This is a genomic window from Pseudomonadota bacterium (assembly GCA_039028155.1).
GTDB lineage: Bacteria > Pseudomonadota > Alphaproteobacteria > SP197 > SP197 > JANQGO01.
In genome coordinates, this window is record JBCCIS010000003.1 from 54717 (window position 1) to 170059 (window position 115343).

At 63.0% G+C, this 115343-nt stretch carries 105 protein-coding genes, 1 pseudogene and 1 riboswitch (1 of these 107 only partly in view); of the genes and pseudogenes, 56 read left to right on the top strand and 50 right to left on the bottom strand.

Annotated elements, in window-relative coordinates:
* Positions 1–31: 31 nt before the first annotated feature.
* The gene (locus AAF563_02505; GenBank protein ID MEM7120119.1) at positions 32–823 is read right to left on the bottom strand and encodes a prepilin peptidase; all 792 of its coding nucleotides are present in this window, start codon (positions 821–823) and stop codon (positions 32–34) included.
* Between the two features lie 103 nt (positions 824–926).
* Here AAF563_02505 and AAF563_02510 point away from each other — a divergent pair, with 103 nt between their 5' ends.
* The 8 genes from AAF563_02510 (at position 927) to AAF563_02545 (ending at position 10148) form a co-directional block, all read left to right on the top strand.
* Positions 927–2663: a type II and III secretion system protein gene (locus AAF563_02510; GenBank protein ID MEM7120120.1), complete on the top strand. Its 1737-nt coding sequence runs from the start codon at positions 927–929 to the stop codon at positions 2661–2663.
* Positions 2664–2754: 91 nt separating this feature from the next.
* Positions 2755–3522, top strand: a complete 768-nt coding sequence (locus tag AAF563_02515; protein ID MEM7120121.1) for a hypothetical protein — start codon at positions 2755–2757, stop codon at positions 3520–3522.
* Positions 3522–4253 carry a hypothetical protein gene (locus tag AAF563_02520; protein ID MEM7120122.1) on the top strand — a complete coding sequence of 244 codons (732 nt, stop codon included), beginning with the start codon at positions 3522–3524 and terminating at the stop codon, positions 4251–4253. Before AAF563_02515 ends, AAF563_02520 begins: the two co-directional genes overlap by 1 nt.
* Entirely contained in the window at positions 4250–5350 is a 1101-nt protein-coding gene (locus AAF563_02525; protein ID MEM7120123.1) for an AraC family transcriptional regulator, read from the top strand. Before AAF563_02520 ends, AAF563_02525 begins: the two co-directional genes overlap by 4 nt.
* A 359-nt stretch (positions 5351–5709) precedes the next feature.
* A complete protein-coding gene (locus tag AAF563_02530; GenBank protein MEM7120124.1) occupies positions 5710–6372 on the top strand; it encodes a type II secretion system protein in 663 nt (220 codons plus the stop codon).
* A gap of 358 nt (positions 6373–6730) precedes the next feature.
* Entirely contained in the window at positions 6731–8107 is a 1377-nt protein-coding gene (locus AAF563_02535) for a tetratricopeptide repeat protein (protein ID MEM7120125.1), read from the top strand.
* A 14-nt stretch (positions 8108–8121) separates the two neighbouring features.
* Positions 8122–8988 (top strand): AAA family ATPase, encoded by an 867-nt coding sequence (locus tag AAF563_02540; protein MEM7120126.1) that lies wholly within the window; start codon positions 8122–8124, stop codon positions 8986–8988.
* Between the two features lie 2 nt (positions 8989–8990).
* Positions 8991–10148 (top strand): type IV pilus twitching motility protein PilT, encoded by a 1158-nt coding sequence (locus tag AAF563_02545; protein ID MEM7120127.1) that lies wholly within the window; start codon positions 8991–8993, stop codon positions 10146–10148.
* 12 nt (positions 10149–10160) lie between these two features.
* Here the strand turns inward: AAF563_02545 and AAF563_02550 are convergent, their stop codons facing one another.
* From AAF563_02550 to AAF563_02575, 6 genes are all read right to left on the bottom strand, one after another.
* Entirely contained in the window at positions 10161–10925 is a 765-nt protein-coding gene (locus AAF563_02550) for an ABC transporter ATP-binding protein (GenBank protein MEM7120128.1), read from the bottom strand.
* A gap of 137 nt (positions 10926–11062) precedes the next feature.
* Entirely contained in the window at positions 11063–11803 is a 741-nt protein-coding gene (locus tag AAF563_02555) for a hypothetical protein (GenBank protein MEM7120129.1), read from the bottom strand.
* The gene (locus tag AAF563_02560; protein MEM7120130.1) at positions 11803–12495 is read right to left on the bottom strand and encodes a hypothetical protein; all 693 of its coding nucleotides are present in this window, start codon (positions 12493–12495) and stop codon (positions 11803–11805) included. The genes AAF563_02555 and AAF563_02560 overlap by 1 nt, the downstream gene beginning before the upstream one ends.
* Positions 12492–14060, bottom strand: a complete 1569-nt coding sequence (locus tag AAF563_02565; protein MEM7120131.1) for a hypothetical protein — start codon at positions 14058–14060, stop codon at positions 12492–12494. Before AAF563_02565 ends, AAF563_02560 begins: the two co-directional genes overlap by 4 nt.
* 62 nt (positions 14061–14122) lie before the next feature.
* Complete coding sequence (locus AAF563_02570) at positions 14123–15331, bottom strand: type II secretion system F family protein (protein MEM7120132.1); 1209 nt, start codon at positions 15329–15331, stop codon at positions 14123–14125.
* Positions 15331–17397 (bottom strand): GspE/PulE family protein, encoded by a 2067-nt coding sequence (locus AAF563_02575; GenBank protein MEM7120133.1) that lies wholly within the window; start codon positions 17395–17397, stop codon positions 15331–15333. The genes AAF563_02570 and AAF563_02575 overlap by 1 nt, the downstream gene beginning before the upstream one ends.
* Before the next feature lie 293 nt (positions 17398–17690).
* Here AAF563_02575 and AAF563_02580 point away from each other — a divergent pair, with 293 nt between their 5' ends.
* Positions 17691–18446: a type II secretion system protein gene (locus AAF563_02580; GenBank protein ID MEM7120134.1), complete on the top strand. Its 756-nt coding sequence runs from the start codon at positions 17691–17693 to the stop codon at positions 18444–18446.
* Positions 18447–19213: 767 nt separating this feature from the next.
* Here AAF563_02580 and AAF563_02585 read toward each other — a convergent pair.
* Positions 19214–20626 (bottom strand): sigma-54 dependent transcriptional regulator, encoded by a 1413-nt coding sequence (locus AAF563_02585; protein MEM7120135.1) that lies wholly within the window; start codon positions 20624–20626, stop codon positions 19214–19216.
* Between the two features lie 143 nt (positions 20627–20769).
* On the opposite strand from AAF563_02585, the gene AAF563_02590 reads away from it, so the two are divergent.
* Genes AAF563_02590 through AAF563_02605 form a run of 4 tightly spaced genes read left to right on the top strand, consistent with a single transcriptional unit; the run spans position 20770 to position 22784 of the window.
* Positions 20770–21378 carry an RNA polymerase sigma factor gene (locus tag AAF563_02590; protein MEM7120136.1) on the top strand — a complete coding sequence of 203 codons (609 nt, stop codon included), beginning with the start codon at positions 20770–20772 and terminating at the stop codon, positions 21376–21378.
* A gap of 11 nt (positions 21379–21389) precedes the next feature.
* A complete protein-coding gene (locus AAF563_02595; protein MEM7120137.1) occupies positions 21390–21689 on the top strand; it encodes a hypothetical protein in 300 nt (99 codons plus the stop codon).
* Positions 21686–22126 (top strand): periplasmic heavy metal sensor, encoded by a 441-nt coding sequence (locus AAF563_02600; protein ID MEM7120138.1) that lies wholly within the window; start codon positions 21686–21688, stop codon positions 22124–22126. The genes AAF563_02595 and AAF563_02600 overlap by 4 nt, the downstream gene beginning before the upstream one ends.
* Positions 22101–22784: a 3'-5' exoribonuclease gene (locus AAF563_02605; GenBank protein ID MEM7120139.1), complete on the top strand. Its 684-nt coding sequence runs from the start codon at positions 22101–22103 to the stop codon at positions 22782–22784. Before AAF563_02600 ends, AAF563_02605 begins: the two co-directional genes overlap by 26 nt.
* A gap of 20 nt (positions 22785–22804) precedes the next feature.
* Here AAF563_02605 and AAF563_02610 read toward each other — a convergent pair whose 3' ends face one another.
* The 4 genes from AAF563_02610 to ettA form a co-directional block, all read right to left on the bottom strand.
* Positions 22805–23452 carry a MarC family protein gene (locus AAF563_02610; GenBank protein ID MEM7120140.1) on the bottom strand — a complete coding sequence of 216 codons (648 nt, stop codon included), beginning with the start codon at positions 23450–23452 and terminating at the stop codon, positions 22805–22807.
* A 137-nt stretch (positions 23453–23589) separates the two neighbouring features.
* The gene (rsgA, locus tag AAF563_02615) at positions 23590–24498 is read right to left on the bottom strand and encodes a ribosome small subunit-dependent GTPase A (GenBank protein ID MEM7120141.1); all 909 of its coding nucleotides are present in this window, start codon (positions 24496–24498) and stop codon (positions 23590–23592) included.
* 8 nt (positions 24499–24506) lie between these two features.
* Entirely contained in the window at positions 24507–25718 is a 1212-nt protein-coding gene (locus AAF563_02620) for a multidrug effflux MFS transporter (protein MEM7120142.1), read from the bottom strand.
* A 37-nt stretch (positions 25719–25755) separates the two neighbouring features.
* Complete coding sequence (ettA, locus tag AAF563_02625; GenBank protein MEM7120143.1) at positions 25756–27441, bottom strand: energy-dependent translational throttle protein EttA; 1686 nt, start codon at positions 27439–27441, stop codon at positions 25756–25758.
* Positions 27442–27666: 225 nt separating this feature from the next.
* Between ettA and AAF563_02630 the strand changes: the two genes are divergently transcribed.
* From AAF563_02630 to AAF563_02640, 3 genes are all read left to right on the top strand, one after another.
* Positions 27667–28794 (top strand): efflux RND transporter periplasmic adaptor subunit, encoded by a 1128-nt coding sequence (locus AAF563_02630; protein ID MEM7120144.1) that lies wholly within the window; start codon positions 27667–27669, stop codon positions 28792–28794.
* A 53-nt stretch (positions 28795–28847) separates the two neighbouring features.
* Positions 28848–31949, top strand: coding sequence for a multidrug efflux RND transporter permease subunit (locus AAF563_02635; GenBank protein ID MEM7120145.1), 3102 nt, complete (start codon positions 28848–28850; stop codon positions 31947–31949).
* A gap of 113 nt (positions 31950–32062) precedes the next feature.
* Positions 32063–33367 carry an FAD-binding oxidoreductase gene (locus AAF563_02640; GenBank protein ID MEM7120146.1) on the top strand — a complete coding sequence of 435 codons (1305 nt, stop codon included), beginning with the start codon at positions 32063–32065 and terminating at the stop codon, positions 33365–33367.
* Between the two features lie 36 nt (positions 33368–33403).
* Here AAF563_02640 and AAF563_02645 read toward each other — a convergent pair whose 3' ends face one another.
* Together AAF563_02645 and AAF563_02650 are read right to left on the bottom strand one after the other, a co-directional pair.
* Positions 33404–33556, bottom strand: coding sequence for a hypothetical protein (locus tag AAF563_02645; protein ID MEM7120147.1), 153 nt, complete (start codon positions 33554–33556; stop codon positions 33404–33406).
* A gap of 87 nt (positions 33557–33643) precedes the next feature.
* Complete coding sequence (locus AAF563_02650; protein MEM7120148.1) at positions 33644–34315, bottom strand: GDSL-type esterase/lipase family protein; 672 nt, start codon at positions 34313–34315, stop codon at positions 33644–33646.
* Between the two features lie 307 nt (positions 34316–34622).
* Between AAF563_02650 and AAF563_02655 the strand changes: the two genes are divergently transcribed.
* A complete protein-coding gene (locus AAF563_02655) occupies positions 34623–35045 on the top strand; it encodes a hypothetical protein (protein MEM7120149.1) in 423 nt (140 codons plus the stop codon).
* 100 nt (positions 35046–35145) lie between these two features.
* Complete coding sequence (locus AAF563_02660) at positions 35146–36348, top strand: aminomethyltransferase family protein (GenBank protein MEM7120150.1); 1203 nt, start codon at positions 35146–35148, stop codon at positions 36346–36348.
* Positions 36349–36747: 399 nt separating this feature from the next.
* Here the strand turns inward: AAF563_02660 and AAF563_02665 are convergent, their stop codons facing one another.
* Positions 36748–37071 carry a hypothetical protein gene (locus AAF563_02665; protein ID MEM7120151.1) on the bottom strand — a complete coding sequence of 108 codons (324 nt, stop codon included), beginning with the start codon at positions 37069–37071 and terminating at the stop codon, positions 36748–36750.
* A 57-nt stretch (positions 37072–37128) separates the two neighbouring features.
* On the opposite strand from AAF563_02665, the gene AAF563_02670 reads away from it, so the two are divergent.
* Positions 37129–39714, top strand: coding sequence for a CARDB domain-containing protein (locus tag AAF563_02670; protein ID MEM7120152.1), 2586 nt, complete (start codon positions 37129–37131; stop codon positions 39712–39714).
* A 116-nt stretch (positions 39715–39830) separates the two neighbouring features.
* Here the strand turns inward: AAF563_02670 and arfB are convergent, their stop codons facing one another.
* The 4 genes from arfB to AAF563_02690 all read right to left on the bottom strand — a co-directional run bounded on the left by arfB (position 39831) and on the right by AAF563_02690 (position 43254).
* The gene (gene arfB / locus AAF563_02675) at positions 39831–40256 is read right to left on the bottom strand and encodes an alternative ribosome rescue aminoacyl-tRNA hydrolase ArfB (protein MEM7120153.1); all 426 of its coding nucleotides are present in this window, start codon (positions 40254–40256) and stop codon (positions 39831–39833) included.
* Positions 40257–40285: 29 nt separating this feature from the next.
* Positions 40286–40894, bottom strand: a complete 609-nt coding sequence (locus AAF563_02680) for a DJ-1/PfpI family protein (protein MEM7120154.1) — start codon at positions 40892–40894, stop codon at positions 40286–40288.
* Between the two features lie 24 nt (positions 40895–40918).
* Positions 40919–42433 (bottom strand): choline-sulfatase, encoded by a 1515-nt coding sequence (gene betC, locus AAF563_02685; GenBank protein MEM7120155.1) that lies wholly within the window; start codon positions 42431–42433, stop codon positions 40919–40921.
* Between the two features lie 74 nt (positions 42434–42507).
* Positions 42508–43254: an SDR family NAD(P)-dependent oxidoreductase gene (locus AAF563_02690; GenBank protein MEM7120156.1), complete on the bottom strand. Its 747-nt coding sequence runs from the start codon at positions 43252–43254 to the stop codon at positions 42508–42510.
* 80 nt (positions 43255–43334) lie between these two features.
* On the opposite strand from AAF563_02690, the gene AAF563_02695 reads away from it, so the two are divergent.
* Both AAF563_02695 and AAF563_02700 read left to right on the top strand, forming a co-directional pair.
* Positions 43335–44720, top strand: coding sequence for an amidase (locus AAF563_02695; GenBank protein ID MEM7120157.1), 1386 nt, complete (start codon positions 43335–43337; stop codon positions 44718–44720).
* A 63-nt stretch (positions 44721–44783) separates the two neighbouring features.
* Positions 44784–46472 carry a GNAT family N-acetyltransferase gene (locus AAF563_02700; protein MEM7120158.1) on the top strand — a complete coding sequence of 563 codons (1689 nt, stop codon included), beginning with the start codon at positions 44784–44786 and terminating at the stop codon, positions 46470–46472.
* 19 nt (positions 46473–46491) lie between these two features.
* Here the strand turns inward: AAF563_02700 and AAF563_02705 are convergent, their stop codons facing one another.
* Both AAF563_02705 and AAF563_02710 read right to left on the bottom strand, forming a co-directional pair.
* Positions 46492–47520: a transketolase C-terminal domain-containing protein gene (locus AAF563_02705; protein MEM7120159.1), complete on the bottom strand. Its 1029-nt coding sequence runs from the start codon at positions 47518–47520 to the stop codon at positions 46492–46494.
* Positions 47517–48401: a transketolase gene (locus AAF563_02710; protein ID MEM7120160.1), complete on the bottom strand. Its 885-nt coding sequence runs from the start codon at positions 48399–48401 to the stop codon at positions 47517–47519. Before AAF563_02710 ends, AAF563_02705 begins: the two co-directional genes overlap by 4 nt.
* Positions 48402–48535: 134 nt before the next feature.
* Between AAF563_02710 and AAF563_02715 the strand changes: the two genes are divergently transcribed.
* On the top strand, positions 48536–49345 hold the full coding sequence (locus tag AAF563_02715) for an alpha/beta hydrolase (protein ID MEM7120161.1): 810 nt from the start codon (positions 48536–48538) through the stop codon (positions 49343–49345).
* 12 nt (positions 49346–49357) lie between these two features.
* Here AAF563_02715 and AAF563_02720 read toward each other — a convergent pair whose 3' ends face one another.
* Complete coding sequence (locus AAF563_02720) at positions 49358–50209, bottom strand: methyltransferase domain-containing protein (GenBank protein MEM7120162.1); 852 nt, start codon at positions 50207–50209, stop codon at positions 49358–49360.
* Between the two features lie 108 nt (positions 50210–50317).
* Here AAF563_02720 and betA (AAF563_02725) point away from each other — a divergent pair, with 108 nt between their 5' ends.
* Complete coding sequence (betA, locus tag AAF563_02725; protein MEM7120163.1) at positions 50318–51973, top strand: choline dehydrogenase; 1656 nt, start codon at positions 50318–50320, stop codon at positions 51971–51973.
* A gap of 71 nt (positions 51974–52044) precedes the next feature.
* Here betA (AAF563_02725) and AAF563_02730 read toward each other — a convergent pair whose 3' ends face one another.
* Together AAF563_02730 and AAF563_02735 are read right to left on the bottom strand one after the other, a co-directional pair.
* Positions 52045–52581 carry a DUF488 domain-containing protein gene (locus AAF563_02730; GenBank protein ID MEM7120164.1) on the bottom strand — a complete coding sequence of 179 codons (537 nt, stop codon included), beginning with the start codon at positions 52579–52581 and terminating at the stop codon, positions 52045–52047.
* A 66-nt stretch (positions 52582–52647) separates the two neighbouring features.
* The gene (locus tag AAF563_02735) at positions 52648–53577 is read right to left on the bottom strand and encodes a phytanoyl-CoA dioxygenase family protein (GenBank protein ID MEM7120165.1); all 930 of its coding nucleotides are present in this window, start codon (positions 53575–53577) and stop codon (positions 52648–52650) included.
* A 372-nt stretch (positions 53578–53949) separates the two neighbouring features.
* Between AAF563_02735 and AAF563_02740 the strand changes: the two genes are divergently transcribed.
* The 5 genes from AAF563_02740 (at position 53950) to AAF563_02760 (ending at position 62192) form a co-directional block, all read left to right on the top strand.
* Positions 53950–55101, top strand: a complete 1152-nt coding sequence (locus tag AAF563_02740) for an efflux RND transporter periplasmic adaptor subunit (GenBank protein MEM7120166.1) — start codon at positions 53950–53952, stop codon at positions 55099–55101.
* 15 nt (positions 55102–55116) lie between these two features.
* On the top strand, positions 55117–58338 hold the full coding sequence (locus tag AAF563_02745) for a multidrug efflux RND transporter permease subunit (protein MEM7120167.1): 3222 nt from the start codon (positions 55117–55119) through the stop codon (positions 58336–58338).
* A 72-nt stretch (positions 58339–58410) separates the two neighbouring features.
* Complete coding sequence (prpB, locus tag AAF563_02750) at positions 58411–59328, top strand: methylisocitrate lyase (protein ID MEM7120168.1); 918 nt, start codon at positions 58411–58413, stop codon at positions 59326–59328.
* Between the two features lie 77 nt (positions 59329–59405).
* Positions 59406–60515 (top strand): dimethylsulfoniopropionate demethylase, encoded by a 1110-nt coding sequence (locus AAF563_02755; GenBank protein MEM7120169.1) that lies wholly within the window; start codon positions 59406–59408, stop codon positions 60513–60515.
* Between the two features lie 195 nt (positions 60516–60710).
* Entirely contained in the window at positions 60711–62192 is a 1482-nt protein-coding gene (locus tag AAF563_02760) for a hypothetical protein (GenBank protein ID MEM7120170.1), read from the top strand.
* 39 nt (positions 62193–62231) lie between these two features.
* Here AAF563_02760 and AAF563_02765 read toward each other — a convergent pair whose 3' ends face one another.
* Genes AAF563_02765 through AAF563_02775 form a run of 3 tightly spaced genes read right to left on the bottom strand, consistent with a single transcriptional unit; the run spans position 62232 to position 63533 of the window.
* A complete protein-coding gene (locus AAF563_02765; protein ID MEM7120171.1) occupies positions 62232–62696 on the bottom strand; it encodes an SRPBCC domain-containing protein in 465 nt (154 codons plus the stop codon).
* Entirely contained in the window at positions 62696–63193 is a 498-nt protein-coding gene (locus AAF563_02770; protein ID MEM7120172.1) for an SRPBCC domain-containing protein, read from the bottom strand. Before AAF563_02770 ends, AAF563_02765 begins: the two co-directional genes overlap by 1 nt.
* Entirely contained in the window at positions 63177–63533 is a 357-nt protein-coding gene (locus AAF563_02775; protein MEM7120173.1) for a metalloregulator ArsR/SmtB family transcription factor, read from the bottom strand. Before AAF563_02775 ends, AAF563_02770 begins: the two co-directional genes overlap by 17 nt.
* Positions 63534–63681: 148 nt before the next feature.
* Between AAF563_02775 and AAF563_02780 the strand changes: the two genes are divergently transcribed.
* From AAF563_02780 to AAF563_02795, 4 genes are all read left to right on the top strand, one after another.
* Positions 63682–64137, top strand: a complete 456-nt coding sequence (locus AAF563_02780) for an SgcJ/EcaC family oxidoreductase (protein ID MEM7120174.1) — start codon at positions 63682–63684, stop codon at positions 64135–64137.
* A 128-nt stretch (positions 64138–64265) separates the two neighbouring features.
* On the top strand, positions 64266–64694 hold the full coding sequence (locus AAF563_02785) for a nuclear transport factor 2 family protein (protein ID MEM7120175.1): 429 nt from the start codon (positions 64266–64268) through the stop codon (positions 64692–64694).
* A 150-nt stretch (positions 64695–64844) separates the two neighbouring features.
* Positions 64845–66401 carry a trimethylamine methyltransferase family protein gene (locus AAF563_02790; protein MEM7120176.1) on the top strand — a complete coding sequence of 519 codons (1557 nt, stop codon included), beginning with the start codon at positions 64845–64847 and terminating at the stop codon, positions 66399–66401.
* A gap of 231 nt (positions 66402–66632) precedes the next feature.
* Positions 66633–67136: a GNAT family N-acetyltransferase gene (locus AAF563_02795; GenBank protein ID MEM7120177.1), complete on the top strand. Its 504-nt coding sequence runs from the start codon at positions 66633–66635 to the stop codon at positions 67134–67136.
* A gap of 28 nt (positions 67137–67164) precedes the next feature.
* On the opposite strand, the gene AAF563_02800 is transcribed toward AAF563_02795, so the two are convergent.
* From AAF563_02800 to AAF563_02810, 3 genes are all read right to left on the bottom strand, one after another.
* Positions 67165–67953: an aldolase gene (locus AAF563_02800; protein ID MEM7120178.1), complete on the bottom strand. Its 789-nt coding sequence runs from the start codon at positions 67951–67953 to the stop codon at positions 67165–67167.
* Positions 67954–67976: 23 nt separating this feature from the next.
* Positions 67977–69245, bottom strand: a complete 1269-nt coding sequence (locus AAF563_02805; GenBank protein ID MEM7120179.1) for an MFS transporter — start codon at positions 69243–69245, stop codon at positions 67977–67979.
* Between the two features lie 74 nt (positions 69246–69319).
* Positions 69320–70129, bottom strand: a complete 810-nt coding sequence (locus AAF563_02810) for a class I SAM-dependent methyltransferase (GenBank protein MEM7120180.1) — start codon at positions 70127–70129, stop codon at positions 69320–69322.
* A 194-nt stretch (positions 70130–70323) separates the two neighbouring features.
* On the opposite strand from AAF563_02810, the gene AAF563_02815 reads away from it, so the two are divergent.
* Positions 70324–71556 carry a lipopolysaccharide biosynthesis protein gene (locus tag AAF563_02815; GenBank protein MEM7120181.1) on the top strand — a complete coding sequence of 411 codons (1233 nt, stop codon included), beginning with the start codon at positions 70324–70326 and terminating at the stop codon, positions 71554–71556.
* A gap of 53 nt (positions 71557–71609) precedes the next feature.
* Entirely contained in the window at positions 71610–72896 is a 1287-nt protein-coding gene (locus AAF563_02820) for a DNA polymerase IV (protein ID MEM7120182.1), read from the top strand.
* Positions 72897–73115: 219 nt separating this feature from the next.
* Here the strand turns inward: AAF563_02820 and AAF563_02825 are convergent, their stop codons facing one another.
* From AAF563_02825 to AAF563_02845, 5 genes are all read right to left on the bottom strand, one after another.
* Entirely contained in the window at positions 73116–73598 is a 483-nt protein-coding gene (locus AAF563_02825) for a fasciclin domain-containing protein (GenBank protein ID MEM7120183.1), read from the bottom strand.
* A 171-nt stretch (positions 73599–73769) separates the two neighbouring features.
* Positions 73770–74969, bottom strand: a complete 1200-nt coding sequence (locus AAF563_02830) for an alpha/beta fold hydrolase (GenBank protein MEM7120184.1) — start codon at positions 74967–74969, stop codon at positions 73770–73772.
* Positions 74970–75033: 64 nt separating this feature from the next.
* Positions 75034–75996, bottom strand: coding sequence for a D-erythronate dehydrogenase (denD, locus tag AAF563_02835; GenBank protein MEM7120185.1), 963 nt, complete (start codon positions 75994–75996; stop codon positions 75034–75036).
* Positions 75993–76913 carry a homocysteine S-methyltransferase family protein gene (locus tag AAF563_02840; protein ID MEM7120186.1) on the bottom strand — a complete coding sequence of 307 codons (921 nt, stop codon included), beginning with the start codon at positions 76911–76913 and terminating at the stop codon, positions 75993–75995. Before AAF563_02840 ends, denD begins: the two co-directional genes overlap by 4 nt.
* Before the next feature lie 146 nt (positions 76914–77059).
* Positions 77060–77251, bottom strand: coding sequence for a hypothetical protein (locus AAF563_02845; GenBank protein MEM7120187.1), 192 nt, complete (start codon positions 77249–77251; stop codon positions 77060–77062).
* 164 nt (positions 77252–77415) lie between these two features.
* On the opposite strand from AAF563_02845, the gene hemA reads away from it, so the two are divergent.
* Positions 77416–78636, top strand: coding sequence for a 5-aminolevulinate synthase (gene hemA, locus AAF563_02850; GenBank protein ID MEM7120188.1), 1221 nt, complete (start codon positions 77416–77418; stop codon positions 78634–78636).
* A 19-nt stretch (positions 78637–78655) separates the two neighbouring features.
* Here the strand turns inward: hemA and AAF563_02855 are convergent, their stop codons facing one another.
* Positions 78656–79066 carry a hemerythrin family protein gene (locus tag AAF563_02855; protein ID MEM7120189.1) on the bottom strand — a complete coding sequence of 137 codons (411 nt, stop codon included), beginning with the start codon at positions 79064–79066 and terminating at the stop codon, positions 78656–78658.
* 242 nt (positions 79067–79308) lie between these two features.
* On the opposite strand from AAF563_02855, the gene AAF563_02860 reads away from it, so the two are divergent.
* A complete protein-coding gene (locus AAF563_02860) occupies positions 79309–79602 on the top strand; it encodes a hypothetical protein (GenBank protein ID MEM7120190.1) in 294 nt (97 codons plus the stop codon).
* A gap of 152 nt (positions 79603–79754) precedes the next feature.
* Here the strand turns inward: AAF563_02860 and AAF563_02865 are convergent, their stop codons facing one another.
* The 3 genes from AAF563_02865 to AAF563_02875 form a co-directional block, all read right to left on the bottom strand.
* Positions 79755–80573: a M55 family metallopeptidase gene (locus AAF563_02865; protein MEM7120191.1), complete on the bottom strand. Its 819-nt coding sequence runs from the start codon at positions 80571–80573 to the stop codon at positions 79755–79757.
* Between the two features lie 76 nt (positions 80574–80649).
* Positions 80650–81837, bottom strand: coding sequence for an O-succinylhomoserine sulfhydrylase (metZ, locus tag AAF563_02870; GenBank protein ID MEM7120192.1), 1188 nt, complete (start codon positions 81835–81837; stop codon positions 80650–80652).
* 52 nt (positions 81838–81889) lie between these two features.
* Positions 81890–81969: riboswitch (SAM riboswitch) on the bottom strand.
* A 58-nt stretch (positions 81970–82027) separates the two neighbouring features.
* Positions 82028–82651 carry a MarC family protein gene (locus AAF563_02875; GenBank protein ID MEM7120193.1) on the bottom strand — a complete coding sequence of 208 codons (624 nt, stop codon included), beginning with the start codon at positions 82649–82651 and terminating at the stop codon, positions 82028–82030.
* A gap of 217 nt (positions 82652–82868) precedes the next feature.
* On the opposite strand from AAF563_02875, the gene AAF563_02880 reads away from it, so the two are divergent.
* The 4 genes from AAF563_02880 to AAF563_02895 all read left to right on the top strand — a co-directional run bounded on the left by AAF563_02880 (position 82869) and on the right by AAF563_02895 (position 88031).
* Positions 82869–83495, top strand: a complete 627-nt coding sequence (locus tag AAF563_02880; protein MEM7120194.1) for a LysE family translocator — start codon at positions 82869–82871, stop codon at positions 83493–83495.
* Positions 83496–83501: 6 nt separating this feature from the next.
* Entirely contained in the window at positions 83502–84803 is a 1302-nt protein-coding gene (locus AAF563_02885) for a class I SAM-dependent methyltransferase (GenBank protein ID MEM7120195.1), read from the top strand.
* A gap of 27 nt (positions 84804–84830) precedes the next feature.
* On the top strand, positions 84831–86363 hold the full coding sequence (locus tag AAF563_02890) for an MFS transporter (protein ID MEM7120196.1): 1533 nt from the start codon (positions 84831–84833) through the stop codon (positions 86361–86363).
* A 129-nt stretch (positions 86364–86492) separates the two neighbouring features.
* On the top strand, positions 86493–88031 hold the full coding sequence (locus AAF563_02895) for an MFS transporter (GenBank protein ID MEM7120197.1): 1539 nt from the start codon (positions 86493–86495) through the stop codon (positions 88029–88031).
* On the opposite strand, the gene AAF563_02900 is transcribed toward AAF563_02895, so the two are convergent.
* Positions 88028–88255 (bottom strand): hypothetical protein, encoded by a 228-nt coding sequence (locus tag AAF563_02900; protein ID MEM7120198.1) that lies wholly within the window; start codon positions 88253–88255, stop codon positions 88028–88030. The two genes, AAF563_02895 and AAF563_02900, sit on opposite strands and share 4 nt — an antisense overlap.
* Before the next feature lie 255 nt (positions 88256–88510).
* Between AAF563_02900 and AAF563_02905 the strand changes: the two genes are divergently transcribed.
* Positions 88511–90073 carry an MFS transporter gene (locus tag AAF563_02905; GenBank protein ID MEM7120199.1) on the top strand — a complete coding sequence of 521 codons (1563 nt, stop codon included), beginning with the start codon at positions 88511–88513 and terminating at the stop codon, positions 90071–90073.
* Positions 90074–90252: 179 nt separating this feature from the next.
* Here AAF563_02905 and AAF563_02910 read toward each other — a convergent pair whose 3' ends face one another.
* A complete protein-coding gene (locus AAF563_02910) occupies positions 90253–90729 on the bottom strand; it encodes an Hsp20 family protein (protein ID MEM7120200.1) in 477 nt (158 codons plus the stop codon).
* 211 nt (positions 90730–90940) lie between these two features.
* Positions 90941–91366: a rhodanese-like domain-containing protein gene (locus AAF563_02915; GenBank protein ID MEM7120201.1), complete on the bottom strand. Its 426-nt coding sequence runs from the start codon at positions 91364–91366 to the stop codon at positions 90941–90943.
* A gap of 380 nt (positions 91367–91746) precedes the next feature.
* On the opposite strand from AAF563_02915, the gene AAF563_02920 reads away from it, so the two are divergent.
* From AAF563_02920 to glsA, 6 genes are all read left to right on the top strand, one after another.
* Positions 91747–92496, top strand: a complete 750-nt coding sequence (locus AAF563_02920; protein ID MEM7120202.1) for an SDR family oxidoreductase — start codon at positions 91747–91749, stop codon at positions 92494–92496.
* 12 nt (positions 92497–92508) lie between these two features.
* Complete coding sequence (locus AAF563_02925; GenBank protein MEM7120203.1) at positions 92509–93264, top strand: SDR family NAD(P)-dependent oxidoreductase; 756 nt, start codon at positions 92509–92511, stop codon at positions 93262–93264.
* Entirely contained in the window at positions 93261–94238 is a 978-nt protein-coding gene (locus AAF563_02930; protein MEM7120204.1) for a D-2-hydroxyacid dehydrogenase, read from the top strand. Before AAF563_02925 ends, AAF563_02930 begins: the two co-directional genes overlap by 4 nt.
* A 34-nt stretch (positions 94239–94272) precedes the next feature.
* The gene (locus AAF563_02935; GenBank protein MEM7120205.1) at positions 94273–94914 is read left to right on the top strand and encodes a pyridoxamine 5'-phosphate oxidase family protein; all 642 of its coding nucleotides are present in this window, start codon (positions 94273–94275) and stop codon (positions 94912–94914) included.
* Positions 94915–95282: 368 nt separating this feature from the next.
* Complete coding sequence (locus tag AAF563_02940) at positions 95283–96377, top strand: glutamine synthetase beta-grasp domain-containing protein (protein MEM7120206.1); 1095 nt, start codon at positions 95283–95285, stop codon at positions 96375–96377.
* 67 nt (positions 96378–96444) lie between these two features.
* Positions 96445–98019, top strand: a complete 1575-nt coding sequence (gene glsA / locus AAF563_02945) for a glutaminase A (GenBank protein MEM7120207.1) — start codon at positions 96445–96447, stop codon at positions 98017–98019.
* 100 nt (positions 98020–98119) lie between these two features.
* Here the strand turns inward: glsA and AAF563_02950 are convergent, their stop codons facing one another.
* The 5 genes from AAF563_02950 to AAF563_02970 all read right to left on the bottom strand — a co-directional run bounded on the left by AAF563_02950 (position 98120) and on the right by AAF563_02970 (position 104175).
* On the bottom strand, positions 98120–98485 hold the full coding sequence (locus AAF563_02950; protein MEM7120208.1) for a nuclear transport factor 2 family protein: 366 nt from the start codon (positions 98483–98485) through the stop codon (positions 98120–98122).
* Positions 98486–98684: 199 nt separating this feature from the next.
* Positions 98685–99425 (bottom strand): alpha/beta hydrolase, encoded by a 741-nt coding sequence (locus tag AAF563_02955; protein ID MEM7120209.1) that lies wholly within the window; start codon positions 99423–99425, stop codon positions 98685–98687.
* Between the two features lie 18 nt (positions 99426–99443).
* The gene (locus AAF563_02960) at positions 99444–101522 is read right to left on the bottom strand and encodes an FUSC family protein (protein ID MEM7120210.1); all 2079 of its coding nucleotides are present in this window, start codon (positions 101520–101522) and stop codon (positions 99444–99446) included.
* Positions 101523–101533: 11 nt separating this feature from the next.
* The gene (locus tag AAF563_02965) at positions 101534–101695 is read right to left on the bottom strand and encodes a hypothetical protein (GenBank protein ID MEM7120211.1); all 162 of its coding nucleotides are present in this window, start codon (positions 101693–101695) and stop codon (positions 101534–101536) included.
* Positions 101696–101754: 59 nt separating this feature from the next.
* Entirely contained in the window at positions 101755–104175 is a 2421-nt protein-coding gene (locus AAF563_02970; protein ID MEM7120212.1) for an FAD-dependent oxidoreductase, read from the bottom strand.
* A 268-nt stretch (positions 104176–104443) separates the two neighbouring features.
* Between AAF563_02970 and betA (AAF563_02975) the strand changes: the two genes are divergently transcribed.
* Entirely contained in the window at positions 104444–106129 is a 1686-nt protein-coding gene (gene betA / locus AAF563_02975) for a choline dehydrogenase (protein MEM7120213.1), read from the top strand.
* A 198-nt stretch (positions 106130–106327) separates the two neighbouring features.
* Positions 106328–106810, top strand: a complete 483-nt coding sequence (bfr, locus tag AAF563_02980; protein MEM7120214.1) for a bacterioferritin — start codon at positions 106328–106330, stop codon at positions 106808–106810.
* A 187-nt stretch (positions 106811–106997) separates the two neighbouring features.
* Here the strand turns inward: bfr and AAF563_02985 are convergent, their stop codons facing one another.
* On the bottom strand, positions 106998–107213 hold the full coding sequence (locus tag AAF563_02985; GenBank protein MEM7120215.1) for a (2Fe-2S)-binding protein: 216 nt from the start codon (positions 107211–107213) through the stop codon (positions 106998–107000).
* A 182-nt stretch (positions 107214–107395) separates the two neighbouring features.
* Here AAF563_02985 and AAF563_02990 point away from each other — a divergent pair, with 182 nt between their 5' ends.
* The 5 genes and pseudogenes from AAF563_02990 (at position 107396) to AAF563_03010 (ending at position 111914) form a co-directional block, all read left to right on the top strand.
* Positions 107396–108409: a succinylglutamate desuccinylase/aspartoacylase family protein gene (locus tag AAF563_02990; GenBank protein ID MEM7120216.1), complete on the top strand. Its 1014-nt coding sequence runs from the start codon at positions 107396–107398 to the stop codon at positions 108407–108409.
* A gap of 40 nt (positions 108410–108449) precedes the next feature.
* Positions 108450–109607, top strand: coding sequence for a Xaa-Pro peptidase family protein (locus AAF563_02995; protein MEM7120217.1), 1158 nt, complete (start codon positions 108450–108452; stop codon positions 109605–109607).
* A 135-nt stretch (positions 109608–109742) separates the two neighbouring features.
* Complete coding sequence (locus AAF563_03000) at positions 109743–110369, top strand: nitroreductase (GenBank protein ID MEM7120218.1); 627 nt, start codon at positions 109743–109745, stop codon at positions 110367–110369.
* A gap of 520 nt (positions 110370–110889) precedes the next feature.
* Positions 110890–111402 (top strand): hypothetical protein, encoded by a 513-nt coding sequence (locus AAF563_03005; GenBank protein ID MEM7120219.1) that lies wholly within the window; start codon positions 110890–110892, stop codon positions 111400–111402.
* Positions 111403–111413: 11 nt separating this feature from the next.
* A pseudogene (locus AAF563_03010) lies at positions 111414–111914 on the top strand (peroxiredoxin).
* 169 nt (positions 111915–112083) lie between these two features.
* On the opposite strand, the gene AAF563_03015 reads toward AAF563_03010, so the two are convergent.
* Positions 112084–112776: an isochorismatase family cysteine hydrolase gene (locus AAF563_03015; protein MEM7120220.1), complete on the bottom strand. Its 693-nt coding sequence runs from the start codon at positions 112774–112776 to the stop codon at positions 112084–112086.
* Positions 112773–113618: a TauD/TfdA family dioxygenase gene (locus AAF563_03020; protein ID MEM7120221.1), complete on the bottom strand. Its 846-nt coding sequence runs from the start codon at positions 113616–113618 to the stop codon at positions 112773–112775. Before AAF563_03020 ends, AAF563_03015 begins: the two co-directional genes overlap by 4 nt.
* Before the next feature lie 218 nt (positions 113619–113836).
* Here AAF563_03020 and AAF563_03025 point away from each other — a divergent pair, with 218 nt between their 5' ends.
* On the top strand, positions 113837–114691 hold the full coding sequence (locus AAF563_03025; GenBank protein MEM7120222.1) for a DMT family transporter: 855 nt from the start codon (positions 113837–113839) through the stop codon (positions 114689–114691).
* 82 nt (positions 114692–114773) lie between these two features.
* Positions 114774–115343, top strand: partial view of a PAN domain-containing protein gene (locus AAF563_03030; GenBank protein MEM7120223.1) — the 5' portion only. Its footprint extends 126 nt past the window's final position; only the first 570 of its 696 coding nucleotides appear in the window; it begins with the start codon at positions 114774–114776; its stop codon lies off the right edge, out of view.

The following is a 115343-nucleotide window of genomic DNA, read 5'->3' on the forward strand; positions in this document are numbered from 1 at the left end:
GCTAGCGCGGGTAGCTGCACCAGCCCACGCGCTAGATAACCACCGGGAACAGCAGGCAGAGGTAACAGGAAAGCGCCAGGGCGGGCCCGAAGGGAAAGACGCGGCCACGCCCGGCACCGCGCCAGAGAAGCGCCAGGACGATGCCGGCCAGGCCGCCCAACACGAGAAACGCCGGGATCAGCGGCAAGCCGATCCATAAGCCCGCCACCGCCATCAGCTTGACGTCGCCGAGGCCCAGGCCCTCGCGAGCGCGGAACCGGCGGTAGACCCAGCGCAACGCCATACCAGCGCCGCCCAGGACAAGTGCCGCGGCAAGGCCCATGGCGCCCGCGCCAATTGGATCGCCCAGCGCCACCCACCAACCCGGCGCCAGAACGACGGCCGCGATCTGCAGGGGATCCGGCAGGTAGCCGTGCTCCAGGTCGATCACCGCCATCATGATCAGGATAAGACCGAGCGCCGCCAGCATGGGGAACGCGGGTACGAGACCATAATCGAGCCAAGCGGCCAGAAAGGCGATCGCCGTCGTGATCTCGATGGCGATATAGCGCAGGCCGATCGCCGCGCCGCAGTGGCGGCAGTGACCGCGCGACGACAACCAGGACAAAACCGGAACAAGATCCCGGACCGAAAGCGGCGCCCCACAGGACGAACATCGTGAACGCTGTTCACGAAAGCTCTCGCCGCGCGGCAGCCGATGGGTCAACATGGTTGCGAAACTGCCAAAAACTAGCCCTAAAAGGGTAATCAATACCCCTTCCGAGAGTGCCCCGAGCACGGTCATCGCTCGGCCGTATGGCTGGCCGGCGTGGCGAAAATGCATCGCCCGACAACAGAAAGAATCAAGAGTCCCAACGGTTTGGTTCCAAATCCTTAAGTTCTAATGTATATGGAATCGGTAACGGATTGTATTGGGGTTCGGGGTGGTGTCGTTCAGAACGGATACCTACACCAAGTCACTGCCGCGCGCACGGTTGGCGCTGGCGGCGATCGCGGTTGCGTCGCTTCTGATCGCCTCGTGCGACAAACCGCTGGGCGACTTTCACGATCCCGAAGCCGGCCTCACCAAGGCCGATTACGAAGACATTATTGGCACCTCGGCGACCCCGCCGGACGCCAGCGGCGCGTTGGCGCCGGAAGCGCCGCCGATCCCGGATCTGATGCCGGCCCTGGCCGTACCGGTGCCAGCGACGGGTCCGGAAAGCCGGCTCGTCTCGATCTCCGTCGTCGACACGGTGCCGATCCGCGACGTGCTGATCGAGCTGGCCCGCGCCGCCGAGGTCGACCTGGAACTCGATCCCGCGATCGAAGGCGGCATCATCTTCAGTGCCCAGAACCGACCGTTCATCGAGGTCATCGACCGCATCTCGGCCATGGCCAACCTGCGCTACGAATACAAGGGCGGTATCCTGAGGATCGAGATCGACCGGCCCTATCACGCGACCTACAAGGTCGAGCATCTGGCCGCCGCGCGCAGCGCAACGAGTTCGGTCGATATCTTCACCGACGTCTTCTCCTCGGTCGGCGACAACGCGATCAGCAACGGCTCTGCCGCCCGCATCGAGCAGGTCACAGAGAACGACTTCTATGGCGAACTGGCGACCAACGTGCGCCAGATCCTGACCAATTCCTCGCCAGCCGAAGAAATCGAGGAAATCCAGCTTGCTTCGGTCCAACCGACCCTGGACGGCGAGGGCGAGGAAGTGACCGACGCGGTCGCCGAGCCGGTCGAGGACTTCTCCATCAATCGCCAAAGCGGGCTGCTCTCCGTCTTCGCGACCCAGCGCCAGCACCGCCTGGTGCAGGACTACCTGCGCGAGCTGATCATCCGCTCGTCGTCCCAGATCGTGGTCGAGGCCAAGGTGTTGGAAGTCCAGCTGAGCGATCAGTTCCGCAGCGGCGTCGACTGGAGCGTGGTGGTCGGCATGCTGGGCGGCCAGGCGGGTTTCCTGTTGAACACCGGCCTTGCCAACATCCCCAACAATTCGCCGGATCTGGCTCAACTCAGCTTTGTTGGCGGCGATGTCGACGCGGTCGTCAACCTGATCAGCGAGTTCGGCACCACGCGCACGCTCGCCAATCCGCGCCTATCGATCACCAACAACGAGCCGGCGGTTCTGAAGGTCGCCCAGAACCAGGTCTATTTCACCCTGGAGTTCGAAACCAACACGACCCAGGGCGTCGTGACCGAGACGGTCGAAAGCACGGTCAACACGGTGCCGATCGGTCTGGTCATGCTGGTGCAGCCGTCGATCGATCTGGACACCGACCGCGTGACGCTGAGTTTGCGCCCGACACTGTCCAACATTGTCGAATTCGTTGACGATCCCGCGGTCTCGATCGAATCCAACAACACGGTTGTCTCGCAGGTCCCGGTGGTCGAGGTACGCGAGTTCGACTCCATCGTCACGGCGCGATCGGGCGAGGTCATCATCCTGGGCGGCCTGATGCAGGAGACCGCGCAGAACAACGAGGCCGGCCTGCCCGGCTTCCAGGACATCCCGTGGGTCGGCAACGCCTTCAAGTCGAATGACGACGATCGCGAGGTCCGCGAACTCGTCATCTTCCTGCGCGCGACCATCGTGCCCCAGCCGGTGCCGGCGCCTGCGGATATCGATCTCTACAACACCTTCGCCATCGACCCGCGACCGCTCACATTCTAGGATCGCGGCCGTTCGTCGGCGGACTTGTCTGGGGTTGGGCAAGCGGCGGGTTTAGGGCGCTCGGGTTAAAGGGGAAGTTGGGTCTTAAGCCTTGGTTACGACGTTCCGCTATATCGTGCTGACAGCCGTGCGCGACCGGTTGCTGATCGGTGTGGCGGTCGCGCTCGTCTTGGCGGCCCTGCTTGGCGCTTTCCTGGGCGACGCGACGGCGCTGGAACAGGGCCAGATGTCGCTGGCCTATGCCGGTTTCATGACGCGGCTGATCCTGGCCATGGGCCTGATCCTTTTTGTCTGTTTTCACGTGCAGCGCAGCTACGATAACCGCGAAATCGATCTTATGCTGTCGCGGCCGATCTCGCGTGCCCAGTTCGTCATCATCTACTGGCTCGGCTTTTCCGGCGTCGCTGTGCTGCTGGCGCTGCTCGCGACCGTCGTGCTGCCGATTGCCGCGTTGCCACAAGGCGCCGGCCTTCTTCTGTGGATGATCAGCCTGATGTTGGAGTCCCTGCTGGTCGTCGCGGTCAGCCTCTTCTTCGCGCTGACGCTGAAGAGCGCGGTCGCCTCGGTGATGGCGAGTTTCGGTTTCTATCTCCTGGCGCGCATGACCGGCCTGTTGGTCAACATCGCCGAGGCCGACTGGTCCATCTTGCAAGAGACCACGCTCGGCGCGTTCATCGGCTATGCCGTCTATGTGTTCGGCTTCATCATGCCGCGGCTCGACCTGTTCGGCCAGACCTGGTGGCTCAACTATGGCATGCCGGCCGAGCTGCCGGCCGGCCTGATTGTCGCGCAGGCGGCGATCTATACGGCGCTGCTGCTGGCCGCGACGATTTTCGACTTCCGGCGGCGGCGGTTCTGATGGCCGGCCAACGCCTGACGCTCGCCCTCATCGCGCTGCTGCTGGCCGCGCAGGTGGCGCTCGCGACCCAGACCATCGCGCGCCACGACATCGACGACACGCTCGCCATGCCGCCACCACGCGAGGTCGCGAGCGTGCTTGCGCTGGGCGACGACCAGTTCTTTTTCCGTCATGGCGTCTTGGAGATCACCCATGCCGGCGTCGCCGACGGCGACACCATCTATCTGCGCGATTTCGACTATGACGTGCTGGTCGCCTGGCTGTTCCTGCTCGACGAGCTCGACCCGCGTTCCGGCGCCGTGCCCTTCTTGGCGGCCTACTGGTATGGCCGCACGCCAGTGGTCGCCGATGCCGCCTTGATCGTCGACTATCTGGAAGCCCGCGCGCTCGCCGACCCGGAAACCGGTTGGCGGTGGCTGGTCGAGGCGGTTTATCTGGCGCGCTACCGGCTTAACGATCTTGACCGCGCGCTGGCGCTCGCCGAGCTCGCGGCCGACGGCAAAATCGAGAATGCGCCGTTCTACGTGCAGCATCTGCCGGCCTTCATCCAGCTCGATCTCGGCGAACGCGACGCCGCGCTCGTGCTGCTGCGCGCGCTCTTGGAAGAGAACCCAGATCTGCCGGAAGACGAGCTCAATCTGTTATTCTTCATGATCGACCGGATCGAACGCGACGGGGGTGACGGCATGACCGAGCCCGGCGCCGCATCCGGCGAAACGGACGGAACATGAACGACATTACACTCTCGCTCTCGCAGATCCTGCAGCTCGTCGGCGTGGTGCAATGCGTTTACGTCATCGCGCTGACGCTGGTCCGCACCGACGATTACCGTTTCGCCGCCCTGCCGGTCATGCTGTTCGCCGCGATCGCCGTCGGTTTCGGCGTCCAGCTATTGATGACCTTGACGGAGATCGGCGAAAGCCCGTTCTTGAACGGCGTCTATCTGTTCGTAGAAACGGCGGTGCCGCCCTTGATGTACCTGATGGTCATCGAGTTGGCGAAGCGGCGCATTCCCGCCTCGCCCCATTGGCTGATCCTGGGCCTGCCGCTGCTGGCGGTGCCGGCGATCAATGTCGCCGTCCAGGCCGAGACCATCTGCCTGGGCGCCGATGGCAGCTTCTGCGTCGAGCCCTACCCGATGTTCTCGCTGTTCCGGGTTATCGCCGGCGTCGCCATTCTGCTGTTGCTGGTCGCGGTGATCTCGCGCGATCTCAAGTCGCTCCTGACCCAGAGCATGGGCAAGGAGAAGTACTGGATCGTCATCGCGTTGATCGGCGCCATCATCTCGTTGCTGGCGGTGAACCTGTTGAGCGCCTTCGAGGTGCTGAACGAGAGCGAGGCGGTGTTCGTCACGACCGTCCTGGAACTGACGCTGATCTACCTGCTGATCTCATCCCTGTTCCGGGTCTATGGCGGCGCCGTCACGATCCGCACCAGCCGTGACAAGGGGCGTGACGGCGAGCGTGAACCGCTCAACGACGAGGAAATCAAGCTGGTCGAGCGCATCAACGAGCTGATGACCCTGGACAAGGTCTATCAGGAGGCCTCCTACAGCCGCAAAGATCTGGCCCAGGAGCTCGCCATCGCCGAACACCAGCTGTCGCGGATCATCAACACCGGCTTCGCCATGAGCTTCAGCGACCTCATCAACAACCATCGGGTCGAGGAAGCGAAGTACCTGCTGCGCACCACCGACGAGCCGGTCAGCTCGATCGCCTTTGATGTCGGCTTCAACAGCCTGGCCTCGTTCAACCGCGTGTTTCGCAAGGTGACCGATCAGACGCCGACCGCGTTTCGCCAGAACGGCGGCGAGGCGCCGAGCCAATAGCCCGTTTCGGCTGTCGGACCCCGCCGCCGGCCTACCCTGTCGATCGTAGTAGAATCTTCGGTTCTTCCCCTAAGGTCTTGATTCAATATCGAATCTTGTGCGCTGCAGCATGAGTTTTCAGCGACTGGCAGGGTCAGTTTAGAGCTAGAACTCCTCAATCTGTAAATCTGACACCGCACAACGCCAGATAGCGAAGACCCCCCAAAGGATTAGCCCTAAAGAGTAGGTTCGAGGAGAACGAGAGCGTTGCGTCTGTGCCGTTTTGGGACAGTCGCAAGTCGAGCAAGGCGCGATCGACTTCGTATCACAGTGAAACAGCCGGCAAGCCGGCACAGAGACCAACGCGAGGATCCGAAACCATGCAGGGTAACGTGGGTAACGACAGACACAGCTCCGAACGCGGCTTTACGCTGGTCGAGCTTTCCATCGTTCTTGTCATCATCGGGCTTTTGATCGGCGCCGTCCTGAAGGGCCAGGAGTTGATCGAAAGCGCGCGGCTGAAGTCGCTGATGACGCAGATGAACAGCTACAAGACGGCGACCCAGATCTTCAAGGATCGTTATGGCTCGCTGCCCGGCGATTTCGACGAGGCGACGACCGTGCTGAACGCCTCGGCCAACGGCGACGGCGACGGCCTGATCGACGGCAACGGTGGCAACGGCGAAGGCCCGCTGTTTTTCGAGCATTTGGTTCGCGCTGAGCTGATCTCCGGTGTTTCGGTCAACGATCCCATCCCCGACAGCAAAGCCGGCAACGGCGAAGTCCAGGCCGACAACGACGACGTCAACCAGGGCTCGCAGGACACCAACTTCTTCCGCGCCGGCGGCCTGAACGGCGTCGCCAGCACCCGCGATATCCTGAGCGGCGCCCAGGCGGGCGAGCTGGACAACAATTTCGACGACGGCAGCGGTATCACGGGCGATATCCAGTCCGAGGGCGGCAATGACTGCCGCACCAATGCCGGCGTCCACAACTTCACCGATGGCGACGTCGCCTGCGTCTTCTTCGTGAAAATCGAATAGACCGCACGACCATGGCGGATGACGGGCCAGCCGGCCCGAGCTGATCACCGTTAGGGGGAAGCGCCGCGCGCTTCCCCCTAATCGTTTGAATCCGCTCTCCATCTAAGAATAGAGCAGATTCACCTGCCTTGAAGGCATCGCGTCGTGATGCGTTCAAGGCAGGATCTGCTCTTGCCGGCTGGCCCTTTCTTTTGCGCCGAAGACGCAGCTAGCAGGTTGCGCGGAGTCGCAAAAGAGTGCAGAATTACAAGCTGTTATCGGGGAGTCTGCGACTCAGACTCGAGATATCGGCGACAAGTCATTGAATGCCGAAAAACCGGGGTTGGGCGATCGCTAAGGCGCGACGGAAGCTGATCAGGTGAGCATCCTCTACAAGGCATTGTCGAAAGCCGCGCGCGAGAACGCCGAGCAGGCGGATGGCGCGCCCCTGGTGCTCGGCAACGACCTCGGCGACGACCCCGGAACCGCCTTCGACGACGCGACCTACCGCGAGCCGCGCCGGCGCCCCTGGGCGCTGCTGGGTGTGGCCGGCCTCGTTGTCGTGGCCTGCATCGGCGGCTACGTCTATTTGACCTCGCTGGAAGATGACGATGTCGTGGTTAACACCGGTGGCGAGATTGTCGATTTCTCCAAGCAGAACCAGGCTGCGGCCGGGGCCGACGAACCCGACGTCATTGCGGCTGATCCGTCGAACGAGACGTCAGACGACGCTCTTGTCGAAACGGTCGAGGTGGTCGAAGTCGTCGAAACCGCCGATACCGTCGAGCCGGTCGAACTCGCCGAACCGGATGTGACGACCGAAACCCAGACGTCGACCGCGCTCGATATCGTTCCGGCCGCCTCGCTGGATGTCGTCAACGGCAGCGGGACCGCGACCGACGTCGCCGAAATCAGCGAAACGGCGGAAACGACGACGAGCGAGAACGCCGGCGACGTAACCGCGGCAGTCAATGGCGAGACCATCGAGGAGACGCTGGCACGCCTCAGCAACGAACGCGGCGGCGACGACCTCACCACGCCCATCGACGTCGACCGCACGCCCGAAGCGGCCATGGAAGCTGCGACCACCGGCGACGGCGCCATCACCGTGTCGTCCGTAGAGACGGCGGCCACCGAAACCACCCCCGAAACCACAGTCGAGTTCACCATCGATGCGGAGGGCTCCGGCAACCGGCAGAAGTTCGAGGCGGCCTATGCCGCGCTTCAAGCGGGCAACGCGGAAGCCGCCATGGATCTCTACATGGATGTCTTGCGGGAAGAGCCGGACAACCAGTTCGCCCTCTTCGGCCTGGCTTCCACCCTGCAGCGCATGGGCTGGTTGGGCGAGGCGCGCGCGACCTATGAGGAGCTCTTGGCGATCGACCCGAACAATCGCGGCGCGCTGACCAACATGATGGCCCTGATCGCCCAGGAGGCGCCCGACCAGGCACTGGCGAACCTGCAGCGGCTCTATGAGATCAATCCGGGGTTCAGTCCGATCCCCGCCCAGATCGGCCTGCTCTACGCCGACATGGGCGACTATGGCGAGGCGGTGCGCAATCTGAGTCTCGCCATCGACATGGAGCCGGACAACATGAACTACGTCTACAACCTCGCGATCATTCACGACCGGCTCGGCCAGCACACCGAGGCGCAGGCGCTCTACGAGCAGGTGATCGAGTTTGCCCAGTATCGCGATGTCAGCGTGCCCGTTGCCGCCATCCGCGAGCGCGTGTCCTACCTGAAACGATTGTAAGCGGAGATCAGGCGATGCCTTTCTTGAACCATTTCGGCTTGAAGGAACATCCGTTCTCGCTGACACCCAATCCGGCGCTTTTCTTCGGCGGACGCCTGCATCGCCCGATCCTGGAAATGCTGAGCTTTGCCCTGAAGCGCGGCGATGGCGTCTTGACCGTGGTCGGCGATGTCGGCACCGGCAAGACCATGCTGTGCCGCCTGCTGCTGCAGGTTCTGGACGGCGAGGCGGCGCTGGCCTACCTGCATGCGCCGCTCTCCGACGATACGGACATCGCTCGCGACGTCGCGCGCGAGTTCGGTCTTGATGTCGGCCCACACGATGACGCCTTCCACATCCTGAACCGCTTCCTGCTGGAACAGCATAGCGCCGGCCGCCGCGCCGTCCTGGTCATTGACGAAGCCCAGTCGCTTGGCCGCCCGGGGCTGGAGACGATCCGTCTGCTGTCGAACCTGGAGACCGAATACAGCAAACTTCTGCAGACCGTCATGTTCGGCCAGCCCGAGCTCGACGCCCTGCTGCAGCAGCACGCGCTGCGCCAGCTCAACCAGCGCATCGCCTTCCGGTTCGAGACCCGCGCGCTCACCGCGCGTGATGCCTCGCGTTACGTGCAGCACCGTGTCCACCGCTGTTCGATCAACGGAGACCCGCGCGAGATGTTCACCAAGAGCGCGCTTGCCATGCTGGCGCGACACAGCCGGGGCGTGCCGCGCGTCATCAACATTCTGGCCGACAAGGCGATGCTGGCGGCCTATGCGGAAAACGTCACGACCGTGCGCCGCCGCCACATGGTGGCCGCCATCGACGACTCACCGTCGATCGCCCAGAAGCTTGCCTTCTTCCGCCGCTGGAACGTGGCGCGGCTGGCCGGCGTCGGCTGATCATGGCCGGCGCCAACCAGATCGACCAACTGCTCGCCTATATCGTCAAGAGCGGTGCGTCGGATCTGCATCTCTCATCCGGCCGCGCGCCCGCCATGCGCGTCGACGGCGACATCGCCGCCATGACCGATCAGGAATTCACCGCCGATCAGGTGCGCGTGCTGGTGACCGAGATCATGTCGGACGACCAGAAAGCGGCTTACGACGAAGACCTGGAACTGGACTTCGCCTATCAGGCCGATCACAGCCTCGGCCGCTTCCGCGTTAACGCGTTCAACACGGCGCAAGGCCCCGCGGCCGTGCTGCGTACCATTCCGACCGACGTCCCAACACTCTCGGATCTCGCCGCGCCCAGCCTGTTCGCCAAGCTCGCCTCGCTGGAACACGGCCTGATCCTGGTGACCGGACCCACCGGCAGCGGCAAGTCGACGACACTCGCCGCGATAATCGACCACATCAACACCAACAGCAAAAAACACATCCTGACCGTCGAGGACCCAATCGAATTCGTGCACCCGCCCAAGCAGTCGTTGGTCAACCAGCGCGAGGTCGGGCGCGACACATTGTCCTTCCACCGTGCCCTCAAAAGCGCGTTGCGCGAGGACCCCGACGTCATCCTGGTCGGCGAGATGCGCGACCTCGAAACCATTTCGCTCGCGCTGACGGCGGCCGAGACCGGCCATCTGGTGCTCGGCACATTGCACACGACCTCGGCGCCCAAGACCATGGACCGCATCATCGATGTCTTCCCGGCCGGCGATAAGGACATGGTCCGCGCCATGCTGTCGGAGTCGATCCAGGCGGTGGTCAGTCAGATTCTGCTGAAGCGTCTCGACGGCGGCCGCGTCGCCGTCCACGAGATCATGACCGGCACGCCCGCGGTCAGGAACCTGATCCGCGAGAACAAGATCCCGCAGATCGTTTCGATGATTCAAACCGGCCAGCGCCACGGCATGGTCACCATGAAGGACGCGGTGCAGGCTCTGGTCGACAACAATGTCGTCGACGCCGGCGAACTCGAACGCTTCGAGGCGATCTCCGGCGAGTCCGCCGAGGCGAACGAGTCGACGGTCAACGACAACGGCGCCGGCCAACAGTCGACGCCGCAGGCGCCACCGCCGGAGCCCAACAAGAAAAGCCTCCTGCGCGGCCGTTTCTGACGGGTCGCCTGACTAGCGCGCCGACTCCGGTTCGGCGTCTGCGTGATCGATAGCGTCCAGAAAGGCGCGTTCCAGTGACCCGCCGCCATGGCGCTCGCGCAAACTTGTGGGGTCGCCATGATAGAGGATGCGCCGGTCGCTCAAGACAGCGACGGCATCGCAGATCTCGTCGATGTCGGACAGGATGTGCGAGCTGAAAAAGACCGACCCGCCGGCCTCGCGATAGGCAATCAGACGGTCCTTCAGAAGGATCCGCGCGCGTGGATCCAGGCCCGTCATCGGTTCGTCGAGGACCAGCAACGGGCGTTCGCTCATCAGCGTCGCCATCAAGCCGGCCTTCTGCATCATGCCCTTCGAATAGGTCGCGACGCTGCGGTTAAGCGCGTCGGGATCGAGCGCCAGGCCTTCCGCGCTCGATGCCAACGTCGCGCGATCGGCCTTGATGCCGAAATAGGCGAGGCTCAACGTAACGAACTCGCGGCCCTTCAGCGTGCGTGAGACATTGAGGTTTTCCGGCAGGTAAGCGAGCGCGTTACGCGCGGCGGCGTCGCGGCAGTCGCGGCCAAAAAGCCGGATTGTACCGGCCGCCGGTTCGATCAGGTTCAGCATCGTCTTGATGAAGGTCGTCTTGCCGACGCCGTTCAGGCCGATCAGCCCCAGGATCTCGCCGCGCCCGACCGTCAGGCCGACGTTCTCCAGCACGGTGCGCTCACCATAGGCAACGCTCAACGTCTCGGCTTCAAGTGCCGGTCCCTCGCCATCGTCGCGCCCAACCATGATGCGTCGCCCTAGAGCCTTAACGGCTCGGCTAGCATCACCGGCCCGCTCCCCCGCCCGGCCACCCATGGCAGCATCCTAGGGGTGGCCGGGCGGGGGAGCGGGCTGGTCACAGCGACGCGTAAGCAAATCATACTCTAGTCCTGTGCCTGCAAGGCTCTTTCCAGATCGCGCAATTGGTCCTGTTGCGCCGGGCTCAAGCTCAGATCCTCCGGCGTCGCCAGTGCTTCGACATCGATCTCGCCGCCGCCGTCCGCGATGGTCCCACCCTGCTCTTCGGGCGGCCTCAAAATCGCAAGCGCGGAGACGTCGACCACGTCGTCGGTGTCGGCGAGATAGATCTGATGGGGCCGCAGTGTAAAGACGCGGCGGTTCTGCGGCTGCGACGCATCCGGCATCCAGACCAGGTCGACATAGTCCGGCCCGATCGCGTTGACGCGCAGGTCCGCCGGCATGGTGTCGGGTGTCACGTGCTCGCTGTTCAGCCACAACGACCAGCGCGTCGGACTGAAGTAGAGCAAGGCATCCAGGCGAAAGTCGCGCAGGGCGACCGGTGCCACGGTCACTGTCTCGCCGGTCTCCTGCACATCGGCGAGGCCGTCGGCGCCGGTGACGGCCAGGCGCACGGCGGCATCGATCAAGGCCGCCTCGTGTTCCGTCAGCATCAGGTTGTCGCGGGCGATGATGCGTAGGACGTCGTCGTCGCTCAGGCTGCTGTCGACCTGGAGCTGCTGGACCGCGGGCAGGTCGATGGCGGGTGTAGTCGCTTCATCGCCGGAGTCCTCGCCGTCTTGTGCCAGCCCCCAGCCCGCGATAACCACGGCCGACAACACGACGGCGCCGAGCCATGTGCCAGTCTTTCGAACAATTCGGCCCATCACGACTCGTCCCAATCGTCGTCGTCCCAGTCGTCGTCATCATCGTCGTTACCGGCGACAACAACCGCGTTGTTCCAGTTGATCGATAGCGTTCCCTCGAACACGGCAACCCGTTCGCCGGCGACGATTTGATCCAGCAGCGCGTCGGAGATCTCACTGATGCGCCGGACGTTCATCGCATCGACCTGGACCTGACCGTCCAGCCGGCTGATGAACTCGGCGATGAACCCCAGGATCTGCGTGTCCGTCAGGCTGCGGACCTCCAGGCCGATCTCCGTCCGGGTCAGGAGAAGCTCGGTACCGTCTTCACCTTTAATCTCCTCGACCATCTCGGGCTGGAAGTCATAGCCCAAAAACACCAGGCCGTACTTCGGGCCCAGTTCCTCAAGCAGTTGCGCGGCGCGCAGGCGGCTTTGCTCGGTCAGAAAGCCGTTGGCGACAATCGTCTCATAGCGCTCACCCTGGGCCTGCACGACGGCGATCTCGTCTTTCAGTTCGCCGATGCGTTCGTCCAGCTCTTCGATTTCCCATTCCAGGCTGCCAATCTCGATCAGCTTCTGCTGGTTCTGAGCCTCGATCTCGCTGGAATAGTGCACGACCGCCCCGCCAACGACGATCAGCACGATCACCGGGATGATCAGCCGGCGCGCGATCGCCTTCAGCACCTGCGGCGTCAGATAGTTCAGGTTCATGACGCCGCCTCGCTCACCTCGATCTCAGGCAGGATAATGCTGATGACGGCGGCGAAGCCGGTGTCGCCGTCCTCCAGCGGATCGCCCAATGCGACCTGACCGATCAAGTTCTGGTTCGGCAGGATATCGACCGGCGGATCGGTCACGCGCACGTCGAAACCCGGCATGATTTCGGCCATGCGCTCGGCCAGCGCGTCGGTCACGACAACGGCGTCTTCCATGTCGCCTATGGTGCTGTCCAAATGCACCGTTACCGCCAAGCGGATATCGCGCAGGCCGGCCTCTTCCTCGATGACCCAATCGACTTCGTGCACCACGATGTCCGGGCCCAAGGTCGGCCCGATCAAGGCCAGGAACGGCAGGGGTGACGGCGCATGGGTCGACAGCCGGTCATAGGTAGCAACGGTGTCGGCGACTTCGGGTGCGGAAACCAGGAAGCTCGCGGCGAGCTTGCCGGTCGCTTCCAGTTCGGCTTCGCGCTCTGTCGCCACCAACGCGATGTCGCGATGGGCCCGGTCGACTTCCTGGGATTCGACATAGGCCTCGGAAAGACCGAACGTCGCGTAGCCGACGATCAGCGCGATGAAGACGTAGGCCGCGCGCGTCGTCAGCGCACCCGCGCGTTTTTCGTAAAGCTCCTCGGGCAGCAGCGACAGAACCGGACGTCGTTTCTGTGCGAACACCGCGCCGTGCAGCACCTCGCCATAGCTATCATCGGGCTCGGCGACGCCCGCAAGCCTCAGCCTTTCGGCCGCATCATGCGGTGTCACCATGCGCAGATGCGACGGCGACATGCCGAGATTAAGCAACTCCTGGCCGATCTCCGGCGTTCCCGCGACGATAATGTCCAGGCCCTGATCGTCGCTATAGGACATGCGCCTCAGATAGCCCATGCTCAGCTTGTATTCGCGCTCGATGGTCTGGGCGACTTCGCTGGCGCTGGCATCCGCCGGCGCGCTTTGCGTCAGGCGCGTGAAGACGAACTCGTCGCCGCGAATGACCACCTGACGGAAACCGCCGGTGCGGTGGCGCGTCACCAGCATGACCCATTGGGGCCGGCTGCCGCGCCGATGAAACAGGTTGGAGAGATTGCGCGCCAGCGACACCGCTTCCAGTGGCAACAGCGAGAACGGCTTGACCGGGTTGGGCGCCTGATTGATCCAGTCGATCCAGCCGTCAAGCGCCGGTGAGGCAGGCAAACCGGCCAACAGATAGCGGCGGTCGCGCCGCTCGCCATCCTGGCGGCCCAGGTAGTGCGCGGCCTTTATCTTCGCTTCCGAAAACGCCGTCGCCAGCCTGCGCTGCAACATGCCGGCGGCGTCGAACATCGAAACCGGCGGAATCGATTCCTTGGCAAACGACTGCTCGAGGACGTCGATCAGCGGGTACACCGGCGTCGACGGCGAGTCCTTCAGCATCTCCAGCATCTGCGCGCTGTCGCCGGGATCGCTGGTCGGCGCGAAACAGCGGTCGCGCACCCGCGCTCCTGTCACGCGCAGCAGCACCGCGCCCTCATCGCCGATGACCAGGACGAACTTGTTCGACGTGCCGAACGAGAAGTTCATGTCTGTCCTGCCGGCCTAATGACGAGCGTGGTTAGCGGGTTTCGTTGCATCGGGCTCCACCCCTAGAAGCCCATATTGCCGAAGTTGTCGTAGATCGGGCCCAGCACGCCCAGCACGACCCACAAGACGATACCGCCGATGGCGATGGTCAGCGCCGGCTCGATCGAGCTGATCATCGACGTCACGGCATTATCGACCTCGCGGTCATAGAAGTAACCGATGTTCTCCAGCGCTTCATTCAGCTTGCCGGACTCTTCGCCAATCTTGAACATGCGCACCACCAGATGCGGAAACTGGCCGGTCGCCTCCAGGGCCGCCGACAGCGACGTACCGCTCTGCACGTTTTGGCGCGCCATGCTGAGCGATTCCGCCAGCATCTTGTTGGCGACGACACGGCGTCCGGTATCGATGCAGTTCAGAACGTCGATGCCGCTTTGGAATGTCAGGGCGAAGAAGTGGGCGAAGCGCGCCAGCGCCAGCTTCTTCAAGACCGGGCCGACGCCTGGAATACGGAACTTCATGGCGTCGAACCAATAGGAGAAACCCTCGAAGAAACGCAGCAGAAAGGTGACGGTCAAGAAACCGATGACCGGCACGGCAAGCACGACCCACCAGTAGGAAGCGAAGAAGTTCGACGTCGCGATCAACGCGCGGGTCATGAACGGCAGCTCGCCGGACGTCGAGATCAGGAATTCCGACACCTGCGGTACGACGAACACCATCATCATGAAGATGACGCCGAAAACCATGATCATCATGAACATGGGATAACGCGTCGCCTTCTTGATCTTCGACGTCATCTCGCCTTGCCACTTCAGGTGGTCGGCCAGATGGCCGAACGCGTTGGAGAGATTGCCGCTCTGTTCACCGGCGGCGACAACACCGGTGAAGACCGCGTTGAAGACCTTCGGGTGCACCTCCAGCGCGCGGCTCAGATACATGCCGTCGCTGACGTTCCGAACGACTTCCGACAGGATATCTTGCAGGCGCCCGGAATCGGTCGCCTCGCGCACATCGTTCAGCGCATCCAGCAACGGCACGCCGGCGCGGTCCAGTTGCTGCAGATGAATGCACATCTGCACCATGTCGTCGTTGGTGATTTTCTTCTGCAGAAAGGTCGAGACCTTGCTCTGGCGCACCTCGCCATGGCGGATCAGGTCCAGACCCATGACGCGAAGGTTCGACTCAAGGTCCATGACGTTGACCGCGTTCAACGTGCCCGTGACGTTGCGGCCGCTCTGGTTCATGGCGCGGTACTTGTAGAGCGGCATCAAAACAGCCTGTCGGTCATGTTGATGTGGCGCACCAGCTCGGCGACGCTGGTCTCGCCCGCCAGCACCTTCGCGATGCCGTCATCGCCCATGGTCTTGAAGCCGTGCTTGCGCGCGCACGACAGAAGCTCGACGCGCGAGGCCTCACGGGCGACCAGTTCATCCATCTCATCGTTGAAGCCCAGAATCTCGACCGCCGCCACGCGGCCGCGGTATCCCCGGTTGTCGCAGGCCTCGCAACCGACGGGATGCCAGATCTCCGGCTTTTCGGCGGGGTCGATGCCCAGCACCTGACATTCGTCCTCGGTAGCCGGGCGCGCCTCCTTGCAGGCGTCACACAGGCGGCGCACCAGGCGCTGGGCCAGGATGCCGATGACGTGGCCGGCCAGCATGGACGGGTTGAGTTTCAGATCGACCAGACGGGGAATGGCGCCCAGCGCATCGTTGGTGTGCAGCGTCGTATAGACCTGATGGCCGGTCATGGCCGCGCGCAACGCCATGGTCGCGGTGTCTTCGTCGCGCACCTCGCCGATGAAGACGATATCGGGGTCCTGGCGCAGAATAGAGCGCACGCCCTCGCCGAACGACATGCCGGCGGCCTCGCGGATATGCGACTGGCGGATCAGCGGCAGCTCGTACTCGACCGGGTCTTCAAGGGTCATGATATTGACCTCGACCGAGTTGATCTTCTCCAGCATGGCGTAAAGCGTCGTCGTCTTACCCGAACCGGTCGGGCCGGTGATGACGATGATGCCTTCCGGCCGCTTCAAGAGCGTGCCCATGACCCGCGTGTTGTGCTGGCTGAAGCCGAGCTCGTCCAACGGCTTCAACGACTTGGATTTGTCGAGCACGCGGATAACGATGTTCTCGCCGTGCACGGTCGGGTGCGACGCCACACGGAAGTCAACCTCCCGGCCGCCGACATGGATGCTCATGCGCCCGTCCTGCGGGTTGCGCGTATCGGCGATGTTCATGCCGGAGATGATCTTGATGCGCACCGAGATCGCCGGCCAATAGTCCTTATGGAAGGTGCGCACCTGGGTCAGGATGCCATCGACGCGATAGCGCAGACGCACGAACACGCCTTCCGGTTCGAAATGCATGTCGGACGCGCCGACCTTCACCGAGTCCATGATGATCGCGTTGACCAGGCGCACCGTCGGGTTGACGTAGCCGTCCTCGGTGGTCAGCGCCTGAATGTCGACAACGCCGGTCTCGATCTCGCGCAGAATGCCGTCGATCGACATTTCGTAGCCGTAGAGCCGGTCGATCGCCTCGGTCAGGTCCTGTTCGGATGTCAGCAGCGGCAGGATTTCGATATCGCGCGGGAAACAGCGGCGCAGCTGGTCAAGCGCCAGGACGTCATAGGGATCCGACATCGCCGCCTGCAGCACATCGTCGACCATGGCGACGGGCAGGACCGCGTACTTCGACGCAATGTCCTTAGGCACCTGTTTGATCAGGTCGGCGTCGAACATGGCGGTCGCGGGGTCGAACTGTTCCAGCCCGGTCGATTCCGCCAACACTTCCGACAGCGCCGACTGGGTGATGAAGCCCAGATCGACAAATACTTCGCCCAGGAGCTTGTCGCCGCGCTTGCGCTCGCGCATGGCAACGTCGAGTTGGTCCTGCGAGATCAGGCCGAGTTCGCGCAGCCGCTCGCCCAGGCGCATCTGCTTGACCTGCCCGGTCTGGGGCGCGCCCGCCGGACGCGTCGGCGCGTCGGCCACGCCCCTATCCGCCAACGCCGCCAGATCGGGCATCGGCGGCATGGCCGGCGTCTCCGGCGCCGCCGGTGCCGCCGACGCTGTCGTGGCATCCTCGATCGTCTCGGCTGCCGTGTCGCTGGCAGGAGCGGCCGCACCGGTATCGTCGACGCGAATTTCGAAGCTGGGTTTGGGTGCTGAGACCGGTGCCGCGTCCTCATCCAATGCTGGTTCGGACCGTGCCGGTGGCGGCGGTGGTGGCGGGGCGTCCGCGCGAACTTGGGCGCCGGCCCCCTTGGCGAGGTCCGCTGCCATGGTCAACGGTTTGCCCGACCTGCCGGGCTTGCCGAATACCGCCATTCCTCACCTCTAGCGCCTGATGGATGCTGTCGGCCGACCCCTCGGCACAAGACAACAGAACGTCACCGGTCTCCCGTGGCGTTTTCAGGCGTCCCCAACTGCTTTCTTCCCGCGTATTTTAGTACACAAGCTGTTAGATTCATATTCAGATAATGCTCAACCCGTCCTATAAGTCGGATTAATGTGAACTGTGTTTATGACGCACAATCAAGCCGGTCTGTGGCGACCGTCACAACTATATCCGTCGTTCTCTTGATTTGATAAACACAGTGGATTAGCGGCACTGGCCAAATATGACGTCTGATTCAACACAGAATCCGTTCCAATCGACCGAAAAGGGCTTCACCCTGATCGAAATGGCGATTGTGATCGCCATTATCGGCGTTTTGGTCGCCATGTTGGCGCCGATGCTGGGCAATATCGCGGAAAACAACCGAACGGAACTGACCGTTCAGCGCATGGACCAAATCGAGAACGCCATGGTCGTTTTCCTGCGCCAGAACGGCCGCCTGCCATGTCCGGCCGCCCCCAACGGCGCGCCCCTAGGCGATGAACGCGCCAGCTGCAACACCGGCAACAACAACGACGGTATCGTGCCGTTCCGCAGTCTTGGGCTGGCCGAGGCCGACGTGCGCGACGGCTACGGCAACTATTACACCTATCATGTCGCCGAGGACTACGCCGACAGCAGTTTGCCCACGGTGATGACCGATCCCGGCGGCTTCTGTTTCGTCGCCTCCGGCGAGCCGAACGGCGATCTGGATATCGAAGACATCAACGGCACCAACGTGACCGGCCAGGACATCGCCTTCACGCTGATCAGCCATGGCAAGAACGGTTATGGCCGATACGACCCGCCGGGCAACGGCAAGGTCAACGCCAATGGCGGCGGCACCTTCGAGGACGAGAACAACGATTCCGACGCCGACTTCGTCGACGGCATCCGTCTAACCGACGATGCGACGGACGGCCCGCTCGATGACGCGGTCATCTGGAAAACGCGCGACGGGCTGGCCGGCCAGGCCATTGAGTTCGGCTGTTCGCCGTAGCCATAACTAGGCTTACTGAACCCACAACTTGCCAGTGCTCGAACTCAACCATAGGGTGTTGGGCAAGAGTTGCGGAGTCTACCCTTCGCTACGTTGAAGACAGCATTACGATATCATCTCATGGAAACACCAGAGTTCAACCTAAAGAACCGTGTCGCGCCGTTAGGGCGTTGGTATGAACACTTGGTCTATTTCTTTATCGCGAGTTTTTTCTTTGCTGTTTGGACATACTGGGTCGCCGGAAAATACCATCCATACTATGTACTAGATACTTTGGGGCATGCCGTTTGGTCGCTTCTAGCTTTCTATTTATCCAATAAAATCTTACTAATCGTTTATCGACACTTAAACTTTGCAATCGCTTTCTGTGCATACTACATTATCGCGCTTATCATATTTGTTACGATAAGCGTATCAATTATAGCGATGAGGTCTCTGGAAGGAAACGAAGCGCTAAAATTTGACGGAATATGGATCTATCACTATGGGTTTATTACTTGGGAAGGTTTCATATGGGAGGTCAAGTACTTCTCAAGAAACTTCATTCCGCTGTTTTTGGCAAACCTAGCTTCAATCTTACTGCTACGATTAATCTACAAACTTCTAAGTTGCCGATTTGTACGCGGTGGGTAGTGGCTTAAGCACTCTCCGACGCCAGTGCATCAACATGTACAGACGACCTCTTTCAACCCGATCTTCTTCGAACTCGTGACGACCTAGCCGGCCTGGCGATCGAGTTCGGCTGTTCGCCCTAGGGTAGGCCGGCTCTAGACCGCGTTCGTCCCTTCGTTCCAGCTTTGCAGCTTGCGGTAGACGGTCGACGGACTGATCTCCAGCAGCGCGGCGGCGCGTGGCACGTTGCCCTCGCTTAGACGCAGAGCTGCTTCGATCGCCTCGCGTTCGACCTCGTGCAGCGGACGGATATCGACGTCCGTCAAATCACCAGGTGCGGCATCGGCCCTGCGTTTGCGCAAGGGATCGTTGGCCGGCTGCGGCAGCCCGGCCGAGCCGTCCAGTGGAGGCGGCAGCATCTCGCGCGTCACGACCTCGCCGGTGTTCAAGACTACCACGTTACGGATGATGTTCTGCAATTCCCTGACATTGCCCGGCCATGAATAGGCACGGAAGAGATCGCGCACGCTGGCGTCCAACCGCGCGAACGGTTTGCTTTCCTGGCGCGCGAACTCACGCAGGAAGTTTTCGGCAATGTCGATGACGTCGTCGTCACGCCGGTTGAGCGGCGGCAGGTGAATCGGAATGACATGCAGGCGGTAATAGAGGTCGGCGCGGAACCGGCCGCTCTCGACCTCCTTCAAGGGATTGCGGTTGGTCGCGCAGACAAAACGCACATCGACCCGCTCCGACCGGCTTGAGCCGACCTGCTGGAACGTTCCGGTTTGCACGAAACGCAACAGCTTGGCCTGCAGCGCCGGCGCCATGTCGCAGATCTCGTCCAGGAACAGCGTGCCGCCATCGGTCAAGGTCGCCGCGCCGTCGCGATTGGAAACCGCGCCCGTAAACGCGCCTTTCACATGGCCGAACAGCTCGCTCTCCAGAAGGTCGCGCGGTATTGCCGCGCAATTGAGCGCCATGAACGGCCCGTCGGAGCGCTCACTTAGATGGTGAATCGCCTCGGCGCACAGCTCCTTGCCGGTGCCGCTCTCACCGGTAATGAAGATCGATGCCTGACTGGGCGCGGCGCTTTGAATGGTCGCGTAGACGCTTTGCATCTCCATCGACGAACCGATGAAGCCGGCGAAGGAGCTGTGTCGTGTCTCGCTCGTCATGCCGTCGACCAGACGCTGCAGTTCGCGCCGCTCCAGCGCGTTGCGCAACGTGACGATCAGGCGTTCTTGGCTGAACGGTTTGACCAGGAAATCGTACGCGCCGTCGCGCATCGCCTCGACCGCCGCGCTGACCGAGCCGTGGGCGGTGATGATGACGACGGGGCACGGCAACTGGCGTTGCTTGATCCAGCGCAAGATTTCCAAGCCATCGATGTCGGGCAGTCTGAGATCGAGAAGGACCGCGTCCGGCGCCTGTTTGTCGATTGACGAAAACGCCGCCTCGCCGGTTTCGACGTGTTCAACGGAGACGGGCTCGAAGCGCAAGTACTCCTTGTAGACACGCGCCAAGGGTGGCGTGTCTTCGACCAGAAGCACTGTCTGCTGACGGTTCATAGCCCTCCTCACGAACCGTAGTCCCGCTGCGTCTTAAACTAGAGCAGATTGGACATGTGTTCAATCTTTTGGACCCCGCGTAGGACGCCCATCGACTCTACGTATCATCAGTAATCATGGATTTGGCGACGAACATACAAATCGTGGCAACTCCGCCGGAGGACGTCGTCCAACAGCAGTTTTCCTTGTCGTCTCAACGCTTTATCATGCTAGGCTTGGACGACGACGAACTCATGAAGCTGGCCGGCGAAGGTGACCGCGAAGCCTTTGCCGGGCTGGTCGAAAGGCACCTGGACCGTTGCGTGACGATCGCGCGGCGCAGCCTGGGTGGTGCCCAGAGCGAAGCCGAAGACGTCGCCCAGGACGCCATGATGCGTTTGTGGCGGCACGCACCGCGCTGGGAATCGGGCCGCGCCCGGGTATCGACCTGGCTCTACCGCGTGGTCGTCAATCTTTGCATCGACCATGCGCGCAAGAACAAACGCTATGGGGGCGAGGTGCCCGAGGATACCGTCGATGAGGCGCCAAGCGCCTTCGACGGGCTGGCGGCCAAGGGGGTGTCCGACGCGGTCCAGGATGCCATCCAGGAACTGCCGGAACGACAGAAGACGGCGCTCGTCTTGTGCTTCTATGAAGGCATGAGCAACGCGGAAGCGGCGAGCGTGATGGAATTGACTGTAGGAGCGGTTGAGCAATTATTGGTCCGGGCCAGGCGCAGCCTGCGCGTCAGTTTGGCCGGCCTTCGCGAGTAACGGAAACAACAATGAACGAGACAAACAACATCCATGGTCTGTTGAGCGAGCGCGAGCTCGACCGGGCGCTGAACGCCTGGCGAGTGGAAGGCGCCAGCGACGGTTTGGCCGAACGCATCGCGGCTGACATCGATATGATGGAGCAGACCGAAAACCCGCGCATCGTCACCCCGCTGCTGAAGACCGCCGCGGCGCTTCTATTCGCCGCCGGCCTCGGCATCTTCGTCGGCCTGATGGAAGACAACCCCTCGACCGTCGACCTGACCGACTTCGTGTTCGGCCAGCACGCCGAAGACGGATTGACGCTATGAACGGGTTGGGGCGATGGACAAAGGTCCTGGGCGTCGTGCTCGTCGTGTCGCTGGCGTTCAACTTTTTCCTGATCGGCTGGATGGGCGCGCGATGGGTCTATGACCAGCACATGGGCCCGAAGTTCTCCGTGACGCGCCTGGTGCACGACCTGCCCGACGAGCAGCGCGAAGCCGTCTTGGCGGTTTTCGAGAACAACCGCGACAAGGTCCACGAAGCCATGGACAGCCTGCGCGACGCCCGTCACGCGGTATCGGACGTCATGCTGGCGGAGCCGTTCGATGCGGAAGCCGCCGCGGCCGCGCTCGCCGAACTCAGACGCCAAAGCACCACCATGCAGGAGACCATGCACGCCGCGCTTCTGGAGGCGGCGGTCAACCTGCCGCCTGAAACCCGCGTCGACCTCGGCCGCTTTGCCACCATGCCCCGCGCGCGGTAGGACGGCTTCGTACGCTTGCCAAAGCAGGTCGAAGATCAAACGGCTCGCACACTACTTTGTCACCGATATCGAGAGCGACGGGCCTTCGCCCCTAGACAACTCGATGCTCAGCTTCGCGACCGTCGTCGTGCGCGAAGATGGTGAGATTTGCGGCACGTTCGAAGCAGTCCTCGAGCCCCGACCTGATAAACAGCCGAATCACCAGACCATGACCTTCTGGCGGTCTCAGCCGGAAGCGTGGAAAGCCGCAACAGCGGATCCGCAGCCGCCGCGGGAGGTCATGACAGCATTTGCCGACTGGGTTGAGAGCTTTGATGGTCCGCGCTCGTTTGCAGCACGGCCTCTCGCCTTTGACGGAAGCTGGATCGATGCCTACCTGCGGGAGTACACCGACACCTACCTCCTAGACGTTCCCTATTGGGGACGATGCATCTTCACGTCGGGTGCACTCGATATTGGCTCCTACATCTCCGGCGTTTTCAATCGAACCGATCCCCACGGCGACATCGACATTCCGAAGGCATGGCTTGGTGAACACGAACACACCCATCGTGCCATCGATGACGCGCGCGGATACGCCGCGCTTCTTAGTCGCCTGCTGCGGGTTGCGTCACGCCAACCATCCCACCCCGACGACTTCCTTCCTGACCGTCGCTAATCGGGTGAGTCCTTGACTGGTCAGTGATGCACCGCTTCGATGATGCCGAAGCGGCCGAGGCCGGCGACGACCATTTCGACGGCGAGCGCGATCAACAGGATGCCGAAGACGACCTCCGAGATGACCAGCGTTGTCGGTTTGAGCCGCTTCGAGAGTTTGTCGATATTGCTGAAGATCAGGTAGTCGAACCCGGCAATCACGATAATGACGGCAAGGACAACCAGCACCGCCCAGATCGAGCCGACCTCGCCGGACGCGATGATCAAGACCGCGATGCCGACCGGATTGAGCAGATAGGGTATGGCCAGCGGGTAGACCGCCATGCTGTTGATATCAGTCGGCTCGTCCTCGGCCCCTTCTTCCTTTTTCTTGCCGGGTCCAGCGAACATGCCGAGCGCCAGGATCAACAGAATGATTCCGCCCGCGATGCTGATGGCGCCGCCGGAAATGTGCAGAAGCCGCATCAGCAACGCGCCGCATGCAAACAGCACGATCGCCGTGATGAAGGCCGTCTTGACCATCTTGACGCCGACTTCACGCTGCTGGTGCGCCTCAAGATGTTTGGTTTTCTCTAGAAACGGAACCAGCGCGATTTTCGGTCCCATGCCGATGAGCATCAGGACCAAAAGGTTCACGACCATAGGAACACTAACGACAGAAAGATCCACGGGCACCCCCTCCCCTTTGACAGCAGCCTAGAGCAGATTGTGTCTGGATGGAATCGCTTGACTGTTTGATCCAACCCTGAGGCGCCCGGCGGCGGATACGCAACCAGCGGTTAGCCATCGGTATGGGCCAATGATGACTAGTCGTCGCGCAGCAAGCGTAGGTAGCTGTCGTAACGCGCCGGCGGAATCTCGCCCGCCTCAGCGGCCTCACGAACGGCGCAACCGGGTTCGTGATCGTGTGTGCAGTCGCGGAACCGGCATGCGGGGATCAAGTCGAGGAACTCCGGGAAGTATCCGGCCAGCTCCTGCGGGCTGATGCCGGTCATGGCGAGCGAGCGTACGCCAGGCGTATCGACGACGCCGGTTTCGTCGTCCAGCCAGTGCAAGGTCGCGACGGACGTCGTGTGACGCCCCTGCCCGCGCTTGCCGCCGACCTCCGCCGTCTCGGCCGCCGCCTCACCGACCAGGGCATTGACCAGCGACGACTTGCCGACACCGCTGTGGCCGGCGAAGACCACCAGCTTGCCGTCGATCAGGCGCCTTAACTCATCCAAGCCGCGATGGGTCTTGGCTGACACCTCGACGATCGGCAGGCCGAGATCGCGGTAGATCGAGAGATCGGGCAGATCGTCGGTCAGATCCGCCTTGTTGACGGCAACCGCCGCGTCGATGCCGCCGTATTGGCAGAGCACGAGGTAGCGGTCGATCAGGCGGGGGTGAAACGGCGGACGTTTGGCGGCGACGACGATGACGGCGAGATCGATGTTGGCGGCCAGCACGTGCTCCTCCGCACCCGCGTCGGAACGGCGCGTCCGGTCATGGCGCAACCGTGCCAGACGATTTTGGCGCGGCGCGGCGTCGACCACCACCGGTCGGCCGCGCGGCCCATCCTCGTCGACCACGACGCGGTCGCCGATCACCGGAAAGAACGGCGCATCCGGCGAGACGGCACAGCGCCTGATGTCACCCGACGGTTCCTCCACGCTGACGAGTTCGCCATGCACCTCGACCACCATGGGCCAGTCAGTGTGTGGTGTCGGGCGCACGGACGCTGTCACGTTCCCGGCGCACGGCGCGCCAGAATGAGCAGCGCGGCGGCCAGCATGCCCAGGCCAACGGCACAAACGACCGCCGCCAACGGCACCGGCGTACCAGTACCCAACGCGCCGACTGCCAGGCTCGCGCCTGCCCAGCCGCCGAACTGCAGGAAGCCCAGCAAGGCCGATGCCAGACCGGCATCGTCCGCATAGCGGTTGATGGCTTCGGCCATGGCGTTGGGCATCGAAAGGCCCATGCCGACAAAGTAAAAGGCCATGGGCGCCAGGATAGACAAGACCGACCAAAACCCCAGCGCCATCGTGATGATCAAGACAATGCCGCTAAGCGCCGACAAGGCGGAGCCAATCGCAATCATGACGGTGACCGAATAGACGCGGCCCGTCAGACGCGTCGCAATGGCGCTGCCCAAGGCGAAACTGCCGACATTCAGCATGGAGAACATGCCGAAGACCTGGGGCGATACGTCGAGTAGGCGGATAAAGACGAATGGCGCCCCGGCGATGTAGCCACCCAGGCCCGCCATACCAAAACCGACCACCAGCGCCGGCGCCAGAAACCGGCTGTCCCGCAACAAGGAAAAGTACCGCGCGACAATCGAGGTGATCTGCGCGCGCCGCCGGCGATCCCGGGGCAGCGTCTCGTCGAGCGACAGGTAGACGAATACAATGCTCAACAGCCCGAGCGCGGTCAGGACGCCGAACACAGTACGCCAACCAAACCAGGTCGCGATAAAGCCGCCGGCGGTCGGCCCGAAGGCCGGCGCCAACGCCATGACCATGCCGATGGCGGCCAGCACGCGCGCGGACTCCGCTCCCTCATAGCGATCGCGCACGATGGCGCGGCTCAAGGTCGGCGCGACGCAGGCGCCGAAGGCCTGGACGATGCGCGCGGCGATCAGGATCTCGACCGTTGGCGCGATCATGCAGACCAGACTTGCCACGCTGAAGACGATCAGGCCCGCGTGCAGCACCGGCAGACGTCCGTAGCGATCGGATAACGGCCCGACGATCAACTGCACGACCGCGAAGATCAGAATGAAAAGCGTGAACGTCAGCTGGACCTGGGCGTCGGGCACACCATAGTCGTCGGCGATTGCCGGCAGCGACGGCAGGTAGAGGCTCAGCGCCAACTGACCGATACCGGTCAGATAGGCCATCAGCAGGATCAGGCCGGTGCCGCCTGCCCGTCCGTTACCCGCCACGCTCATGCGTGCATCGCGCGCGGCCTCAGCGGGTGAACGACCCTCATCGTGTCAATGGTTTGTACTTGATGCGATGGGGCTGGTCGGCCTCCGCGCCCAGGCGCCGGCGCCGGTCTTCCTCATAGGCTTCGTAGTTGCCCTGGAACCACTCGACATGGCTGTCGCCCTCGAAAGCCAGGATGTGGGTCGCGATGCGGTCCAGGAACCAGCGATCATGGCTGATGACGATGGCGCAGCCGGCAAACTCGGCTAGCCCGTCTTCCAGCGCGCGCAGCGTGTCGACATCCAGATCGTTCGACGGTTCGTCCAGCATCAACAGGTTCGCGCCCGACGTCAGCACCTTCGCCAAGTGCACGCGGTTGCGCTCACCACCGGACAGCTGGCCGACTTTCTTCTGCTGGTCGGCGCCGCGAAAACCGAACGCGCCGACATAGGCCCGGCTCGGCACCTCGCGCTTGCCCATCTGGATCGTGTCGGCGCCACCAGAAATCTCTTCCCACACATTGGCGTCGGCCTTCAGATCGGCCCGCGATTGATCGACATAACCCAGCTTCACCGTGTCGCCGATGCGCAGGGCGCCGCTGTCCGGCGTCTCCTGTTCGGCGATCATGCGGAACAGGGTCGTCTTGCCGGCGCCGTTCGGCCCGACCACGCCGACAATGCCGGCCGGCGGCAGCTTGAACGACAGGTCGTCGATCAGGAACTTGTCGCCGAACGCCTTGTTCAAATGATCGGCCTCGATCACCAGATCGCCCAGGCGCGGGCCGGGCGGAATGACGATGCGACCGCGCGACGGACCTTCGTCGCGCTGCTGGCTTTCGGCGAGCAGATTCTCATAGGCGTTCAGACGCGCCTGGCCCTTGGCCTGGCGGGCGCGCGGGCTTTCGCGCACCCATTCCAGTTCGCGCTGCAGCACGCGGCGGCGCGCCGCCTCCTCGCGGCCTTCCTGCTCCAAGCGTTTCTGCTTCTGATCGAGCCAGCCGGAATAGTTGCCTTCATAGGGAATGCCCTGGCCGCGATCCAGTTCCAGGATCCAGCCGGCGACATTGTCCAGGAAGTAGCGGTCATGGGTGACGGCGACGACCGTACCCTCGTAGTCCTCCAGGTGGCGCTCCAGCCAGGCGACGGACTCGGCGTCCAGATGGTTGGTCGGCTCGTCCAGCAGCAGAAGATCGGGTTTCTGCAGCAACAGTCGGCACAGCGCGACGCGGCGCCGCTCGCCGCCGGACAGATTGGTCACGGCCGCGTCGCCCGGCGGCAGGCGCAGCGCGTCCATGGCGATTTCCAGCGTGCGCTCGAGATCCCACCCGTTGACCGCGTCGATCTGCTCCTGCAGTTCGCCCTGCTCCTCGATCAGCGCCGCCATCTCGTCGTCGTCCATCGGCTCGGCGAACTTCAGCGCCACTTCGTTGAACCGATCCAGCAGCGCCTTGGTCTCGGCCATTGCCTCCATGACGTTACCCATGACGTCCTTGGAGTCATCAAGCTCCGGTTCCTGGGGCAGATAGCCGACCTTGACGCCCTCGGCGGCCCAGGCCTCACCGTTGAACTCGGTCTCGATGCCGGCCATGACCTTCATCAGGGTCGACTTGCCGGCGCCGTTGGGGCCGAGGACACCGATCTTCGCACCCGGCAGGAAACTCAGCCAGATGTCCTTCAACACCTCGCGCCCACCGGGATAGGTCTTCGTGAGACCCTTCATGACATAAACGTATTGATAAGCCGCCAAGGCGCGCTCCTGCTTCAACGATGTGTTTGTGTGTGGTGCGGCTCAGGCCGCGCGCGCCTTTTACCCCAAAGTCGCGGAGAAGCGGAAGCCCAACGTGAACACCCTGCGTTCGCGCTCGGCGGCCTCTGGCGACGCGCTCGGCGCCGAGTTAGCGGTTGCCGGTCAACGACAGGACACCGTAAGCTTGACACCGCCGGTAGCGAGGTGGGGGAGCCTGTGCAACGTATGTGGGGTATCAGTCCGCGTCGCCTGTCGATCCTTCCTCTGTTGCTGGTACTGGCCGCCGGGTGTGACGATCAGGAGTCCGAGGCCAAGACCGCGGAGCCGCCAAAGGTTATCGTAACTGAGGCAATCCTGGAGACGGTGCCGCTCTATCTTGAGCTGACCGGTCGCACGGAAGCATCCATCACCGTTGAGATTCAGGCGCTGGTCGACGGCCATATCGAAACACGCAACTTTGTCGAAGGCAGCGATGTCGCCAGGGGCGACACACTGTTCGTCATCGATCAAAGACCCTACGAACTCGAGCTCGAGCAGTTGCTTGGCCAGCAAGCCAAGGACAGCGGCAGTCTGGCGTTCGCGAACAAGCAGCTGCAACGCATGACGGAACTGGCGCAGGACGGCACGGTCGCGCCGGAACGTGTTGATCAGGCGACCGCTACCGCCCAGGAGGCGCAAGGCACCTACGACAGCAGCGCGGCCGCGGTAGCGAACGCGCAACTCAATCTGGCGTTCACCACCGTCCAGGCGCCGATCGACGGTCGCGTCGGCAGGATCTTGCAAGACGTCGGCAATGTCGTCACCGGCGGCGAGACCGTCCTGGCGGAGCTGGTGCAGATGGATCCGATGTATATCTATCTCAGCCTCAGCGAAGCCCAGTACCTGAGCTTTCGCGAGCACCGGGACATCTACGATGATCTGCCGGTAACGATCGAACTGTTGGACGGCACGAAACACCCGCACATGGCGCTTCTCGACTTCGTCGACCCCGGCTTCAATCCGTTGACGGGCACGATCGCCTTCCGCGCGGCGTTTCCCAATCCCGACGACACGATGCGGCCGGGGCAGTATGCCGTCGTCCGTATCGAATTGGCCGAACAGCCCGACCAGGTGACGGTGCCGGCCGAAGCGGTCGGCCAGGATCAGGCGGGCTTCTACGTCTTTGTTGTCGATGAAGAAGACAAAGCCCAGATGCGGCGGGTCAAGATAGGACGCCTCTATGAGGGCCGGCGCATCATCGAAGAGGGCCTCGAGGCCGGCGAGACCGTCATCGTAAAAGGCCTGCAGAAGGTTAGATCCGGCACGACGGTGCGGATAGAACGAGACCAACCCTCAGAACCCGTCGAGGGCTGAATGCCCCTTCGCCAGCGACAGCCATGTGTGACCGGCCTATCTGATGGCGTGTCATGGTGAGCAATTTCTTCATCGACAGGCCGATCTTCGCCTCCGTCATCGCGATTATCTTTGTCCTGGCAGGCTTGATCGCGATCCCGGTCCTGCCGGTGGGCGAGTTTCCGGAGGTCGTGCCGCCGACCGTCGTCGTCAACGCCACCTACACCGGCGCCAGCGCCGACGTGGTCGAAGAGGCCGTGACCACGCCGCTGGAAGAGGTGATCAACGGCGTTGAGGGCATGGTCTACATGTCGTCGACCAGCTCCAACGACGGCACCTCCAACATCACGGTCACGTTCGAGGAAGGTTACGATCTCAACATCGCCAATATCGACGTCGACAAACGTGTATCGACCGCGATGTCGAACCTGCCCGACCAGGTGGTGGCGCAAGGCGTGAACGTCACCAAAGAGGCGGTGGATCTGACCATCGTCGTCAACCTTATCTCGCCTAACGGCACATTCGACAGTCTGTTCATGTCGAACTACGCCGACATCCACATCTACGAACGGCTGAAGCGGATTCCAGGCGTCGGCAAGGTTCAGGTGTGGGGGCAACGGCTTTACGCCATGCGCATCTGGCTCGACCCGCAGAAGCTTGCCAGCCTGGGCCTGACCGCCGGTGACGTCTTCGACGCCGTCACCGATCAGAACCAGCAGGTTGCCGCCGGTGCCATTGGTGAGCCACCGGCGCCATCGGACCAGAAGTTCGAGCTGATGCTGACGACACTGGGGCGACTGGAGACACCTGAGCAGTTCGAGAACATCATCCTTGGCACCGGTGACGACAACGCGATCATCCGCGTGAAAGACGTGGCGCGTGTGGAGCTGGGGGCAGAAGACTACACGTTCACCTCACATCTCGACGGTGGGCAGAGCGTCGGGCTTGCCATCTCGCAGCTGCCGGGCGCCAACGCCTTGGCGCTGGCGACGGGCGTACGTGCCCTGATGGCCGACTTATCGAAGGACTTTCCGGAAGGCCTGGAGTACCGCGTCCTCTACGACACCACGGAGTTTGACCGCGAAGCGATCCACGATGTGATCGTCACACTGTGCGAGGCGATCTTTCTCGTCATCATCGTCGTTGTCATCTTTCTGCCCAGCCTGCGTTCCGCGCTGATTCCGCTGATCACCATCCCGGTGTGTCTTGTCGGCACGTTCGGCATGATGTTGGCGCTCGGCTTCTCAATCAATCTGCTGACCCTGTTCGGCCTCGTGCTTGCCGTCGGGTTGGTGGTGGATGACGCGATCGTGGTGGTCGAGAACGTCTCACGGCACATCGAATTGGGCGAGAAGGACCCGAAGGTGGCGGCGCGGCGTGCCATGGCCGAAGTAACCGGCCCCATCATCGCGACCTCGCTGGTCTTGATGGCGGTCTTCATTCCCGTCGCGTTGATACCAGGCTTGTCCGGCAAGCTCTATCAACAGTTCGCCTTGACCATTGCTGCGGCTGTCGCGATCTCGGCGATCAATGCGCTGACCCTGAGCCCGGCCTTGTGCAGCCTCCTCCTCGGTAGCGCCAAGCCGAAGCCCAAACTGATACAGCGCTTCGATGCCGGCTTTACCTGGTTCTCCAAACGCTACGAGACGGCCGTGGGTAAGCTGGTACGCCATCGCAAAATGGTGATGCTCGGTTTCATCGGGCTGCTCGCCGCGACCGTTTTCATGTTCACGATCGTCCCGGCCGGATTCATTCCCGACGAGGATCAGGGCTACTTCATCGTCAGCCTGCAGACGCCCGAAGGCACCTCGCTTGGAAAGACCCAGGAGGTCGTCAACCAAGGCTACGAAGTCCTGCACCGGATGCCCGGCATCGAGGGCGTGATCACCTTCGCCGGCTTCAATTCACTGACGAACACGTCAGCGCCCAATATCGGCAACCTGTTTGTCGTGCTCAAACCCTGGAGCGACCGCAGCGACGCCAACGAGGACGTTGAGTCGCTGATCGCCCAAGCCCAGGCCAAGTTTGACGACATCCCCGGCGGCGTTTTTCAGACATACAACCCGCCACCGATCTTCGGTTTGTCACCGACCGGCGGCTTTCAGTTTGAACTGGAGGACACGACCGGCGGATCCATCGCCGACTTGGAGGATATCGCGACAAGCCTGATCGCGGCCGGCAACGCGCGCCCAGAGCTGGAAGGGCTGTTCAGCCAGTACTCGGCTACCACGCCACAGCTCTACATCGACCTCGATCGCGAAAAGGCCATGCTTGAAGGCGTGGCGATCAGCGATATCTTCGATGCGCTGCAGACCTTCCTCGGTGGCGCCTATGTCAACGACTTCAACATCTTCGGGCGCGTCTATGAAGTCTATCTGCAGGCCGATGTCGACGCGCGGCAAACGCAGGAGAACATCGGGCAACTCTATGTGCGCAACGCGGCCGGCGAGATGGTCCCGCTCAGCGCCCTGGTGACCCTGCATCCGGATGTCGGCACGCGGACCATCTATCACTACAACCTCTTCCGCGCGTTGGAGATAAGCGGCTCGCCGGCCGAGGGCTACAGTTCGAGCGAGGCAATCGACGCGATGGAGGAAGTCGCCGAGCAGAGCCTGCCGCGTGGCTACACCTACGAATGGACCGGCAACGCCTATCAGGAACTCCAGGCCGGCGACGTGGCGCCACTGATCTTCGCGCTGGCGGTGGTGTTCGCCTTCCTCTTCCTGGCCGCCCAGTACGAAAGCTGGATCATGCCGTTGATGGTGCTGCTGGCCGTGCCGCTTGCCATGTTCGGCGCCCTGGTGGCGCAGTATGTGCGCGGCTTCGACAACGATCTCTATGCGCAGATCGGCCTGGTGATGCTGATCGGTCTGGCCAGCAAGGGCGCGATCCTGATCATCGAGTTCGCGCGGCGCCGCCGCCAGGACGGTCTGGGTATCGAGGAGGCGGCGTTGGAGGCGGCCCGCATCCGCCTGCGGCCGCTCTTGATGACAGCCTTCGCGTTCATCATCGGCGTGCTGCCGCTGGTCCTCGCCAGCGGCGCCGGTGCCGCGGCCCGCCAGTCGCTGGGCACCGCGGTGTTCGGCGGCATGATTGTCGCGACCGTGCTTAGCCTCGTGCTGGTCCCGGTCCTTTATGTGGTGATCGAGCGGTTGCGCGAGAGGCGTTCAAGGTAACCGGTTCTTCAATGGCGCGACATGTCGTGCTCGCCTCGTGCGGACTCGCGCCGAGGCGGGTGTCAGCCTCTCAACATCGCGCTACCATGACCGACAACAGCGGGGGATGAACCATGGCCGACCTCTTTGCCGACGGTTTCAAGGAAACGCCCTACTGGTGGGACTTGGCGCCGCACGACGAGACCGACGAACAGATGCCACCGGCCGAGGCCGACGTGGTTATCATCGGCTCCGGCAATGTCGGGCTCTCCTGCGCGCTTTCCCTGGCGCGATTAGGCAGAAAGGCGGTCGTGCTGGACGCCGAGGCGGTCGGCCATGGCGCCAGCACGCGCAATGCCGGCTATCTGGGGCGCGGCCTCGCCTTCAAGTACAGCGATCTTGCCGCCAAGCTCGGTCGCGATGCGGCGGCGGAACTCGCCACCATGGCGGTCACCGCTCACGACTATGCCGCCGGCCTGATCCGCGACGAGCAGATCACCTGCTACTACCGCGACAGCGGCCGGTTTCTGGCGGCGCCCTCCAAGCGCTTCTACGACAAGCTCGCCAAAGACCTCGACATGATGCGCGCCGACGGCGTTCCCATCGACGCGGAGATGATCCCGCCCGAGCGCCAGCATGAGGAGATCGCCAGCGACATCTATCACGGCGGCCAGATCCTGCGCGGCAACGGCATCATCCATCCGGGCCTCTATCATCGCGGCCTGGTCGAGCGGGTCCGCGCCCAGGGCGCCGATGTCATCGGCTACTGTCCAGCGACGTCGGTCGACCGATCAGGTGGCGGGTTCTCGGTCGCCACGCCCAGGGGGACCATTCGGGCGCGCGATGTCGTCGTGGCGACCAACGGTTACACGCCTAAGGCGCTGCCCTGGCATCGCCGTCGCGTCGTGCCGATCTCCGCCTTCATGGTCGCCACCGAGGCGATCACGCCCGAGCTCATGGCGACGATTCTGCCTCGGGGTCGGCCGCTCCTGGAGATCTGCAACACGCCGATTTGGATCCGGCCGAACGAAGACGGCACCCGTATCCTCTTCGGCGGCACGACGGGCGAGGAGCTCGGCAATCTGCATGACAAGGCGCGCCGCCTCTATCAGGAGATGACACGCGTCGTGCCGGCGCTCGACGGCGTCAAGCTCACACACTGCTGGACGGGAAAGGTCGCCTTCAGCTTCGACATGCTGCCGCACACCGGCACCCATGACGGCATCCACTACGCGCTCGGCTGGTGCGCGGTGGGCGTGCCGCTGGGCACCTATCTGGGCCACCAGACGGCGCTGCGCATCGCGGGCGACCCCGCCTCGGCCACACCCCTGGACGATCGGCCGTTCCCGACCCGCCCCTTCTATTACGGCACGCCGTGGTTCCTGCCGCTCGTCGTTGGTTGGCGCAAATGGCAGGACCGCAGGATGCTGCGCGAGTAGGGTCAGTCTCAGGCGACCAGAGCGGATCGCGATTAATCAGAGCCGCTGCAGAGCCACAGCGAAGTCGCCGGAGATCGGCAAGGGATCGCTGAGATCGATTTCGTCGCCGAAATCTCCGCTCGTACCGAGTTGGCACGCCACGCTGCCGATATCCGTGAGGATGTCGCCGTCTTGGGATGTGGATTCCACATCGATGACAAGAACACCGCCCTCCGGTTCATCCTTGCGGTAGAGGCTCTCCGTCGCATCGCCGCAACAGGCTCGCTTCGGCGCCTCTCAACTGGCCCCCGTGCCCCTGCCAAAGGTGTTTGTTTCGAACCAACGTGACCAAGCCTGCCACGCATCGACGAGATCGGCCATGATGGCGTAGCCGGATCCGTCGCAGTGCATCCGATCGCCTCGCGTCAGGCTCTCCCTATAGCGGCGGTCGGCCAGAAGCGGCGTTTGAATGTCGAGATAGGGCACGCCGAGCTTGGCGGCCAACGCCATGAAACGCTGATTGAGCGCGACGGCGGTTTCCTGCTTGAAATCGAGCTCCAGACCTTCGCTGGGGCGCATCGGCGAACACGCCACGTTTGCCGGCGGAAGACCGACCCACAGGACCGGCGCCAAGTCACGGGCCTCGCCGACAATCGCTTCGGCGTTCGCGACGGAGGCATCCTCCGCGACGCGGCGGCCAACACCCCTCACCTCCGCGACGTCGTTGATGCCGAACTGGAGCACGATACGGTTGTCGGCGCCCTCGGAGAAACGCGCCAGGCATTCATCTTTCCAGCGATCGCGGATCTCATCGGTGGTTTGGCCCCGGATGCCGAGATCATAGAAGGTCAGGCGATAGGCACCCGAGAACCGCCGCTCGCACAAACGTCCGATCCAGCCCAGCCCCGCTTCGTCGCCGGAGCCGTTGATGTAACTGTCGCCCACGAAGCAGATGCGCAAGTCACGCATGACATTCCCCTCCCGGCCAACGCGGTAGAGCATAGGATGACGCGATGCCACGCGCCAACCCGATCAGTCCGGCCCGTACGCATCATCGCCAGCCCCGTTCCGCGGCCGGTAGGCAGGGCCGTGGCGTTCACTTATCATTATCGGTGTCTTGCGCGCTTGTTGGAGGGGAGTTGCGATGCATTTGGCGCGACGCTGCGTATGGTTGGCGGTCTTTACGATGTTTCTGGGATCACAGGCTGAGGCCGGGGAGATCGTTCGTGACCCCGCGTTAATCTCTTCGATGCCGATCAGGGGCGTCACACTGGACATGACACCAAGAGAGGCCTTCGAGCACCTGATCGCCATGGGTTACAACGCCGGCAATGTCGCGACCTATGACGACTGGGATACCGGCGGATTGAACCTGGTGCTCGGCGACTTCGGCGCGCCGGAAGGCCGGTCGGAGATTTCCTTGTCGCGCACGGCCGCCGGTGAGCGCCTGGTCAACATATCTGAGACGCTCAACGTGCCGCCGGGTCAGATCGACTCGCATGCGGAGATCAATGCCATCCGGGCTCATTTCGGTATCGCGCCCGACGATCCGAACTGCCACGTCAACGAACACGACACCGGCGCCTGCCGCGTCGGCGACGCTGCGGAGAATGCGAACCATGCCTTTGGCATCAACGCGTTTCCGACGATGATTCTGCGCTACGCCACGCGCAACCATGAAATGAAGGACTCTTACTGATCTCCAATGATCCGCGTGCTTGCCGGAGAAGCCCTCGTCATCAACCGATGAACGGCACCGAAGTAGCGCGGCGGACCGAACGCGAAGCCAGAGACTGACTATGTTCACCTCAGACTACATCACCTCACACCCCTCCGTTCCTGTCGCCTCGGACCGGTTCGAAAGCTCGCCCTTCCTCGACAAGCACATCACGCCAAACGCCATGTTCACCGTTTACGCGGGCCGGCTCGTCGCGTTCATGACAGACGTTGATCCGGCTGACGACTACTGGCGTTTGAGGCAGCAGGCTGGTCTGTTCGACATTCCCGAACGTCCGATCGAGATCGCCGGACCGGACAGCCTGCGACTTCTCGAGACAATCTTCTCGCGCACCATCGCGACACTGAAGGTCAATCGCGCGCGCTATGCGGTCGCGTGCCTTCCCGACGGCGGCATCCTTATGGACGGCGTGGTGATACGCCTAGCCGACGATAGATTCTGGTATGTCGTGGCCGATGGCGAGTTCGACCTTTGGCTCAAAGCTCATGCCTATGGCCTGGACGTCCAGATCAAGGACCCGCAGTCCTGGGTGCTGCAGATTCAGGGCCCGACATCGCTGGATGTTCTCGACAGCGTGACCGGCGGGGCGGTCGGGCAAGGGCTCGGCTACTTCCACACGGCCATGGTCGATATGGGCGGCCAGAAAGTCCTGGTGTCCCGCACGGGCTGGACCGGCGAACTCGGGTTCGAGGTCTATACGCAGGGCGACAAGACCGACTGTCCGGCCCTGTGGGATCATCTGATCGCCAAGGGCGAGCCGCACGGATTGGCGTTCTGCAACCCGGTGGCCATGGGAATCCGGCGGGTCGAAGCCGGTATTCTCAACAACGGATCGGACATGGATGCGACCATGACACCGTTTGCCGCGGGGCTGGGCCGTTTTGTCGAACTCGACAAGCCCGACTTCATCGGCCGTGAGGCGCTGCAGGACGCGGATCAGACCTGTTTGTTGCTGGGGCTGATCTGTCGTGACGCCGGGGCAGATTTCGGGCGGTTCGGCCTGACGTTTGCCCCAGGTGCCGACGTCTATGACGGAAACAGACAGGTCGCCCAGCTGACGGCCAAGCATTGGTCGCCGAGCCTCAACGCCGGCATCGCTTATGTCCGGTTCGACGAACCCGGCGATTGGGTCGGCCGCACGCTCGCGCTCGACTCACATGACGGCACACGCCTATCGTGCGAGATCGTGCCGTTGCCGTTTTATGACCCCGCCAAAGAGATCGCACGCGGCATCGACCGGACCATTCCCAAGCGACCGGGCTGAGCACGACCCACCCTCTAGTGGTCGTCTGGACCTGCGTTTATGCGTTGCCGTTTCAGTTCGCCACGCCGCCGTCTGTTTTCGGCGACCCGTCGATTGGACGCGGCCGAGGGTCTGGTCGGCCGGGCACGCTCGGGCGGCGCGGCACCGTCACGGCGGCATGCGGCTTTCGGCCAGCGCCCTCAAACGCCGCAGCTCAGCATTGGATAGGGCTGTTGGCGGCGTCATTCTCCGCGCTGTCGAATCGATCGCCGTGTGCTAGTCTGTGTTCAGCGAGCGCCGATGGGCGATTTGCTGCCGTAGCAACCAATGCGGCGCAAATCTCGGGAGAGGACCATGGACCCTCGCTGGATGATGCCAATCTTTGCCGCCGTCGTAACTCTCGCATGGATCTCGCCGGGTTCAGCCGAAGACCCTGTAGCGGACTACGGCGAGCCTGGGAATGATGAGGGTGAGTTCAGCGGCGCCAGGGGCATCGATATCGATGGCGCCGGGAACGTTTTTATTGCCGACCGACAGAAGAATCGAATTTTGCGGTACGACATTGATGGCGCGTTCGTGGATCAGTCCCCGCTTTTTTTCGACGGCTCGCCCTTCATAACATTCGATCAGGTAACCGACGTGGCACTCGCCCCCGGTGAGCGCCTCTTTGTCGCGAATGAAGACGACAATCAGGTCGTTGTCCTCGATTACGAATTTAACGTGATCAACACTTTCGGTAGCCAATGCATCGCGGTGACCCTTCCTGGGCCGGACTGCATCGACCCCGATGGAGGCGGGCCATTGGCGGTCGGTGACGGGCAGTTTGACGAGGTTAGCGGTGTCGCCTTTGCCCCGAACGATCGAATCGTGACGGTGGAAGCCGGAAATGATCGGGTTCAGGTCTTCGATCTCGACGGCAACTTCGTTCTCAAGTTCGGCAATGAGGGTTCCAACAATGGACAGTTCCAGAATCCCAGCGACGTCGCTGTGGATAACGCCGGCAACATTTATGTCGCCGATCTAGGAAATCGACGGGTTCAAGTCTTTGATTCCGATGGCGGCTTTCTTCGTGCCTTCGGCAGCTTCTGCAATCTGGATACGTCGGCTGGCTGTGTCGATCCGGATGGCGGCGGCCCGCTCGAGCTCGGCGACGGACAGTTCATCGCACCGAATGGTCTTGCGGTTGACTATGCCGGGAACGTTTACGTCGCGGACGGTAGTGTCAATCACCGCGTCCAAGTCTTCGATCCCAACGGCGATTTTGTCGCCAAGTTCAGTTTGCCCGAAGATGCCGCCAATCTACGCGACGTCGCAGTCGATGCCATGGCGCGCCTACACGTCACCACGGGGAACCCTGGAGGCACGCCGTCGGATGTCCCGTTTGTCGTTGGCGTCTTCGTGATCGATACAGACGGCGACTCGCTTCCGGACCTTTGGGAACAAGCCGGCATTGACGTCAATCTCGACGGTGACATCGACCTGGACTTGACCGATCTCGGCGATGACTATCGGGGTGTTCCGATGGTCGCGGACCCGAACCGCAAGGATATCTTCGTCGAGATCGACTATTTCGATTGCAACGTCCCTGGCAACGATTGCGACGGCGGTACACATTCGCACCGGCCGCGTGACGAAGCGCTTGACCTCATCGTTCAGGCTTTCAACAACGCACCGGTGACCCAAGGCAACGGCATCAATCTATGGGTCCAGGTGAACGAAGGCCTGCCGCATCAACAGTTCTGCGACTTCGAGGATGGCGGCTGTTTCGACGATATCAAAGCGACCAGTTTCGGTACGCCGGCCGAGCGCGGTAACCCCGACACGTTGGCCGCAAAGGCTCTCGTATTTCGCTACAATCTGTGGGTTCACGACCAGAAAGAAGGTAGCTCCGTGCGCGGCACGGCCGAAGGATCCGCAGGCGAAGTGGGCAACGACTTTATCGTCTCGCTCGGCAGCTTTATCGGCGGCGGGTCAACCAACGACCATGCCGGCGTCTTCATGCATGAATTGGGGCACACCCTCGGGCTGGGCCATGGCGGTGGAGACAATCGAAACTGCAAGCCGAACTATCTGAGTGTCATGAGCTACACGTTCACTGACGGACTGCAACCATATGGACAGTTCGACTATTCGCGGTCGGTCCTGCCGACATCCGGCGCGCTCGTTGAAGACGACCTGGATGAGACAATCGGGATTCAGGATGGCGCTTTTCTTACGTTCTATGGCCCACCTCGCGACGTGGATGGTATCGATCAGGGCGATGACGGCGATTTCAACGATGACTGGGCGGTTGGCTTAGGCGCCGGCGCCATCGATTGGGATTTCGACGGGAGTGCTGACGACAATCCCGCAACGCCGACGGACCTTAATTTCCTCGGCATCATAGGCTGCGGCCTCGATAAGTCCGGCGCGGGAGCGCCGGATGACGATGCGGCCGACACGCTCACCGGTCATAACGATTGGGACAACATTCAGATCGGCTTTCGTGACTCCCCCTTCTTTGAGGACGGTAAACACGGCGATCCCGTGGTTGAGATCGATTTTGCGACGACGCAGTTCATACGCGACCAGGTTTGGCGCGCCCAACTTGAGGAGATTCACGAGTACAGCGCAAAGTTCATCTGCGGCATTCAGGACGATCCCGATGAGTTCCGGCTCACACCTGGCCGCTACGCGACCATCGTCAACATTCGCAACCCGAACAGGGAACCCGTCACGTTCAAGAAGATGCTGGCTCTTGCGTACCCTCCAGAAGAGCAAGTATCTGGTGAGATGTATGAGATAAGCCTCGATACGCTGCGCTATGGCGAGGCACTGAAAGTCGATTGCGAAGACGTTCGAAAGAACCTGTTCGATGGCAAGTTCCCAGAACCATACATCGAAGGGTTTCTCGTTGTGCATAGCCCTGAAAGCCTTGATGTCGCTTCCGTTTACACCACGGCGACAGTGGGGGGTGACGATGATCCACCGCGCCACAGCGACATCGAGATTGTCAGCGTCGCGGAGCGGATCATTGAGTTGGAAGGAGAAAAGCGGCCTGACCTCGTGATCGACGAGCGCCTCGATTTCCAGATCGATTGCCTGGGATCTGATGCCACGCAGAAATGCAAGGTCAAGATCGCTTTTAGTGTGCGCAACATAGGCGACGCTGCCGCCGGACCGTTCAACGTCCGGATCGTCCTTGAGCATAACGATACCCTGCTCGAAGACATGCCGATCAATGAGCAGCTTGCACCCGGCGAGGTGGCCAACCGGACCCTGAACGCGGAGTTTGCCATCTTCGGCCAGGATCCCGACGGCAAGACGATTTGCCTCAAGGCTGACGCGCCGACCAATCAGGTGGAGGAGAAGAGCGAAAACAACAACGAGCGATGCTTGGACTTCTAGGTCTAGGAACTGTGTCGCACGTTGCTGGCGAATGATCGCCTTTGATCGATGTTGGACGACCCCCCACTTGCCGAAGAACGACGGCTGTTCACGGCTCGGTCTCAGCGGGTCATCGCTCAGTGGTCGTCGGGACCTGCCTTTCTGCGTTGCCTCTTCAGTTCGCCACGCCGTCGCTTGCTTTCTGCGGCCCGGCGCTTGGATCCGGCCGTGGGTTTTGTCGGCCGCCGGCGCGCGGGCGGCGTGGCGGCGTCGCGGATCAGCGTGATCAAGCGTTCCAACGCGTCCTCGCGGTTCCTGCTCTGGGACCTCGACCGGTTGGCGGTCAGCACGATCACGCCGTCCCGGGTCATGCGGCTCCCGGCCAGTGATCTCAGGCGGCGCAAGACGGCGTCGGAAAGCGCCGGGCTGTTGGCCGCATCGAAGCGCAGTTGAACGGCCGTCGCGACCTTGTTGACGTTCTGACCACCGGGACCCGGGGCGCGAATGAAGTGTTCCTCGATCTCATCATCGGCAAGGCTGATGGTGTTGGTGATGCGAATCAAGACTGCTTCCGGACGGACCTGGTCGCCGCTCAGACCAAACCGCTGCTTTTGGCGAAGGGGTCCCAGCTCGCGTCATCGTGCCACTCGTACTCCGTCCCCTCCGCGACCTCCTCGGCGGTCGCCTTGCCGAACAGATGGGCAATGGCGGCAAGCGTCATATCCATCCCCGCCGACACGCCCGATGAGGTGAAGTACTTGCCGTCCTCGACCCATCGGGCCTGGCGCACCCAGTCGACCTCGGGACCAAGCGGCACGGTCTTCGTGAAGTCCAGCTTGTTGGTCGTCGCCCGGCGGCCATCGAGCAGGCCGGTCGTGGCCAGCAGAATGCTGCCGGTGCACACGGTCATGACGAGTTCGGCCTTGTTTGACGTCTCAACGATCCAATCTGTGACGGCGGGCCTCTTTGCCGCCTCGAGTGCCGTGTCACCACCCGGTATCAACAGCAGGTCATAGTCGCTGCCATCCGACACCGTCTTGTCGACCAAAAGGCCCTGCCCGTGAACGCTGGGCACCGGCTCTGACGTCTCCGCGACGATGGTGATGTCAATCTGGTCGCCGAGATCACCCAGCATTTCGAGCGGGCCAAAAAAGTCGAGGGTTTGGAAGCCTGGAAACACCAGTGCGGCAAGTGTCTTCATGAACAGTCCTTTGCAAAAGACGGATTAGCGCAGGGTCGCCTTGTGTTCGGTGTCCTGCCAGGGTTCGCGGAAGCTGCGCTGATAGTGGCGCCAGGGATCGTTGTCGACCGCGTAGTCCCAAACTGGGGGATTACCCTTCTCAAAGGTCGCATAGATCATGCGGCGCCGGTGCCAACTCTCCTCGACATCCGCTTCCCAGCGTTGGAGATCCCACTTGGCGTCGACCGCGGCCTTCATGGAGGTCACGACGTCGGCCCAAGCCGGGTTGTCTGCCAGATTGTTCAGCTCCTGGGGATCGCTCGCCAGGTCGAACAGCATCGGCGGATCGGCTTCGCAGTGAATGAACTTGTGGCTGCCGCGTTTCACCATGGCGCCGGGTTTGACACATCCCTCCGCGGCGATCTCGGCATAAACCGTGTCGTCATCGTCCGCCGGCGCTCCGCCCTGGGCGAGCGGCACCAGGCTGCGGCCTTCGATCGGCGTCGCCAGGTCAGGAGGGTTTCCCCCGCTTGCGAGATCCAGCAGGGTTGGGAACAGATCGACCAAGGAGACATTTGCCGGCACCCGGCGCGGTGCGAAGCGGCCGGGCGCGTGCAGAATGAATGGCACGCGCATGGTCCATTCGAAGAAGTTGACGATGCACCACATGCCGCGCTCGCCGATCATCGCGCCATGGTCGGCGGTCACGATAACGATGGTGTCGTCGGCCAGCTTCGTTTCGTCCAAGGCGGCCAGCAGGCGGCCGACCTGTTGATCGATGTAGCTCACCATGGCGTAGAAGCCGTGACGCGCACGCACGATCTGCTCGTCGGTCAGCGCGTTCTTGTCGATCCCCATCAGCTCATAGAGTCGACGGCTATGGGCATCCCAGTCGGCTTCGTCCAGCAGCGGCACAGAGGGCAAGCCGATCTCGCCGTCGCTGTAGCGATCCCAGCATTCTTGCGTCGTTCGGTAGGGCTCGTGCGGTTCGATATACGATACCGTCAACAGGAACGGATCGAGGTCGGGATCGCGGGCGAAGTCGTACAAACGCCGGATCGCCCGGTGGGAGACCTCCTCGTCGAAGTCGAGACCCAGCGTCCGCGCGGCAACGCCGGACTCGCGGATCGGATCGACATTCGGCCAGTCGCCGTCCAGCTCCCGTGTCGGCATCCAGCCGAAATCCGCCGGCACCGTGTCGGTCGTTAGCCGCTCGTCGAACCCGTGCAGCTGATCCGGCCCGACAAAGTGCATCTTGCCGGAGAGCTCGCAGCGGTAACCGAGGTCGCGCAGATAGTGCGCGAAGGTCGGAATGCTCGCTGGGAACTCCGCGCCGTTGTCGTGGACGCCGATCTCCGACGGCAGCAGGCTTGCCATCATCGAGGCCCGCGACGGCGCGCAAAGCGGATAGTTGCAATAGGCGTTCTCGAACACGACACCGTCGTCGGCAAGGCGCGCCATGTTCGGCGTCTTCGCAATCGTGTTGCCATAGGGTGGCAGAACCAGCGCCCCCATGAAGTCGGCCATGATGATGAGGAAGTTCGGCTTCTTGGCGGTCATGTTGCTTTCCCGATCTGCCATCCCCTGGTCAGGTCACGTCAAAAAGCCGCCCCGACCCGTCGGCTTGCACTGGATCACAGGTTCTGGGCGCCGTCGACAGCGATCACCTGGCCGGTTACCCAGCTCGCCGCGTCCGACAACAGGAAGGCGGCGAGGCGCGCGACTTCGTCGGGCCGCCCGAAGCGCCCGAACGGGATCGACGCCAAGGTCGCTTCGTAATCCGCCGGACGTTCGACCTTCACCTGCTGCCATAAACCGCCGGGGAAGTCGATCGATCCGGGTGCTATGGCGTTGACACGGATCTTGTCGGCCGCGAACGACCGCGCATGGGACTGGCTCAGCTGATTGACCGCCGCCTTGGCCGCGCCATAGGGAAATCCGCCCGAAGCGCCGATGCCGGAAATTGACGATGTGTTGACGATCGACCCGCCGCCGTCTGCTTTAAGATGCGGCAGGGCGGCCCAGGTGGTGCGCACGGTACCCATCAGGTCGACCTCCATGCTCTGGCGCCAGCCGGTTTCGTCATCGCTGCTGCCGAAGCCCGACGGGTTGTTGGCAAGACCGTCGAGGCCGCCCAACGCCTTGACTGCGCCATCGATGAAATGGGTGACCTGCTCGGGATCGCCGATATCGCAGGTCGCCGCGAAGACCGTCCCGCCGTGGGCCTCGAGTTGCTCGCGCGCGGCGTCCAGGTGGTCGGGCCGGCGCCCGCAGATGGCGACCGACGCGCCTTCCAGCGCGCAGGCTTCGGCGATGGCCAAGCCGATGCCCCGCGTCGAGCCGGTCACGATGATCGCCTTGCCCGATAAACCGAGGTCCATGGTCTACTCCTTATAGAGGTGCTGACGGCTGCTGGCTGACTCCATAGACTGCGCGCGCTACAGCGACAAGGGGTGCCGCCATGGACGCGACCGATCTCTGTTATCTCTCCGCCGTCGAGCAAAAGGACCTTCTGGATAGGAAGGAGATCAGCACCGTCGAACTGATCGACGCCCATGCCGACCGGATCGAGCGTATCAACCCCCAGATCAACGCCTTCGTCACCCTGCGCCTGGACGGTGCCCGCGACGATGCCAAGGCCGCGGACAAGGCCCGCGCGAAAGGCGGCGACCTCGGCGTGCTGCACGGCCTGCCCGTCGGCGTGAAAGACTGCTTCCCGACCAAGGGCCTGCGCACGACCTTTGCCTCGCTGGCGTTCAAGGACAACGTGCCCGACGTCGACCACCTGGTGGTCGAGCGCGAGAAGGCCGCAGGCGCCATCATCCTGGGCAAGCTCAACACGCCCGAATACACGATGGCGCGCAACACCTGCGACAACCCGGTGTTCGGCCCGACGCGCAATCCCTATGACCTCTCAAAGTGTCCGGGCGCCAGCAGCGGTGGCAGCGGCGCAGCACTGGCCGCAGGCCTGACGCCGCTGGCCGACGGTTCGGATATCGGCGGCTCGGTGCGCAACCCGGCGGCCTGGTGCAACATTGTCGGCCATCGACCGACAGCCTTCATGGTCCCCGACGTACCCAATCCCCTGCCCTGGCACAACATGAACACGCCTGGTCCGATGACCCGCACGGTCGCGGACGCCGCGCTCTTTCTGTCCGCCCTGGCTGGCCCCGATCCGCGCGCGCCCGTCTACGTGCAGGCGCCCTTTCCACCTGGCCTGCCCGATCTCGCGCGCGACCTCAAAGGCCTGAAAGTCGGTTGGGGATGCGATCACGGATCGATCGGCGTCCACCCCGACATCGCCCGTCACTTCAACGAACAACGCGCCGTGTTCGAAAGCCTCGGCTGCGTGATAAGCGACCACGATATTGATCTTCGTGGCCTCTTCGACGGCGCCTATGACGTGCTTGCCCATCAACGCGTCGCGGCCGAGGTTGAACCCGCCGTCGGAAACGGTCTCGACCCCGGTCTGGAGGAACGGGCGGCTTGGTCGCGCGGCCTGACCGGCAACGACATTTTGGAAGCCGAGGCGCGCCGCTACCGACTTTGGCGTGACATGGCCGCGGCGTTCGAGGCGTACGACGTGCTGGTCTGGCCTGACGATCCGCACGACCCCTTTGGTTTTGATGATGAAGCCGCCGGCGATGACATCGACTGGAGCCTCTTGACCGTCGCGCCGTTGCTCGGCCTGCCGGCCGTCACCGTTCCCTTCGGGTTCTCCGACGCCGGTTTGCCGCGCGGCCTACAGGTCCACGGCCGGCCGGGCGACGATCTCCTGGTCTTGCAGGTGGCACAGGCCTTCGAACAGGCAACCGGGCACGGCAAACGACGTCCGGTGCTGGAGTGACGTCGCCGACGATAGTGACCGCCATCGTGGCGCCACCCCGCCGTTAGGCGCTAAAAGGCCCCCATGCAGATCGACGACATCGACGACATTGCGGCGCTCAGGCGCCATGAGGCCGCCTGGCGTGCCGCCTACGACGCCGATCCGGACGCCCAGTACTTCATGTCCTGGCCGTGGATGGCGAACTGGCTCGACCTGATCGACGACCAGTGGCTGGTGCTCGCCGCCAGGGAAGATGACGCCTCGCCCTATACCGGTTTTCTTCCGATCCAGCTGTGGTCGGAGTTCAACACCGAGATCGGCTTCCACAACACGATCCGCATGGGCGGGTGCTACTATGCCGGCTACACCGGCATCATGTGCAGTGCCGAGGATGAAGAGCGCGTCGTCCCGGCATTCGCAAAGCGCCTGAAGCAGCTCAACTGGCTCGCGATCAGTGTCGACCGTGTCGTCGCCTCGCCGCGACGCATGAAGCTGTTCTTGGGCGCCTTTGCGCCGTCCGAGTTCGACGTCCAGGCCGCCGAACCGAAACCGGATGAAAACGGCATCGACTTCACGGTCTACCCTTGCGTCGCGCTGCCGGACGACTGGGAGACGTTCCTGAAGAACCATATGGGGCATACGACGCGCAAGCATGCGCGGCGCGCCATGCGGCTTGTCGATGGCGGCGAGCTCAGCGTCACCCATGCGACGCCCGAAACCATCGATCGCGATCTCGGTATTCTGCTCGATCTGTGGAAGACAGCCTTCACACCAATCAAGACGGAGGCCGCCCTTGAGACCGAGATCAAGCATCACCGCACCATGCTGCGCGCCTGCTTCGACGAAGGCGATGTCATGCTGCCCGTGCTGTGGCAGGGCGACAAGCCGATCGGCGCGCGCGCCAGGCTGCTGGATCAAAAGAATCGATCGATGATCTGCCTGGTCGGTGCCCGCGACCTCTCGGTCCGTCGCCCGCCGCCGGGCTTTATTGTTCATCTCTATTCGATCCGTTGGGGTATCGAAAACGGCTACAAGACCTACGACCTGCAGCTCGGCGACTACAGCTACAAGTACGATTTCGGGCCCGAGGAACGGCGCATCATCAACCACGCGATCGTAACGAAGAGCAAACAGAACCTGCGTGGCAAGGTCGAGCCGCGAAGCCTGCCTTATGTCTTCGCCATGACGCAGAGTTTCGCGGCCGGCGGTCAGGCGGCCAACGCGGCGGCCGGGTGCCGCCAGATCCTGCAGATCGACCCCGACCACGCCGGTGCCCGCGAGATGCTCGAGAAGATCGAAGCGGCGTCGAAACCCGCCGACGACCCGGTTGCGGAGGCGCGTCAGCTGGTCCAACAAGGATCGTTCAGCGCGGCCGAGGAGATGCTGTCCCAACTGCTTGAGGACGATCCCAAGAACTTCGACGCGCGGTACACGCTGGGCCTGACGTTCCTTCAGCAGGGCGACAGCAAAAACGCCGAACAGCACTTAAGGCGCGCAATCGCGCTCAACGGCAAAGTCGCGTCAGCTTACTACAACTACGGTAACGCGCTGGCAGCGCTAAACCGACATGCCAAGGCGCTCAAGAGCTACAAAAAGGCGATCTCGCTAAGGCCCGACTACCCGCAGGCGCATAACGCCCATGGCGAAGCCCTCATGGCACTTGGCCGGCGCGGTGAGGCGGCAAAGAGCTTCGATCAGGCGCTGGCGCTCCAACCAACCTATGCGCTGGCCCGACAAAACCGCGACAAGCTGAGCACGACGCGTCGCGCCTGATGCGGCTCACGTCATTCCATCAACCCAACAACGCACGCGCCCGTTTCGCGATGCCTTCGGCGTCCAGTTCGTAATGGGCGTAGAGCGCTGCCGGCGGGCCGATCAGCGCGTAGGTATCGTCAATGCCGTGGCGTGCGAAGGGGACACGGTCCATCTCAACCAACACCTCGGCAACGGCGCTGCCCAGGCCGCCGATGACATTGTGCTCCTCGACGGTCATGACGGCGCCGGTCTCGCCGGCCGCCGCGGCGATAGCATCGCGGTCGAGCGGCTTGATCGTGTGCATGTCCAGCACGCGCACGGAGAGACCGTCGGCTTCCAACATCGCCGCCGCCTCTAGCGATGGATGCACCTCAGACCCCGTCGCGATCAGCGTCAGATCTTTGCCATCGCGCAACGTAATCGCCTTACCGAACGTCAGGTCTCCAGGCACCGTCTCGTAGACGTCGGGGTCGCGGCCGCGGCCCAGGCGAATGTACATGGCGCCCGGATGATCGACCGAGGCGCGCAGCACCGCGCGCAGATGGTTGGCGTCGGTCGCGCACACCACGGTCAGTCCGGCGATCGTGCGCATCATGCCCAGATCCTCGGTCGCGTGGTGGCTGGTGCCGTAAAAACCCATCGAAATGCCGGAGTGGTGGCCGACCGCGCGCACCGGCATCTCCGGATAAGCGCAGTCGGTGCGGATCTGTTCGGCGCAAAGGATCGCGCAGAACGCCGCAAAGGTCGCCGCATAGGGGATCTGGCCCGACGCCGCCATGCCGGCCGCCGCCGTCACCATGTTCTTCTCCGCGATCCCGAAATCGAAGTAGCGATCGGGATGGCGCGCCTGGAACTCGGTCGTGCGGTTGGCGGTGGCCAGATCGGCGGTCAGCACGACAACGCGCGGGTCCTTGTCGGCCAACGCCGCCAGTTCGTCGCCCAGCACGAAGGCCGGCAGGCGCGAGGCAGGCGTGCCCTTAACCGACTCGCTTTCGGAGAGCTCCGCGATGCCGGTGAAGATGTCGCTCTGGTTCTGACCGCTATCGTAGTCCGGGCGCCCGCTCATAGCCCGGCCCCAGGACGCATCACGGCGTCGGGACCCAACTGGATCTCCTTCACCACAGCGTCATAGTCGCGGCCCACCAGGTTGCCGACATGCCAGTTCAGGCTCATCTCCATCATCTTGACGCCGCGGCCTTTGACCGTGTCGGCGATGATCATCTGGGGTTTGCCCTCGCCCGGCGGCTTCAGCTTGCCGAAGGTTTCCAGGATCGCGTTGAGATCGTGGCCGTCGATGCGCTGGACGTCCCAGCCGAAGGACCCGAAACGCTGCTCCAGCGGTTCGACACTCATGATTTCTTCGGTGTGGCCGTCGATGCACAGACCATTGCGGTCGACAATGCCGACCAGCGACTGCAGGCCGAAATGACCTGCTGACATCGCGGCTTCCCAGACCTGGCCCTCGTTCAGCTCGCCATCACCCAGCATGCAGAAGACGCGGTGCTTTCGCCGCTGGACACGCGCGGCAAGCGCCATGCCGACCCCGACCGACAGCCCATGCCCCAGCGAACCCGAACTGAAATCGGCGCCGGGGATCTTTTTCATATCCGGATGATCGCCGAACGGCGAGCCGAGCCGCGTGTACTCTTCCAGAAGCGCCTTATCGAAGTAGCCGAGATCGGCCAGGATCGGGTAAAGCCCGATCGCCGCGTGCCCCTTGCTCAGGATGAACCGGTCGCGGTCCGGCCAGTCTGGCTCGTGCGGCCGGATGTTGAGCTCGGCGTAATAGAGCGCGGCGAACAGTTCGGCTGCCGAGAATGTGCTGGAATAGTGGCCGGCGCCGGCGATCTTGGTCAGGCGCACGGTCTCCAGGCGGACGAACTTGGCGCGGTCGGCCAGGAAGGCCTCGGTCACATTGCGCCGGTCGCCTTGGGTTGTCGCAGACATGCCGTGTCCTCGTCGTGAATGACATTGCCATCGCGACCTTAGAGCCGGCAGCCGATGCAATCCAGACATGACGGCACTATGGTACGGTCTCGTAGGGTAGCTAACGCAGATCGTTCGAAAGAGGGAGAGCGCGTGTGATCGACGTGAGAAGGGTTCAGACCGCGACGGGTTTGGAGTTTGAAGTTGCCTGTTGCGGTGACATGGAAAACCCCATTGTCATGCTGCATGGCTATGGCGACAGTTGGTATTCCTTCAACGGGATGCTTGAGGCCCTGCCCGACGACAAGTCGGCCGTCGCGATTACCCAGCGCGGCCACGGCAACAGCGTCAAGCCCGAAGAAGACTATTCAACGCAGCAGTACGCCCGCGACGCCATCGGCGTCCTCGATGCTCTTGGCATTTCCCAGGCGCCGATCGTCGGTCACTCCATGGGAACGTTTATCGCGCAAGAGATCGCGCTTACGGCGCCATCCAGGGTCACCCACCTCATCCTGATCGCCTCTGCGGTCACCGCGGACAACGACGTCGTCGCCGGCCTTGCCGAAGAAGTCGCAAAACTGGGCGATCCCGTACCCCGGGCCTTTGTCCACGAATTCCAAGCCGGCACCTGCGCCAATCCACTGGGGCCTGGCATGGCGCTGGACCACATCGTCGACGAGAGCATGTTGCTGCCCGCGCGGGTCTGGCGCGACGCCCTGCAAGGCCTGCTCGCCTATCGGCCCAGGGACGTCGATCCGGATCTATCATCGATCGACTGTCCGACGCTCATCCTGTGGGGCGACGAGGACGGGTTGTTCCTGGAGGCCGAGCAAACGCGCCTCAACCAGAAAATCACCGGCTCTGAACTGATGATCTATGAAGGCGTCGGGCACGGCCTCCAATGGGAGGCCCCGGTAGAGGCGATGATCGATACCTTGTCGTTCATCGCACGGCGCGGCGCATAGGCAAGGCGACCGTCACCGCGACAGCCAGAAGCCCGGACCCCAATACCAGACCTTCCGTTCGTTGCCTTCGGGCGGTGCGCCACGATGCAGCGACTTGATGGGCACCGGCTTGCCCTTCAGCCGCTTAAGCGCCCTGGCAAGCCGCTCGCCTGCTTCCTCATCGCGCCCGACAAACGGAATGAAGCCGGCCGGTCCCAGCGCCTCGGCACGGAAGCCGTCGTCCAGGCGCGTCGCCATCAGCATGAAACCCCACATGCTGGGCCCGGTCAGGCCGACCATGAGGCGCCCGCCGACGGCGAGCCGGTCGAGCCACAGGGGCAGCGGATGGGTAACACCGGCAAAGGCCACGACCAGATCGACTTCGCCAGGATCAAAGGTTGCACCGTCGCCGTGGATCAGGTCGATCTGCGACCAGGATGCCGTGTTCGCCGCCGCCTGGGCCGCCAGACCGGCATCGTATTCGACCGCGGTGACGTGGCCATTTGCACCGACCAACTCGGCGAAAAGTGCTGTGTAGTAGCCTGTGCCCGCGCCGACCTGATAGACGCGCTCACCCGGCCGGATGGCGAGGCGGTCGAACATATAGGCCCACAAGCTCGGCTGACCGTTATTGATGTCGCGCGCGGCGTCCAGCGGCACCAGAACATCGTGATAGACCCGGCGCGGATCGGTATCCGGCGTCTCGTAGCTCTCGCCCCAGCGCGCGCCCGGCAAAATGGTCCAGGGACCTGGTCCCAGAAACCGCTCGCGGGGCACGGTGGCGAACGCGTCGACCACTGACTCGTTTTTCAGGACCGGCGATGTTGCACGCAGTTCCTCGGCGAAGGCGCGGCGCGCGGCGGCAAGGTCATGTTCGGTCGGCATGGCGTACTCCCGGATAGCGTGTGGCGGGCAGCATAGGAATTGTCGCCGTGCGGCACCAGAAAAGCTTGCTATAGTCCGCCCCATCTTTGATGCGGGAAGGGCGCGTTCATGGTCGAAACAGTTGATTATCTGATTGTCGGCGCCGGCTCAGCCGGTTGCGTGTTGGCCAACCGGCTGAGCGAGGATGACGCCGCCACCGTCAAGGTGCTGGAAGCCGGTCCCATGGATAACAGCCTCTACCTATTGCGCATGCCGGCGGCCGCCTGGATCATCATCACCGGGCGCAAGTACAACTGGTACTATCATAGCGAGCCCGAGCCCTTCATGGACGGCCGGCGCATCTTCTATCCGCGCGGCAAGGTGGTCGGCGGCTCGTCGTCGATCAACGGCATGGTCTATCTGCGCGGCCTGCCGCTGGACTATGACGGCTGGTCGACCAACCAGCTCAACAACTGGTCCTTCGCCCACTGCCTGCCCTATTTCAAGCGCATGGAGACGAGCGAGCGCGGCGCGAGCGAGTGGCGCGGCGGCGACGGTCCGCTGGAGGTCTCTACCGGCGGCGATCTCACCCCGCTCTACCGCGCCTACATCGAAGCGGGCGTGGAGGCCGGATACCCTTACGTCGAAGACGTCAACGGCTATCAGCAGGAAGGCGTCTTCGCCATGCAGCGCACGGTCGTCGGCGGCGTGCGCAACAGTGCCGCGCGCGCCTATTTGCACCCCGCGCTCAAACGCCCCAACCTGACACTGGAAACAGATGCCCACACCAACCGCGTCCTGTTCGAAGGCACCCGCGCGGTCGGGGTCGAGTACATCAAGAACGGCCAGACCAAACGCATTCACGCCGAACGCGAGGTCATCCTGTCCGGCGGCACCTTCAACTCACCCCAGATCCTGCTGCGCTCGGGCGTCGGCAACGCCGAACATCTGCGCGAACTCGGCATCGATGTCGTGCATGACCTGCCCGGCGTCGGCGCGAACCTGCAGGACCATCTGGACTGGCCGATCCAGTACGAATGCACGCAACCAGTCTCGGTTTATGGCTCGACCACCAAACTCGGCCAGCTCAAGACCGGTCTGCAGTGGTTTATGGGCAAATCGGGCGTCGCGGCATCCAACCTGTTCGAAGCCGGCGGCTATTTCCGCAGCCGGCCGGGGATCGAGTACCCCAACATCCAGCATCACTTCGTCGCCATCGCCATGAACTACGACGGTTCGATGCCGCACAAGGGGCACGGCTTTCAGGTTCATATCAGCCAGATGCGCCCGACCAGCCGCGGCTTCGTCCGCCTGCGCTCAACCGATCCGTTCGAGCCGCCGGTCATTCAGTTCAATCATATGCAGACCGAAAACGACCGTCAGGAGTTCCGCGACGCCCTCAAACTGACCCGTGAGATCATCGCGCAAGATGCGCTGAAACCCTATTGCGGCCGCGAGCTGACGCCGGGCATCGACGTGCAGTCCGATAGCGACGTCGACGCCTTCGCACGCATACACGGCGAAACGGAACACCACCCCTCCTCGACCTGCGCCATGGGCTATGACGAGATGGCGGTGGTCGATGGTGAGACCCGTGTCCATGGCTGCCAGAACCTGCGCGTGGTCGATGCCTCGGTCATGCCGCGGGTGGTCAGCGCCAATCTGAACGGCCCGACCATCATGATCGCCGAGAAGGCATCGGACATGATCGCCGGCAAAACACCGCTGGAGCCGGACTACCGGGCGTTCCATCGGTCGCCAGACTGGGAGATCAACCAGCGCTGAGACGCGCGGACGGGTTCTTTCACACGCCCTTTTGTCGATTTCTCCCCGCCGGTTTTCTGGGACTGAACCCTCTATAGCGGCCGCAGATGCTCAACCGTTACGCCGTAGCGGTCGGCCAGTCGCTGGGCAATCAAGGAGCGGTGGCACGCCTCTGGGTCACGCTCGACACAGAACAGCGCCGCAGGCCCGCCGGTCGACGCCGCGGCGACAACAGGCTCGAGATCGGCGAGGTCGAGGATCTCGGAGGTGTAGCGGCGGGTGTATTCAGCGGCGAGCTCGCGGCGCGAGCGCTTGCCGACGCCTTGCCGGTCATCTTCGGCGTACTGAACCTGACGCAATTCCGTGGTCGGCGCGAGATCGAGGTGGTGCGCGTAGGCAATTCCGGCATCGGCCAGGGCCGCCTGCAGCCGGCGGGCGTTAGCCCAGGCGTATTCGCGGCCACGCACACCCCGGCGCTGACGCACATCGAGCAGCAGGCGGACTTCCGCGTCCCGCAGTCGCTGCAGGAACGTCTCGCCGTCGAAACCGTAGACGCCGATCGTCATGATGGTGAACGGCGCGACGTCGTCCTTCTTGCGTGGTCTCGGTTTCTTCGGCGTTGTGGTCATGCGGCGGCCCCAGTAACAGTCTCGTTCCGGACCTCGAAGATTACCCGCTGGATCTGGTTGCGCATGTCACTTGGATTCTGCGGATGGTGGGCGCTCGTAACCGGGCCGCGCGAAACGCGCCTCGAAATCGTCGGTCGCGCCATAGCTCTGCCAGAGTTCAAAACCCAAGAGCGCGCGCATCTCGTCCGACAGGGCTGCCTGCGCCTGGGGCCGCAAGCCGCAGGTAAAGTTCTGTAACTGGCGGAACTGCGGCCCGCAATAGGTCGCAGTGATGCCGATGCGTGGCGCATTACCGTCGTTGCGCCCCGACGCATGCCACGTCCGGGCATCCCAGATCACCGCGCTGCCCGCGGGCACCTCCGCATCGACGGTGTCGTAGATCTCGGCGGGATCGGGGTGCAGACCGGACAGATGGCTGCCCGGCACCAGCCTAGTCGCCCCGCTCGCGGTCGTGAAATCGGTGACCGCCCACATGACATTGATGACCACCGCCGGGTTGATCGGACGTGTCGCGGGCGCCGGCGAGCCATGGGGCTGCGCCTCGCGTGTTATGTCACCGGCCTTGGTGCCCACCTCACCCGGCATCACCGGCTGAGGCATCCACCACTGGTCGGTATGCAGGTCCATGACCTGATTCCCCGGGTGGACGATGTGCGACGAAAAGCCGGACAAATGGATGCGCGCGCCCAACAGGTGGCGCGCCAGGGCAATGGCGGTCGGGTGCAACGCTAGGTGATCCAGCCCATCCTCGCCGGCCACCAGAAGCTGCCACTGATCGCCGCCGCGCTGCGGCCAGGCAAGCGTCTCGTCGCGGTCGCCGCCGCAGGTTTCATCACCTCGCGCACGACGAAAGACGATCTCGCGAACACGGTCGGTTTCCTGCTGTGACAACATCGTTTCCGCCAGGCAAAACCCTTGGCGGTCCAGATCATCACACAGCTGCGCGACGTCGCCGGTCAACCGCGGCATGTCACCATTTTTGACTGGACCCGTCATGCCCCTACTCCGCTTGCAGCTTTGATCGCATGGCGGACATGCGTTGTTTGCAGACGACACGATAAATCAAGGCTCACCCTGGCGCGAAACCGAAAATTGGCGATCACATTTTCGATCATCCCGCCACAAAGCGGCGGCGGGGTCTTTATCTTTGCCGGCTTGTGCATCAAGTATGGCACTTGGCCCGTGGGGGATTGGATCGGCGCTGCACACGTCGTGTGTCGTCGCTTCACATGGACCGCTTGTTGAGACCACAAACTGGCAGCCGCTCCGGCAGCCCGGCACCTTGTCGTGCGGGTCTTCTGGTCGCTGCACGCTTTGATTCAACAGGGATGATTTGCCATGGAGAATGGGCTGATTTGGCGATTTCGAATGCCAGGGGCGCGGTCCGGCTTGCTGGTGAGCGCCGTCGCCGGCGCGTTGCTGTTGGCGGCATGCGATAACGAGCCCAATGAGGCGCGCGGGGAACCACCGCCGCCACCCGCCGTGACCGTCGCCCATCCTGTCGTCAAAAAGATCGTAGAAGATGACGAGTTTGTCGGTCGTTTCGATGCGGTCAGCGAGGTCGAGGTGCGCGCCCGCATTGGTGGCTACCTGCAGACCATCCAGTTTGTCGATGGCGATATCGTGGAGCAAGGCGACCTTCTGTTCACCATCGACTCGCGACCCGTCGAAGCCGCCCTGGCCGAAGCCCAGGCCGAACTGGAGAGTGCGCTGGCCGCGCTCAACAACACGCGAGACGAACTGAACCGCGCCGAACAGCTGCTGGAGAGCGGCAACATATCGATCCAGACCGTCGACGAGCGGCGCCTCAACTTTCTTGCTGCCCAGGCGCGGGTCGCCGCCGCCGAGGCGGCCGTCCAGCGCGGCATGCTGGACCTTGAATACACGCAGATCAGCGCACCGTTGACCGGGCGCATCGATCGCAACTACCTGTCGGAAGGCAACCTGGTCGAGGCCAACGCCACGGTGCTGACCAGCATCGTCAGCACCGATCCCATCTATTTCTACTTCGACATCGACGAGCGCACGTTCCTGGCCTATGCGGATGACGCGCGGGCGCGCGGCACCAATCTGCAGGAAGGTAGCGGTCTGCCAGTCGTGATCACGCTGGCCGACAACGGCGATTCCGTGTTCCCCGGCGAGCTCGACTTCTCGGAAAACCGCGTCGATCCGGAAAGCGGCACCATGCGCGTGCGCGCCGTCGTGCCCAACCCGGACCTGATCCTGCTGCCCGGCCTGTTCGGCCAGATCAACGTGCCGGGATCCCTGCCCTATGACGGCATCCTGCTGCCCGACGAAGCGATCGCCAGCGATATGGACCGGCGCATCGTCTTCGTCGTCGACGAGGAAGGCGTCGTCTCGGCGAAACAGGTCCGGCTTGGCCCCAGGATCGACGGCTACCGCGTCATCCGCGACGGCCTGACCGGCGACGAACTGATCGTGGTCGCCGGTTTGATGCGCGTGCGGCCCGGCGCCACGGTGACGCCGGAGATCATCGAACTGCCTGACATCGCGGAATAGGCGCGGACGTCGGCCATGAAGTTCGCCCATTTCTTCGTCGACCGGCCGATCTTCGCGACGGTTCTGTCGCTGGTCCTGATTATTACCGGCTTGATCGCGTTCGTGCAGTTGCCGGTGTCCCAGTATCCCGAGATCTCGCCGCCGACCGTCGTGGTCGAGGCGGTCTTCCCCGGCGCCAACGCCGAGACCGTCGCCGCCACCGTCGCGACGCCGCTGGAGCAGGAGATCAACGGCGTCGAAGGCATGATCTACATGTCGTCCTATTCGACCAGTGACGGGCGCGCGCAGATCACCATCACCTTCGGTCTGGGCACCGACATCGATCAGGCGCAGGTGCTGGTACAAAACCGCGTCGCGGTCGCCGAGCCGCGCCTGCCCGAAGAAGTCCGCCGCCAGGGCGTGACGACGGCAAAAAGCTCGCCCGACCTGATGATGGTCGTGCACATGCTGTCGCCGGACGAAACCTATGACCAGCTCTACGTCTCCAACTACGCCCGCGCGCGGGTGCGCGACGAACTCGTGCGCCTTCAGGGCATCGGCAACCTGCTGCTGTTTGGCGAGCGCGAGTATTCGATCCGCGTCTGGCTCGACCCCGACAAGCTGGCGTCCTATGGCCTGACCGCCGCCGATGCGATCGCCGCCTTGCGCGAACAGAACGTCCAGGTCTCCAGCGGCGCCATCGGCGCGCCGCCGTCGCCTGATGACACGGCGTTCCAGGTGACGATCTCGACCCAGGGCCGGTTCTCCGATCCCCGCGACTTCCGCAATATCATCGTGAAGTCGACTGACGACGGCCGCACGGTCAGGATCTGGGATATCGCGCGGGTCGAACTGGGCGCGCGCGACTACATCACCAACAGTTACCTCAACGGCAAACCGGCGGTCGCGCTCGGCATCTTCCAGCGGCCCGGCACCAACGCGCTGGAAACCGCCGATCAGATCAAGGCGACCATGGCGCGCCTGGCCGAGGATTTCCCGCCCGGCCTTTCCTACGAGATCGTCTACAACCCCACGGAGTTCATCGAGCAGTCGATCGACGCGGTCTATATCACCCTGTTCGAAGCGGTGATCCTGGTCGTGCTCGTTGTCCTGATCTTCCTGCAGTCGTGGCGGACCGCTCTGATCCCGATCGCCGCCATCCCGGTCTCCCTGATCGGCACCTTCGTCTTCATGGCGGCGATGGGTTTCTCGATCAACCTGCTGACGCTGTTCGGTCTGGTGCTGGCCATTGGTATTGTCGTCGATGACGCGATCCTGGTCGTCGAAAACGTCGAACGGAACGTGCGCGAAGGGCTCTCTCCGCGCGAAGCCGCGCACAAGACCATGGACGAGGTCGGTTCGGCCATCATTGCGACCTCCGTCGTGCTGGCTGCGGTCTTCGTGCCGACCGCCTTCATCCCCGGCATTACGGGTCAGTTCTATCAGCAGTTCGCCGTTACCATCATCGTCTCGACGGCGATCTCGACCTTCAATTCGCTGACGTTGTCGCCCGCGCTCGCGGCGCTTCTCCTGAAACCCCACGACGCCCCGAAACCGAAGTTCTTCCTGGCACGCGCGGCGGCCTGGTTCGCCGGTCGTTTCAACGCCGGCTTCGACCGCTTCAGCGGCGGTTATGCCGCCACCGTCAAGCTTCTGGTCGGCGGCAAGGTCATGCGGCTTGGCATGATGCTGGTCTTTGCCGGCCTGCTCTATGGCACCTATCAGGCGTTCCAGTCGGTGCCGCGCGGCTTCATCCCACAGCTTGACCAGGGCTACGCCATCGTCGTCGTCCAATTGCCCGACGGCGCTTCGCTGAACCGCACCGACGAGGTCGTCCTGCGCGCGACCGAGATCGTCAAGAACACGCCGGGCGTCAAGAACGCCGTCGGGTTTGCCGGCTTCTCCGGCGCGACCTTTACCAACGCGACGAACGCCGGCGTCATCTTCGCCGCCTTCGAACCGTTCGACACGCGTCTGGCCGACGACCAGCCGGCGGGCTCGATTATCGGCCAGCTCTATGGCGGCCTGCAGCAGATCCAGGAGGCCTTCATCATCGCCATCCCGCCGCCGCCGGTGCGCGGCGTCGGCAATGCCGGCGGTTTCAAGCTGATGTTGCAGGAGCGCGAGTCCGCCGACATGAGCCGCGTGCTGGGCCTTGCCTATCAGTTGATGGGATCCGCCAATCAGGACCCGAACCTGACCTCGGTCTTCACCACGTTCAGCGCGTCGAGCCCGCAGATCTTTTTAGAGATCGACCGGACTCGCGCGCAGATCCTGAACGTGCCGATCGAGCGCATCTTCGAGACGCTCTCGATCAACCTGGGCACGACCTATGTGAACGACTTCAACGCCTTTGGCCGCGTCTATCAGGTGCGCGCCCAGGCCGACACGCCCTATCGCCTGGAAATCGAGGACATCGAGCAGTTAAAAGTGCGCGCCGATAACGGCGCCATGGTGCCGCTCGGCACGCTGGCCGATGTCCAGCTCGTCTCCGGCCCCGACCTCGTGCAGCGCTATAACCTCTATACCGCCGTGCCGCTGCAGGGCGAGGCCGCGCCCGGTGTCTCGTCTGGCGACGCACTCGATACGATGGAGGTGCTGACCGACGCCTCACTGCCGCCGGGCATGAGCTATGAGTGGACGGAACTCGCGTTCCAGGAACGCCAGACCGGCGATACCGCCGTCTATATCTTCATGCTCTCGGTGCTCTTCGTCTTCCTGGCCTTGGCCGCCCAGTACGAAAGCTGGGTCCTGCCGCTCGCCATCATCCTGATCGTGCCGATGGCCGTGCTGTCGGCCATGCTAGGCACCATGGCGCGCGGCATGGACAACAACATCCTGACCCAGATTGGCCTGGTCGTCTTGATTGCGCTGGCCGCCAAGAACGCGATCCTTATCGTCGAGTTCGCCAAACAGGCGGAGGAGCGCGGGCTGGATGTGGTCGCCGCCGCGGTCGAGGCCTGCCGCCTGCGCCTGCGCCCGATCTTGATGACGGCGTTTGCCTTCATCCTGGGCGTCGTGCCCTTGATGATCGCCACCGGCGCGGCCGCCGAGATGCGCCAGGCACTCGGCACCACCGTTTTCTCCGGCATGCTGGGCGTCACCTTCTTCGGCCTCATCCTGACACCGGTCTTCTACGTCGTCCTGCGCCTGATGGTGCGCCGGCGCGACAAGAAGGAGATCGCGGCCGAACCGCCACCGGAACCGCCGGCCGGAGAGCCGGCTGGCGGAACGGCGTCAAGCGGCGCGGCCAAGTGAGGATTTTGAGATCGATCTAGCGTTTCCCCGGCGGCGGCACCATCATCGGTCTGCCCCGCGTAAGGAAATGCCATGCCCTATCTGGTCGCCGCCGATCTGCCGAGACAAGCCGCCGGCGAGACCTTTCGCGCCCTGGTTGGCGCTGACGACATCCTGCGCCTGCCCGGCGCCCATAACGGGATGGCGGCGCTGCAGGCCAGGGCCGCCGGTTTCAAGGCGCTCTATCTCTCCGGCGCGGCGATGTCGGCGTCCATGGGCCTGCCCGACCTCGGCCTAGTGACCATCAACGATGTCTGCTTCTTTATCCGCCAGGTCGCCCACGCCAGCGGCCTGCCCGTTCTGGTCGATGGCGACACCGGCTATGGCGAGGCGCTTAACGTCATGACCATGGTGCGCGCGTTCGAAGACGCGGGCGCGGCCGCCGTTCATATCGAAGACCAGCATCTGCCGAAGAAGTGCGGGCACCTGAACGACAAGCATCTCGTCGACGCACACGATATGGCACACAAGATCGCGGCTGCCGCCAAAGCGCGCCGCCACCTCTACGTCATCGCGCGAACTGACGCCGCGGCCAGCGAAGGCGTCGACGGCGTCGTCGCCCGCGCCAGGCTCTATGTCGAAGCCGGCGCCGACGCCATTTTTCCCGAGGCGCTGACCAGCGCCGACATGTTCAAGACAGTCGCCGATCGCCTGCCCGGCGTGCCGCTGCTCGCCAACATGACGGAGTTCGGCAAGACACCCTATCTGACCGCCGATGCGTTTCGCGAACTAGGCTACCGCATGGTGATCTGGCCCGTCTCGTCCCTGCGCGTCGCCAACAAGGCTCAAGCAACCCTCTACGCGACGCTCAAACGCGACGGCGAGACGCGCGCCATGCTCGACGCCATGCAAACGCGCGAGGAACTCTATAACCTGCTCGACCTCGCCGGTTACGAAGCACTCGACACATCCATCGTCGCCAGCGTGCCGCCGCGCCCGGGCGACAGGTAGGTTCGACGCTAGAGAGTTGCCCGTCACCCTGCGGGCGTCTATACGCGCGGGGTCACTTCGCCGGAGTCGTCGCTGTCATGACATCACCGATCATCGCCCTATCGCGCCGCTTGCGCCGCACGCCGTTTTCGCCGCGCGTCGAAGCCGCCGGTGTCAAAGGGTTCACCGTCTACAACCACATGCTTCTGCCGACCGCCTTCGTCTCGGTCGAGGACGACTACCGGCATCTCAAAGACCACGTGCAGGTCTGGGATGTCAGCTGCGAACGTCAGGTCGAGATCAAGGGGCCGGACGCCGCGCGCCTGGTGCAGTTGATGACGCCGCGGGATCTGGCAAAGGCGCGGGTCGGACGCTGCTTCTATGTTCCGCTCGTCGATGAGACCGGCGGGATGATCAACGACCCCGTCGCGCTGAAGCTGGCCGAAGATCGGTATTGGCTGTCTATCGCCGATTCCGACGTCGTCCTGTGGGGCAAGGGGCTTGCTACCGGCATGGGGCTCGACGTCAGCGTCGAGGAGCCGGACGTCTCGCCGCTCGGCGTGCAGGGACCAAAGGCCGACGACCTGATGGCCCGCGTGTTCGGCGATGCCGTGCGCGAGATCCGCTTCTTCGGTTTCGCCCTCCTCGACTTCCGTGGCCACCCCCTGATCGTCGCGCGCTCGGGCTGGAGCAAGCAGGGCGGCTTCGAGATCTATCTCGACGACTTCTCGCTCGGCCTCGACCTGTGGGACGCCCTGATGGAGGCGGGCAAGCCGCTCAACGTCCGCGCCGGCTGCCCCAACCTGATCGAGCGCATCGAAGGCGGTTTGCTGTCCTATGGCAACGACATGACCTACGAGAACAACCCGTTCGAATGCGGCCTCGACAGGTTCTGCAATCTCGACGCACCGACCGAGTTTCTGGGGCGCGACGCGCTTCAGGCCGTCCACGACAAGGGCCCGGATCGCCTGATCAAAGGCATCCGCATCGACGGCGAGCCGGTACCCGCCTGCGTCGACATCTGGTCGGTCGCTGTCGACGGCGCCAGCGTCGGCATAGTGACATCCGCCGCCTGGTCACCCGACCTCAGCACCAATGTCGCCTTCGCCATGCTGGAGCGTGGCCACTGGGATGTCGGGCACGAGGTCGCGGTCGAGACGCCGACGGGAACACGGTCCGGCACCGTCGCCGACATTCCGTTTATCTAGACGGGCAGCCCGCCGACCCCACTTCCTCTCCTCGCTTCTGACGGTCGGTCTTTCTGGCCGGACGCAATCGACAAGAGCACTGCACGCGTTAGACGCGCTGTTTCCAGTGCCGTGCGCGCAGCGAACTAGAGTTATTGAAAAAAATAATAGACAATCTACAATAGCGTGTATCCAGTCGATGTGGGGGGCGCATTGATGGTACTCGACAAGATGATCTCAAGTTCTGTTGTCCTGGTGTTGTTCCTGGGCGGTTGCGCGCTTTCGGATACCGGAGCCGTCGACTATCGGACCACGGATCTAAGGGAACCGTGGGAACAGGACGAGTTGGACGAGCGGTTGGGCTCACCTTCTCGGTCCGGCGATACCGACATCATGCTTCCACTCGACCTGGTGTGGCGAAACTGGTCGCCCGACAGTTTGGACCGAGAGATCGAGGCCGGGGACTCGGTCGCGATCAGGCTTCAACAGGCCTATATCGAAGATTGTATCGAAGGTGGCTTCGACCCGACCGATGGTTGGGGCCACAACTGCGAGATTGCTGTCATCGTAGACGTCTTCGAGTTTGACGGATCAGCCCAGCACGACTTCGATTTCTCTGCCGAAGGCAAGGAACGCGGTCGTGTGGTCTACTATTCCGAAGACGTCGTGCCCGGCCAGCACCTCAACTTCAACAACATGCCGATCTACGGACCGATCGAATACAATGGCGGGCCGATTGGCATGAACATCTTCATTCTTGAGCTGGAAACCGAGAACGCCCAGGCGTCGGCCCTCTTGGATACGTTGGCCTCGATCGGTGGGATGGCTTACGCGCCGGCACAGCCAATATTCAATGCCCTTAACAGCCTAGGCTCGGCCTTGCTGACAGGCAGTACTGACGACACCAACTTCGAGTACGCCGTGACATTCGATCCCGACTCCAACGGTGCATACCCGTACGCTCGTCTCGCCGTCGGCGATTACATCTTTGTGCGCGAACAAGACCGCAGCGCTGAAACGCCGTGGGACATGCTGACCTACGATCAGAACACAGGCCGCCTGTTCTACAAGACCAGCCGCTACAATGATGACGGAACACTTCTTGCCCGAGCCGGCGACCCCTTTTTGGAGAGCACCTACATCTCCATCCAAATCAACAAGAACCTCTCGTCCGTACGGCTCGACCTGTCGCAGAACACTTATGGTGTGTTGCGGGCGAAGCTTGACGAAGCCGATGCGGCGGCGGCGAACCGACTGAGCGAAGCCGGACAAGACATTATCAAGGAAACCGCCACGCTCCTCACCATGCGCCGGCAGATCGTCGTGTTTGACGAGGCGCGATCGCAACTCAACATCATAAGGCAGGCACAGCTGGACCCCGAGAACGCAGCGCTCGTAACGGCTGCCCGGCAGGCCGCCAACAGTCTGCTGTTGACGCTCAGCAGCGCCATCACGGCGACCAACAAACTAGCCGAGACCGAAAATACCGATCAAGACCAAGTCACGGATGCACCAGATCTCAATGTAACCCAGATCAAGTACCTTCTGAGCAATCTGGAAGCGATTGCTGGTGTTACAGACCTGGCGCAAATGTCTCTGTTCGAGATTAAGACCTTCCCTGTTGATGATATCGCAAAGATTTACAACTTGATTGAGTTCTCTAATCCACCTGGCTCTGAGCCTTCTGGTGAAGGTTGACGGAACGACGCGGCCTCATCTTGAGGCAACCAATCTTGATCACCTCATCGAAGCCTCGGCCAGCACGCCGTCCAACAGAACGAACATCTGCGTCCATTCCTTATTGGTGAAGTCGACAAACTTCGCCCAGTAGGGATGCAAGTCGTGGTGCAGTGTCAGCACACAGCCCTCACCGTCCGGGGTGATCATCACCGTCAGCAAGTCAGGTGCCGACGGTTCCTCGGCGGTCCAGAAGCGGAAGACGAGACGGTGCGGACGGTTGATTTCCAGATACGTGCCTTGATGTTCAACCGTCTTGCCGTCGCGCTGGTCGACAAAGACGAAGGAACCGCCGACGCTGGCGTCGATCCCGACGCGGCTGATCGCGCTGCCTGGCGAGGTGAAGAGCCAGCGGCGCGCGACATCCGGGTCAAGCCAGGCATCGAATACCTCTTCAGGTGCCGCGTCGAAGCGGCGTTCGATGGTGACGCGGACCGTGTCGCCGCTCGCCGCCGCACCGCCCATCACACCCTCACGGTGGCGAGATAGTCGCCCAGTTGCTCCAGCCCCTTTGCCCAGTGGCCGGCATAGCCGGTCTCGTCCGCTGCCGCGCAGGCACCTGGTGTCTTGAACCGTGTCTCAACGGTCAGGCGGGTCTGATCGCCTTCCTCGGCGAAGGTCACGCGGACCTCCGCACCCGGCGGCATGCCGGCGCCGCCGGCGTTGCGGTCATCGGGCGTGCCGTCATAGACGATGCGCTCTGGCCGGACGACCTCGCGAATGGTGGCGCTGCTTAGATAATCGACTCCGTCCGGCGAGCGCACGACATGACGAAAGTTGCCGCCGGCACACAGCTCGATCGTCGTGTCACCGACCGACCAGCCGGCCGGGAACCACCAACGGCGCAGATGGGCGGGATCGGTCCAGGCCTCCCACACAAGGGTGCGCGGTGCATCCAAAAGGCGCGTCACGACGACATGGGTGTCTTCGGTATCCACGGTGCGTTCAGCGTTTGCGGCCATGGTTCTTCCCCTTGGTTTTCAATTCGACCAGATAGTCCTCCAAACGATCCAGGCGGCCCTCCCAGATGGCGCGCTGTTCGGCGATCCAGGCTTCGGCGGCCGACAGGTTCTTGGCGTCCATGGCGCAGGTGCGCACGCGTCCGGTTTTTTCGGAGCGAACCAGGCCGCTCTCTTCCAGCACCTTCAGATGCTGAAGAAAGGACGGCAGCGCCATATCGAAGGGCTCGGCCAGTTGGCTTACCGCCTGGGGGCCACGGCTGAGCTGGTTCAAGACGGCGCGGCGCGTCGGATCGGCCAGCGCGTGAAAGACGGTATCGAGATCGGCTTGATAGTTAGGCATTTACCTAACTTAAAGATGGCCCGGGCTTGGCACAAGAAAAAAGTTAGGTGATTTACTAACTAAATCACCAGCGCCCGTGGCGCGCGGCCGTCCGGCCTCTGCTATCATCGCTGCCACCTTGGACGTCACGCCATCTGGGAGCACCATCATGAACAAGCACCTTGTCGCCGGGGCCCTGGCCCTATGCGTCACCCTGCCCGCGGTTGCCGCGCGCGCCGATGACGACGAAGACGAAATCCGCGCCGCCAGCATCCAGTTTCAGGAGAGCTTCGCCGCCGCCGACGCGGCGTCCGTGGCGTCGTACTACACCACCGATGCGGCCCTGCTGCCCGCCGGCGGGCCGCGGGTCGAGGGCCGACAGGCCATTCAAGACTACTGGCAGGCAGCCATGGACGCCGGCATCGCCGATCTGCAGCTCAACACGCTGGAGATCGAAGACGACGACGATCTGGCCTACGAGTCCGGCACCTATTCGCTCTCCACGCCGATGGAAGACGGCACGCTTGGCACGGTCACCGGCCACTATCTGGTCGTCTGGGAAGAAGGTGACGATGACCTGTGGCGCATGCATCGCGACATCTGGAACATCGACGCCGCCCAGTAGAAATCGAGGCGATGGGGCTGCTGGCGGCCTGATACGTCGCTCGCCAGGACCACACGGCCCAACGCGGCTTGATCGGCGCACGAACCAGCGGCACGATTGCCATGCGCAGACGGGAGAGGACTGAGACAATGTCACAGGCCAAGCAGATCACGCATGACTTCGACGGACGACTTCAGAAGATCTTTCAGGAGTTTTTCTTCAACTGGTTCTTCTCCTCGAAGATGAGCGACCAGGACATCGTCGATACGTACATTGCCGACGACTTTCATGCGATCATCGACGGCGTTGAACTGAACAGGGACGACTTCGCGCAACGGGTCAGCCTGATGCGGCGCTCGGCGGTTATCGAAAGGCAGGAGTTCGTCCAAATGATGGAACAGGGCGATCGCCTGTTCAGCATGCACGTGGTCAATGGCCAGTCGCTTAAGACCGACAGCGCCTTCAAGACACGCGCCATCGCCCTCTTTGTATTCGACGGCGACAGAATCAAGGATGCCTATCTGAACAGCGCGACTGAGGGCGATCCCCGCGACGCCGATATCGCGTTCCGCCACTAGAGCGGATCGCGACTTATCAGAGCCACTGAGTGTCTCTGATAAGTCGCGTGAATTCGCTCCAGAGCAACGCGCGTGCGGCATTAAGCCGCAGGACGATGCCAATTCCCGCGCGAATGGCGTAACGTGGATGCCGGTCAGGGATCGGCAGCCATGGCGGAACCAAAAGACGATCTGAGCGCGCGACGGCGGGGACGGCGAGAACGTCGCCAGGCTGGCGGCGACGCCGTGACGGCGATACCGCAACTGGCCTGGAACCAGCCGCGCCGCCCCTTTCCGGCCGTCGACCTGATTTCGGCCGACGAGCTCGAGTCGATCCATCAGGCCTCGCTCAAGGTGCTCGAAGAAATCGGCATGCAGATCTTGCTGCCCGAGGGCCGTCAGATGCTGCAAAAGGCCGGCGCCCTGGTCGACGGCGAGATGGTCCGCATCGGTCGCGACGTCGTCGAGGCCTCGATCGGCACGGCGCCGGAGGAATTCACCTGGCACGCGCGCAATCCCGACCACGCGCTTCGTATCGGCGGACCGTGGATCGTGTTCACGCCGGTTGGCGGTCCGCCCAACTGCTCCGACCTCGACAACGGGCGCAGGCCCGGCCTGCTGGCCGACGCCGAGGCTTTCCTCAAACTCAGCCAGGCCTTCAACATCATCCATATGGCCGGTCCCGGCGTCGACGCGCTGGACGTGCACCCCTCCATCCGCCATCTGAAGGTCGGCCGCGCACGCGCCATGCTGACCGACAAGGTGGGCTTCACGTCGTCGACAGGACGCCACCGGCTTTATGACGGCATCCACATGGCGCGCATCGCGCGCGGCGTTTCCGAAGACGATATCGTCGATCAGCCCTCCGTCATCACCGTCGTCAACACCAACTCGCCGCTCAAGCTCGACGGGCCGATGACCATGGGCATCATCGAGATGGCGCGCATGGGTCAGATCTGCTGCGTGACGCCGTTCACGCTGGCCGGCGCCATGGCGCCCGTCACCATGGCGGGTGCCCTGGTCGAACAGAATGCCGAGGCTCTGGCCGGCCTGACCCTGCATCAACTGGCGCGGCCCGGCGCGCCGTTCATCTATGGCGGGTTTACATCCAACGTCGACATGAAATCGGGCGCGCCCGCCTTCGGCACACCGGAATACATGAAGGCCTGTTTGGTCGGCGGCCAATTGGCGCGGCGCTACCGCCTGCCCTACCGCACCTCGAATACCAACGCCGCCAACGCGGTCGACGCCCAGGCGGCCTATGAAAGCGTGTTCTCGTTATGGGGCGCGATCATGGGCGGCGGCAACTTGATCGCCCATGGCGCCGGCTGGATGGAAGGCGGTCTGGTGGCAAGCTTCGAAAAGTTCATCGTCGACATCGAACTCCTGCAGACGGTCGCGGAGTTCCTGAACCCACTCGACACCTCCGATGCCGCGCTCGGCCTCGACGCCATGCGAGAGGTCGGCCCCGGCGGCCACTTCTTCGGCGCCCAGCACACCCTGGAGCGCTACACCAGCGCCTTCTACGCCCCGCTCGTCTCCGACTGGCGCAACTTCGAACAATGGCAGGCCGCCGGCTCGCCGACCGCGGAGACGAAAGCCAACAAACTTTGGAAACAGGTACTCGCCGAGTTTGAAGAACCGCCCATGGACCCGGCAATCCGGGACGCATTCGACGCCTTCATCGCTAAGCGCATAGAAGAAGGCGGCCAGCCAACGGATTTCTAAGTCCCCGCACCCCGGCTCAACCCACGCAGTGCGCCGCCATCAGCACGACAATTCTACGTCCTCTGCAGAAAGAACGCGCATGGCCGGTTGAAAATCCAACCGGACAGATCATGTCTGTGTGCTGAAACTGCCGCCGGCACGCTGAACCGTCTGCTCGATCAGCGGAGCCGTCCATGGAGGGAGACGTTGACACATTGGTCATGCCGGCCAGCCCGGCGCGATGAGGCATCCGTGATCGAGGCGCTGCAGGTTCGCTGTGCAACGGCGCAAGAGGGCGGGTTCTACACCACGAACGAGATCCGATCCTATTTGCGTGAGATCGGCACGTTCGACATGGCTCTGATCGAGGACGGCACCTATTACGTCGTCGAGCTTGATGGACACGTCATTGGCTGCGGCGGATGGAGTGCGCGCACGACACCTCGCGCGGTGGACGATGCGGACATCGACGTCAGGTCCGCGACTCCCAGGATCCGAGCGATGTTTGTCGACCCGCGTCATGCGCGCAACGGTGTCGGCCGCGCCATGATGGCCCATATCGAGCAGGCGATCCGTAACGCCGGATACGACACCGTGGTGTTGACCGCGATGTTATCGGGTGTCGCCTTCTACCACGCACTCCGTTATCGCAAGATCGCCGACAATCCCGTCACCCTGCCTAGCGGGGTGTCCTTGTTCTCGATTGACATGTTGAAGCAGTTCGACGAACCGGGTCGCCACATCGCGGCATCCTGACGCACAGTTACGGTCCAAGGGTCCGTTCCTAGCTCACATAATCCGGCTGCTCTCGGTCGAGGATGCGTTTCAGCGCGGCGAAGTGGGCGTGCGCCCCTTCGCGTCCACTGTTCTGGCGGTTCATCTGGCTGGCCGTCTTGGCGACGATGTCCTGGGGCACGCGTTTCAGAGGCTGGCCTGTCGAGAGCGCCAAGACGAGCGTTCGGCAGGTCTGCTCGAAGTAATAGAGGTCGTCATAGGCCTCGGCGATTGTACGGCCCGCAATCATGACGCCGTGGTTCGCCATCAGCAGGATATCGGCGTCGCCCATGACGTGGGCCAACCGGTCGCCTTCGTCGGTGTCGAAGGCGAGCCCCGTGTAGTCGTCGTCATAGGCGATGCGGCCGTAGAAACCGAGCTCGTTCTGGCTCGCCATCGGCAACCGAAAATCCTCCAGCATGGTCAGCGCCGTCGCCCACGGCATGTGGGTGTGCAGCAGGCAGCGCGCGTCAGCCCGCGCGCGATGGATCGGCGCGTGAATGCAGAACGCGGTCGCCTCGGCAACACCCTCGCCGGCGATGACGTTACGGTCGAAGTCGACCTCGATCAGGTTGGTCGCGGTCACCTCCGACCAGTGCAGACCATAGGGAATCAGCAGAAAGCGATCGTCGCTATCCGGCACCATCATGGTGAAGTGGTTGCAGATGCCCTCGTTGAAGCCCTGCTTGGCAGCCAGCCGGTAGGCGGCGGCAAGGTCGATACGAGTCTGCTGGACGTCGTCGGCCACGGTTGTCTCCGAAAGGTGTGTTTGTTGTCCGCGCCGCAACTCTAAAGCCAATCGCGGCGTCGTGGAACAGCCCGTCAGGGCAGCGTCTTGCCGGCCATTTCTTTGGTGAAGAGAACGGCGATCAGCGACAGGCAGGCCAGACCGATCAGGTAATAGGCCGGCGAGAAGTCGTCGTGGGTGCGGTGCACCAGATAGGCGGCGACCATCGGCATGGTGCCACCGAAGATCGCCATCGAAATGTTGGTGCCCAGCGTCAAGACGGTCGCGCGAACCCGGCGCGGCGCGGCCTCTGTCTGCGCGGCCGGGTTGGCCCCGAAGATCCAACTGAACAATAGCGCGAAGCCGACTTGCCCCAAAAACACCGGCCAGAACGCACTGTGGTGGATCAGCAGGAACAGCGGATAGGTCAGCAGGATCATGCCTAGCAAACCGGTGATCAGCATCGGCTTGCGCCCGATCCGGTCTCCCACCATGGCGAACAGCACCGGCACCGTCGACAACAGGAAGACGCAGAAGACGTTGATGTTCGTCGCCGTGCTGACCGGCATGTGCATGATGTCGGTCAGATAGGAAATGACGTAGACGAAGATCAGGTAGAAGCCGGAATTCACCGCGAGATAGAGGCCGCCGACCTTCACCACGTCGCGCCAATGCTCGCGCAGCGTGACGATGATGGGCAGTCCGTTGAGCGGCTCGATGTCGGCCGGTTGCGGCGGTTCCGTCAGCCCGCGGCGCAGCAGCAACGCCAGCAACGCCACGCCGCCGCCGACCAGAAATGGCACCCGCCAAGCCCAGGCTTCCAGCGTCGCCTGGTCGAACAGTTCGGTGATGATGGCGGCGACACCAGCGCCGACGAGAAACCCGGCGCTGGCGCCGGCATTGACGATGCTAGTGAAGAGGCCACGCCTGTGGGGTGGCGCGTGCTCGGCCATGAAGGTCAACGCGCCGCCGTATTCGCCGCCGACCGACAGACCCTGGATGATGCGCAGGCCGAACAGCAGCGCCGCCGCCGGCCAGCCGATCTGCGCCTCGACCGGCAGCAAACCGACCGCCATCGTCGCCAGGCCCATCATCAGGACCGATATCAGCAACATGCGCTTGCGGCCAAACTTGTCGCCGATATGGCCGAACAGGATGCCGCCGATCGGCCGGAAGACGTAGCCGGCAGCGAACGCCCCGAAGGTCGCAATCAACGACGCGAAGGGATCGTCGCTGGGAAAAAACAGGTTGGCCAGGATCGGCGCCATATAGGCATAGGCGGCGAAATCATACCACTCCAGCACGTTGCCGGCGGCGCCACCGATGATGGTGCGCCGCAGATCGATTGATGTCGCAGCCGTCAACCGTTGCCCCCCAAAGAAACCGGCACGGATCAAGCGGTTACTGTGTCAACCGCCTCGTGCAAGCGCAAGCACCGTCACCGTTTACCGACCAGGACGTAACTGACCGGCATATTGGTTGCGCGCTGATGATAGATGTCGAACTCGACAGCGCTGATGTTGTTGGGGTACTCGCGGAACGTCTCGATCGTAAAGCCGGCGCCCAGCATCGCCGTCATGACATCGCTCAGCGTGTGGAAAAACCAGTAGTGGGTTCCGCCCTCGCCCGTTCCGGTGCCGTCATAGACAATCGCGCCTTCGTCTTCGAAGGGCGCTGAACGGAAGTAATCGTAGGACGGCTCGAACGGTTTGTCGCACGCCGGTTCGAACATGTTCATGACCGGATGCTCTTCGTGAATGACCAGATGGCCGCCCGGCCGAAGCAACCGGGCCGGCAGATCGAAGAACGCTTCGAGGTCCGGCATCCAACCGAAGACGCCGATGGTGATGAGGGCGACATCGAAGGAGTGATCCCAGTCCGCTTCGATGGCATAGACGTCGCGCGCATTGAGCTCTATCTCCTGGCCGGCAAGGCGTGCGAGCTCGCGGCCCTGTTCCAGAAACGGTTCGGATTGGTCGAAACCGACACAACGCGCCGCGCCCATGTTCTTGACCGACAGCAACTCGCGCCCGTTGTTGCAGCAGATTTGCACGACGTCACGACCGGCAACGCCGATGTTTTCCAGGAGCGCCGTCTCGACATCGTCCAGGCATGAGTAACCGGGCTCGGCAAACCCGTCGTACAGTTCCTTACCCAGGGCGTTGTCCCGGTGGAACTGCGCCGAGTGATCCCAGGCCGCCCGGTTGGCAGTTGTATAGCGCTCGCGCTGCGCGATATCGCTGGTCATTATCCTCTCCCGTTTGAAGGACGCCGGTCATTAGCCAAATCCGGACGCCGCAAAAGCATCTTTGGCGTCGTGCCTGTTGTGTTTTGGGAACGTTTGCCGCAAGAAACATCAAACGCCGATCACGCAGGTCGCGAACCGTGGACCCATCGCTCGACAGCTTACACAGACTCATCCTGCGTCGCAGTCTTGGCGCGATGCCCGGTTACATCGGGAACTTCATTACCGCCTCACTGATGGCCATCGTGTTTGCGCGCTGGATGGGTATCCAGGATCTCGGCGCCTTCGCGTTTGCATTTCATGTCGTGCGTATCGTGGTTCTGGTCGCGGGGATGGGATTGAACATGGGTGCCGTCCGGCTCATACCCCGCTACATGGAACAGGGCCGTCATGCGGAGATCACCGGGTTCGTCATGGGCTCGGTGCTGGTAACGGCCGCGGCTTGCGCCATATTCGGCGCGCTCGTCTTCTTGTTCTCGTTACCCGCCATAGAGGGCACGTCGTCACAAGCTGCCCTGTGGCACGCCGATTGGCTGGCCGCGATCCTGGGCGTCGGAATCCTGCTCGCTGGCGTCATGCGTGCCCACGGGCACACATTGACCGCCGCGATTGCCCAGAAGAGTGGCCGTAACATTGCCGCCATGGTCATCGCTTTGCTCATGGTCGAAAGCGGCGGTGCGCTCGATGCGCGCGACGGGCTGGTCGCGCTCGCGCTCGCCGTTCTCCTCGCGTTGATCGGCCAGATCGCCGTCCTGATCTGGAACCGGCGTCTGCCCTTCGTCAGGCCGGTTTTTCGCCCTGGTGAGTGGTTGTCGACATCGACGCCGATGATGGTCACCGCGCTCGGCCGGCTGATTATCGCGGGCGGCGATGTCATCATCATCAGACTTCTGCTCGGCGAGGCCCAGGCCGGGCTCTATCACGCCGCCATCACGCTGGCGGTCGCCGCCAATCTTGCCGGCCTCGCGGTCTCTGCCAGTGTCGCGCCCGAACTGGCGCGTCGCGACGGACCCGGCGATGTCGCCGTGTGGCGCGCAATGTTCCGCTATGGATTGAAGCTCGCGCTTGTCTGCGACGTCATTCTGGCTGGATTGATCATCGCGTTTGGCCGAACCTTGCTTGCCTGGTTCGGATCCGACTTTGTCGAGGCCTATCCGCTGTTGATCGTTCTGACGCTTGGCGTGCTGTTCCAAAACGTCTCTTTTTTCTGTGGTACCGCGAACAACATGACGGGCGGCGCCCGCAAGGCCCTGCCTTACATCCTTGTCATGCTCACGGTCGCGGTCTGCCTCTCCATCGCTGCGACAGCGACCTTCGGCCTGATGGGGACCGCGGTCGCCTATGCCTTCTCGCGTGCGATGGCCTCCGGCCTGCTGATCGTCCTGCTGCGCCGCCACCGCGCAAGCCAGGCGGCCGGAACCGAATCTTGACGGTGATGCCCCACGCCATCTTGCGCTAGTATGACGGCCAGGAGGATGCGGCGATGGCAACGCTGTGCCGGGACTGTGGCGAGACACAGGCAGAGGACGTTCGGGCCTGCCCGGCCTGTGGTTCGGAACGGGTCGTCTTGCACCCGGAGCTGCTCCAGCTGCCGATCGCCCATCTGGATTGCGATGCCTTCTATGCGTCGATTGAAAAACGTGACAATCCGTCGCTGATCGACAAACCCGTGGTCGTCGGCGGACGCCAGAGGGGTGTCGTGGCGGCAGCCTGCTATAACGCCCGCACCTACGGCATCCGTTCGGCGATGCCGATGTTCAAGGCGCTTCGCGCCTGCCCCCATGCCGTCGTCATTCGTCCGGACATGAAGAAGTACGCTGCCGTTGGCCGTCAGGTGCGCGAGATGATGGAGGCGCTGACGCCCCTGGTCGAACCGCTCTCCATCGACGAGGCGTTCATGGACCTGAGCGGCACCACCGCACTCCACCGTGGTGCGCCGGCCAAGACCCTGGCGCGGCTGGTGCGCCGCATCGAGGATGAGCTCAAGATCACCGTCTCGATCGGGCTCAGCTATAACAAGTACCTGGCCAAGATTGCGTCCGACCTCGACAAACCACGCGGCTTCGCCGTCATCGGCGTCGCGGAGGCCAGAAGCTTCCTGGCCGACAAGCCGGTCAGCATGTTGTGGGGCGTCGGCAAGGCGATGCAGAAGACGCTGGCGCGCGACGGCATCACCCTGATCGGCGAGATCGCGCGGCTCGATGAAGAGGAAATGGTGCGCCGTTACGGCGAAATCGGGCATCGGCTGTCCCAATGCGCGCGGGGCGAGGATGCGCGCCCGGTCGATCCGCGTGGCGAGGCGAAAAGCGTTTCATCGGAAACCACCTTCGACAGCGACATCGCCGATGTGGCCCGCTTGAAGCCGATCCTGTGGCGTCTGACCGAGACGGTATCGCGACGCATGAAACGTTCGGGCATCGCCGGCGGCGGCGTGACGCTGAAGCTGAAGACCTCGGATTTCCGCATCATCACCCGCAGCCGCCAGCTCGCCGGGCCGACCCAGCTTGCCGCGCGGTTCTATGAAGCCGCCGAGCCTCTGCTGGAACGCGAGGCCGATGGCCGCCCGTTCCGCTTGATCGGCATCGGCGCCCACGATCTCGGACCCGCCGACGCCCCGGGCCAGATTGACATGTTCGGTGGCGGCGAGGCCCAGGACGACAAGGTCGAAGCCGCTCTCGATGCGGTGCGTGAACGGTTCGGCGAGGAAGCCGTCGTCAAGGGCCGCGGCTTCGGCACCAAGCTGGTCCGCCAGGGACCGGCGAAGACTTAAAGCCCACCGCCCTCTCCCTCAAAGGCAGAGGGAGACAAGACCGTGCCTTCACACGCAAACAGGGCGCCCCGGAAAACCGAGGCACCCTGCAAGATAACGGGCGGAGTCACGTGGCAGGTGGATCGGCAAGCCGATACCACCTACCACGATCCGCTCTGGCTTGGTTCGGTTGACGCGGGGAAGGATACGAAAACCGGAACTGTTGCCAAAGGCTTGCGTTTACATCGGCGGCAAGATCACCGTGTCGATGACGTGGATGACGCCGTTGTCAGTTTCGATATCGGCGGCGACCACCTGCGCATCGTTGACGAAGACATTGCCGGACGAGCCGTTGACGTGAATTTTGCTACCCTCGACTGTCTCGACCGACGCCTTCTGACCGGCGACTTCGCTCGACATGACCTTACCGGGCACGACGTGATAGGTGAGAATGGCGACCAGCGTATCGCGGTTCTCCGGCTTCAGCAGGTCATCGACCGTGCCGGCGGGAAGCTTCGCGAACGCCTCATCGGTCGGCGCGAAAACCGTGAACGGGCCAGGACCCTGCAGGGTCTCGACAAGGCCGGCGGCCTGAACCGCGGCAACCAGGGTGTTGAAATCATCGGCCGCGACGGCGGTTTCGACGATATCGGCGGCGCGCGCCGAAAGGGAGGCAAGAGCGACCGTGGCGGCGACGGCGCCGGCCATCAAAAAGCGTTTCATGAGTATTTCTCCTCTGCGTTTAAAGCCCAACGGGACGGTGACCACGCGGCGCCGCGAGTCATGTAAGGAACGTTCTGCCCGGACTTACGCAAGCCCCACCCCGGTGGATCAGGAGGAGGAGAAAAAAGTTACCGAACCGTCAACGGTCGACCGTCGCCGACCTCAGAACCGTCAGCTTTCGCCTGGATGATCGATAATGACCGTTTCACTGGTCAGGGTTTGGTGCACCGGACAGCGCTCGGCGATTTCCATCAGGCGCTGCCGTTGCTCGGCATCCAACTCGCCTTCCAGCGTGACCGTGCGTTCGATGCGGTCGACCCGGCCCTCGGCCGTTTCGCACTCGGCGCAATCCTCAGCATGGATCTTCTTATGCGAGAGGGTGATGGATGTGCGTTTCAAAGGCCACTTCTTGCGGTTGGCGTACATCCTGAGTGTCATCGACGTACAGGCGCCAAGTGCGGCGAGCAGCAGGTCATACGGTCCCGGCCCGCCGTCCAGCCCGCCAACATCCATTGGTTCGTCGGCGATGAAACGGTGGCGGCCGGCCTCCACGGTCTGGCCGAATGGCCCCATACCTGACTCGGAGACCCGGACCGTTCCCGCCGGCAGATCGCCCGCCGTTGCAGCGTCCCGGGCAGCCTGCGGCGCCGGCAGGTAACGCTCGGCCCAGGCGGCCAGGACGCCCGCGACATACGTGCTGTCGGCTTTGTCGGTCAGCAGATGATCGGCATCATCCAGCGAAACGAAGCTCTTTGGATGTTTCGCGGCGTTGTAGATCTGCCCCGCGTTCTCGACGCCGACGGTCTGGTCGAGCGGTGAATGGAAGACAATCAGCGCCTTCTTCAGCTTGGCAACATCGTCCAGCAGCTTCTGGTTCTTCAGATCCTCCAGAAACTGATTGCGGATGGTGAAGGTTCGCCCGCCCAAATCGACAACGGCCTCGCCGTCCTTGGCAATATTGTCAACTGAGTCCGCGAAGAGATGGGCGACATGGGAGGGATCGGCCGGCGCTCCAATGGTGGCGACCGCGACAGCTTCCGGTATGTGCCGCGCGGCCGCCAAAACGGCGGCGCCACCCAGGCTGTGGCCAATCAAAAGCGCCGGCGGTTTCTCGTGCTGCCTCAGCCAGTCGGCCGCCGCCAGGATGTCATCGACATTCGACGAGAAGTTCGTGTTGGCGAAATCGCCTTCGCTGCCGCCGAGCCCTGTGAAGTCGAAGCGCAGAACGCCGAAACCCAATTCGCTCAACGCACGCGACACCCTGGCCGGCGCCAAGCTGTCCTTTGAGCACGAGAAGCAATGGGCAAACAGGGCGACCGCATGCAATTCACCCTCCGGCAGGTCGACCCGCGCGGCAAGCTTGCCGCCCATGGACCCCGGAAACTCAATCTTCTTTGATCGCGCCAACCTCGCCTCCCCTTTGCCCGCTTGCGCCTTAAGCGTTTGGACTGTCATCCGCCAGGTAGGCGTCGATGACGTCATCGATGGTTGCGTCTCCCTTGAATCCCAGATCGGCGGCGCGGTGCGCCGCAATGGCGCGCGGCCAGCCGTCAACAATGGATTGGATCGCCGGGTCATGCTCGAAGGAGATTCTATTGGCCGCGGCGTCGCCGCCGGCCCGACGGACCGCCTCGATCATCTCGGTCATCGTGACGGTGATCCCCGGAAGCAGGATTGATCGGTCATGCCCCAGCGTCTCACCCGCCAGCCCGGCCACCCAAACGAACGCGTCGACCGCGCGGCGCGGCGACAGGATCACCATGCTGCTTTCCGGCGTAACCGGACAGGCGAACTCAACGCCGTTCAGGGGCTCGCGCGCGATGCCGCTGGCGAAGCCAGAAGCTGCCTTGTTCGGTTTGCCCGGGCGCACGGCAATCGTCGGCAGGCGCACCGAACGGCCATCGACCAGGCCGCGCCGCGTGAAGTCGATGACCAACAGTTCGCACGCAACCTTCTGCGCGCCATAGGACGTGGCGGGTGTCAACGGTGTCGCATCGTCGATCGTCGTCGGCAGGTCGCCGCCATAGGCAGCGACGGAGCTGGAGAAGACGAGAAGCGGCTTGCGTCCGCCAGCGCGGCACGCCTGCAGCACGTTGCGCGTGCCGTCCAGGTTGACGCTTAGGCCAAGATCCAGGTTCTGTTCCGCCTCGCCGCTGACGATTGCGCCCAGGTGAAACACCGCGTCCGCATCGCCAATCATGCCCGCTACCTGATCGGGATCGGTCAGGTCGCCGATGACGGTCAAGACGCGTTGATCGTCAAACGGCGGGGCACCGGCGACGCGATCAAACAGGACGATTTGATCGATCGTCCGCCCGTTCAGCGCACCGGCGGCCAAGAGTCGTTCGGCAAGTTTGCGGCCAAGAAAGCCTAGCCCGCCGGTGATGACGACTTTCAAGGCGCTAGTTCGCTGCGAGCCGCTGCCAGGGCGCGAACGTGGTCGGGACCAAGCCCACAGCATCCACCGACCAGGCGCGCACCCCATGCGACCCAGTTCTTGGCTTCTTGCACAAGGTCGGCGGGCTCGATGATATCGACGAATTGCCAGTTCGGCATCGTGAAGTAGCCGGACTCCGGGTAGACGCCCAGCGGCCCTGACCAGCGCGCCTTGACCATGGCAAGCGCGTCCTCGGTGACGCGGATATCGCTGTGCATGATGTTGACCACGTCGGGGCTCATCGGCAGCAAGGCGTCGAGAACATCGGCGAAGCGAATATCGGGATAGTCGAAACTGACCATATCGTCGCTGCCCTCCGCGCGGCCGCACGACACCCCTAGCCAGACCGGCAGGCGACCCCGTTTCGCAGCCGCCATCGCCAGCGGCGCGCGATCCAGATCCTCCATCATCTCCAGCGCGATCGCGTCACAGCCTTCTTCCTCGAACACCCGCACCATATGGTCGAAACCCTGCGCCGCCTCGTCGGGCCTCGGCGGTGCGATCGGGCTGTCGATATCGCCGCCTGCGCCCATGGTCGAGATCGAGCCGATGATCGCGATGTCGGGACGGCCGGCCTCGTCACGCGCCTGGTGCGCCAGCCGCACAGCCCGGCGCAGACTGTCATCGGCCTTATCCGCGTGACGTGTCTTGGCCAGCATGAAGGGCGACATGCCGAAGGTGTTGGTGATGATCGCCTCGGCACCGGCCTCGATATAGTCGCGGTGGGCGGCAACGACAGCGTCGGGGTAGTCGATAACGGCCGCACCGCTCCAGGCGAGCGCATCCATCGGCACGCCACGGTGTTCCAACTCGGTGCCCATGGCGCCGTCAATGATGACGAGTTCGCCATCGCGCAGTTTTTCTTCGATCGTTGCCAACACCCGCCTCCTCTGAACTGCCTAGAGAACGGTTATAGCAAGCAACATCACCGCGGGCGAAGGCCCACGACATCGATGCTGGCAACGGCTGGATGCTTGTTAACGCGCCCGACGGTCAGGCTTTTGTTCACATTCGTTAGTTGACGCTACGAGACGGCGGCTTGGCCGCCATCGCTGTCCGGGCAGGCGCTGGCCGACGCACGGCGCTTCCGCTTTGCCGAATCGGCCGATTCGCCGGGCGAGCAATCGCGCGAAGATGCTTTTGGCGCCGCGCTATGCACGGTTGCGAAACCGGAGGAACCGGCAACGGCCACCGTACCGGGTTTCTTCTTTTCCATGAGCATCTCCCTTTTGTTTGAGCCACTTGGCGGGCTTATAGCCACCAGCCGTGACGCCGTGATGACATGCAGGGATCGCGACCCACACATGTCGAACCGGTGTCTTGACCGGGATAGATTGAACAACTTATGGAGGAACTGCGCCTCTGGAGGCTCTGTATAGCATGACAAGCAGCCATGACGAACGGTTACGTGACAGCCTCGACAATCTGAAGGCCGAAGGACGTTATCGCATCTTTGCCGATTTGGAGCGCATTGCCGGGCGTTTCCCGCGCGCGAACTACCGTAATGAAAAAGGTGAGGTTCGCGAGGTAACCGTCTGGTGTTCCAACGATTACCTGGGCATGGGACAACACGAAAAAGTTGTATCGGCGATGCACAGTGCGCTGGACACCTGTGGCGCCGGGGCCGGCGGCACACGCAATATATCCGGCACCACGCACAATCACGTTTTGCTGGAAATGGAGCTCGCCGAGCTGCACGGCAAGGAATCGGCGCTTCTGTTCACCTCCGGCTACGTCGCCAACCAGACCACGCTGGCGACACTGGGCCGCCACCTGAAGGACTGCGTTATTCTGTCGGACGCGGACAACCACGCGTCGATGATTGACGGCATACGCGCCAGCGGCGCCGAAAAGCACATCTTCCGCCACAGCGACCCCGAAGACCTCGATCGCCTGCTGAGCCAGGTGCCTGCCGGACGCTCCAAGCTGGTCGCCTTTGAAAGCGTCTATTCCATGGACGGCGACATCGCGCCGATCGCCGCCTTGTGCTTTGTCGCCGAACGCCACGGCGCCATGACATTTCTGGACGAGGTTCACGCCGTCGGCCTCTATGGCCCGCACGGCGCCGGTATTGCCGAGCGTGACGGCGTTGCTGACCGGCTCGACATCATTCAGGGCACGCTGGGCAAGGCCTTCGGCTGCATGGGCGGCTACATCACCGGCTCGGCGACGCTCTGTGATTTTGTCAGGAGCCACGGGTCCGGTTTCATCTTCACCACGTCGCTACCGCCGATGCTGCTGGCTGGCGCCTTGGCCAGCGTGCGCCACTTGAGAGAATCCAGCGCCGAACGCGAACGCCATCAGGAGCGTGCCCAGCGGCTGAAGGATCTTCTGAGCACCGCCGGTCTGCCGGTGGCCATGACCCCCAGCCACATCGTCCCGGTCATGGTCGGCGATCCAACCGCCTGCAAGCAGGCGAGCGACCTTTTGCTCCGCGACCACGCGATCTACGTACAGCCGATCAACTATCCGACCGTGCCGCGCGGGAGCGAGCGCCTGCGCATAACGCCAACGCCGTTGCACAGCGATGGCGATATGGACCATCTGGTCCGGGCCCTCGATGACGTCTGGTCGCAACTGGGTTTGAAGGACGCAGCCTGACGAGCGGACCTAGCCGCGGTCAGTCGTCGCCGTCCCGCGCGATGTTCAAGAAATCCTGCAACGGTCGGTCAACCTCGATGATGTGCTGCATCGACTTCTCCAGGTACTCGGCCAGTTCGTCACTCAATTGATGCAGGTTCTCCAGGCTGATCAGCCGGTAGATGCTGTGCAGCGTGTCGATCAGACTGGTGTGGCTGGTTTGGTGGTGATCAGCATGCGGATAGCGATAGCGCTCCATCAACGCGACCTCGTGATCGAAGTGGGCCTGCTGATGCACCTGAAGCTGCACGATCAGTTTCGTCGCGCCGGCCACGTCATTGGCGCCAATGGCTTGCTTGATCTCGTCGACCGTGCGGATCAGCTGGTCATGCTCGGCCCGCATCTGATCGAGCGCGCCGTCGATCGAAGCGGTGCCGCTTTCATCGCTCACGCCAAACTCGCGGCCGGTTGGGACTGACTCGCGCTCTGGTGCCACAGGTCGGGCATTCTCGACACTCCCCGGTCTGATGACGCACCGGTCGCGCAACCCCGGACGCCTTTGCTACAGGCACCGACCCTGTCCCTGCCGGCAAACCGGCGCATTGACGCATGTCAAAATAGACTGGCCAATGATGGCGGCGGGCGCCTGATCGTGGGACACTCGCGCGCGAGAGCCAGGGGAGGCAGCCACCCGTGTGGGTGATCGAAACCTTGTTCACGAGCGCCGCGGGATCGCTTGCCGACCCCGTCTACTTTGTCGTCTACCTGATTGCCGGCATCGTTATCCGCAACATCTGGTGGGCGCTCGCCGCGGGCCTGGCCTGGCCGGTCATCATCGAGGCCGGCGCATGGATCATCTATCCCGGCGAAAGCCTGCCCTGGGCGCATATCGGCCCCTTCATCGCCGGTCCCATCGCAACGGCGGTCGTGTGGTGGATCAGGAATCAGTTCCGCCGGAAACCGGACGTCTCCACGAAAACCGACTAGGTGTTTCCGAGCTAGCTGGCAACACCGGCCCAGGCCCCCGCCTCCGGGGCAAAACGCCGAGAGGCGTTTTCGCCGAGGCCACCCATGGCAGCATCCTCGGGATGGCCGGGCTGGGCGTGGGCCGGTGCCGAATCAGCGCGAGCGAGGACCGACTAAGCGTCGGCGTCGTACATGGTGACGAACTCCAGGAACTTGGATGCTTCCAGCATGTCGTCGGCGACAAAGCGCACCGTATAGGCAGCCGGTCGCTCGACATTCGGCAGATAGTCCAGCAGTTCGGGCTGCATGCGGTTCTTGAAGTCGATCTCCATGGTGACCGGCGCCGTCACGCCGCGCGGCTTGAAGTCGCGGAGCCGTTCCAGGGCGGCCGCCGCTTTGTGGCCGACGAGATCGCGGGCCTCTTCCGGACGCATGGTCCGTGCCGACAGCGTGCCATGCGCCCACTTCACCTCCGCCGTCTCGATGTCGCCGAACACGGCGCGCGCATGGGCGCAATAGACGTCATCGCCGGTCGCCAGAACGACAGGCACATCAAAGTGCCCGGCGATGGCCGCGCTCAGCACCGTCTCCGACGCGACCTCGCCATTCAACCTGATCTCGCGGATGCCGCCTGTCATGGTGTGGGCGAGAACGCCGCCCATATCGGTCGAGCCGGCGTGATAGCCGATCAGCATGGCGGCCGCGAACGGACCAGTCTCCAGGCCCTGCATCATGGCCAGCGGCCGGGGCCACGAACGGATGACCTGGGTACCCTTGGGCAGCCGTTCCAGCAGCAGGTTTTCGCCGCTGCCATGGGAATCGCTGACAACGATCTCCTCCACGCCGGCGACTTCGGCCGCTTCACACGCCGCGACGACCTCGCCGGTCATCCATTCGCGCGCGCGCTCGTACTCGAACCCTTCGGGCGACGTGTGGCTGCGCGTGACGACACCGGCGATGCCTTCGATGTCGGCGGAAATGTATAGACGCATGGCGGTTCTCCCCTGGTGCAGATCATAGCGTGCGGGGAAGAAACCGTATCGTTCAATTCACCTCGAGCCCGCCGCTCTAAGCGGCGAGTGCTCGTGTCAGGTCGTCCTTAACGTCTTCGGCGTCTTCCAGACCGACATGCAGGCGCACCAGACCGTCACCGATGCCAAGATGATCGCGATCCTCCTGGCTCAGCCGCTGATGTGTTGTGGTCGCGGGATGGGTGATGAGACTCTTCGAGTCACCCAGATTGTTCGAGATATCGATCAGCTTGAGCGCGTTCAGGAAACGGAACGCACGGTCCTTGCCGCCATCCAGCTCGAACGATAGGACACTGCCGCCGTCCGACATCTGTTGTTGCACCAGCGCGCGTTGCGGATGGCTGGCCAGCGTCGGATAGAGCGTGCGGATGATGCCGTTGCGGGTCTCCAGATGGCTCGCCACGTCAAACGCGTTCTGGCAATGGCGCGCTACTCTGAGATCGAGTGTCTCCAATCCCTTTAACAGGAGCCACGCGTTGAATGGGCTCAGCGACGGACCGGTGTGGCGCATGAACGGCACCAGGTTGTCCTTCACAAAATCGTCGCTGGCCAGGATGGCGCCGCCCAGGCAGCGGCCCTGCCCGTCGATATGTTTGGTCGCCGAATAGACAACGACATCGGCGCCCAGTTCCAGTGGCTTTTGCAGCAATGGTGAGGCGAAGACATTGTCGACCACCACGGCCGCGCCCGCCTCGTGCGCGAGGTCGCAGACCGCCGGCAGATCGATAATCTCCAGAGTTGGGTTGGACGGCGTTTCCAGGAACACGGCCTTGGCGCCCGGCTTCAAGGCGTCGCGCCACTGGTCCAGATCGGTGCCGTCAACCAGGGTCGTGACGACGCCATAGCGCGGCAAAATTTCAGTGACGATATAGTGGCACGATCCGAACAGGGCGCGTGACGCGACCACCCGATCGCCCGCTTTCAACTGGCACATCAGGGACGCGAACACCGCGGCCATGCCGCTCGACGTGGCACGGCAGGCTTCGGCGCCTTCCAACAAGCGCAGGCGTTCCTCGAACATGCCGACGGTCGGGTTGCCGTAGCGTGAGTAGATATAGCGGGGATCATTGCCTTTGAAGGCGGCCTCGGCCGCTTCGGCAGTCTCGTAGACGTAACCCGACGTCATATAGAGCGCTTCCGACGTCTCGGCGAACGCGCTTCGCGCCAGACCGCCGCGCACAAGCTCGGTCTGGGGACGGTAGGTCGGGGTATTCGTGTCGGTCATGACGCGGCCTCCAATTGAAAAAACCCCAACCGGCAGAGGGGTCAGGGCTTTCGTTTCGGAAACCGCGACCTCTTTAGCGTTTTGTTTAACGTGGCCGCAAGCCGGTCGGCACAAATCACCACGTGATTTGCTAGGTAATCCCGCAAGCCCCGCGTGTCAAGGGGCGTACTGAGCGGTCCGGTCTATAGGGCTAGAGGCCGGGGTGCGTGGTGATGCCTTCGATGACCATCTCGACGGCAATGGCCAGGACAATCATGCCGGCCAGCCGGTTGATCACCAACAGGCCGGCCGTGCCCAGCACGCGCCCGATCGGCCCCGCCGCGCAGTAGGCAATCGCGACGGTGACGCCGAGGCCCAGAATGATGAGCGAGATGATGCCTTGATGCTCGATCCCGGCGCTCTCGTGCGATTCGACAATGACCTTGGCGATCGCCCCGGCTCCGCCCAGCATCGGTATGCCGATCGGTACAATGCCAATATGGGTCCCGGATTGCCCGGTGACTTCGTCCTCGACGTCGACCTCCGGCATGGGTGTCATGGCCAGCATTTGCAGGCCGACGATGGCGATCACGATCCCGCCGGCGATCTGGAACGATGGCAGCGACGAACCCAGCGCTTCGACCACACTCTCGCCTGTGTATTGAAACAGCAGCAGCGTGATCGTCACGGTGACGGCCGCGGCCAGCGCCGCCTTGATCCGGCCGTTGCTCGTCAAATGCGCGGTCAACGCCAAGAACAAGGGGATGCTCGTGAAGGGATCGACCAGGGCCAGCAGCCCGACCGTAAACCGCGTGTACTCAGACCAGGTTTCCAAGATTCGATCCCAGACAATTCATCGCCAATGCCCCGGGGCCCATCGGCAACGGTCGACGGCCTTCTCGGCCACGCCTCCACGTTTTCGCAGCGCCCCGCGCCAAGCAATAAACCACCAACCGGCCTGTGCCAACACCGTGGCGCCAGCGCCAAGGCTTGTCATTGTCGCGAATGCCTGTTTTTAGTGTACCCGGCGGGTTGATGAGGGGACTCAGAGGATGTCGTGGGAATTGTGGATCGCCTTCGTGGTGGCCAGTTCGGCGCTGTTAGCGATACCAGGGCCGACGGTCTTGATCGTCGTGAGCTATGCGCTCGGCAAGGGCCGGCAAAGCGCGTGGGCGACCGTGCCGGGCCTGACGCTGGGCGACTTTGTCGCCATGACCATCTCGTTGATGGGTGCCGGCGCGGTCCTGGCGGCCTCGGCTGAGCTTTTCACGATCCTGAAACTCGCCGGCGCCGGCTACCTGATCTGGCTTGGCGTCAAGCTGTGGCGCGCCCGGGCCGATCCCGGTGCGACCGTCGGCGCGGCCATCGATGGCGAGGGCCGGCGGATGTTCTGGAACAGTTTCGTCGTGACGGCGCTGAACCCCAAGAGCATCGTCTTCTTTATTGCCTTTGTGCCCCAATTCATCGATCCCACCGCGCCGGTGTTCTGGCAGTTCGTCGTCTTGGAATCGACGTTCCTGTTCCTGGCGGCGGTCAACGGCGTCATCTGGGCGGTCTTGGCCGGCAACATGCGCGCGCGGTTCCAGCGCCCCGCGACGCTGCGCCTGGCCAACCGGATCGGCGGTTCGTTTCTGATCGGCGCCGGTCTGTTGACCGCCTTCGCGCGACGCGCTGGCTAACTTCGGGTGGGCGATGAACGGCGGCTCCGGGCGGCGCGGCGCGCGATCGCCCTGCTGCGCGAGCGGGTCGACGCGCACTTTTCGATCCGCTTGTGGGATGGATCGCTGGAGCCGCTGGGGACCACGGTAGTGCCTGGCCTTGCCATTCAGATCAACACGCCGGGCGTGCTGCCGTCGGTGCTGCGCCGGCCCAGCCTTGACCGGCTGATCCGTCACTATGCCCACGGTCGTCTGGATATCGAGGGCGGCACGCTGATTGATATCGCCGGACCGTTCGCGGTCGACAAGGCGGCGCGGCGGCGGCTCAAGACCGTCAACAAACGCGCGCTCGTGACCGCGCTGTGGCCGCTGTTGATCGCCAAGGGTGATCACCCTGACGCCAGCCGGCAGTTCGGCGACGACGCGGAAGGCGCGGAGCGCGCCAGCGACGACAACCGGCGCTTCATCCAGTTCCACTATGACGTCGGCAACGACTTCTACCGTCTCTTTCTGGACCCCCGGATGCAGTACTCCTGCGCCTGGTACCCGACATGGGAAACCGGACTGGATGACGCTCAGGAAGCCAAGCTCGACACTACCTGCCGTAAACTTCGCCTGAAGCCGGGTGACCGTCTGCTCGATATCGGCTGCGGCTGGGGCGGCCTATTGCTTCACGCCGCACAGAACTACGGCATCACCGGCCATGGCGTCACCTTGTCGGAAGAGCAACTGGCCTTGGCGCAAGAGCGTGTCGATGAGCTGGGTCTCAGCGACCGCATCACGCTGGAACTTAAGGACTATCAGAACCTTGATGGCCAGTTCGATAAGATCGCGTCCATCGGCATGTATGAACACATTGGCCTCGACAACATTCCCGCCTACTTTTCCAAGGTGCAGACCCTGCTCGCCGAAGGCGGACTGTTCCTCAACCACGCGATCTCACGTGGCGCCAAGAAACGTAAGAAGCGCTTTTCCAAGCGCCCCGAACAACAGGCACTGCAGAAGTACATTTTCCCCGGTGGCGAACTCGACGATATCGGCCACACGATCGCGGCGATGGAGCAGCACGGTTTCGAGGTCCACGATGTCGAGGGCTGGCGCGAACATTACCAAAAGACGACGCGGATCTGGTGCGAGCGGCTGACCGCCCGGCGCGAAGAGGCGGAGGCGCTGGTCGGACCGGAGACCTACCGCATTTGGGTCGCCTATCTTGGCGGCTGTTCCCTGGCGTTCCAACGCGGCTCGGCGCGTATCTATCAGACGCTTGCGGGTAAGTCGGCAAAGGGCCCGGCCGCCGTGCCGCCCAGTCGCGCTGATCTCTATCGCTGACGCGTTGGGAGCGCCAGCGCGGTGGCGATGATAACCGATGACAACCGGCGTTGGTGGGTCGCGGGCACCATGGGGCTTCCGCTCATCACGCTGACCATCGACGTGTTTGGTGTCACCGTCGCCCTTCCCTCGATCGGTCGCGATCTCAACACCGGCACCGTCACGCTTGCCTGGGTTATCAATGCGTTCATGCTGGGCTTCGCCAGCATGCTGATCGTCGGCGGCCGGCTTGGCGATCTTCTGGGCCGGCGCAAGTTGCTGCTTGCCGGCGTCGTGCTCTTCGTCGCCTCTTCCATACTGTCCGGCCTTGCGCCATCCGGATCCTGGCTGATCGCGGCGCGTGGGATCCAGGGCGTCGCGGGCGGTTTTGTCTACGCCAACTCACTTTCTGTGGTGGCGAACGCCTTCCCCAGCGAACAACGCCATCTCGGTATCAGTTTGTGGATTGGCATCGGTGCCGTCGGTTCGGCGGTCGGACCGTTTGTCGGCGGCTTGTTGACCGAAGAACTGTCATGGCGCTGGTTTTTCCTTTTGAACGTGCCCATCGGCGCGGTCGCCGTCATCATGACGTTCCTGTTGGTCAAGGAATCCCGCGATGAAGAGGCACCGCCAAAGATCGACTGGTTCGGCTGCGCGCTTTCGGTCGCCGGCCTCGTCCTCATCGTCATGGGACTGCAACTGGCCGGCAATCTCGGCTGGTCGTCATTGACCGTTTGGGCATGCCTTGTTGTCGGTCTCGCCGTTTCGGCTGCCTTCATCGTGTTCGAGACCAAGACCAGGTTCCCCTTGATCGACTTCCAGTTGTTCCGAAACCGTAACTTCGGCAGCAGCGCGTCCGTCGGCTTCGTGATCAACTTCACGCTGGGCGCGTTGATGTTGTATCTGGCGCTCTACCTTCAGCACGTTTTGAAGCTCTCGCCGCTTTCCGCTGGCCTGGTGTTTCTTGGGTACTCCGGCATGATGGCGGTGATATCGACGTCCAATGCGTATTTCATGAACCGCTGGGGCGCACGGCGGACGATGGCCACGGGCATGCTGTTGAATGCCGCCAGCTTTCTGGTCCTTGCGTTCGCGGAGCCGACAACCGGTCTGGTCATCATCGTCGCGGCTCTCGTCTTGGGTGGCGCCGGCCAATCGTTCGCCTACACGACCGCGACATCGCTGGCCATGGCGTCCGTGTCCGAGCAGAAATCCGGCGCCGCATCCGGCGCTGTTGGCATGATCAGGATTTCCGCCACGACGGTTGGCGTGGCCGTTTCGACAGCGGTCTTCAAGGCGATCGAAAACGGAGAGCTGGTATCGCATATCGGCAAGGCCGGTGGTCGTCTGACGCGCGCGGAGGCCCGCGACATTCACGTCTTGGTGGCCGGTTCCGATCAGGCCGCCGCTAAGCTGGCCCATGACGTACCGGCAGCCGCGGGCAAGATGTCGGACATCGTCAATCAGGCTTTGATGGCGGGCTTCGGCGGCGCGATGTTTCTTTGCGTTGCTGCATCGGTGGTTGGTTTAATGGTCGCCTTCCTGGCCCGGTCGCGACCTCCGGCTGGCGAAAAGAGCTGAGGTGATGGCGCTGATCGGGCGAGCGACTTATCGTGTGTGGCTTGACGGTCGGGGCGGCTGTTCGCCGGCCTTTCAGCGTCGCCTAGCAGCGCCGATCCTTGCCACTGAGATGTCGTGGGTACCGGTGCGATGACGATCATAACGGACGACAACCGCCGCTGGTGGGTCGCAGGCGCCATGGCGCTGCCTCTCGTGGTGCTGACCCTCGACTATTTCGGCGTGTCCGTTGCCCTGCCCGCTATTGGACGCGACCTCAAGATCGGCACGGTGACCCTGGCCTGGATCATCAACGCTTACATGCTGGGTTTGGCAAGCATGCTGATCGTCGGCGGCCGGCTTGGCGATTTGCTCGGCCGGCGAAAGATGCTGTTCGCCGGCGTCACGGTCTTTGTCGTAGCGTCCGTCGTCTGCGGCCTCGCACCGACCGGTGCCGTGCTTGTCGGCGCGCGCGCTGTCCAGGGTGCGGCCGCCGGGTTCATCTTCACCAACACGCTCTCCATCGTCACCAATGCGTTTCCCAGTGACCAGCGGAATGTCGGCGTTAGCTTTTGGGTTGGCATCGGTGCCGTCGGCTCGGCGATCGGTCCGTTCGTCGGTGGCCTGCTGACCGAATTGGTGTCATGGCGCTGGTTCTTTTTCCTGAACGCGCCGTTCTGCATCGCCACCCTGGCCTTTTTGCTGCTGCTGATACGCGAGTCACGTGACGAGGAATCGCCGCCGAAGATCGACTGGTTGGGTTGCGCCACGTCGATTGGCGGACTCGCCTGCGTGGTGCTGGGGCTGCAGCTCGCCGGCAATGTCGGCTGGACGGCCTGGGCGGTCTGGCTGTCTCTGGCCATCGGTGTGACCCTCCTGATCGCCTTCCTCATGATCGAAAACAGGGTCGCGTTCCCGCTGATCGACTTCCAGCTGTTCAAGAGCCGCGATTTCGGTAGCTGCGCCAGCGTCGGCTTCCTGATCAACCTTTCGCTTGGTTCGCTCATGCTGTTTCTGGCGCTTTACCTGCAGCATGTTCTGAACCTTTCGCCCATAGGCGCTGGGCTCGTGTTTCTGGGCTATTCGGTCATGCTGGCGATTACCGCGTCATCCAATGCGTTCGTCTTGAACCGGTTGGGCGCGCGCCAGACCATGGCGGCCGGTATGCTGCTGAACGGTCTGAGCTTCCTGATCCTCGTCTTCTCGGAGATGACAACCGGTGTTGCCGTCATCGTCGGCGCGCTCGTCCTGGGCGGCGCCGGCCAGGCGCTAGCCTATACGACATCGACATCCCTGGCGGTGGGCTCCGTGTCCGAACAAAAAACCGGGGCGGCGTCCGGTATTGTCAGCATGGTCAGAATGGTCGCGGTCACGATCGGTGTCGCTATCTCGACCGCGCTTTTCAAGTTTCTTGAGACCGGCGCTATGGTATCGCTGATCGGCAAGGCCGGCGGCGACCTGTCGCGCGCGGAGGTGCGGGACATTCACGTGTTGGTGGCCGGCTCCGACCAGTCGGCCACCAAGCTCGCCCACGATGTACCGGCGGCCGCCGATGAGATGCCGATGATCGTCGATCAGGCCCTGATGGCTGGATTCGGTGGCGTCATGATCATGTGCGTCGCCGTGTCGATCATCGGCTTGGCGGCAGCCTTCGTGGCGCGCCCAAACAAACCGGATGCGGTCGACGACTAAGGCGCCGTGACCTGGTAGTTCCGATTAAGGCGTTCAACGCGCAGCGGATTGAACTCGTAGCAGTCATCTGGCGAGCGGCCGCGTCCACATGTCGGCTTCACCGGTTGCCGTTCGATGGCGACGCATGTCGCCAGCGGCGCGCTCATCAGAAATACCAAAAATCCGCGCCGGCCAAGGCCCTTTTCAGTGCGCTGCGTCGACGCTGTCGTAGCGTGTTTCTTCATGGTGAGGAATCTATCAAGCTGCGCCAGAAAACAAAAGAGCGCCGGGCTGGGAGCCCATGACGACGAGGTGGTGACCTTGGTCGAGCCGGCGACCTGTTGTATACCGTTTACCTGTCTGACCACGTGATCGCGTGCTGTTCAGAGCGGCTCGGTGCACAGCCACCTGATGCTAGCCGATAGGTCGCCCTGGCACCAAGTGCCGCGCCGCCAAGCGGCGCCGATCCCAACCGTTGGGCTGCGCAGGGGGAAGAATCAATGGGTATCGTTACCGAAGACAATCGCTACTGGTGGGTCGCCAGCGCGATGGCTCTGTGCGTCGTCGTGCTGACGATCGACTTTTTCGGCGTTTCGGTAGCACTACCCTCGATTGGACGCGAACTGGGCACCAGCACGTCGACCCTCGCCTGGGTCATCAATGCCTTCATGCTGGGCCTGGTCGGCACACTGGTCGTCGGTGGACGCCTTGGTGATTTGCTTGGTCGACGCAGAATGCTGTTGGCCGGGCTCCTTACCTTCACCGCAAGTTCAATCCTGTGCGGCCTCGCGCCGTCAGCCGTGTGGCTCATCGTTGGGCGCGCAATTCAGGGCGCGGCGGCGGGTTTTCTGTTCAGCAATTCTCTCTCCATTGCCACGAATGCATTTCCCAGCGACAAGCGTCATGTCGCCGTCAGCTTTTGGGCCGGCATCGGCACGGTGGGTTCGGCGGTCGGTCCCTTTGTCGGCGGCCTGTTGACCGACGAACTGTCCTGGCGCTGGTTCTTCTTCATCAACATTCCGTTCGGTGTCGCCGCGCTGTTTTTGATCCTGCTGGTCGTTCGCGAGTCGCGGGACGAAGACGCACCACGGATCATCGATTGGATGGGCTGTACACTGACGATCGCCGGCATGGTGCTTCTCGTCTTGGGATTGGAGCTTTCCAACAGCCTGGGCTGGCAAGACCTTGCCGTCTGGATCACGCTGGTCGTGGCGGTGGTGGTCTTGGCGGCCTTTGTCATTGTCGAGCGGAAGGTTCGGTTTCCCCTCATTGATTTCCAGCTCTTCTCCGGCCGGGACTTTGTCTGCGCGTCGCTGATCGGTTTTTTGATCAACTTCACGCTGGGCGCGCTGATGCTGTTTCTGGCGCTCTACCTGCAGCATGTGCTCCGTCTCTCACCGCTTACCGCCGGCCTTATCTTTCTCGGGTACTCCGTGATGCTGGCGGTTGTATCGTTGCTGAACGCCAAGATCATGGAGACGCTGGGTCCCCGGCACACCGTGATCATCGGCATGGCGCTGAATGCCGCCAGCTTTCTCATTCTCTTCTTCTGCGACACGGAAACCGGTATCGCCGTGATCGTCGCGGCGCTCGCGCTGGGCGGTGCCGGCCAGGCGCTCGCCTATACGACAGCTGCCTCGATCGCCATGGCATCCGTGCCCGAACAGAAGGGCGGCGCGGCCTCCGGCACGCTTGGCTGCGTGCGGATCGCTGGCACGGCGGTTGGCGTCGCGGTCGCCACCGCTCTCTTCAAGGCCCTGGAGAACGATGAACTTTCGGCGCTGATCGCCAAGGCCGGCGGGTCCCTTTCTGCCGCCAGTATTCGTGAGATCAAAGGCCTGCTTGCCGGCACCGATGCCGCCGCCGCCGAGCTCGCCAAGGCGGCGCCTGCCGCGGCGTCAACGATGAGAACGATCGTGGACCAGGCATTTGTCACCGGTTTCGGAGGTCTGATGGCCTTTTGTGCCGTCTTGTCGGTGATTGGCGTCGCCGTTGCCTTCATGCTTCGCCCCGTCCTTGTCACAGCCAAGGACGAAGTCATCGAGGAGATCGAACCTGAATAGGCCGTTGTCCGTTTTCCGCTAGGGGGAGAACATCAACGTGATCCAGATCGAGAAAAGGGGTTCGCGCAACCGCCTGTAAACGGCGCCGATGTCGTGGAACGAGACTGATCGGCTACTCCGGAAAACGAAAGAGCGCCGGGCCAAAAGCCCGACGCTCTCCTTAGACCATTCAACGATTGTTAAGCGGCCTTCTTGTCGCTCTCGTCGATCAGCTTGCCGGCGACCTTCTCGCCAGACTGGATCGCGATCTTGCGCGGCTTTTTCTCTTCAGGAATTTCGCGCTTCAGATCGATGTGGAGCAGGCCGTTGACCAACCGTGCGCTCACGACCTTGACGTGGTCGGCGAGCTGGAAGGTGCGCTTGAAGCTGCGCCCGGCAATACCGCGATAGAGGAAGTTGCGGTCGTCTCCGGTCTTGTCTTCGGAGATCCGGCCGCTGACGTGAAGGGTGTCCTCACGCGCCTCGATCTCGACATCGTCCTCACTGAAACCGGCGACAGCCATCGTGATCTGATAGGTGTCGGCGTCCAGCTTCTCGATGTTGTAGGGCGGATAACCGGTCTGATCGGCGACACCGGTCGTCGAATCAAGCAGGTTCATCATGCGGTCGAAGCCGACCGTCGAACGGAAAAGGGGAGAGAAATCATAACGGGTCATTGCCACATATCCTCCTATGAGCAACATGTAGTTCCAAGTGGCCCACCCATCTGGGCTGGGCCGGTGAAGTGTCCGCAAATGGCGTTCCCGCAACGCGGCGAACGCCGGACACGCTCTTGATATGGGGCCGATCGGACCGGTTTCAAGTCCCACGGAAGGCCATCTAACCTGCTGATAAGGAACGAAAGTCAGGCGAAATCATGGCGTCTGGCTATTCCTGGCGCCAGGGCAGACCGGCGAGCTTCCAGCCACCGACACGGCCGCGATGGCCTTCGGCGTCCTTGTCGCCTTCGAAGCCCTCGGCGACGTTGTAGCAGGGGCCGAAACCGGCCGCGGTCATCGCCATCGCCGCGTTGCGCGAACGCGCGCCCGAGCGGCAGATGAACAGCAGCGGCTGACCGGCTTCCAGCCCTTGGGCCTTCAGGTCGTCGACAAACGCCTGGTTGGGTGCGCCGTCGGGATAACGCAGCAGCTCAACCAACAGCACGTGTTTGCCGATCGGCGTCAGGTCGGGCACGCCGACATAGCGCCACTCGGCCTCGGTTCTGACGTCGATCAGAACAGCGTTTTCATTTTCGTCCAGCAGCGTCCAAGCATCAGGCGGCACCAGATCACCGGCATAAGGCGGCGTGTTCATGGCTCGTCCCTTCTTTCCTTCAGAAAAGTCCCGGCTCGGCGGCTCTACCGGCATGCCCGAAAAGAACAACAAACGCAACCACGCGCGGCGATGTCAACCATTGCTCATTGGCAGGGAGGAAACGCTCCGTTCCTCCCCTCTCCCCAGCTGGAGAGCGAGCGTGACTTCTGAACTTCTTTACTCAATGCCCGCGGACAAAGGGCGACGTGATGTCTTTATGGCTGCAAGAGTTCGAATCCGCCCGGCAACGTGGCCGGTGCACGCAACCACAAAGATGTGTCTTTGCGCTCGGCTACTCGCCGATGCAACACGCAACCGCCTTCCGATTATCGAACGAGTGGTTTAGGTTCACCGCCGGGTTCGATCGTTTGGGGGACAGTGTGGAGTTTAACGACAAGGTCGTGTTGATCACCGGCGCGACATCGGGCATCGGCGAAGCGACCGCGCGTGCGTTTGCCAACGCCGGCGCACGCTTGATGTTGACCGGGCGCAATACCGAACGCGGTTGCGCGCTGGCCAGCGAAACACGCGGTGCGTTTACCGCGGGCGACATTTCCGATCGCGCGTTCGCCGACCGCTTGGTCGGCGACACCGTCGCGCGTCACGGCCGGCTCGACGTTCTCGTCAACAACGCCGGCACGATCTATCGCCGGACAGTCGCCGACATGACCGACGAAGAGTGGCGGACCACCATGGATGTCAACGTAAACGCCGTCTTCTATCTATGCCGCGCTGCGATCATCGCCATGCGCGAACAAGGTGGTGGCGCCATCGTCAATGTTTCCTCCGACGCCGCCTTTATCGGCGCCAGCGCCATGCCCGCCTATTGCGCCAGCAAGGCCGCCGTCATGCAGATGACCCGCGCAATGGCGCTGGACCATGCGCGCGAGGGCCTGCGGATCAACGCCGTCTGTCCCGACATGGTCAGAACACCCATGCTGGCGAGCGAGGCGCGCCAAATGGGCAGCGACCCCGAAACCTATTTCGCCGAAGGTGGCGAGGGCATTCCCATGGGCCGAATCGGCGAGCCCGAGGAAGTGGCCGATGCCGTTCTTTACCTCGCCTCCGACAAGGCCAGTTTCGTGACCGGTGCCGGCCTCCTGGTCGACGGCGGCGCGACGGCGACATAAGGGGCGGCACTCATGTTTCACGGTAAGACAGCGCTCGTCACCGGGGCGACATCGGGCATCGGACGCGCGACCGCGCGTGCCTTCGCCAAGTCCGGTGCCAAGGTCATGCTGACCGGGCGCAACGAGTCGCGCGGTCAGGACGTTTTGGCGGAGTGCGGCGAGGACGCCGGTTTCCTGGCCGGCAACGTCACCGACTCGTCCTTTGCCAGCCAGCTGGTCAGCCAAACGGTCGAACGGTTTGGCAGTTTAGACATCCTGGTCAACAACGCCGGCATCGATGTTGGCCTCGATGCGCCGCAAACCACGGACGAACAATGGCTCGACGTCATGGCGACGAACCTCGACGCGGTCTTCTATTTCTGCCGCGCCGGTGTGCGCCAGATGCGCCGCCAGGGCACCGGCGGCGCCATCGTCAATATCGGATCCGACTGGTCGCTGGTGGCCGGCAAGCAGGCCGTTGCCTATTGTGCGTCGAAGGGCGGTGTCCTGATGCTATCGAAATCCATGGCGTTGGACCACGCGCGCGAGAACATCCGTGTCAACGTCGTCTGCCCGGCGGAGATCGACACGCCGATGATCGACGAAACCGCGAAAGCCCACGGCAAGGACGTCGCCGAAGCGCGCGCCGCCTTTGCCGAGGCGATACCCATGGGCCGCATCGGCGAACCGGAGGACGTTGCCGCCGCCGTCTTGTTTCTGGCATCCGATGCCGCGCGCTTCATCACCGGCACGGCGCTCAGCGTTGATGGAGGCACCACCGCGCAATGACACGCACACCGCGAATCCTGCTCCATTGCAGTGAGGATTCTTCGACACGGATCGGCGCGCAGATTGAAGCGCATCTGCCGGGAACGGAAACCGCGATCGTCAACGACTACGATGGACTGGCCGCCGGCATAGCGTCCTTTCAGCCGAACATCGTCTACAGCGAGGTCTTCATGCGTGAGGACTATCCGCGTGAGGCGCTGTTCAGCCAGGACGGCTTAACCTGGGTCCATGTTTCCGGTGCGGGCATCAACCACCTGGTGCCCTGGAACACGGATGCGGTGACGGTCTCCAATGCCGGCGGCGTCCAGGATGACGGCATGGCACAGTTCGCCTTCGCGCGCCTGTTCGCGATCAACTGCAACTTCTTCGCCTATCACGAACAGCAGCAGCGCCATGAATGGCGCGAGCTGGACAACCTGAACTCTGTCGGCGGCACCTTGACCGTTGTCGGTCTGGGACGCATCGGCCGCGCGTGCGCGCGCGTCGGCGCGCAACTGGGCATGACCGTTTACGGCGTGCGCGCCAGGCCTGAACCGATGGACGGCGTCGCCGAGGTGGTCAGTCCCGACCGCATGAACGAGGTGCTGGCGAAGAGCGATTATGTCATCGTCGTGACACCGCTGACCGATGCCACGCGCGGGCTGATCGGCGCTGAGGCATTTGCCGCGCTGAAACCGGGCGCCATCATCCACAACATGGCGCGCGGCCACGTCGTCGACGAGGACGCCATGGTCGAGGCGCTCAACACCGGCCGCCTGCGCGCGGCCTCCGTCGATGTCTTCGCTGAGGAACCGCTGCCAGCCTCGAGCCCCTTGTGGGATCAACCCAACCTCTATATCACACCCCATATCGGCGGCATGCTGACCTATGAGGAGTATGACCGCCGCTCGACCCAGGTGTTTCTCGATAACCTCGACCGGTGGCGCGCCGGTGAGCCGCTCGAAAACATCTGTCATCCGGTGCGCGGATACTGACGTCATCCGACACCAGGAAAGAGGGAAGAAGGTCATGAGTGAACCGGCCCTGACACCACCGTCGCCGCGACGCATCACGTCGATCGAGGATCTGGAAGCGCACTATGACGCGCCCGTGCCGCGCTCGCTGATCAAGGAGCTCGATCACCTCAACGAGCACTATCGTCAGTTCGTCGAAAAGTCGCCGTTCGTCGCCGTCGCGACAAGCGGCCCCGGTGGCCTTGACTGTTCACCGCGCGGCGACCCCGCCGGTTTCGTGCGCATCGCCGACGACAAGACGCTGATGATCCCGGACCGGCGCGGCAACAACCGGCTGGATACCCTGCGTAACCTGGTCGCGGATCCGCGCATCTCACTGCTGTTCTTGATCCCCGGCATCGGCGAGACCCTGCGCATCAACGGGCACGCGGAGATCGTCGTCGACGAGGCGCTCAACGACAGCTTCGCGATGAACGAAAAAGCGCCGCGTAGCGTCATCGTGGTCACCATCAACCGCGTCTACTACCAGTGCCAGAAGGCGCTGCATCGCTCGCGTCTGTGGGACCCCGACGCGCAACTGCCGCGCTCGGCCCTGCCGTCGGCGGGCACGATGAACAAGGTCTTCGCTGACGGCGACTTTGACGCCGAGGCCTATGACCGGAACTATCCCGAGCATATGAAAAAGACGATCTACTGAGATCGCCTTCCTGACGGGTCGGACGCCCTGATTGGCGCGTACGCGCCTGGCACCACCGCGCCAAAGCGGCGGGTGTCAGGCCGTCGGGCCCCGTGTCTCTGCCTGCTGGCCCGGCTCCTCACCATACAGAACTGAAACGTTCTTTGCGTCTCGACGCAACGAAGTGGAAACACGGCGCTCCAATCTACGTCAGCGCCGTTCAACGGTTCGTGTTCGCCCCGTGATCACACGTGTCGCACAACAGACACGTGGCCCCCTCCCCGGCGATCAGGCGACCTGTGAACGGCTTGGCGTTTGAATGACCAGAGCGTCACGCGCCGGTTCAATAAACAGCAACAGCTACTGCGGTATTAGGAAGGAAGAGAGAAATGAGCACGCTGAGTTTTGCCGAGTATATCTGGCTAGACGGCGACTGGCCCACCCAGTCGTCCCGCTCTAAAGCCCGTGTTGTCGCGGTTCCCGAAAACCCCGAACCGTCCGATTTCCCTGAATGGAGCTTTGATGGCTCGTCGACGCAACAGGCCGACGGAGACGATTCCGACTGCCTGTTGTCACCGGTCCGTGTGGCGCGCGACCCGCTGCGCGGTGACAACGCCTATCTGGTGCTGTGCGAGGTTCTGAACCCCGACGGCACGCCCCATGAGTCTAACCATCGCGCGACCTTGTGTCGTGTGCTGGACGCCGCTGGTTCCGAGGTCGATGCCTGGGCCGGATTCGAACAGGAATACACGATCTATCATGACGGCCGTCCGCTCGGCTTCCCGGCGAACGGCTTCCCCGGCCCACAGGGCCCCTACTATTGCGGCAACGGCGCCGATCGTGCTTTCGGGCGCGATCTGGTCGAGGCCCACGCCGGCGCATGCACCGAAGCCGGTTTGATGTTCTACGGCATCAACGCGGAAGTCATGCCCGGTCAATGGGAGTTCCAGATCGGCTATCGCGGCATCGATGGCGAGAGCGGCGATGCGCTGAAGATCGCCGACCATCTGTGGCTGGCGCGTTTTCTGCTGCAACGCCTGGGCGAGCGGTTCGAATTGAAGGTGTCGTTCGACAACAAGCCGATCGACGGCGACTGGAATGGCGCGGGTCTGCACACCAACTTCTCGACCGCCGAGACCCGCGATCCCGCTAAGGGTCTGGACGCCATCCATGCGGCCATCGACGCGTTGTCCCATCGCCACGAACACCACATCCCACACTATGGCGAGGGATTGCATGCGCGCCTGACCGGCCTGCATGAGACCTGCGACATCAACACGTTCAAGTCCGGTGTCGCCCATCGTGGCGCGTCGATCCGCATTCCCCAGCCCGTGGCCCTGAAGGGCTACGGCTACTTCGAGGACCGCCGACCAGGCGCCAACGCCGATCCCTACCGGGTTGCGGCATGCCTGGTAGCCTCGGTGTGCGGTGTCTACGACGCTGAACTCGAACTTGCAGATGGGCCCGTTTCGATCGCGGCCTGAAGATCTTCTTTGTCATCGACGAGGGGCCGGACGCTGTGTCCGGCCCCTCAACTCGGGAGTCTCAGACATGCACGGCAAAGACAACAACGCGGTGTTTCGCGCGCTCGATCAGTCCGGACAGGGTGTTGTCGCGGTGCGCGATATCCTGGCACGCCTGGAAGGCGCCGGTCTCGATGCCAACGATCCGCGGCTCGACGCCCTGACGCGGGAACTCCAACGCCACAGCGACGGCAACCACGGCGCCATCGACAGCATCAGCTTCGATGCGCTGGTGACCGCCGGTCAGTCGCTGCTGGAACGCACCGTCAAGGAAGAACTGGTCATCCCCCAGTTCTCGAAATTCGCCGACCAGGTGCGCGACATCTTTGACAAGACGAAGGATAACCGGTCAGGCAGCGTCGCCAGCTACATTCCCCAGCTTGCCCGCGTCGCGCCTGACCAGTTCGGTGTCGCTGTCTGCACGACAGACGGCCAACGGCTGATCCTGGGCGATGCCACGGTCCCGTTCTCGTTCCAGTCGAGCTGCAAGCCGATCCTCTACAGCGCCGCGCTTGAATGCCATGGTGCCGATCGTGTCCATGCTCATGTCGGACGCGAACCAAGCGGCCAGTCGTTCAATGAGCTGACGCTCGACAAGCAGGGTCGGCCCCACAACCCCATGATCAACGCCGGCGCCATCATGTGTTCCAGCTTGCTGCAGCCTGAAGGCGCCATGGCGGACCGGTTCGAACACTTGTCCAGTCTTATCGAAACATTGGCGGGTGGCCGCCGGCCTGGCTTTGACAACGCCATCTACCACTCAGAGCGTGACACGGCCGACCGGAATTTCGCACTTGCCCACTACATGCGTGAGCGCGGCGCCTTTCCCGAAGGAACCGACATCTTCCGAACGCTTGACCTATACTTCGCTGCCTGTTCCATCCAGATCACGGCAGAGAACATGGCGACGATCGCCGCGACCTTTGCCAATGGCGGCGTTTGTCCCCCGACGGGTGAGCGCGTGTTCAAGGACGACACCGTCAAGAACTGCCTGTCGATGATGTACTCCTGCGGGCTTTACGACTATTCGGGCGAGTTCGCGTTTCGTATCGGCATGCCGGCGAAGTCTGGTGTCTGCGGCGCCATCTTTGCCGTCGTTCCTCAAGTGATGGGCATCGCCGTGTGGTCGCCACGTATCGACGAGCTGGGCAACAGCGTGCGCGGCGTCGAGTTCTTCAAGCGCCTGGTCGAGACGTTCAACTTTCACAACTACGACGGCATGGTCGACTCGCGGAAGCTCGATCCGCGCCGCCGCCGTCAGACGGCGGAGTCAAACGCTACCTTCAGCGCGATCCAGGCGGCCAGTCGCGACGATGTCGATGAGTTGAAACGCCTGGTCGCCTGCGGCTATCCGCTAGACCGCGCAGACTATGACGGGCGCACACCGCTGCACCTGGCGGCCGCCGAGGGTCATGTCGAAGCGGTGACCTATCTGCTGGTGCAGGCCGTCGCCAGGAATCCCATCGACCGCTGGGGCAACACTCCGCTCGACGATGCGATACGTCACGATCATCCGGACGTCGCGGATCTGCTGCAACAGTCAGGCGACGAGAACACTTCCGACACGACAGATGATGAGGCGGCGAACCGTCAGATTCACTAGAGCGCCGCCATGCTTTTCCGCTGCCGTTTCGCTGGCTACCCAGAACGGAGGCATGTGGTTGGGTGGAACCGTATCAACGCTTCACCTAACCACGGCCCCTTTAGAACGCGGCCTTCCATTGCTCGGTGTCGATGAACCAGCGTTCTTCGAAGACGAGACTGTCTTTGAGCTTGAACAGAACCGCGAGTTGGCTGCCATCCGGCACCTTCTCACTCGTCCACTCCATGATCGAGACGACCTCTCCGGCATCGCCGATCTGACGGATTGACGTGATGTTGAAGCCCGGCGGCAGCACGGCGCCCAGGTTCTCCAGTGCGCTTCGAAACGCCGCCGTGCCTTCAAGCACATCGTTCTGACCGGGCATCACAAAGATCATGTCCTCGGTGTAGTCCGCGATCAGCGTATCCCAGTCGCCCCGCGCAACCGCTTCCCATCCACGTTGTACAATGTCAGCATCACTCGCCATGTCACCCTCCCCCTCGAATGCATGCATCGTTGATTGCTACGTTGGTCCATTGGTGACTTTGTCAACAGACCCGCATTTTGCACACTAGCGAATCGTCGTTGGCGAGCCCACAAACCATGGCGGGAATGCGCCGAGAGCAGATCGCACTTTATCTGACTCGCTTGCGATACAGATGGAGTGTGTGAATCTGCTCTAGACGTCATGCACCGCGTTCACCGCGCGCAATCGCCTCCAGCAGATCGGCCGTCGCCTCGGGCGCGATCACCATGGCGTCGTGGCCGGTGTTGAGTTCGTGGACCGGCCAGCCGCGCTCTTGCGCGCGCTCTAGGGCGCCACGCGCCGGCGGATAGGCCGGATCGGTGCAGGTGATGTAGTGGGCCGGCAGACCGTTGCCGACCGGATGGTCGAGATTGACCGGCGTCGTGAACGTGGCGAACGGATGGGGTGTCAGACGTGGCTCCACAAACGCCACATCGTCCGGCTTCGTTACGCCCAGGCCTTCCAAAGGCCCGACCGGCAGGCTGACGCCGCCGCTGGACGTTTCGGCAAGCTGGCGCCGGTCTTCGGCCATGTCGGGCGGCAGCAACGAGAACCAGGTCTCGCCGTCTTCCATGATGGCGGCGTCCAGATAGATCAGCGTAGCGATCCGCTCGGGCACCCGGTCGGCGGCGCCCGTGACGGAACAGCCGCCGAAGCTGTGGGGGACCAGCACGACATCAAGCAGGTCGTTCCAGACCAGATGGTTGACCACGTCGTCGACGAAGACGTCCATGGTGACGTCGCGTGACAGAAGATGACTGCGTTCGCCAAGACCCGTCTGGGTCGGCGTCGTGACGCGATGGCCGCGCGTGCGCAGGATGCCGGCTACGCGGCTCCAGCACCAGCCGCCATGCCAAGCGCCGTGCACCAGAACGAACGTCATTGGTTCGCTAACCGCCACTCATCCTCTCCTCGGCAGCTACACACGCAACCCGGCTATCGCACGGCGCAAGCCCGCCGTCGTCTCAATCAGCTTGCGCGCATAGTAGTATTCCTCGACGACCAGAACGGCCTCGCGCGCGGGCACCGATCCATCCAACGGTACCGTTGTCTGCCACGACCTCAAAAGCTCGTCGACCTGCTCGATGTTCTGATTGCTGTCGATATCGGTGCGAAGCTGGTTGCGAACCTGTTCCGCCAGTTTGTCTTCAAGATCCCGGATGCGCTCGGGCAGAGTGAAACTCTGCAGCGCGCGCACCGAACCAATAAAGAGCGACGCATAACCGACGACCGAGTCGGCGTGGGCCTGCAGTTGATAGCTGTCCAGACTGTGATGGCGCAGGATGAACCGCTCTGAGTTTAGGCCGATCAGCTCACCGGAGAGTGCCTGACTGTCGCCGTTGAGCTGCGCCAAACTGACCTTGGCGACCTCGTCGCCGGCCTTTACCGAGGCGACGGCCGCGTCACAATCCGCCAGCAGCTTTTTCACGACCGGCCGCACATGGTCTTTGGCGTGGATCGGAAACACCAGCCACGAGGCGAGCACCGCCAGCGTGGCGCCCATCGCGGTCTGATAGAGTCGGGCTTCCATGCCGGCAAGGCCGACGCCCTCGATCAGGTGCAGCGCCAGGACGACCACGAAACCGATAAGGCCGGCGGTAATCATGTAGTGCCGCTCGATCAGTACGAAGATGGGGATCGACGCCAATCCAACGAGGACGATTTGAACGGTAATGCTGTCGCCGATCGCGGGTTGCAGGCCGATCGCGATCATCACGCCGGCGGCTGTCCCGACGGCGCGCTCGATGGTGCGTTTGATGGTGGCGCCCAGGCTGGCGCTCAAGACGATAAAGACCGTCATGGTCGCCCAATAGGCGTGATCGAGTTGAAAGATCAGGCCGACGGCCACGGTGATGCCGGCGGCAAGCGCGCCCTGGATAGCGAGCCGCCATCCCATCGACGCGGCATCCTGCTTCGACGACGCCCCACCGGCGGGCCTTTGGACCGCTTCCTGCCACGGCTGGCCGATTGCCGCGGCGGCCTTGCGCATGGCCGCGGCGCTTCTGACCAAACGGGACAGGCCGACCACCTGCCGGACCCAATGAAACTTCTCGATACGCGGTAGATCTGTATCGCCAATCAGATCATCGCGGGTCGCCTGCGCGTCCTTAGCGAAGACCTCAGCGCGCTCCGGGCCCGGTCCGGTTGGCGACATCAACAAGGCGGTCGCGTCCGCGTACATCCGTTTGAAGTCGCGCTGTTCGGTCTTGCTGCCGGGCGGATCGTCGTGACTGTTCTCGACCGCTTCGGTAACGACCTTGAGTGCCATCAGGGATCGCAGACCCGTCGCGTTGATATGCTGCAGGCGCGGCCGCTCGTCGGGGTTCTCGGCCAAGGAACGTTCACAGGCACGCGACAGCATGTCCCATGCCCGCTTCGCCCAGTGCGGCGGCAGATTGCTGTCCGATGACCGGCATGCATTCACCTCCGCGGCGATCGCGCGTTGGAACCGCACGATCTCGCGTTTGAGCACCGCAAGCGCCGACGGCCGCCACAAGGTGTGTTGCACCAACATGCCGACCGTGCCGGACAACAGGGCCGCCAGCACCAGCCACAACGCCTCCTCGCGCGTCGGGTTGACCAGCGTCATGAACATGAACATCAGCGTGAGCATCAGACCGTACTGCGTCGCGATCGGACCATAGCGGCGCAGGTAAAGGCCGAAGGCGATGATCAGGACCCAGACGCTGTCGATCGGCACTTCGCCGAAGCCGATTTCGTGCCAGCCAACGAATACGCCGGTACCAAAGACGGCGACGGCGACGATAACGTTCTTGGCGAACGCGATCGCTTCCGACCATCGTGTGCCGGGCGGCGTGAAAATGAACGCGTTAAGCGCGACGGCCCCGCCCATAACCGCGAAGATCAGGCTATTCGGCGCCCCCAGCCAACCGCCGGCAAAATAGCAGACGCCACCGCCAGCCACGGACACGACGAAGAAGTGGACTCCGCGCGCCAGCTGTATGCCGCCGGGATCGAGCGCCTGAAGCGCTGCCATCCAACGTCTGATCAACGGTCTTTCGGAACTGTCTTGACGAAGTTCTCATCGCAATCAGCCCGCGAAGCCGGCTGTGCCGCCTTGGTCGGCTTTTCCGGTTGCCCGGCAGCGATGAAGCCCGGATCCAGCTCATGCAGGAAGCACGGTGGCGATGCAAACTGGTCACCGGTCATGAGCGCCGTCCGCCGTTTTTCTCAGTGAGCGCCATACCCGACAGCGTCCCACCACGGCCTTAGGAGCGCAACACCTCGTTCGCCGGATCAAACGCGGGATCGGCAAGCACCGTCGCCGCGCACTTCTTGCCGAGCAGTTCGACCGAGAACGCAGCGCCCGGTTCGGCGAAGTCCGGTTCGACATAGGCGAAGAACAGGCTCTTGCCGACGCTGTGGCCATAGCCGCCCGATGTCGTGACGCCGATGACCCGGTCGCCGTCGAAGACTGGCTCGCCACCGAAGACATCAGTGTCTTCAGTTTCGACCTCGCCATAACAGATGCGTGTCACCGGTTCGGCCTGCAGCACGCGCTCGACCGACGCCTTACCGATGAAATCCTTGTCCAACTTCACGAAGCGCATGATGTCAGCCTCGACCGGCGTGATCTCGTTGGTCAATTCCGCGCCGATGCCCTTGTAGGCTTTCTCCATGCGCAGACTGTTCAGCGTATAGGTGCCGAAGTCGGCGATACCGTGCGCCTGGCCCGCCTTCCAAACGGCGTCATAGATCTGCGGCAGCTTGCTCATCGGCGCGTGCAGCTCCCAGCCGAGCGAGCCCACATAGTTGACGCGCAGCGCCGCGAGTTGAACGCCCGCCACCTCGATGACCTGGGCGGTCAGCCAGCGGAAGGCGTCGTTCGACAGATCGGCATCGGTCAGTTCGGCCAGCACATCGCGGCTCTTCGGCCCCGCCACGACCAGGATGCCGATATCGTCGGACGTGTTGCCGATCTGAACGTCGAGCTCCTCGTCCAAGGCCTGCTCGAAAGCATCACCATCGCGGATCTCCCAGGCCGCACCTGAGCAGACGTGGAACCAACCCTCGTCCAGCTTGGTGATCGTCGACTCGCCCTGGATCCGTCCGTTCTCGGCCAGCCGATGACACAAGCCGATGCGGCCCGGTTTGCTCGGTACCTTGTTGGCGAACAGCTGGTTGAGCCAGGCCTCCGCGTCAGCGCCGCGCACGTCGAACTTGGCGAAGCTGGAGAGATCCAGCACGCCGACACGCTCGCGCACCGCCCGGCACTCTTCGGCGACAACCTCGAAGACGTTGTTGTGGCGATAACCGGTTTCTTCCTCGCGCCCGTCCAGCGAGAACCATTTCGGCCGCTCCCAGCCGAACGCTTCCGTATAGACCGCGCCTTTGCCTTTCAGCTTTTCATACAGCGTCGACGTGCGCGCCGGGCGGCCCGCCGCCCGTTCGTCGCCGGGCAAATGCTGAATATACATGTGGGCGTAGTCCTGGAACGACTTGTCGCGGGTGTAGTCGGTGTCGGCGTAACGGCCAAAGCGGCGTGGATCGACGCTCGCCATGTTGATTTCGGAATCGCCATGCACCATCCACTGGGCGAGATATTTGCCCGCACCGCCGCCCTGGGCGATGCCAATGGAGGAACCGCAGCACATCCACGCGTTCTTCAGCCCGGCCGCGGGACCCAGTAACGGGTTGCCATCCGGCGTATGCGGGATGGCACCGTTGACGATGCGCTTGATGCCGGCGTTGCCGAAGATCGGCACGCGCTGGAAGACCTTCTCGACATAGGGCAGCACGCGATCGAGCGCGTCGTTGAACAGTTCGTTTTCCGAATCCCAGGCCGGCGAACCGCCGGTCTCCGCCCAGGCCTCCGTTGCCTCCCACTCGTAGATGCCGATCAGGCCGGCTTTCTGTTCCTGGCGGTAGTAGCAACTTGCCCAGGGATCGCGCATCACCGGCATCTCTTCGTCGCGCGCGATGAAGTCCGGCAAGGCCTCGGTGACGATATAGTGATGCTCCATGTTGGTGATCGGCGCGAAGGTGCCCATCATGTCGGAGACCTCGCGCGCGTAGCAGCCGGCGGCGTTGACGACGTACTCGCAGGTGACGTCACCCTGCTCGGTCATCACCTTCCATTCGCCGGACGGCAGCTGCTCGATGTCCAGCACGCGGTTGCGGCGCACGATGGTGACGCCCATCTGGCGCGCGCCCGCGGCCATAGCGTTGCAGCAACCGGCCGGGTCGACATGGCCGTCATCGGTGGTCCACGCCACTGCCAGCACGCCGTCGGTGTTCAGGAACGGATTGATCTCCTTGGCCCGCTCCGGAGTAACGATCTCCATGAAGAAGCCGACATTGGGCGCGAACCCGGCGACCTGGTGGAACATGTCGACCTCGGCCTGCGTCACCGCCAGACGCAGACCGCCCGCGCCGTGCCACCCGGCATACTGCCCGGTCTTTTCCTCCAGCGTCGGATAGAGCTGGTTGGAGTAGTGGTGCATCTTCGCCATGTTGTAATCGCCGATGAAACTCGGGCATTGGCCCGCCGCGTGCCAGGTCGAGCCGGACGTCAGCTCGCCCTTTTCAATCAGCATCACATCGGTCCAGCCTTCCTCGGCCAGGTGATAGGCAAGGCCCACCCCCATCATGCCGCCGCCGACAATCACCACCTTGGCTTGATCACGCATGGTCCAACTCCCGAAAGGCGCCCGAAGGATCGATATCCCGGCGCTTGTGGATCACGTTTCTAGCGGTTTTCGATCACATGAGGCAATCGGGAACCACGCCGCGAATCCGTCGACAAGCCTAAGCGCCGCTTGGACCAGACGAACTGTCCGTTCTGGTTCCATGGCGCCTGACACGTCGCGCGATGCCCTGCGTGCGGCGCTGGCGTCGCGTGCCGTTGACGGTTAGTTTCCGCTAAAGAGAAGCGTGTGACGATCGGGGGTTGAGGCCATGGCCGCAGGCGGCTGGGATGCGGAATATGATTACGTCATTGTCGGTGCCGGATCGGCAGGCTGCGTCATGGCGCGCCGGCTTTCCGAAGATGCCGAGGTCAAGGTGCTGCTGCTTGAAGCCGGCCCTATGGATACCGGCTTCCAAAGCTGGAAAATCCACATGCCGACGGCGTTCGCCGAGCCGATGCAGGACGATACCTATAACTGGTTTTATGAGTCCGAGCCTGAGCCCTATCTGAACGGCCGTCGCATCCACTGTCCGCGCGGGCGCGTCTTGGGCGGTTCGTCCTCGATCAACGGCATGGTCTATATCCGCGGCCACGCGCTCGACTACGACAAGTGGGCACAGATGGGCTGCCGCGGCTGGTCCTATCGCGAGACCCTGCCCTATTTCCGGCGTGCGGAGAGCTTCGACCAGGGCGAGAACGAGTTCCACGGCGGCGACGGACCGCTGCACGTCACGTCCGGACGGGTGAACCGCAATCCCCTCTACGAGGCCTTTATCGAGGCCGGCGTCCAGGCCGGTTACGCCGAATCGAAGGACCTGAACGGCCACCGCCAGGAAGGCATTGGCCGCATGGATCGGACAACCCACAAGGGCCGGCGCTGGAGCGCGGCGGTCGGGTTCCTGAAACCGGTCATGGACCGCCCCAACCTGACCGTCGAGGTGAAGGCGCTGACCAACCGGATTCTGTTCGAAGGCAAGAGCGCAACCGGCATCGAGTATGTCCGCGACGGGCAGATCAGAAAGGTGCGCGCGACCCGCGAGGTCATCTCATGCGGCGGCGCCATCAACTCGCCGCAACTCCTGCAGCTCTCCGGCATCGGCAACGCGGACGAGTTGCGCGGTCACGGCATCGATGTGGTGCATGACCTGCCGGGCGTCGGCGAGAACCTGCAGGATCATCTGGAGGTCTTCGTGCAGCACGAGTGCACGCAGCCGATCAGCCTGCTGAACGCGCTCTCACCGTTCGGCAAGATGAAGGTCGGCGTCCGCTGGTTCCTGTTCAAGGACGGTCTGGCCGAGACCAACCATTTCGACGTCGGCGGTTTCATCCGCACCCGCCCGGGCATCGAACACCCGGATGTTCAGTACCACTTCCTGCCCATGGCGATGACCTACGACGCCAAGAACATCAACAAAATCCACGGCTATCAGGCGATGGTCGACATGATGCGCCCGCTAAGCCGCGGCCATGTCAAAATCCGGAGCGCCGACCCGCGCCAGGCGCCGGAGATCCTGTTCAACTATCTGAAGGAAGAAGAGGACGTCCGCTGCCTGCGCGACGGCACGCGGCTGACCCGCGAGATCTTCGCCCAGAAGGCCTTCGACCCCTATCGCGGCAAGGAGCTGTGGCCGGGCGAGGACGCCCAGACCGACGCCGAGCTCGACAAATGGATCCGCGAGACCAGCGAGAGCAGCTACCACCCCTCCTGCGCCTGCAAGATGGGCTCCGACAACGACCCCATGGCGGTCGTCAGCCCGGAGCTGAAGGTCTATGGCGTGGAGAACCTGCGCGTGATCGACTCCTCGGTCATGCCCAACGTGGTCTCCGGCAATCTGAACGCGCCGACCATCATGATCGCGGAAAAGGCGTCGGACATGATCCGCGGCAAAGCGATGCTGCCGCCGTCCGACGCCCCGGTCTGGGTGCACCCGGACTGGGAGACGGAGCAGCGCTAAAAGCAAATGTCTTGGGGCGGAGCGGTGCCCGTGACATTGCCAGCGGCAATTGAAAGCAAGGCAAAACAATTAGTTTTCAGTAAAAATACAACAAATAATTGCAATTGCGAGTAATTCTCACGCTTTTTGCTTGCACCCCTTCGAACGCATGCTATCTGTTTAGAAGCGTTTTAATTTTCCATAGAAGGGGCCAACGCCATGAAAGGCGATAAAAAGGTCATCCAGCACCTCAACGTGGTGCTAAAGAACGAACTGACGGCCATCAATCAGTACTTCCTGCATTCACGCATGCTGAAGAACTGGGGCGTGACGAGGCTCGCCGATCACGAGTATCACGAGTCGATTGACGAGATGCGTCATGCCGACTCACTGATCGAACGTATCTTCCTCCTGGAAGGGCTGCCCAACCTTCAGGATCTGGGCAAGCTGATGATCGGCGAAAGCGTCGAGGACATCCTCAATTGCGATCTGAAGCTGGAGAACGACGCCATTCCCGACCTGCGCGAAGCGATCGCCTACTGCGAAAGCGTCAGCGACTATGTGACCCGCCACTTGCTGAGAGAGATCTTGGATAGCGAGGAAGAGCATGTCGACTGGCTGGAGGCGCAGTTCGACCTGATCAAGATGATGGGCATCCAAAACTACGTGCAACTGCAAAGCAGCCCGGCCGACGACGACTAGACCGAAGTCTATCGGATCAGGGCTCGCCCTGATCCGACCCGGCGTTATCTGTCTTTTCCTGCGGGTTCAGGCTCTTCTGGCGGCGCTGTTTGCGCTTTTCCAGGTAAGAAGTAAGAGCGCTTAGCGCGATCGCGAAGTTCTCGGGCTTAAGCGATGGCCACGCAAACACGGATAGCGGTGACGGGCGTCAGGCGGTGGCTGACGTTGTGGTGTGGAAGGCGATCGAGGAAACCGTCGTCTCGCCGTGGATGTCGTCGATCAATGTCTGGGCGAAGGCCAGGCATTGGCCACACTGTGGGCGGCCGCCAAGAAGGTCATAGGCCTTCAGGGCGCAGCGCACACCGGAGCGCGCGACCTCGACAATCTCGCCTTCCCGGTGACCGTTGCAGATGCAGACGTACATGTGCTTCTCCGCTTCGACGCGAATCTGGCGTTGATGAGAATGAATGTCAATCTCATACTTGGCCGCCGCCACGGCGAAACGTGCGCAAAAAAGCGCGATAAACCGTGCCGAACCCATTGCGTCCAGCGGCTTTGGTCTTGAGAGTAAGGCCGCTTGTGACGGCGGCATAAGGGGGAAGCGCCATGGCGGCCAAGGCTCGTAGAGGTCGTGATCTCGACTTCATCCGCGACGGCAAACGCTCGACCTGGATCGAGGTGCCGGCGGGACGCGGCAAACGGCCGGTCCGACTGCCGATCACCATCGTGCGCAACGGGCCGGGTCCGGGCGTGCTGTTCACCGGCGGCAACCATGGCGACGAATACGAAGGTCCGATCGCGCTGATGAAGCTGATCCGCGAGCTCGAGCCTAAGGATCTCATCTGCGGCACCGTCGTCATCATGCCCATGATCAACCCGCCTGCCATCGCGGCGGGCACGCGCACGTCTCCGCTTGACGGCAAGAACCTGAACCGCATGTTCCCAGGCAAGGCGCGCGGCACGGTGACGGAGCGCATCGCACACACGATCACGACCGAGATCCTGCCCCATGTCGAGACGGTCTATGACCTGCATGCTGGCGGCGTAGCGTCCCAGATCATCCCCAGCGTCATGATTCACAAGCTGCGCAGCAAGCCATTGATGGATCGCACAGTCGCCGCCATGCGGGCATTTCGCGCGCCGGTCGGCATCCTGATCAAGGAGTTCGAATCCGAAGGCATGCTGGACACGACCGTCGAGAAGATGGGCAAGGTCTTCGGCTGCTGCGAGTTGGGCGGCGCCGGCATGTCAACGCCGGAGACGGTCGATGTGACGGAGACCGGCGTTCGCAATCTGCTGATTCATCTCGGCATGCTGAAAGGCAAACTTAAGACGCCGGTGTGGATGGGCAAACGTCAGACCCGCATCCTGGAGGCCATGAGCTATGGCTGCTACACCCATGCGCCGGCGGCGGGCATCTATGAACCCTTCGTCGCGCTTGCCGACCGCGTAAAGAAGGGTGAGCCCGTCGGTCAAATCCACAATCCCAAGGCACCGGGTCGCCCGGCCGCCGTCTGCAAGGCGCCCGCCGACGGCATCGTCTTTACCCGACACGCCTTTGGCCTGATTAAGAAAGGCCAGGTCGTCGTTACCGTCGCGCAGCCTTCGAAAGACTACTGACCCGCAAACCCCAACATACACCGCGACAGGGAGGACCCCCATGCCCGCCGCCTTCGAGACGTCCGAATACCGCGACCGCGTTCAACGCACCGCCGCCAGCATGGAGGCGTCGGGTATCGATACGCTGGTCATCCTGTCGGAAGCGCACATGGACTACCTCACCGGCTACGCCGGGCGCTCGGCCTATGTGCCTCAGGCCGCCGTGCTGCGCGCCGGCGACACCGACGCCACGCTGATCCTGCGCGAGATGGACATCCACTGCGCCTACCCCACCGTCTATCTGGACCACGACAAGGTCACCTTCTACCCCGAGAGCTATATCGGCACGCCCGACCGCTCGCCGTGGGACGTCATCGGCGCGCGCGTCTTGGAGATGGCCGGCGATGGGCGGATCGGCATCGAGTTCGGCGCCGACAGCTTTTCCCACGGCGACTACCAGGCACTGTCGAAGGCGATGGGCGGCCGCGACGTCGCCGATGCCAGCAACGTCATCGTCCCGGTCAAGGTCAAGAAGTCGCCGGCGGAGATCGCCTGCATGCGACAGGCCGCGACCATTGTCGATCAAGCGCTGACGAACGGCATCGCCATGATCGAGCCGGGCGTGCGCCAATGCGATGTCGCCGCGCGCATCACGCACGACCTGATCGCCGGCACACCGGCGTTCGGCGGCGACACGCCCCCGCCCATCACCATGCCGACCGGACCGGGCGTCGCCCAGGCGCCGCATTTGAAGTGGACCGACAAGCCGTTTGAGGCCGGCGACCAGACCGACTTCGAGGTCGGTGCCTTTGTGCATCGCTATTGCTGCGGCCTGTCGCGCACGACCTATGTCGGCGAACCGCCGGCGCGCCTCGTTCAGGTCCACGACGCCGTCCAGGAAAGCTGGCACGCGGCGTTCGACGCGATCCGGCCCGGCGTCACCGGCGGCGATATCCATCGCGCCTTCGCCAAGGCATTCGCGCCCCACGGCATACGCAAGGAATCGCGAATCGGTTATTCGATCGGCATGAACTGGGGCGATCTTTGCTTCAGTCTGCAGGACGACGACGAGAACGTCCTGGAGACCAACTACACGCTGCACTTGATCATCGGCATCTGGGAGCCTGACGACGCCTATGTCTTCAGCGAGACCATCCGGGTCGGCGAAGACAAGGGCGAGAGCCTCTCCAAGATGCCGCGCGAACTCTTCGTGCGGTAAGGCAACGCCATCTCACCCTGCCCTCTCCCGCGTGCCGGGAGGGTGCGAACCGATGTTATGCCACATCATTCTTGCAATTAAGACGCATTCTCAAATAGGATCGCGGCCCCTATAACCAGCCCTGGGAATCTCTCCATGCAAGACGGCCTGGTCACGCCCTTGGCATCACAAGACGAAACCGACATCGCGCTCGACATGCTGCTGTCGCGCGCGTCCATCTCGCCCGCCACGATGACGGAACCCGGTCCGGAAGGTCACGACCTCAACGACATTCTGGACGCCGCCATGCGCGCGCCCGACCACGGGCGGCTTCGTCCCTGGCGGTTCCTGACCATCAGCGGCGATGCGCGGCACCGGTTGGGCGAGGTGTTTGTCACCGCGCTGCAAAACCGCGAACCGGGAGCGGCCGATGTCCTGGTGGAACGCGAACGCTCGCGCCCTCTGCGCGCGCCGCTTGTCATCGCGGCCGGCGTTCATGTCGATGCCGACAACGCCATTCCGGAGATCGAGCAGGTGCTGTCGGCAGGTGCTGCCACCATGAACATTTTGAACGCCGCCCATGCGCTCGGCTTCGCGGCCATGTGGGTTACCGGCAAGAACAGCTACGATCCCATCGTGAACAAGGCGTTGGGTTTTCACGCGCCCGATCGGCTGATCGGTTTTGTCTACCTGGGCACACCGAAAGAAGCCGCTAAACCCATTCAGCGCCCCCTGCGCGAAGACTTCGTTCGCGACTGGTCGGGACAGGACGGGTCTGCCTGACAGAGGCTAACTGTGGGGAGCCCTGATCGGGGGGAGCCCGAATCGGGGCGACGTCCGCGACAATCACGCATGTCCGGGCGTTGCTCGATGTCGACTTTCTCGGGGACGGGTCGACATCGAGCAGAGCCTGTTTTGAGGGGATCGCTCCGCGGTCCCCTCAAGGCAGGTGAGTCTACTCTGTCTTTTTGCAGGTAAAGCGGATTCAAGCGGTCACGTGGAGCCGCAAATCGGGTCAACCTGACCGCGATCCACTTTAAGGGTCCGGGCGTCAGGCGGCCGGCCCACGCGATCCTTGCGCGAACGCGGGCCGGCCGCGGCGACGCATCACCTGTCCCCGACCTACTCGGCGAAACGCCCTGGGTGAGAAGCGGCAAGTCCAGGCAACGGCGCTGCTGGTCCACCACGCAAAGCATGGTTGGGCGCGGTGGGTCAGCGGCATGCATCTTATGAGATTAAGAATGAGTTGCAATTGCAAAATGACGTCTCTAAGTTTGCCCGGCAACGAATTGGGGAGTTTCTTATGGCCGTCGATCTCAGCCAGCCAATCTATCCGCCGCATATGCCGATGGCTCATCTGCAGACGGCCCAGGGACTGCTCGTGACATCATTGCGTTTGTGGATCGCGCCGCACCGCGAACCCCATCGCGACCATCAGTTCTGGCAGTCCGGTATGCATGCCGCGCAAATCTCGCCGATGGGGATCCACGCTCTCGACACCATGCTGTGGGTGGTCATGGCGACGGCTAAGCGCGAGCTCGACATACGTTGCGTTAGCTGTCCGGAACTTGGTCTGGACGAGGCCTGGCTGCTGCAGTTGGTCAACCACAGCCAGTTCGGCCTCGTGGCCGAATCCCAAGACATTCTGGGTCTGTGGTTGCCTGAGACGGCGGTGCGCGCGGCTTCGATCAATCTGAATGTGTTCGCGCGTCTCTACACGGCGGCCGGCCTCGTCGTCGAACCGCCCGCCGATCGCGATGACATGCTTCTTCCCGATCCACGGGCCGAGTTCATGCCCACGGGCCTTGTTCACTAAGGAAGCACGCGATGACCGCGACACAAAAGAAGCCTGGCGACCGGGTGCCCGACACCACCTTTCAGGCGCGCCAGCACGGCGAGCCCGCGACGGTTACCAGCGCCGACCTGTTCGACAACAAAAGGGTTGTTCTGTTCGCGCTGCCCGGCGCCTTCACCCCGACCTGTTCCAGCACCCACCTGCCCGGCTTCAACGCCCATGCCGACCGGGTCAAGGCAAGCGGCATCGATGCCATCTATTGCCTGTCGGTGAATGACGGCTTTGTCATGGACGCCTGGGCGCGCGACCAAGGCATCGACGGCGACGTCGTCATGTTGCCGGACGGCAACGGCGATTTCTCCCGTGGCATGGGCATGCTGGTCGACAAGACCGATTTGGGTTTTGGCGACCGTTCCTGGCGCTACGCCATGATCGTCGATGACGGTGTTATCGAGAAAATGTTTGTCGAAGATCGCGCCAAACCAGGCGACCCCTTCGACGTTTCCGACGTAGGCACGGTGCTTTCCTATCTGGAAGGGCGCCCGCACGAGCCTGCCGATCACGATCGAGCCGAATCGCTGAGCGGTTCCGCATGATCGTGTGAGTTCGCTTGCCGCCCATTCAATGCAGCGAATTCACCCTGCCGGATTGGAGAGCTAGGCCGCCCAATCCGGCAGGGATCACTCTTCCTCAGATCCCGCTCTAAGCCGCGCCTAGCGCCGCCACGAAGGCATCGGACGTCGCGACCGAACCGAAGATACCGCCTTCGACCTTGACCATTTCGACGGCCGCATCGTGCAACATTTGGCTGACCGCGCCGCAGCAATCCGACAGCAAAAGGCATTCAAACCCGCGATCCGTCGCTTCGCGTAGCGTTGTGTGCACGCAGACGTCGATCGTGTTGCCAGCGAATGCAATGTTCTCGACGCCCTGGGCGCGCAGCACCGCGTCAAGATCAGTGCCATAGAACGCACCGTTCGCCGTCTTGTCGATAACCGGCTCGCCGTCGACCGGCGCCAGCTCCGGAATGATCTGCCAGCCTGGCTCACCACGCATCAGGATACGGCCCAGCGGCCCGGGATCGCCAGGCGCGGCACCACGTTGTTGCGTGCGCCGGCGTTTCTTGACCGGTAGGTCGGCCAGATCGGCACGATAACCCTGACGCGTATGAAAGACGTGCAGGCCGGCTTGTCGCGCGGCAGCAAGCGCGCGCCCAGCCGGTTCGATCGGCGCGCGCAACGGCGCGACGTCATAGCCCATCTGGCCGATGTAGCCGCGGGGATCGCAGAAATCGAGCTGCATGTCGATGATGATCAGCGCCGAATTGGCCGCCGCGCCATCTTGCGTATCGGGCCACGGATAGGGATCGGCGGGAACGCTTTTGAAACCTGTCATGAAACCGGCTTGTCGCCTTTCAACGTCACCCGGTGCATGACCCGGTGCGCGTCACCATAGTCGTTCGCCGCATAGTGGAGCGCGCAACGGTTGTCCCACATGGCGACGTCGCCTTCGGACCAGCGCCAACGCAACTGGAAGTTGGGCTGTTCAATGTGTTCGAACAGAAAGTTCAGGATGTTCCGGCTTTCGATCGATGTCACGCCCATGATGTCGGTGGTGAAGGCGCGGTTGACGAAGAGCGCCTTGCGTCCGGTCTGCGGGTGACGGCGCACCACCGGGTGGACGCAACCGGGTTGCTCTTCCTTCAACATGCGCAGGCGCGCTTCGCCGTTGGGTGTGTCGGGGTCGAGCAGATAGGGCCTGAAGTTCGGGATACCGTCATGCAGCGCCTCGAGCCCCTCGATCATCTGGCGCATGCGGTCCGACAACGCGTCATAGGCCGCGTACATGCTGGCAAACAGCGTGTCGCCGCCGACATCCGGCAGCTTCACCGCGCGCAGGATCGATCCCAGCGGCGGCGAGTGATCGAACGTGACATCGGAGTGCCAGACGTCGTTGTACTTGCCGCCGCCTCTCTGTTTTTTGGTCTCGACCAGCATGACGTCGGAGTTGTCGGGATGAGGCATCAGGCCGCCATGGGGCGGATCAATCGTGCCGAAGCGCCGCGCGAAACCGGCGAGGTCATCGGCCGTCATCTCCTGGCGCGGAAAGAAGAGCACCTGGTGTTCCAGAAAAGCATCCTGGATCGCCGTGACACCATCATCGTCGATTGACTTCAGGTCCATGCCGGCGATCTCGGCGCCGATGCTGGGTGTGAGCTGACGAAGATTGCCGAGCATGGCGGCCTCCCGTGCGCAACGCGTCGAACGCGTGCTCGATGTCCGTCAGCCTACAGGGCCCCGCCGCTAGTCCTCAAGCGGGCCACGGCAATCTTATTCAGTGGACAGACGAGAATTTTGCGTTTGATTCACCGCCCCGCCGCGCCCATCAAGGACCGTTCCAACCAGTCAGCCCCCGTTTCACCGTGTTTTCCCATCTTCCAACCCACGTAAAAGGCTTGTTGATCACCGGCTTCGGCGTCCTCGTCATGACGCCGGACGGCCTCCTGGTCCGTCTGGTTGATGCCGACGAATGGACCCTGCTCTTCTGGCGCGGCCTGTTGTCGGGCATCGGCATGGCGATCGGCCTGACGCTGATCTACCGCGGCAAGACCTGGGCATTGATACGTAAGATCGGTTGGGCGGGCCTCATCACCGGCATCATCTTCGGCATCGGCACGTGTGCTTTCATCATGGGCATCACCCACACGTCGGTCGCCAACACGCTGTTTATCGTCAGCACGTCGCCGCTGTTCGCCGCCGTCTTCGCCTGGCTGGTGCTGCGCGAGCCGGTTGCGCTGCGCACCTGGCTGGCGATCGCGATAACGATCCTGGGCATTGGTGTCATCGTCTCCGGCGGTCTGGACTGGGGATCGATGATCGGCAACCTCGCCGCGCTCGCCGCCGCCATGACGTTGGCGGTCAACCTATGCACCATGCGCCATTACCAGAACCGCAACATGGTGCCGGCCATGGGCATTGGCGGGTTTGTCGCCGCGCTGATCGCGTTGCCGCTCGCCGCGCCGCTTTCGGTCAGCCAGGGCGATGTCGGCGTGCTCGCGCTCATGGGCCTCGTCATGGTCCCGCTGTCGTTCGGCCTGCTCTTCGTCGGTCCGCGTTACCTGCCGGCACCGGAGGTCGGCCTCATGATGCTGCTGGAGGCGGTGCTCGGCCCGTTCTGGGTGTGGTGGGCGCTGGGCGAGAACCCGGGCACGGCGGCAATCGTCGGCGGCGCCATCGTGCTGGCGGCGCTGGCGATGAACGCATGGCTGGCGCTGCGCGAGGAACGCCGGCAAACGCGACCATCCCCATGAAAATGGAAGGCCGGTCAGAGAACCGCCACACTTGGCTTGCTCTATGGTTTCGTCGGATCGTTATGTGACCGCGGGGATCACCATGCTTCACAGTTACCGTCTTGCGCGCCGGGCGCTCGTCGCCGGGCTTGCCGTGCTCTTGATGGGTGCCATGGCGCCCGTTTCGGCCGAACAGGTTTCCGGCACCTTCGAAAGCGGCGTCGACCGCCCGGGCGGCGATTACCGCACGCTTGATCTGGGCAGCGCGGAAGCGACCGCCTGTTTCAGCGCCTGCGCCAAGGACGACCAGTGTCTGGCCTGGACCTACAGCGAGCCCGGCGTTCTCGGCGAAACCGCACAGTGCACGCTAAAGAACGAGGTGAACGCCGGCATGGCCGATCCGTGCTGCACGTCGGGCGTCATGGCGCGCGCCGGTATCGATCCTGACACGGTCGTGCCCGCCGCCAATCAGAGCGGCGAGCCCCACCCATGGGACAACGTGCGGGCCGACGGACGCTGGTGCGCCGACGACCTGATCGCCGCCGGCCACAAGCCGCTCTTCGTTAAGACCGGCGCCGGCATCGACAACACCTATGTGTTCACCGATCCCTTGATGAGCGGCTATGTCGCGATCACCGGCTGCAATCAGGTGCCGTGGAATTGGATCGCCTTT

Excerpts from the sequence above, each read along its gene's own strand:
- AAF563_02505 (MEM7120119.1), bottom strand. The coding sequence starts at position 823 with ATGCATTTTCGCCACGCCGGCCAGCCATACGGCCGAGCGATGACCGTG.
- AAF563_02520 (MEM7120122.1), top strand. The coding sequence starts at position 3,522 with ATGGCCGGCCAACGCCTGACGCTCGCCCTCATCGCGCTGCTGCTGGCC.
- AAF563_02525 (MEM7120123.1), top strand. The coding sequence starts at position 4,250 with ATGAACGACATTACACTCTCGCTCTCGCAGATCCTGCAGCTCGTCGGC.
- AAF563_02530 (MEM7120124.1), top strand. The coding sequence starts at position 5,710 with ATGCAGGGTAACGTGGGTAACGACAGACACAGCTCCGAACGCGGCTTT.
- AAF563_02540 (MEM7120126.1), top strand. The coding sequence starts at position 8,122 with ATGCCTTTCTTGAACCATTTCGGCTTGAAGGAACATCCGTTCTCGCTG.
- AAF563_02545 (MEM7120127.1), top strand. The coding sequence starts at position 8,991 with ATGGCCGGCGCCAACCAGATCGACCAACTGCTCGCCTATATCGTCAAG.
- AAF563_02550 (MEM7120128.1), bottom strand. The coding sequence starts at position 10,925 with ATGGTTGGGCGCGACGATGGCGAGGGACCGGCACTTGAAGCCGAGACG.
- AAF563_02555 (MEM7120129.1), bottom strand. The coding sequence starts at position 11,803 with ATGGGCCGAATTGTTCGAAAGACTGGCACATGGCTCGGCGCCGTCGTG.
- AAF563_02560 (MEM7120130.1), bottom strand. The coding sequence starts at position 12,495 with ATGAACCTGAACTATCTGACGCCGCAGGTGCTGAAGGCGATCGCGCGC.
- AAF563_02565 (MEM7120131.1), bottom strand. The coding sequence starts at position 14,060 with ATGAACTTCTCGTTCGGCACGTCGAACAAGTTCGTCCTGGTCATCGGC.
- AAF563_02570 (MEM7120132.1), bottom strand. The coding sequence starts at position 15,331 with ATGCCGCTCTACAAGTACCGCGCCATGAACCAGAGCGGCCGCAACGTC.
- AAF563_02575 (MEM7120133.1), bottom strand. The coding sequence starts at position 17,397 with ATGGCGGTATTCGGCAAGCCCGGCAGGTCGGGCAAACCGTTGACCATG.
- AAF563_02580 (MEM7120134.1), top strand. The coding sequence starts at position 17,691 with ATGACGTCTGATTCAACACAGAATCCGTTCCAATCGACCGAAAAGGGC.
- AAF563_02585 (MEM7120135.1), bottom strand. The coding sequence starts at position 20,626 with ATGAACCGTCAGCAGACAGTGCTTCTGGTCGAAGACACGCCACCCTTG.
- AAF563_02595 (MEM7120137.1), top strand. The coding sequence starts at position 21,390 with ATGAACGAGACAAACAACATCCATGGTCTGTTGAGCGAGCGCGAGCTC.
- AAF563_02600 (MEM7120138.1), top strand. The coding sequence starts at position 21,686 with ATGAACGGGTTGGGGCGATGGACAAAGGTCCTGGGCGTCGTGCTCGTC.
- AAF563_02620 (MEM7120142.1), bottom strand. The coding sequence starts at position 25,718 with ATGAGCGTGGCGGGTAACGGACGGGCAGGCGGCACCGGCCTGATCCTG.
- AAF563_02630 (MEM7120144.1), top strand. The coding sequence starts at position 27,667 with ATGTGGGGTATCAGTCCGCGTCGCCTGTCGATCCTTCCTCTGTTGCTG.
- AAF563_02635 (MEM7120145.1), top strand. The coding sequence starts at position 28,848 with ATGGTGAGCAATTTCTTCATCGACAGGCCGATCTTCGCCTCCGTCATC.
- AAF563_02640 (MEM7120146.1), top strand. The coding sequence starts at position 32,063 with ATGGCCGACCTCTTTGCCGACGGTTTCAAGGAAACGCCCTACTGGTGG.
- AAF563_02650 (MEM7120148.1), bottom strand. The coding sequence starts at position 34,315 with ATGCGTGACTTGCGCATCTGCTTCGTGGGCGACAGTTACATCAACGGC.
- AAF563_02655 (MEM7120149.1), top strand. The coding sequence starts at position 34,623 with ATGACACCAAGAGAGGCCTTCGAGCACCTGATCGCCATGGGTTACAAC.
- AAF563_02660 (MEM7120150.1), top strand. The coding sequence starts at position 35,146 with ATGTTCACCTCAGACTACATCACCTCACACCCCTCCGTTCCTGTCGCC.
- AAF563_02680 (MEM7120154.1), bottom strand. The coding sequence starts at position 40,894 with ATGAAGACACTTGCCGCACTGGTGTTTCCAGGCTTCCAAACCCTCGAC.
- betC (MEM7120155.1), bottom strand. The coding sequence starts at position 42,433 with ATGACCGCCAAGAAGCCGAACTTCCTCATCATCATGGCCGACTTCATG.
- AAF563_02690 (MEM7120156.1), bottom strand. The coding sequence starts at position 43,254 with ATGGACCTCGGTTTATCGGGCAAGGCGATCATCGTGACCGGCTCGACG.
- AAF563_02695 (MEM7120157.1), top strand. The coding sequence starts at position 43,335 with ATGGACGCGACCGATCTCTGTTATCTCTCCGCCGTCGAGCAAAAGGAC.
- AAF563_02700 (MEM7120158.1), top strand. The coding sequence starts at position 44,784 with ATGCAGATCGACGACATCGACGACATTGCGGCGCTCAGGCGCCATGAG.
- AAF563_02705 (MEM7120159.1), bottom strand. The coding sequence starts at position 47,520 with ATGAGCGGGCGCCCGGACTACGATAGCGGTCAGAACCAGAGCGACATC.
- AAF563_02710 (MEM7120160.1), bottom strand. The coding sequence starts at position 48,401 with ATGTCTGCGACAACCCAAGGCGACCGGCGCAATGTGACCGAGGCCTTC.
- AAF563_02720 (MEM7120162.1), bottom strand. The coding sequence starts at position 50,209 with ATGCCGACCGAACATGACCTTGCCGCCGCGCGCCGCGCCTTCGCCGAG.
- betA (MEM7120163.1), top strand. The coding sequence starts at position 50,318 with ATGGTCGAAACAGTTGATTATCTGATTGTCGGCGCCGGCTCAGCCGGT.
- AAF563_02730 (MEM7120164.1), bottom strand. The coding sequence starts at position 52,581 with ATGACCACAACGCCGAAGAAACCGAGACCACGCAAGAAGGACGACGTC.
- AAF563_02735 (MEM7120165.1), bottom strand. The coding sequence starts at position 53,577 with ATGACGGGTCCAGTCAAAAATGGTGACATGCCGCGGTTGACCGGCGAC.
- AAF563_02740 (MEM7120166.1), top strand. The coding sequence starts at position 53,950 with ATGCCAGGGGCGCGGTCCGGCTTGCTGGTGAGCGCCGTCGCCGGCGCG.
- AAF563_02745 (MEM7120167.1), top strand. The coding sequence starts at position 55,117 with ATGAAGTTCGCCCATTTCTTCGTCGACCGGCCGATCTTCGCGACGGTT.
- prpB (MEM7120168.1), top strand. The coding sequence starts at position 58,411 with ATGCCCTATCTGGTCGCCGCCGATCTGCCGAGACAAGCCGCCGGCGAG.
- AAF563_02755 (MEM7120169.1), top strand. The coding sequence starts at position 59,406 with ATGACATCACCGATCATCGCCCTATCGCGCCGCTTGCGCCGCACGCCG.
- AAF563_02760 (MEM7120170.1), top strand. The coding sequence starts at position 60,711 with ATGGTACTCGACAAGATGATCTCAAGTTCTGTTGTCCTGGTGTTGTTC.
- AAF563_02765 (MEM7120171.1), bottom strand. The coding sequence starts at position 62,696 with ATGGGCGGTGCGGCGGCGAGCGGCGACACGGTCCGCGTCACCATCGAA.
- AAF563_02770 (MEM7120172.1), bottom strand. The coding sequence starts at position 63,193 with ATGGCCGCAAACGCTGAACGCACCGTGGATACCGAAGACACCCATGTC.
- AAF563_02775 (MEM7120173.1), bottom strand. The coding sequence starts at position 63,533 with ATGCCTAACTATCAAGCCGATCTCGATACCGTCTTTCACGCGCTGGCC.
- AAF563_02780 (MEM7120174.1), top strand. The coding sequence starts at position 63,682 with ATGAACAAGCACCTTGTCGCCGGGGCCCTGGCCCTATGCGTCACCCTG.
- AAF563_02785 (MEM7120175.1), top strand. The coding sequence starts at position 64,266 with ATGTCACAGGCCAAGCAGATCACGCATGACTTCGACGGACGACTTCAG.
- AAF563_02790 (MEM7120176.1), top strand. The coding sequence starts at position 64,845 with ATGGCGGAACCAAAAGACGATCTGAGCGCGCGACGGCGGGGACGGCGA.
- AAF563_02810 (MEM7120180.1), bottom strand. The coding sequence starts at position 70,129 with ATGACCAGCGATATCGCGCAGCGCGAGCGCTATACAACTGCCAACCGG.
- AAF563_02815 (MEM7120181.1), top strand. The coding sequence starts at position 70,324 with ATGCCCGGTTACATCGGGAACTTCATTACCGCCTCACTGATGGCCATC.
- AAF563_02820 (MEM7120182.1), top strand. The coding sequence starts at position 71,610 with ATGGCAACGCTGTGCCGGGACTGTGGCGAGACACAGGCAGAGGACGTT.
- AAF563_02825 (MEM7120183.1), bottom strand. The coding sequence starts at position 73,598 with ATGAAACGCTTTTTGATGGCCGGCGCCGTCGCCGCCACGGTCGCTCTT.
- AAF563_02830 (MEM7120184.1), bottom strand. The coding sequence starts at position 74,969 with ATGGGCGGCAAGCTTGCCGCGCGGGTCGACCTGCCGGAGGGTGAATTG.
- AAF563_02845 (MEM7120187.1), bottom strand. The coding sequence starts at position 77,251 with ATGGAAAAGAAGAAACCCGGTACGGTGGCCGTTGCCGGTTCCTCCGGT.
- hemA (MEM7120188.1), top strand. The coding sequence starts at position 77,416 with ATGACAAGCAGCCATGACGAACGGTTACGTGACAGCCTCGACAATCTG.
- AAF563_02865 (MEM7120191.1), bottom strand. The coding sequence starts at position 80,573 with ATGCGTCTATACATTTCCGCCGACATCGAAGGCATCGCCGGTGTCGTC.
- metZ (MEM7120192.1), bottom strand. The coding sequence starts at position 81,837 with ATGACCGACACGAATACCCCGACCTACCGTCCCCAGACCGAGCTTGTG.
- AAF563_02880 (MEM7120194.1), top strand. The coding sequence starts at position 82,869 with ATGTCGTGGGAATTGTGGATCGCCTTCGTGGTGGCCAGTTCGGCGCTG.
- AAF563_02890 (MEM7120196.1), top strand. The coding sequence starts at position 84,831 with ATGATAACCGATGACAACCGGCGTTGGTGGGTCGCGGGCACCATGGGG.
- AAF563_02895 (MEM7120197.1), top strand. The coding sequence starts at position 86,493 with ATGACGATCATAACGGACGACAACCGCCGCTGGTGGGTCGCAGGCGCC.
- AAF563_02900 (MEM7120198.1), bottom strand. The coding sequence starts at position 88,255 with ATGAAGAAACACGCTACGACAGCGTCGACGCAGCGCACTGAAAAGGGC.
- AAF563_02905 (MEM7120199.1), top strand. The coding sequence starts at position 88,511 with ATGGGTATCGTTACCGAAGACAATCGCTACTGGTGGGTCGCCAGCGCG.
- AAF563_02910 (MEM7120200.1), bottom strand. The coding sequence starts at position 90,729 with ATGACCCGTTATGATTTCTCTCCCCTTTTCCGTTCGACGGTCGGCTTC.
- AAF563_02915 (MEM7120201.1), bottom strand. The coding sequence starts at position 91,366 with ATGAACACGCCGCCTTATGCCGGTGATCTGGTGCCGCCTGATGCTTGG.
- AAF563_02925 (MEM7120203.1), top strand. The coding sequence starts at position 92,509 with ATGTTTCACGGTAAGACAGCGCTCGTCACCGGGGCGACATCGGGCATC.
- AAF563_02930 (MEM7120204.1), top strand. The coding sequence starts at position 93,261 with ATGACACGCACACCGCGAATCCTGCTCCATTGCAGTGAGGATTCTTCG.
- AAF563_02935 (MEM7120205.1), top strand. The coding sequence starts at position 94,273 with ATGAGTGAACCGGCCCTGACACCACCGTCGCCGCGACGCATCACGTCG.
- AAF563_02940 (MEM7120206.1), top strand. The coding sequence starts at position 95,283 with ATGAGCACGCTGAGTTTTGCCGAGTATATCTGGCTAGACGGCGACTGG.
- glsA (MEM7120207.1), top strand. The coding sequence starts at position 96,445 with ATGCACGGCAAAGACAACAACGCGGTGTTTCGCGCGCTCGATCAGTCC.
- AAF563_02950 (MEM7120208.1), bottom strand. The coding sequence starts at position 98,485 with ATGGCGAGTGATGCTGACATTGTACAACGTGGATGGGAAGCGGTTGCG.
- AAF563_02960 (MEM7120210.1), bottom strand. The coding sequence starts at position 101,522 with ATGGCAGCGCTTCAGGCGCTCGATCCCGGCGGCATACAGCTGGCGCGC.
- AAF563_02965 (MEM7120211.1), bottom strand. The coding sequence starts at position 101,695 with ATGACCGGTGACCAGTTTGCATCGCCACCGTGCTTCCTGCATGAGCTG.
- AAF563_02970 (MEM7120212.1), bottom strand. The coding sequence starts at position 104,175 with ATGCGTGATCAAGCCAAGGTGGTGATTGTCGGCGGCGGCATGATGGGG.
- betA (MEM7120213.1), top strand. The coding sequence starts at position 104,444 with ATGGCCGCAGGCGGCTGGGATGCGGAATATGATTACGTCATTGTCGGT.
- bfr (MEM7120214.1), top strand. The coding sequence starts at position 106,328 with ATGAAAGGCGATAAAAAGGTCATCCAGCACCTCAACGTGGTGCTAAAG.
- AAF563_02985 (MEM7120215.1), bottom strand. The coding sequence starts at position 107,213 with ATGTACGTCTGCATCTGCAACGGTCACCGGGAAGGCGAGATTGTCGAG.
- AAF563_02990 (MEM7120216.1), top strand. The coding sequence starts at position 107,396 with ATGGCGGCCAAGGCTCGTAGAGGTCGTGATCTCGACTTCATCCGCGAC.
- AAF563_02995 (MEM7120217.1), top strand. The coding sequence starts at position 108,450 with ATGCCCGCCGCCTTCGAGACGTCCGAATACCGCGACCGCGTTCAACGC.
- AAF563_03000 (MEM7120218.1), top strand. The coding sequence starts at position 109,743 with ATGCAAGACGGCCTGGTCACGCCCTTGGCATCACAAGACGAAACCGAC.
- AAF563_03005 (MEM7120219.1), top strand. The coding sequence starts at position 110,890 with ATGGCCGTCGATCTCAGCCAGCCAATCTATCCGCCGCATATGCCGATG.
- AAF563_03015 (MEM7120220.1), bottom strand. The coding sequence starts at position 112,776 with ATGACAGGTTTCAAAAGCGTTCCCGCCGATCCCTATCCGTGGCCCGAT.
- AAF563_03020 (MEM7120221.1), bottom strand. The coding sequence starts at position 113,618 with ATGCTCGGCAATCTTCGTCAGCTCACACCCAGCATCGGCGCCGAGATC.